Origin of the sequence: Paenibacillus sp. 2KB_22 (assembly GCF_052115745.1) — a bacterium.
Lineage (GTDB): Bacteria > Bacillota > Bacilli > Paenibacillales > Paenibacillaceae > Paenibacillus.
Map to the genome: position 1 here is coordinate 1 of NZ_JBFRHG010000009.1, position 115,343 is coordinate 115,343.

The following is a 115,343-nucleotide window of genomic DNA, read 5'->3' on the forward strand; positions in this document are numbered from 1 at the left end:
CATGCCGCCAGCGTTCGTCCTGAGCCAGGATCAAACTCTCCAATAAAGTATTGAAAAGAGCGATAAGCTCATTTTGAATCTGACGAGATTAAAAATCTCATTTGTGCTCCAGTCGATTCAAGCCAAGGCTTGTTTCAAACTTTCGCGTTCATTCTGCAAGCAGAATGTTTACTCACTCGTTGTTCAGTTTTCAAAGATCAAACTTATTCCGCTACCGATTGTCGTTCTCTTCAGCAACTCTTATATAATATCATGTCCGAACCAACTTTGCAAGCTCTTTTTTTAAGTTTCTTTCGAAGCTTATTTCATTCGCTTGCCGCACCGTGTAAACTGTGTTTTCTTGGCCGGATTAATAATATATCACGTACAGATATTAATTACAACACTTAATTTAATAAAATTCATTTACTACAAATCAACTACCTTTACTGCGTTGCTCTCATCTATCTCAGTTGTATAGTTTTATAGTCTAAATCCATTCATACAACGTAATACATGTCTAATTGTTTTTAGAACTAATAGGATTAGATATTCTAGAATATATTTTAGCTTCATTAATATGCTCAATTTAGGTTGTCCTTTTATCAAGGTCATGCAAGATTACTCGGAGGCACTGTAAGTTACCACGAGTATAAGTAGAGGTATTATAGAAGATACAAAAAAAAAGTGATGCACGCATATAACTATACGTGAACCACTTTCTTGTGTGTTATTACATTATATATAGAAGGAAACTCTTAATGTTGTGCCTGTGCTGATGCTGAAGGCGTCATCGTCATTTGTCCATTACCAGCTTTTTGCATGCCAACTCGCAGCAACGTAATTCCCCACGTTATAACCGCGATCAACAGAAGATGAATCATGAATCCACCCACAGCTTCCCCACTATAGATCAAACGCATAAATCCCTGTACTCCATTGGAGGCGGGCAGAAAGTTTCCAATATGACGGTAAAATGGCGCCAGCATCTCTGCTGGAATGATATTTCCTGCTGTCATCAACTGGAGTGGAACCATCGCTACATTAAATAGAGGGCCTGCATTGCCAAACAGGGCAAAACTCATCTGTGTAAAACAGATACAAGCCAGACTCACCAGCACATGATACAGATACAACGCGCCGAAGGAGCTCGCCACATCCGTGAACTGAAGAGCCACTGTATCTACAATCAGTGGAATAATCACAGCTATACACAATAACAGCATTTGCCGTCCCCAGAAGATTTCCCACTTGGAATGGGTACGCTTCATGATATTTGACGTAATATTGAACTGAATGTTCATAGTCATCGCAGCAATGTAGGTGATAAAACCCAGAATCATAGGAAGCATCGATGTAGCAAAGTCACTTACACTGTTCGTTTTGTTAATTTCAGCCTTCACAGGCCCTTCATTCATTTTTGCCATCGCTTGTCCAATAGCTGCACTCAGCTCATCGTTGTTAATAGTATCCTGGTTAAGGGTCACTTGAACCTTGGACTCCAAAATCCCTTGACCCATTTGTGCAGTCATTCCAGTCGCCGCGTGTTCCACAATGGATTTGGCTACATCAGCATTTCCCTGATTAATATAGAAGGACAAACTCGCCTCTGTACCGCCTTCAATCTGGTTAGTGAATCCTTCCGGAATAATAATAACCATCGCATAGTTACCCGCATTCATCTGTTTCTCGGCTTCCTGTGAAGAATTCAGCACATTGACATGGAAAGGCGCGAGCGATTCAATCTGGTTCTGCACCTCTGTACCTTGCGTCCCATCTTCGTTCACCAGAGCAACTTGAAGTTGATCTACTCTCTCCGTGGCTTGGTGATAACCCGTCATCCAGATCACAACAAATAACAGTGGAACAATCAATGCAAATACCAACCCTATTTTTGTCTGTGGCACTTTAAGAAAATCTTTAAAGCTTTTCATTCGTTCACGACTCCCATTAGTTAAAATCAAGATAATTGCACTACATATATATGCACATGCATATATTAGATCAAAAAAATTTATTTCATCTTCTCATAGATGCGATTCATCACATTCATGAATGCTTCAAGCTCTTCAGGGGAACATTCGTCGAGCGCCTCTTGCTCTTGCTGTTTTGCCTTTGGTGTCAGAACGTTATTCATTTCCAGTCCTTCCGCCGTCAAACAAAGCAAAACCGCTCTCCGGTCCTGTGGATCTTCTTCTCTCGTCACCAGACCTTTGCGAATCAACTTGTCTATAATTTTCCCCACAGTTGTCTGGTCTCGAACTGTTAATTCAGCCAGTTTCTTCTGTGATATATGGCTTCCAGCCTTGCTCAATTCATTCAGAACTGCAAATTGTTCCGGAGTAATATCCTGTTCACTCAGATTTCTGGTTGTTGTTTTTTTGTATGCCAGATACGTCCGTGACAAAATCAGTCCAAGTGGATTTTCATCCATATTAACAGGCATGCTGATGCTCCTTCCTCCATATAGTAGCACTACCATCTAATTTGCGTAAGCTCTATATTATTACCAAATCTACACTACTGTCAATTTAATTTTTTATATTTCCAAACAAAAAGAGACCCACCCGTTAGTCAGGCAGCTCTCTCCTCTGGCATCATCAAGCCACACTTACTCGGGCTTGCCACTTGAAGTTTCGGTATCGTCCTTCTTCTTCGTACCTTTACTTTTATAAGGTTTCGGTGTACTTTTCGCCCGGTTAGCGGCGGCTTGCCAACGGTTCCAGCCTTTTTTTCCCGTGCCACGGCCGGTGCCGCCTTTTCCTTTTGCTTTACTCATGTTATCACTCCAATAATCCTGTATATGCTTAAAAATGACCGTCCTCGGTAACTTATTATGCAACCCAGCCCATCTAATTCACTTCCAGCATCTCTTATTATACCAAAAATCCACGTCTTTACGTCCATTTCCATAAATCATTGTATTGTTATTCTGTTATGAAAGCGGTATAGTGGACATAATTGAAAGAGGAAGCTGCGTCTTCTTCGGGATTGTTACTGGTAAGCAGGCGATACCCAAACCAAGGCTGTCTATTAAGCCTTAGTTTGGGTTTTTTGTTATTATTATGACCATTGTGGTGAAACACATATATGATCATTCGTCAGATTTTTAACAACAATGTCATCCGGGCTGAGAACCAGGTTGGTCACGAATTTGTTGTCATTGGCAACGGTCTTGGCTTCAAAAAGAAAAACGGGCAGCCTGTGGATGAGGATAAAATCGAAAAAACCTTTGTGCTGAAATCAGATAAAATACCACAAAAGCTCATTGATCTGATCGGGGAAACATCGGTTGAATATTTGAAGTTAGCGGACGAAATTGTGGGCCATGCCAAAAAGGAAATGGGCGATATTTTTAGTGATAATATCTATATATCATTGATCGATCATATTCAGTTTGCCATTACCCGGTACCGTAAATCCGTCGGGCTGAAGAATTCCCTTTTGTGGCAAATCAAGAAATTTTACAAGAAGGAATTTGGGATTGGTATGAACGCTGTCGAGCTGATCCAGGAACAATTCGGCATCCAAATGGATGAACATGAGGCAAGTTTTATTGCCATGCATTTTGTCAACGCCCGACAAGATGCTCAAGGCATGAAACAGACCGTTGAAATTACCGAAGTTATTGATGATATCTTCAACATTGTGACCAACCATTACCACATCGCCCTGGATGAAAATTCATTTAATTATTCCCGGTTTATTACCCATCTGCAATACTTTGTGCAGAGAATGTTGAGTAATGAACAGGAGCAATTTGCTTCAGGAGATAACTTTCTGTATGAGCAGGTGAAAGACAAATATAGCAAGGCTTTTCAGTGCACCCAGTTGATCAATCATTATCTTGAAGACAAGTTTGAAAGTGCCATGTCCATTGATGAAAAGGTGTATTTGACGATCCATATTCAACGTGTCACTTCTCGTAACGAGTTGCTGGGCGCGGAATAAAAAAAGCTTGCAAACGATTACGGCGTCAGATATAGTAGGTCTCACAACTTAACGACAAGGATTGTTACTGCTTAAGCAGGCGATACCTAAATGATTGGCAACAGGTCATCTTTCCGATGACCATAGCCATTCGTTTAGGTATTTTTTTGTTTCCAGGCAATCTTAACAACAAAGGAGAATGAACATGGATCATAAAAAAATGGGAGATGACATCGTTCGTCTCGTCGGCGGAGAAGCCAATATCAATGGTCTTGTCCACTGTGCGACCCGGCTGAGATTCGACCTGAAGGATTCGAAAAAGGCAGAACGTGAAACGCTTGAGAAACATGAAGGCATTATTACCGTTGTCGAAAGCGGCGGCCAGTTCCAGGTTGTCATCGGTAGTAACGTGGCTCATGTATATGCAGAAATTATGAAAAACCGGGATTTCGGGGGAGATTCTTCCTCATCCTCTGAGTCCACAGGAGAAAAAACCTCGGTATTATCCAAAGTTTTTGAAATTATATCCGGAAGTTTCTCGCCGCTAATCCCAGCCATGGCAGGATCAGGTATGTTAAAAGCTTTGCTGACAGTCCTGACCATGCTTGGATGGATGTCTGATACAAGTGACACGTATTTGATTTTATCCGCTGCCGGCAACGCTGTATTTTATTTCTTGCCCATCTTCCTTGGAATCACACTTGGTATGAAACTGAAAGCCAATCCTTATGTAGCCGGGGTAATTGGCGCCGCTCTGATGGAGCCGAACTTTACCGGACTGATGGATAAGGGCTCAGATATATCGTTCCTGGGTATACCGGTTGTCATGATGAATTATTCAGCCAGTGTATTCCCAATCTTCATATCGATCAGTATCTACGCTGTTCTGGATAAGTTACTCAAGAAGATCATTTTGAAAGACCTGCAATTGTTCCTTGTACCAATGATTGCTCTGATGATTATGGTTCCTTTGTCTGCAATGGCCTTCGGACCATTCGGCACCACGGTAGGTGACTGGATCTCCTCCGGCGTAACTTGGCTCATTGGCGTCAGCGGCATTTTGTCAGGCATTGTACTGGGTGGATTCATGACCTTCATGGTTGTCTTTGGACTCCACTGGGGCTTCACTCCAATCACGATACAGAATATCGGGGTTGGCGGCGATCCGATTGAAGCCATGGCTGCTGCAGCTGTATTTGCACAAATCGGTGTAGCCTTCGGTATTTTCCTGAAAGCCAAAAAGAATAAAACCCTGCGAACCCTTGCTGGCTCGACCAGCCTTACCGGTTTACTTGCAGGTGTCACTGAACCAATCGTATACGGGCTGATCCTGCGTTATAAACGTGTGATTCCTATCGTGGTCATTGCAGGTGCAATCGGCGGAGCCATAAATGGTCACTTTGGCGTTAAAATGACTGCTTATGTGTTCCACAATATTTTTGCCATTCCTGTCTACACACCAACGGTTGTCTACGTGATTGCTATTGCCTGCTCCTTTGCGGTAGCAGCGGTATTAACGGTGATGTTTGGTTATGAAAGCAAAACGAAAGACACAGCTTCCGAGAAAAATGAATCTGGTTCCAGCACATCGGCTGAAAGTACGCCGGTAGAGCTTCCTGTCGTACCTGAGACCAAAACAACAGAAATCAAAAAGGAACAAATTCATAGCCCACTTACAGGTAAAGTCGTAGCACTGAGTACCATTAATGACCCAGCCTTTTCGACTGGCGCTATGGGCAAAGGTTTGGCGATTGTCCCTGAGGTTGGTGAAGTTGTCGCTCCGGTAGATGGTGTTGTCACTTCCCTCTTCCCGACTGGACATGCCATTGGATTAACCACCAATGCAGGTACGGAGATTCTGATTCATATTGGCATCAACACAGTAGCGCTGAAAGGAAAATACTTCTCTCCTGTCGTTCAGGAAGGGGATATCGTCAGACAGGGGGATCTGTTGATCCAGTTTGACATCGATAAGATCAAAGAAGCCGGATACGAAACCGTAACCCCTGTCATTGTAACCCTAACGCAGCAAGAAGTGGATGTGTTCGAAACGAATCAAGAGCAGGTAGAGAAAAACGATGTCCTGCTGACTCTCGTTGTCTGACACAACTTATATTATACGAATTCAACTTAGGAGGAACTAACCATGAAACATACTCAACTGAAGCCATTTCCTAAAGATTTCTTCTGGGGAGGTTCAACCTCTGCCTATCAGATTGAGGGAGCCTGGAATGAAGATGGTAAAGGCCCTTCTGTCATTGACATGGGCAATCATGTGGAAGGTGTAACCGACTTCAAGGTAACCAGTGATCACTATCATATGTATAAAGAAGATGTAGCATTGCTGGCTGAAATGGGCTTCAAAGCCTATCGCTTCTCCATCGCATGGACACGCATCTATCCGCAAGGAGCGGGCGAAGTGAATCCAAAGGGGCTCGCCTTTTACGATTCTCTCATTAATGAGTTAATTAAATACGGTATTGAACCCATTGTGACGATGTATCACTTCGATCTTCCTTATGCGCTTGAAGAAAAAGGAGGCTGGTCCAACCGTGCAACAATTGATGCTTTTGAACAATATGCCAAGACCCTCTATGAGAACTACGGAGATCGGGTTAAATATTGGTTGACCATTAACGAACAAAATATGCTGATCCTGCATCCTGGCTCTCTGGGGACACTGGATACAACACTTGTTGATCCGCAAAAGACACTGTATCAGCAAAATCACCACATGCTGGTTGCTCAAGCTAAAGCCATGGTCCTATGTCATGATATGTTGCCTGAAGCCAAGATTGGCCCAGCTCCCAATATCGGTGTAATTTACGCGGCGAGTTCCAAACCAGAAGACACACTCGCGGCTGATAACTATGCTGCCATTCGTAACTGGCTCTATCTCGATATGGCGGTATATGGACGTTATAATCATATTGCCTGGAGTTATCTCGAAGAGAAAGGATATACTCCCATCATTGAAGACGGAGATATGGACATCTTGGCTCAAGGAAACCCTGACTTTATTGCGTTTAACTACTACACTTCCCAAACGGTTGGTGAAAGTCTGAACGATGGTAATGACTTCTCCCATACAGGAGACCAGCACGAAATTGTAGGTGAACCGGGCGCATATAGAGGATCTGTGAATCCCAATCTGCAAAAAACGGAGTTTGGCTGGGAAATTGATCCGGTCGGCTTCCGCTCTACCCTGCGCCAGATCTACTCTCGCTATCATCTGCCATTGATTGTTACGGAAAACGGTCTGGGTGCCTTTGATAAACTGGAGGAAGGCGACGTGGTTAACGATACGTATCGTATTGAATTCTTCAATAAACATATCGAACAGATTCAACTGGCGATTACGGACGGCGTGGATGTATTTGGCTTCTGCCCTTGGTCTGCGATCGATCTGGTCAGCACACATCAAGGGTCGAGCAAACGTTATGGATTCATCTATGTGGATCGTGAGGAATTCGATATCAAGGAATTGAGACGTATCCGCAAACAAAGTTTCCACTGGTATCAAAAACTGATTGAAACGAATGGAGAAATTCGTTAATACCGTAATCCTTTAATATCATAATAAAAAACAGTCGACCACACGTTAGGTGTGATCGACTGTTTTTTGTGTTAATGTACTTCATTTCCAATTATAAAATTACATCTCAGCCTTCGGTTGTTTCACCGTTTTGCCACCTCGGAGTACCCGTAAGGATAACAGGAAACAGATCGCCAGGACGGCAGCTGCTGAAACATAGGGATAGTTAATATTCACATCGAACAGTGCTCCAGCTACGATCGGACCTGCGATATTCCCCAAACTGGTATACGCCGAGTTCAATCCAGCCACAAAGCCCTGCTGTTCTTGTGCAAGTTTGGACATCTGTGTGCTGATTGCCGGACGCAAAATATCCATACCCAGGAACACGATAAACGTTACGACAAGAATGAGCCAATACGTGTGCACGAACAAGGTCAACAATACAAATACGGCTACAAACAACAGACAGACCGAAATGACCATCTTTTCACCAAACCGATTGAGCAACCAACCGATCAGGGATACTTGCACAACCGCACCCGCGATGGAACCAAATGTAATAATGAATGCAATGTCTTTCGTGGTGAAACCAAACTTGTGATCCACAAACAGTGAAAATACGGTCTCATAGTTCGCTAGACCAAATGCCATAACAAACACAATAATCAAGCTAAAGAAGTAGGGTTCACGGTACGAATTCAGTAATTGAGAAATCATACCCGGAGCTTTGACACTCGCCTCGCCAGCCGCAGGTTTACTTTGTTCTCCTGTGCTTCGGGTAGATTCAGGCAAAATAATTAATGTAATGATGGATGCCAGCAAACCGGCAACCCCTGCGGCGTAGAACGGAATTCGAATGCCAAAGTCAGCAATGTATCCACCAATTCCCGGTCCGATGATAAATCCGGTGGTAATGGCTGCATTAATCAAGCCCATACCTTTGCCGCGTTCTTCCTCCGTAGTAATATCCGCAGTGTATGCCATAACTGCCGGGAAGATCATCGCTGCTCCAATCCCACCAAGCATACGGGCTGCGAAGAGCAGCACCGGTGCATTAACCGCACCAAACATAAACTCCGATACGGCAAAGATCAGCATACCGCCAACGATAATTTTTTTACGTCCCCACGTATCCGACCAACGACCCGCAAGCGGGGAGAACAGAAACTGTGTGAAGGAGAATGCCGCGACCAGCAATCCAACTGTGAATCCAGTGATCTGGAGAAGATCCATATATGCAGGCATGATCGGCACAACCAGACCAATACCCGTAAAAACAAGAAAAATATTAAACATTAACAGCAGCAGTGCGCCCCTGTTCCGTGTTAGTAATGCCATGATTCCATCCTCCGTAGTTGTCAAAATGTTGCTTAAGCTTTATCTTTTGCAATACCATGCAAGAATACACTGGCGGCCTGGCGGTATAACGCGAGAGCCTGATCAGGCTCCATGCCCCGTGACATCTGGCTTAGACCAATAATGGTACTTTCCAAGATCAGTGCGAGATGATCTACATTGTCTGCTTTGAACTCACCGCTCTCAATCCCTTGTTCTATCATTTGTTTGTTGAATTGTAGATGCCGCTCAAACATTAAGGAGATCCGCTCCTCAATATCATTTTCTTTCTTCTCCCCAGTGAAGAACTCATCAGCCGCCTTCGTCAAAGGGTGATTCATATCATCCAGTACCAATTGCTCCGCCAAGCCGTAAATCTTCTCCGTAGAGGTGCGATAGAGATGTTCTTTGGCCGCCCAGCTCGCTTCCCACTCCCGGTCCCACTCATCGATTAGATAAAGGAACAGACCTTCCTTACTTTTAAAATGGTAATATATATTGCCTTTGCTGCTGCCCGTCGCAGCTACAATATCCTCAATCGACGTTGCTTTATAGCCTTTTTGTACAAAAAGGGCTTTGGAAGCATCCGCAAGTTTCTTCTTGGTCTGCTCGGTTTGAAGTTGCTTTTTATTCATATTCATTCCATTTCACTCCGTTCCATGCATACTGAACATTCGTTCTGTATTTTAACAGATGCATTGAATATAAGCAATCTAAAAAGGAGAGTGGCACATCCGCCAACTCTCCTTTGATGAGTTATTTTATGTTATTTTCTTACCTTTACCATGCAATATTTTCAATTGACCATTCTCAGACGCAACCTGATAGGTGACCTTATACTTCGTCGTTACATATTCGCCATCTCTGCGTTCATCGGCTGTAATCACTGCAGTCACTTCCATTCCGTCATTGCCCTTGTCTATAGAAGAGACCTCTCCAATCGTCACATAACTGGTATTGAGGTAACCCTCACGAAACTTGGCATAACTTGTGCCGCTCTGCCATTCACTTCCGAGCAACGCATAAGCTGTAACATAGTCACTTAGATTCAGACTGTTGTAAAACTCGGTCACCAGCCCTTCTGCTTCCGCAGAAGCAGAGGTCGATTCCGATCTATTCCCCCCCGCCGTCTGAACCGCCGTTGTGCTGGATGGCTTCTTGGACCAGGCTTGCACCTGCTTCAGCACGCTGGTGATAGGGATACTGAATCCGATCCCGCCCTCCTGTTCCACAACGGCTGAGTTAATACCAAGCACTTCGCCCGTCTCTGCGTTGATTAAAGGTCCACCACTGTTGCCATGGGTAATCGGCGCCGAGATCTGATATAGATTGCTGTAAATGTAAGGCGCAATTTCGAAGCTGCGTCCAACACCGCTGATAATGCCTGTAGTTACCGTGTTCTCTAATCCCAGCGGGCTTCCCAGAGCTAGGATTTCATCTCCGGTCTCGGCTTTAGATTTGGCAATAGCCAGAGGTTTCACCTTTTTCAAATCAGGTACTCGAACGACAGCAATATCTGTTACTTCCCCAATACCAATAACCGTCCCCTTATATTCCTCATGGTTCAATGTCCGAATGGTTACTTCCTTCGCTCCCTCTACCACATGCGCATTGGTTACGACATCTCCCAGATCATTGTAGAGAAAGCCAGAGCCCAATCCGCTGCTACTCTCAATTGTAACTACTTTCTTCTGACTTTCTTCAATTATTTGTTTGCGTGTCTTCTTCACGGGTTGCTTGGAAGCTGTCGTGGCTGCCGCGTTTTCCTTCTCCTTCGCGGCAACAACTGCAAGTCTGGGCCCATCCTGCAGCTGATCTGCTGAATGCTCGTGTATCCAGAACACGCCTCCTGCTCCAGCCCCAATGATAATGGCACTGGCTATGATCGTACTCCATGTTCGTTTGGCCATTCCAACCTGTCCTCCTATTCGAGATACCACGTTGCATTCACAACAGAGATTTCCGCTTCCTCGTACACACCATAATAATAGGTTTCAAAGAAACCTTCTTGCCCCACATCCAGCCAGCTTGGATACACATCTGCATAAGTTTGGCCCAGGTATACACCGTCTATATCATAAATATCAATCAAAACTGTGACGGAAGAGATTGGACGAGTTGCGTTATTGATTAATGAACCGCTAATATAGAGATCCCCGTACATATCAAGCGTTGCATCAACATTCACGACACTCACTGCCGCCGTTCGATTCATCAAATCTTCTTCTGCAGCCTGTTGCTCTGCCAGTTGAATGCGATCCGCTTCCGCTTTTTCAAATGCCTTTTTTTCACTGAGCACCCGTTCACGATACGAAGTCAGTTTTTCATTTTCCGGCGCATAGGACAACCCCTGGTCGACCGTTTGTAAAGCAGTTGTGAAATTCTTTTGCTTTACTTGCTGTTCCGCCTCTTTATAACTTATGCTTGCGAGCTTGTCGACAATTTGCTTCTCTACAGTTTCAGCTTCCTTACCTTTCAAGTTTGATACGGTATCCAACTTCTCGGCTAGTGCCTCTATTGTTGTCAAACTGTCGATTTCCTTTTTCACCTTCAATACGGCCAGCGTTACCTTTCTGTTATTTAACACGGCACGCACTTTGGAGAAAACAGGTTCTTCCCGCTCCATCAGTGTTTTCGCTACAGCCTGAATGGTCTTATCTCCTGCTGACAGCTTTCCAGTCTTCAGACTTGTCGATGCCTCATCCAACTGATTCATCAAGTTGAACGCCTTCGCCGTAATTTGCCGATCCTGTATTAGTGCATCATAATTCGGTCGTTTCGTTAGCGCGCTGTCCAGCAGTTGAAGGGCCTCTTTATATTTCCCCTCTAGTGCAGCCTGTTCCGCCTGTTGATGCAGAGAGTTCACCTCCGCATTAATACCCATCTCCTGCTTGTAGTAGAACGTTAGTAAAGCCCCCATCACGGCTGCAAGTAGCAGTGGAATAATCCAACTAAATGCGCGGCCTTGACCGGTGTTGCCCTGTCTAGGTGCAGCCTGTTGCTGCCGGGATAATAATTCGGCTGTTTCCCCTGTTCTTTTATCCAAACCCACGGCTGTTTCCGCCCAGATGTGTTCCTCTGTGGAGCTTGCATCTTTCAGTTTTGTGTTACACTTTCTGCACGTACTATCCCCAGGACTACTTTTGGTCCCACATATGTGACAATACATCCTAATCCCTCCATCAAAAAGAAACGTATGTATACTTACCTTCTAACTTTCTAGTACATGAGCTTATGGCATCTTTCGATACAAAACGTCAACATGAATCGACACTTATCATATAGCAAAAAGGTAAAATACACCATATGTTATCCGGATAAATTCGGTGCGTGTTTCCATAAAGCATAAAGGAGATACCGACACGCGGTATCTCCTCCTGTTCAGCCCTGCTGTCCTGCGCGCACCCGGATGTTGCCCAGTTCGTTGGCATTGATCGCAAATGCATTACCGCCCTGTCCAACCGAAGCTTTGGCTGACTGTCTTGCCTGGAATTTCAAACGGCTTTTGTCCACGTCCACCCGGTTAACCTGTTTTGCTTTCTTTTTACGCGTACTCATCATTCATCCCCCTCCCCACTTCTCTTCTCTGCTGCCAGACTAACGTTTGCGAGAAGAACGGCGACTTTTCTGTTTCATGATCTGCACGTTGACTGCATTACTTGCAAGTACATTCCCTGAGTCGGCATAGCCCTTCGCCGTTTGGTGAATCTGGATTACGATATATTGCTTTTTTCCAACACGATAGCGATAACTTTTCACGTTTGAACGAGTCATGGTCATCTCCCTGTGATCGTTTTTAACAAGCTCGGGTTATCCTATTCATGTCCATGTACATGGGGATGTGTGGATGCATACTCCCGATAATAAATGGATGCTGCAGAAAAGATGCAAAAAACCTTCCTATTATACTAGGAAGGTTCTACTTATTTTCATTTTGTCACGCCGAAGGAAAAGCGCTTAGATCCATATAGGAGACTTCCCACAGATGATCGTCCAGATCCTGAAAACTCCATCCGTACATGAATCCGTGATCCTGCGGTTCGTTGGATGGCTTCGCTCCTGCATCAAGGGCAGCTTGTACAATCGCATCTACCTGCTCACGGCTATCAACAGACAGGGCAACGATGACTTCGGTTGTATCGGCAGCATTGGAGATTTTTTTCGAGATGAAGGATTGGAAACGTTCCTCCACCAGAAGCATGGCGTAAATATTTTCCCCGATGATCATACAAGTAGCAGACTCGTCCGTAAAATTGGCGTCAAACTCAAATCCCACTTTGGTAAAAAATTCAACGGATTTCTTCAAATCTTGAACAGGTAAATTGACAAAAATCTGCTTTGCACGAATAGCCACCATGGATCACCTCGAACTCATAGAATAGATTCCACCTCAAAATAACACCTCGCGAATACGCTGTCAATTGAATATAATGAAGACATTCCAACTTGTGAGGTGACACGGATGTTGGGTGGGCAGAGCCTTGGCATTCAATCTGGTACTTTGATGGAACGTTACAAGCATGAACTTCACCAAGCTGGATTCCATGACATTCAGGCCCGTGAATATAATGCGACTTAGTATTACGCCACACCAGATGATTTGCTGTTTCTACTCACCCATGCACCGATCATTCCCGGTTTTGGAGAAACAGCCTCTGACCTTGAGCGATTCCAGCAGTTTGTGGAAACATATCGATGCGATCAAGGCATTCGCACCAACTCGGCCCGTTTTATGCTAACTGCCCGGAAATAAGCAGAAGTCCAAAAATAAATAATGTCCAGGGCTATCCCGTCACATGAACTGGGGATAGCCCTTTTATACATTTATTTTTGGTTACGGGAAGTTAATTCTTTTGGCGAAAAAATATGGATGGAGTTTTTATTTTTTAGCCACGTATTTCCTTTTACAATGAAGATATAGACAGCGATGGCAAAATAAATCACACCCAAGATCCAGTCTGTTAAGGTTATTAACTGATACTCATGCACGTAGCGGATATACCAGATCCCAATTGGCAAATGTAGAAATATCGCAGTAAACAGACCTGGATTATAGATGGTTTTTGCTTTTACGTTCAAGACAAGTCCATGGAAAACAATCTGGAAAAAGCCCATCAAAACAGGAGCCAGCCCCAGCCACACTACAGATGGGAACACAACAGGGATCAAGTAAAAGAGATAGGCAATAAAGACATTAATTATCATTGCAGACTGTTTATTTAACGGATATCTCTCTGGTGAATCACTTTTAAATAAGACCGTATTAAATACGCCTGGAAAGTAACCCGGCCAACGATACTCTTCAAACTGATGAAGGAGGATCGCTACGAAGCTGAACCATAAAATACTGTTGATCCGCGGAATCGTTTCCCAATCCACTGCAACATAAATACATACAAGAAGTCCAATGACCAATCCTAAGTCCTGCCAATATTTTCTGAGCACATTCATTCCAATCGCCTCAATTCAAGGTTTTTAATGAAAGTATCTGTCAAAGAGCAAGTCTATTTGTTCCTCTATAGGTGCAATCTTCACGGAAGCTCCGGATTCCAGAATCGGGCTCATAAGTGCCGGGAGAAAAAGCGCTCCAAAAATCTGTACCGTCATTGTCATCAGTTTCTCGGGCTGTTGTTCGTCCGTTATTTCTTTTAGAACACTCTTAATCTTCGGAAAACCGAGTAAGTTTAAAAAGGCCCCATATTCATGTTGGGATGCGAAAACAGTCTTACCCATAAGAATAATTCTGGAGAGCAATTCCGGATATTCGAGGATAACGTGCAAATAATCCAGTAAAAATCGCTTTAATCTAACTCGTGCTGGTAATGAATGGTCATCAAGTATACCAAAGGTATGCTCAAAGCTGTTCAATATCAACTTAACAGAATCGTTGATCAAGTTTTCTTTGGAACCAAAATAATAATTAACTAATGCAACATTTGTGCTTGAGGCTTCTGCAATTTTTTTGATCGTTATACCTTCAAAACCTTCTCTCTTGGTTAACTCCAGTGTGGCACGCAAAATCTTCTCTTTGGTTTCCACTTTTTTGTCAGTTTCCATAGCATCCTCCCCGAATCCTTTGTCTGAAATAAACGATAAGCATGTATTTGAACGTCAATTTAAATATTTTTAAATAACAATTTAAACGTCATTTAAAATGTTGTTTAAACTCATTATACCCATTATTTCTCTTATTGCAAGTCTGGTTTTGACGTCAATGGCGGACTAAGCGCAGAGGTATTACTGGACAACAAAAAAACTCATACCCTGATTCTGTGTGAATAATAGTTGCTACACTACCATTCACACAAGGAGAATCAGTCCATGAGTTAATCACATCTCAGTATAATGAATTCTTCAACCCGCTTTTAAATAACTGTAAACTGTTGGTTTACTGTTCCTTCAATTTAAGCTTCTCCAAGAACGGCTTCAAACGATCCACCACATAATGGCTGCCGCCGCGGCCGTTAACTTCCTCGATCACCGCTGCCACCAGAAAAGATGGTGATTCAGTATCAAAGGTGACGAAGAAGCCATTCTCCAGCCCTTGCTGACCCTTCTTCGCTTTCAGTTCTGCCGTGCCGGTCTTACCTGCAAGACTGCCAGCAACAGAGCTCAATGTGTGTGCCGTACCGCCTTGGCGAGATACGACTTCTCTCAAAGCGTCTTTGACCGAATTTGCCACATCCGGTGTAATGATCACCTCGGGGTCAGATGTTTCTTTGCCAACAATCAGAACAGGCTTCACCAGCTTTCCTTCATTCACAAACGGCGTAAAGGCAGCAGCGAGATGAATTGGCGACATTAACATTTCACCCTGTCCATAGGATGTGTCAGCCAGCAACACCTCGGAGGAAAGATCTTTGTGAGACTCATTCGCATATTGACTTGGCTTCAGGTACAGTTCATCCAACCCGAAATTGTCATCAAACCCGAACTTTTGAATCCCGTCGATGAACTTTGCACTGCCCATCTCGGTTGCTTCCATGGCAAAATAAATATTATCGGAATACACCAGAGCATCGACCATATTGACAGGGCTCAGGCTTTTCACCCTTTTGACGTAATATCCGCCCCAACTGTCATCCTTACGCCACTGCAAACCGGAAATCTCATGAGTTTTGTCTGCTGTCGTTACCTTCTCCATTAGGCCTGCCGCCGCAGTTATCGCTTTGAAGGTTGATCCTGGTGCATATCGTGTAGTAACTCTATTGATAAAAGGAAGCTTCTCATTCGCCGAGTAAGCATCCCACTCTGCCTGTGTAAGTCCTGTAACCATCTTGTTCGGGTTATAGGAAGGTGCGCTCACCAACGCCAGCAAGTTGCCGTCCGTCGGATTCATTAGAACCATCGCACCGGCGTCTCCACCACTGGACAATGTCTGATACAATTTCTTCTGTTGTTTGGAGCTAATCGTCAGTTGAACATTCTGTCCATCTACAGCATCCTTACGAATAAGCTCAGAACGGGAGTTGCCGGATTCATCCGTAATTTCAATCAAACCACCACGTTCACCACGCAGCTGTTTCTCCATGGACTGCTCCAAACCCGCTTTGCCAATCCAATCCTCTGCGCGATAATAGCCTTCTGTATCCTTATCCAGATCTTCTTTGGTGGCTTTGCGCACGTAACCAATCAGGTGCGCAGCCGCCTCACCGAGTGGATAATAACGGATTTCCTTGCTCTGCATCGTAACCCCGCTTAACGATTCTGGCACGTCAAATTCCTCTGTTGAACCAATCGGGACAAAGTACTCCGGCTTCACCCATGTCTGTGCAAGCGCCTTGTGAATGGCATCTTCCGAAACCTGATAATGACTTGCGATTCGGGTAATCATCTGGTCCGGGTTATCACCAAGTTTCTCAGGTACAATGCCCCATTCGTTCATCGTGCCCTTGGTAGCCAGTGGCAAGCCATCACGATCCACAATGTCTCCACGATCCGGGAACAGTGTCCTCACGCGCACCTTACTGCCCTTAACCATGTCATTCAGGATCAGCGATGGCTGCCAGTTAATTTGCCAGTTTTTGCCCCCATCCTCAAGCTCCTGCCGGACCAGTTTCAATGTATGCGTCTCACTGACTTCTCCCAAAAAAGTTGTCAGTTGCAGGTTGTAATCCACCTCATACGTATCCGGGTTTGGTTTCTCTACATCGGTCTTACTGCCATCGGAAGCCGTTTCGGCAACATCCACAGGCTTAATCTCCGCCTTGACGGTGGATACTTCCATGCCCGAATAGATTGCATTGTATTTTTCAACAAATTGTTCCTTGTTCATGCCGGACTCTTGCAACGAAGCAGACGTCATCAAGGTATATAGCTGGTCAAACTCTTTTTTTTGCAGATGCTCTATGTACTGATTCACGGTAGTCTGGGGCTTGGCTTCTGCTTCTTTGTTATTCTGCATGTATAGATACATTCCGATTCCACCTGCAAACAAGATGGGCAGCAGTCCGTACATTAATTTACGTTTAGATTTCATGGTTACATCACCTCTAATATACACTATAGATTTCCAGCGCCATTTAAACAATGAAACAAATCTGACGAATTTATCATTAAAAATAGCCGAAAGCTCACATAATATGTTTAAATAAGGATAGTGAGATTACATACTAAAGCTTTTTTGCTATGCAAAAGGCTGAAAAGGAGCCCGATGATGGAAATCAGCTATTTTTTACTCCCCAAAGCCGAAGTGGCCTATATCAAGTCTACCGCTTCCATGAAAGATGCTATTGAACAATTGGAATCGCACCACTACACCGCCATTCCCGTGATTGACCAGGATGGAAAATATGTTGCTACCCTGTCCGAAGGCGATTTGTTATGGAAAATGCGAAATACACCCGGATTGACTTTTGATACGATGGATCAGGTTCAAGTCCATGAGATTAACAATCGGGTATATAATGAATGTGTATTCATTGAGGCTGAAATGGAGGATATGCTGACACTTGCAGCAGACCAAAATTTTGTGCCTGTGGTGGATGTCGATCGTGTCTTCCTCGGTATTATCCGTCGCAAGGATATTATTGAATACTATACGCGTAACATTTCGGATTAGATGAAGTCGAACATTCCGTAATAATCGAAAGGGTACTCCGTGGTCAGGTTGGGCCAAAGGGAGTACCCTTCTCTTTTGCATGGCATGATCGGAATCACGCTACGTACGCTTGGCACGCTCTTTCTTATAATAACTCAACACGTCCTTCGGGCTGCCCTGGAATGCACGCTCTTTGCCGAACTCATACGCCTGGTGCAAATACGAATATGCCTCGTCATGCTGTTCAAGTCTCATGCAGATCATGCCGAGATCGATCAATGGACTCGTATTGTTATCCGTACTCCGCGTATGTAACGATATCTCAGCCCACGGCTTCGCCAGTTCATATTGGTTCAGATCCATATGTGCATTCGCGTGGCAGGACGCGATCCAGCTTGCAATTTCCCATTCCATCTTTGGCTCCGGCAACATGCCCCATGCCTGATCATAATAGATGAGGGCTTGTTCATGCTGCTGCGTCTCATCCAGTACATTACCGGCTTCTACGGTCTCAATAAGTTGTCGCTCCAGTTCGGAATATTCCGGTGTTAGCTCTTTCACTGCACCGTCTCCTCCTCCAGGACGAAATACCACTCCAGAAAAGCATTGAAATCAGCCCACTGCGGTTTGCTCTCGCCATTGAGAAACCGTTCGATGGATTCGCCCAGTTCCACCAGCACCACTTCTCCCGTCCGGCGGTTGTAGAAAAATCCACCTTCACCTTCAAAACTGTCCATTGGAATATACGCCTCGGGAAGTCCCAGTGTAAGCTGTGCTACATTCATGTCTTCCATATATACGGTGTTCTCCATAAACCAGCAGATCTGATACAACTCCTGATGCCTGCTGTAAAAAGTCGGTCCATCCTCTGCATGTAAATAAAATTGTGCAAAATCCGACTGAAGATCAATTTCAAGCTTCCGTAATGCTTCTTCGTAGGCTGCTGGAACATCTTCATGCCACCAACCTTGCTCTTGGCAATGATCAATCACTTTATTGGATAACATCGTAGACCTCCTGATATAATTTTTCTCATACAGATTTTACGGGTATCCATATTTGGGGAGGTGTGCCGTGACCTTTGTACACTTCAAGTTCCGGAATACCTGCATGCTTATATGTAGTGGAAGGAAACCACTCTGTCATAATATAATGCCACAATCGTTGTATCGCCTCGGGCTCTAATTCATCGGCCTCAAATACAACCCAATGGGACGCGGGGAGTTCGATAGACACCAAACCTTCAGGCACTTCACCCGAGTGAGAGGTAGCAATCCAGTACTCCATTTGATTGTCCTGCAGCTCCCTCTGATCTACACAGATACCCACCAGACCGGGAATAGCTCCGTTATTGAACCCGTTTAAACGTTCCTCAATTCCGTCTGCCAATGCATCCTGCCACATCTTGGGGATTTCTCTTAAATTCTCACCATCCACACAAGAAAATGTTCGTTTGATTCCTACAAAGGTAAGAGACTGGTGTTCGATCACTTTTTCAATCACATTCATTCGACGGACTCCTCTCTGAGAGCGATATGGGGCACGGTTCTCCATGACCCATTCATGAAAATATTGGTGGGCGCTGCTGGCATCCGGAGCCGTAAAAAGATACGTTCCCTCCACCTCTCGGCGACTCAACCTGGAATCTGCAAGATCCCGATCCTCTTCTTCATTCAAAACAATTCGATACGTCCCATCTTTCTCTCGAAAGGCAAGGGCGTGTACATTCGTATGTTGTTTATAATAGCCTAATTGCAAAATGGTTGGTTGCTCTTCTGCCATTTCGCCTGTGAAAGCCGGATTGGGGAACTCCTCATCGAAACTGGCTTCATCTGGTGCAATACCTTTATAGAAGCCGTTAACTACATCGCCTAGCAGATTCACAATCTGATGTGCGTAGACATATGGAAACTGTTTAATCTCATACACATCACGATCCAACTGATGCCATTGCAGATACTCCATGATTTTGGAATAGGTAAAGCTAACTGCACTGGAAATTTCTCGATCCAAAGGCTGATTGGCAGTAAGACGAGTCAGTTCCATAATACTGTTCACGTATTGCCAGAATAGTTCCTGATCGAAACGTGCCTCCTCATGCAGCATATACAAAAAGGTGTTCTCTTCTGCACCTGCATTTCGCATCAGAATCTGAAGTGCTTGTTCCATATATGATATATACCTCCGATATGTCCTACAGTTACTGTATCAAAAGAGTAGGTAGATTGGAAATAGTGCCAGTACTCCTATTCACACGAAACATATCGAATTCACGCTCATCCTTCACTTCCTTATTCTGATGCAACTTTCTTCTTACTCGTTCGTCTAACTACTGACCAACAACGAAGGAGATGACTATGCGAATATCTTGCAGCCCCGGTTTTCCTGGAAGCATGATCGGATCAATTGATCTTCAGCCATCAAAGTATTACAGCGCACCTTCCATGAACAGTAAGATCACTGATCATGTTGACCCCGAACTCATTACCATTCCCTATGTGGAAGATCCGAATTTCGGATCACACTTTGACGCCATGAAGGTCATGAACGGAACTTATAGAGATGAAATGCATGTGAGCTACGATGTGGAGTTTACGATTGATGTAGATAAAAAAGGCTATATTACGCAATTTGAACATACGTTCCAGCTGGAACGTTATCTGGATCTAGTTCGCACACATTCCTATAAAGTAATCAAGACAAACTGGCGTGGACAAACATTTCATGTGATGACATACAGTTACCTGGAGGAAGTCATTCATCCGAAGAATGTTCTTTTTAAATGTAACAATGCCCAAGATGTCTTCATCGTGGCTGAACTCATACCTCATCGTGTTGGTGGCATTGTGGTACAGCCCAATAATCTTTATCTTCATTTCCGTGCATTAATCTCGGCACGAGATGATCTGTACCCATTAGATTATATGTGTGAGCCTGATTTCGACCTGAGTCTCGACTAACCAAGTAGATACATATGTAGAAAGAGCATAAGCTGTCCCGAATCAGCCGGGTAGCCTGTGCTCTTTTTTCACAAATGAACCACCAATTTCACTCCTATAAATCCCCTCATTCATACGCTCGGCACTATGCTCCCCATGCCTGTCTCTAAGCAAAATCAGCTGTAATGTCGATGAATATACCATAATGCTGTTCATGCATATGTTCTTCATACGTTCAGAATTGAGAGGGGTTGGAAACATGGTTTATCCGAAACATAAAATGCATTCGCTGTTCGCTCTACCCTTGGCAGGCCTGCTGTTTCTATTATGGGGTGCTCAAGCGGCACATGCGGAACAGGTAGACAGTTTGTTGCCTGAGCGAAGTCAGCAGGAGATTGTTCAGAAGTGGAATCAGTGGATGAATGACAATGATACATCTCCCCTGTATACAGAGACACCTTCGACAAGTGCTCCCTACTCTGCTGGTGTGGTAAGTGATGCCTATCTGGATCAGGGTCTGAACGCAGCCAACTTTTATCGTTTTATTGCGGGGCTGCAGGGAGATCTTGTCCTTGATCCTACCTTGAATCGTCAAGCCCAGCATGGGGCTGTTGTGGTCTCCACAGGTGGATACCTGTCCCATTATCCAGAACAGCCAGGAGATATGCCAAAGGATTTCTTTGACACAGGTTCAAAGTCTGCTAGCAGCTCCAATCTTTACGTTACCAGCAGTGCCAAGAATAACGTCCTGACAAAAAGCATTCAGGCCTACATGAATGATTCGGATGCCTCCAATATTGATCGACTGGGTCACCGGCGCTGGATTTTGAGCCCACAACTGCAACGGATCGGATTTGGACTTGCCACTCGTAGTGAAGCAGGCAAGACATATGATCAGTACTATAGTGCCATGCAGGTATTTGATAAAAGCAGAACTGGGGGAACTTCGTTCAATTACAGTCTGTTCCCGAATCAAGGCGCTTTTCCAATCGAAGCCTTTGGCAGTACACAGGCCTGGTCTGTTCAACTGAATACAGATGTATTCGCGAAGCCATCACTGTCTGAGGTACAGGTCGAGATGACTCGAACTTCCGATCAACGTACATGGACCTTTAATGCCAAGAACCAGAACACTGGCTTTCCAACCGGTTATTACAACGTGGATCCTGCGGATAAACAATGGTTTAATCAGGCCTATTTCAATGTAGAGACAGGTGGATATGGATATGGTTACGCCATCATCTTCCGTCCCGACGATGTGCAATTGTTGAAGAACGGCGATACGTTCAACATTCGAATTACCGGTCTTCAAAAGAAAAACGGTACAGCAGCGGAGATCTCATACGCCACACGTTTCTTCCATGTGAACGGTGCACAAGATGCAACTCTTGCCCGTATAACGCCAAGTCAACAGAATCTGAACGTTCGAACGGGAGAACAGATTGATCTGCCTTCGATCACTGCCGTGAATGATAACGGAACATCCTATGTTCCACTGTCTAACGTCTCCTTCACCACGACGTCAGATCGCATCGCCATCAAGGATGGAAAAATCCTTGGACTTCAGACTGGTAAAGCCGAAATTCGGATTCGTTTTGAAGGGAAAGAAGTGGTTGTCTCTGTTACGGTAACGGGAATCCCCCAATTAAGTGATATCCGCACACATTGGGCAAAGGATGCCATTCAATGGGCCATTCAACAGGAGATGGTCAGTGGATACGAGGATGGCACGTTCAAACCCAATAATCAGGTGAGTGAAGCCGAATTCCTCTCCATGTTGTTCAAGCTGTATGCGAATTCCCATGTCATTCAGAGCATCGATGCTGCGGAGGGACAAGCTGTCAAAGGAAACATCTGGAGTGATCGTTATTATACCTATGCTACCGCGTTGAATCTGAATCTGGATGCCAGCAAACAGAACCCGAAGCTGCGCAATCATGCCTTGAACCGAACAGAGGTAGCCGTAATCGTGGCGGGGCTTGGCGGTAAAAATTATACCCAGGATGAAGATGCCATCCGGTATCTGCTGAACATGGGATACTCTTCAGGCAAAACTGCAGCTACGGTGCAAGGTTATGCGGGACAAGAATCCTTGACCCGGGCAGAGGCCGTTGTTTTCCTCCAGAACCTGAAGGAAAAAGGCTTCGAACTATGGAGCAGACCGAAGAATGCCACTGAAGCTACCGAGAATGAAAAGAACGGCGGGCTACCGGATCAGACCATGAAAGCAGTATACTCTGCTGATCACACGCTGGTCCTTCAAGGCACGTTCCCGGCGTATGCCAACCAGACGATGCCGATCAAAATCCATGGTCCTTCGCCTGCTGTAGAGCACATTCAAACGCAGCAGGTTATAACAGATGCCTATGGCAATTTCAAATTAACGGTAAGTAACCTCGATGCGAAGGAACTTAACCTCTATGTGGACGTACGCGAAGATTATTCCTACTGGATCAGTGTAGAGGCGGGGCGAACTGCGATAAGTGATTATACCGAGTAACATGTAAAAACCAGCTGGGAATTCAACATTGAATTCCCAGCTGGTTTGTTTTTTCTCGAAACATATTATTTCTGGTGTGAACATGACATATTTTTATTGAATTGGAGAAGCGTTGGTCTGCACTAGAAATTATATTGGATGACCGAATTTTGCTGCCTTTTCTGTCATTATCCTCTCTAACCTCGCTCTTAGTCCGCTCATCCATTCCGGCTCATGTGACCACTGCTCTGCAACAGATCGAAGCATACGCACATAGCCGTACAAGTTGGCAAAACGGCGACAAGCCGGGAACATGCTCTCCAGATCATAACGTTCTCCCGCCTTGGACCAGTAACCGCTCAGGAACAATTGTTTCTTCTGATCATATTGCTCAGGCTCGATTTCCTCACGCAGACTATCCAGACTCTGCTCCACATCCATCGCGTACCAATGATACATCGAGTCATCAAAATCAATGGCATAACAAGACTGGTTACCTTCGTCATAGAAGACATTGTCCAGTTCAAAATCGTAGTGGATGAGTCCGAAATTATGCTTGTTCATCGGCCAATTCACAAAATACCTTCGGAGAAACTCCACCTCGTTAAGAGCAGCCGTCTCGGCAGGAAAATCCTTCAGAACCTCCTGCATCCAATTCAATACATCCGTATATGTCCAGCGCCGCTTCTCCTCCTGCTCAGGCTTGAATATACACGATAACTGATGCAGTTCACCCAATGCCTGACCATAGCTGTAGAGGATAGAGTCATTCAGTTGAATGCTCCCTAACTGCGATCCGGGTACTCGCTTGAATACGGAAGCGTAGTATGTTCCCCATGGCGTGTGTGCCTTTACGAGTTCTGTACCTGAATGGGAAGGTACCACCTCCATGGCTCCATAATGATTCGTTCGAAGATAACGGAGGAACTCCAGTTCAGCGCTAAGGTTAACTTGATTTTTTTCCTCTACCGGGGCAAACCGAAGCAATCGAACCTCCCCCTGATCTCTAAACGGATACACGGCATTGGAGGAGATGCGATAATACTGAAACATGTCCAGCGATTCGGGATCATAACTCCAATTCTTCATAATCATCTCAGCAAGGTCGTTATTTTGAAATAAATGTTTTAATGTTAACATGGGCATTTCTCCTTTTTGATCATTTCATGTTGAATGTTTACAACCATCGAATCCCTATTTTTGCGCGCAAAAAGCCGCAGGCTATGCCTGCGGCTTTTAAAAATTCCGAGTGTATGAGAAATTTGCACAAGCAAATAAACCTCGCATACGCCAGAAAAATTGAGCAGTTATATCCCTATATGTCGGCAGAATTCAGATCGGACTGGGAAACTAAAAGTGTTCCACACTTCGTCTGTTGGTCTGCCGGAATTATTCAGTTCATTCTTACCTTATTTGTAGTGATCGAACATACCATCTTAGACCGTCGTTTCATGACGCTCACTCCCTTCAAAAAACAGCTGTTTCCATAATAACCCATAGACCAAATGTAAGCAATTACAAAATGACGATAATTCCATCATCTTTTACTGGACAACCATCACTCGTTCCACCGTCTCGGTGTTGTCCTTATACCACACCATAACGATGTTTTCTTTTTGAAGATCAGACACTTGAATGGACGAATTCGCACTTGGGCTGGAATTGCCCGAGCGCGCCATACCAACGCCTTCCGTAATAGTAACATCATCACTTATATTCAATTTCATCTCCATTCCGGTATCCTTCCATTCCATGCTTGGAGATGAGGTGTCCTGCATTTCAAGTAACGCCAGCGTAACTGTGTTTCCATTCACGGAGATGACTCTACCCGTAATGTCGGCATTCATCGTCCCCTGCGTCATGTCGGGACTGCCTGTTCGATCATTCATGCCCGGGGTGCCCCTTCCACCTATCGATGTTCCTCCGTTCATGCCCAGACCGCCACCATTTGGCATGCCAAACCCGTTCATACCTTGCACAGAACCGGTGTTGGTAATATTCTGGGCGGTTATAACATCGCAAGCCGTCAGCATAATCAAGCATCCTAGCAACAGGAATAGCGTAACCGATGTGAAATATTTATTTTTTCGCATTTGATCACCTTTTTCTCAGGGAATATTGCTCCAAGGTACCTTTACGCTGGAATATGAAGTCATACGTGTCTTTGAACCCCATATAGGACAGCACGACCAACAGCGGATATACAGGGTAGATGTATCTGGACTTAATCTCCCACAGAATATAAAAACCGATGAATCCGAGAATGACCAGGATCAATGAAACTTCATCATACCGTTTACGACGAATTCCACCGACCAACCGGATGAGGATAAAACAGTACATCAGGAAATTCATCACATATACGATCCAGAGTAACCCCGTCCGATAAGCCGAGTCCCCCTGCATCAGTTCTATTATTGCATTGGTATAACTATAGGACCCTGCGATTCCGCCTCCCCTTCCTCTTCCAGTACCCATGGAACTTTCATTGCCGATTCCGTATCGATCCATCTGGTACGTTCCTTCGGTCCAGGTCCATATGATCTTTTTGTAATACATCTGCACTAAGTCACTTACACTTGCTTCGGACAGCTTGCTGCCAATCTCTTGTTTGAACAATGCTGCGCTCTCGGCCTTATTGTAGTTGGCTTGCCTCTGATAGATCTGATAACTCTCCATATTGTCCCAGAAACCAAAGCGCTCCAGATTAATCCCCATATTCAGCCACATATAGACTGGCGCGGCATTCTCTCCAACAGGTTCGCTCACAGTACCGGAAGATTGAAGAACCGCATTCTGAGTCCAGGTTGGTACATTAAACAACATAGCCAGCACACCGATGGAAATGACAACTTTCTTCACTCCGATGCTCCGCATATTCAGCAGGATATATATGATAGCAGCGATTAGCACGATAACGCCGATGCTTCGAAAGTAATTGCCCATCGCGAGAAAAATGGCGGCAAGGATGATTGTTTTCCAAGACTTTTCACGTACAAAACGAATAATAAAGTATAAACACGATGTCAGAAATGCTGTGGCAATCACATCGTTATAGATCAGATTGTTCAGGAACAAGGACGGCAGGTACGTCGCTGCAAAGATCAACACACCGTAATCACGTTCCGTGGATCTGTCATTCACTTGTTTATAAATAAGATAAATCATTAAAGTCGTTAATGTTGAAAACAAAATATTAAATAGTTTGATGACCAGGTAGTTATCCGGAAACAGATACAGCAACGTCTTAAGGTACAATACGATCGAGTAGTTGAACGGGAACATGTGCAGATAACCGCCCGTTTCAAACGAAGAGTAGTCTTGGTTATACAGCATGTTCATGGCCAGTGAAAGAACGGTCTGCGAATCATCCGTAGGCACTCTCGGAAATACGAAAATGATGATGATCTGAATTGCCAGAGAACATAACAGCACAATCGGAATAACAACCTTCGGGCTGTATTTGTTCAGTTTCAGACACAGCGCATATAACCCGACACCTGAACCAAGAAGTAAAAGAATGACCGGGAGAAAAACACTCCACTGCTGCATGCCCAAAATGGGATTGTCCCCATACAAGGCGTAGTTATACTGCGCCCGAACCACCAAGGACGAAGCAATAAACACCGCAACAAACACAAGCAAAATAAGATAAAACGACTTATGCAGCACCTTAGCCATGTGAAAACTCCTTTTCCATTACAGGATTCCGAGAGTATTATAATCGCTCTGGCTGAAAAATCGCTGAATGGGAGTATCATTTGCAATCGGTACAGATCGGCATGTGTATACAGACAGAAAAAGACCGCCCCTTCGATAAGGTAACGGTCTATATGTCCATTCTTTTAGAAGTATATGGCCTTAAGCTAATTGTTGAAGATCACTTTTCTTCCTTGATAAACTCAATGATATCCTGGATGTCACAATTCAAAGCCTCACATATTCGATTCAGCGTATCAAACTTCACACCATCGGTTTCTTCATTATATAATTTAGCAATCCCATTTCTATGTAATCCGGTTAGTCGGGATAAATCAGCAATATTAATTCTTTTCTCACCCATAATACGAGATAAATGAATCTTGATCATACGAATTCTCCTCCAAACAATACTCAAAAAGAGGTGTACATAGTGAAAGAATCCTTGGAATCTTTAGCAGAACCATTAATCCGAACGCGCTTAGAGTTATTATACAACAATTTGTCTCACACGCAGCCTGATTATACCCAACTATCTAAAGAATCTGATCATTACTTTCAGAATATTCGCCAAGCTTTACCGGAGCAACTGAATCAAACCCTTTTTCTATATGAAGATACTCAACTCTCTATGCAAACACTTCTGGAAAGAGAGATTTATTTACAAGGGTTTCGGGATGCCCTTCAGCTAATGAACGAGTTACATATAAACAGCTTCTAACAACTTGAATGCTTACAAAATATGCTATAATCAACAAAGCAATAGAATAGGCTTAAAAGGGTCGGTCGGCTACCTTGCCACGAAGGGAGGGATGCCTTGTGACAGTATTTGAAGCAATTATGTTGATGCTTACCTTTGGTTTGCTCATCGTTGCTATTCTGTCCAATACACACAAATAGACCGCCCCCCTCGCAAAAGGATGCGGTCTATTTTTGATCATCTTTCTAAGCGGAGCCCACCGCCCTTAAAAGCGGCTATTGCTCGGAGGAGTCGTGTTACCAGCACGGCTCTCTTTGCATTTTACGTCTATTCTGCTCTTATTATACCATACTCAAATCTCCGGCGTCACATGTAAACCACACTAGATACGATAAATTTCTTTATACTCATCCACATATAAAACTTCAATGCAATTGGACCAATTCAGAATCGAACCGACAAAATCCTGAATGTCCAGCCCCGGCATCTCATACGTCTCCGCTGTGTTCACCGAACCTGTTGCGTCAGGTTTTTATCCATCATTTCCTACTTCTTTTGTTTCTTCTCCAGCGCAATTTCCACATTTTCTTTCACCCGAAACTCCACAATTCGGCGGATCAGATCCTCCGGCAATGGCTGATCCAGCGGAAACTGGACAGATCCCTTGGCCCCTTTATACTTGGAGAGTTCCTCCTTGAAAGCCAGAATTCCACTGGGAGCAGGATAAAACCCGATATGATGCTGGTATGCAGCAAAATGAACCAGATTCCCATGTTGTGCATACGTGGGCATCTTGTAGCTGATCTTCTCTTCGGCGTTCGGAGCCGACTCGCGAATAATCTGTCTTAACGCCTGTAATCTCACCTGTACGTCTGGTGCAAACTCCGAGATATATTCATCTACCAGCACCGAATAATGGTTACTCTCAGCCATTTTGGACTCCTTTCACCACGGATACAGCAATGGTCTCGTGGTACGGGCATATTTGCTTATATTGTACTTCAAATGGACGAGCGGGACAGCTATTTTCATGCAATTTGAACTGTAGAATTAAGCCTGAACTTACAATGTCATGTCCCGTCCATTTCGCATCAGGTAATCTTCTTTTGTTTTGTAATCCGGCATGATACTGCCAATACGCCGCCAGAAGGAGCGATCATGATTCATGTGGTGAATATGGCAAAGTTCATGAATGATGACATAATCGATCACTTCCAGTGGCGCCATCGCCAGGCGATAATTGAACGTAAGCTTTTTGTCCCAGCTGCAACTGCCCCACTTCGTGGGAGAATCTACGATCTCTATCGACTTCGGCTTCACCTTCAACTCCTGCTGATAACGTCCGATGCGCTCTCCAATCATGCGTTTACACTCGGCAAAATAAAACTTCTTCAGATTCGCTCGCAGCTCTTCTTCTGTAAGTCCCTCTACAGGAATTAATTCATGTAATGCGTGTTCCTTGCCAAAAAGCAAAAACTTCCCTTTGCCCTCGTCTTCGTATTCCTTGGCTTGAGGACCATCAAGCGCCCGCTGCATCAGAGCGGATTTCTTCAAAATTACATCTCCATGCTGCTCCACAAGTTGCCGGATCATGTCTTCACTGATACCATTGGGTGCTTTGATTGTTACCATATAAGGCAAGTCCATCGTGATGGAAACTTTCTTGCGTTTGCCGTATTGGATATGACAGTTAATGCTGTGATTATTTAATTCTATAGTTAACATAACGCGCTCCGCTTCTGAAATTATTCATTCAATCAAATTGTATACCATCTCCGGCTATAATGCATACTGTTCGGCAATATATATGTCGGCATTGTATTTTTATGCATTATTATGTATTGTTATGTATTATAAAACTGGAGGTTAAACATGACTCATACAACGGATACAGAACACAAAACCATTGAAGAACTATCGCTTAACCACTGGCAACCCTTGTCCACCTTGCTGTATGACGGGTGGGTACTCCGTTTTGCCAAAGGATATACCAAACGTGCCAATTCCATTCAACCTATTCACTACTCAACACTGGATGTGCATGAAAAGATTGAGGAATGTGAGCGCATCTATGCTTCCAATCAGTTAAGTACGATTTTCAAAATCACGCCGTTTATTCAGCCGGCTCATCTCGACCAGCTTTTGCAGGACAAAGGGTATACTGTTGTGGATCTGACTCGTATCCAGATTCGGAGCCTAGATGACATCAAAGAGCCTGTTCACCAAGCTGTACAGATTGACGAACAGTTGACCACAGCGTGGCTGGATCACTTTTGCCGACTGAACAAGGTGAATGATCTGCAACGGGAAACGACGAAACTTATGTTGAACAATATCAGGACAAAGGCAGGTTTCATCTCGCTGTTAATTGACGGGCAAGTCGTCGCTTGTGGATTTGGTGTAATCGAACGTGGCTATATTGGATTGTATGACATCATTACAGACGTTAACTTTCGCAATCAGGGACTTGCTGAACAGATGATCCTTCACCTCCTGCATTGGGCAAAAGAGAATGGCGCCACGTCCAGTTATCTGCAAGTTGTTGCGAATAATGCACCTGCGTTAAAGCTCTACGCCAAGCTAGGTTATTTGGAAATATATAGCTATTGGTACAGAGTCAAAGAATGGAACGAGTCCTGATCAAGCTGAAAGCAAAAAACTGCCCTCCTCCTATAAAGGAAAGGCAGTTTTTCACTTGGCTTCGTAATTATTTAAAACTCATCCCACCACACACAGTTACTCCGTACTCTTTTTTCTACAAAGGCAGCTTCACCAGCACTTCATATTTCACGCCAGCTTGGATATTCTTGATGATGTCACCTTCTATACGTTCACCGTCAACGTACACTTCAATCGTCTGGACTGTTGCATCCTTCTTCATGTTCACGTTCAGCTCAGCCCCGCGGAACAACCGCGTGACCGACGCCTCGTTCCAATCGGCAGGAAGTTGCGGACGAACCTGAAGCCCTTGTGCGTGACCTTGCAGGCCAAACAATCCATCGATCAGGCAACGATACACCCAAGGCACTGTGCCGGTGTTGAACAGATGACTGGAGCGCCCGGCTGTACGTGGAAATTGACGATAAGCTCCGCGATAATAATTCGGGATAAATACAGGCAGTTGACCCCGTTGGAGAATATCCTCGGCATTGGGCCCCGGAATCATTTTACGCAGCAAACGATACGCCTTCTCCTTCTCACCCACCAGGTACAACGCATAAATATAGAAAGCTGCCGCGTGGTTGTACACTGCACCATTCTCTGCACTTCCCGGATGTTTCTGCGTGACACGGCCTACATCTTCCCGCATCGCTGTGAAAGACGGCGCGAGCTTCTCGACACCATATGGCGTCTCCAATTGCTCCTCTACCGCGCGGATTAACTTCTCCTGTTTCTCCTGATCGGCAGCACCGCTCATGAGTGCCCAGCTCTGAGGATTGATATAGATGCGTCCTTCCACGTCCTTGCTCACACCGAACACTACATTATCATCCGTAATGCCTCGGGCATACCAGTCCCCATCCCACAGGTACTCGTTCGCTGTCGCATTCGTCTGATTGGCATCCTGACGGAATTCCGCTGCTACCTCGGCATGCCCTGCCTGTTCAGCAATTTCTGCCCAAACATTAAAAGCATATGCCGTCGCAATGGTCAGCCAGCCGGATACGCCCTTGCCTTTGTATCCCACCATGTTCATCGGATCACACCAGTCACCCTGATTGATATAGTTCAACCCACGCGCATCCCGCTCATGGATCAACCAACGCATCGCGAGATTCATATGTTCCAGTACGGAAAGCTTCTGTTCGCTGTCTGTAAAAGCAACCTGTTCCTCCAGAATGCTATAGTCATTTGTTTCATCCAGATAAGTCTTCATACAGACCGGAAGCCAGATACAGTGATCGGTATGAGGAATCTGGTTAATATATTTCAATTCTGCGTCCGGGTGCAAAATAATTCCGTCCGGCATGGCGCCGCTAATATGCTGTTGTGACAATGCAGTCAGGAATGCCGCCCTTGCAACCTGCGGCTGAATGTAACTCATCCCCATATTATCCTGCAGATAATTCCGGGTCTGTGGATCGGTCGACAGACGGTTTGTTTTCCCGTGATAATACATCTGACGAGGCAGCCAGTGATTCACGACATTATCCAGCCAACCATCCGATGTCTGGATCTGAATGTTTCCCTGCCCTTCCGCAATATAATCCGCATACTCCTGCTCGGCAGCCGTAAAACCATCCTGTCCTTCCTCATTCTGCTTCACAAAATAATGCTGACGGATGCCCTCAATCTCGGCCTCATCATGAGCCGGGCCAAAGATAAATCGGTAGGCCTGCTCAGCACCAGCTTCCAGATCTACTCTGTATTGCAATACAGCCACAGGTGTCTCATAGCGCGCATCTCCACCAGCCAGTATCTCCGACTGAAGCGCTGAGGGATTATGAAGTCCGCCTTCGCCTTCAAAGCTCTCTTGATTCACTTCCCACGCGGTCGGTTGGTGATCTGCAAGCAGATAGGTTTTATCGCTGTAGGTTTTGATTTTGCTATAATCCTGATATTTCTGATACGGCGTAACCGCCGAGCAGACAATGCCCTGTAACTCTTCCACATATGAACCGGACTGGTTCATCCATGACATATAGCCGACCGTGAAATACGGGTATATACTCAGCTTGCGTTTTCTCGAAGACAGATTGGTTACCTTCACACGCCACAGTTCCATGACATCTTCCTTAGGCAGACGTAGGGACATCTCAATGCAAATGTCGTCCTGAATCACTTTCCAATGAATATCGTGTTTGCCTACAGCGAACGTATAGCTATCCGCCTGCTTGCGAACCGGTTCATACGGGGCAGAGAAGATTTCGCCACTTACTTCATCTTTAATGTAAATAAACCGTCCCGGATGGTGAGCATAATATGGCTGCTCCGGTTGCATAAACGTCTTCGCTTCCAGGTTGGGAGCGTACGAATATTTGGCAGGTTCGGGCTGCATGAATTGGGCCACAGCGTACCCCCGGCAATTCACATGAATCATCATCCTTTCATTCCAAAGAAATCCGGATGCCTTCGGTAAACTTGTCGGGCTTGTCAGTTCAACATATTGATTATCTTCCGTTGCTTTAATCATCTCTGATCCTCGCTTTCAGATTATGGAGTTAAAAGGGCAGAAAACGTTTTAGATAACTTGTATACAACTTTGTCCATTATAACACGGGAACGCTTACAAAGAATTGAAAACTAAAAAAGTAACACACTCGCAATTTCAATCACGGGGAAGTTGGTTCGGCTGATCCGTACACTTCGCTAACATGAGTACCCGTTGTTTGTCTCCAGCGCACGTAGACTTTATCACCTTGCGTCAGCAAACTCCTGTATTTTAGCCTTAACCCCCAAGCTAGGAAATACAGCTGTTCTATTGTTCTACAGGACTTAAAACCTACCCTACCTCCTTGACAATGAGTCAATATGACCATAAACTAGCAAAGGATGTCAGGAAATTAATAGGAGGTTTATCTGTTAAGAGGTTCCAGTATGGGTTTTAACCATATCTGATAATCTTTCGGTGTGTAGAACGTAGCCATTAGTGCAACTCAGAAAAACAAGAAAGCGGTGTATCATGAAACGTCTATTTTTCATTATGTTTGCGCTCACCCTGTTACTGGCTGGATGCCAGAGCACTGAGCAGGAAAGCAGTCCGTCCGAGAATAATCCTACAGAAGTCGTAGAAGGTTCTACCATTTTAAATTTGAAGCAGAAATACGGCTCCGAATCGGAACAAGCGATCATGCCGATGTACAACGTGGCTCAGGATGAAGAATTTACGTTCAAGTTTAAAGCAGATTTACGGAAGAATAACCTGTCAGCTTTTGACATTATAAGTGTACATACCGATATTAAAGCACTCAAAGCAAGCGATGTACGTGCCCTTCGCGATACCAATGGCAACAGCGTTTCCATTAAGCCTCTTGGATGGGGCGTATTAAGTTCAGATTCCATGATGAACAAGGATCAAAGTTCTTGGGGCGGTGCCCCCATTTATTACATTCGTCTGAATTATGATCCGGATGCGGAAAATCTAACACTACTCGATCAGCCTATCATTATTCCGTTTACAGTAAAATCGGAGTTACCCGTACCTAACCTAAGATATGAAATTGACAAAGATAGACGGTTCAAGTTGGTCTGGGACAAGGTAGAAGGTGCCACCGAATATAAAATTTATAAACGTTCTGACCTAACCAACTTTGATACAAATGTACCTCTAACTGGCGCAGAGGACGCTTTCAGTAATAGTCTACCTTTAGATATTGCGGTAACAACAGAGACGTCTTTCAATGATTTTATGAAAGACGGAAAAGGCGGGCTCGGCACTTATAATGAAATGATAACTACCACTCAGAACCATGGTATACGAGGAGAATATTACGTCACTGCAATCGGCGGAGGCAAAGAATCCAATTTTAGCAGAGGTGTCCCTACAGCTCCGCTTGCTTCCCAGTTACCAACAGCTTTGAAAGAACAATTGTATAGGGAGAAATTAAAGAATATAGATGCACTTCCTCAAAAAACGACAGTGGAATACAACGACGGCTCTTTAGCCCGGGAAACCATTGTCTATGATACCAAAAGCGTAGAGATTTCAGAGTTTAATGAAACAAATATTCCTTTTCACATTAAAGGAACAGCTCTGAAAAGTTACGTACGTGTAGAAAATGTGACCCAAGCAGACCTGGACAGACTCACTCAGCAAACCGTAGCCGAGTCCAGCAACGGACTGGTGGAACCGAAGAATGATACACCTTACGTTCCTGCACCTGACGTGCCAACGATCATCAACAATCATGATACACCTGAGTCTGCAACGGAAACAGAAGAAGCACCAGCTTCGGAAACTCCAGCTACAGACTCCACAACCGATAATGAGACTTCAGAGAATGCAACTGATCCGGTATCCACCGAGGCTTCTAATGATACTTCTGAGAGTGCTTCCGAGGAAACTTCTAATGAAGCCCCTGCTCCAGCTCCTGAAGCTGAAGAAGACAATCTGGTAGATGAGCAAAAGTCCAATACACAGCAAAATGTAGAACAAGGTGATCAGGAAACCGTGCCTCAGCCTGCTACAGGCGATGCAATGATCAATGCAGATTCCGCATTGGAAGAAGTTTTAGCCAAAAACATGATTGCGGCGCAAGATAAAATTTCGTTGAAGGCTTTCCCCGAAGCTCAGAATTTCACGACACTCTCGGACGTTGTCCTGAAAGTGATGTACCAGAATCCATTGATTCTTGGTGTGGAAGGTTTTGAATACAACTATGGTACGCTTACCCTTTCGATTCATTACAATGAATCTGCAAGTGGTATTCAGAAGAAGCAAAATGAGATTATTGCCAAAGCAAACGAAGTTGTGGCTTCCATCATCAAGGATGGCATGAACGAAGACGAGAAACGAAAAGCCATCTACGATTATCTGAACGATAACGCAAAGTATGATGATGCAGCGCTGGAGAATGCGGAGCAGAACAACTTTAAAAATGTCGATCCGCAATTCAATGACTCGTTTACCACTTACGGTATTCTGGTCAAAGGTGTCGGGGTATGTGCCAGCTATGCTTCCGTTTACAAATTGCTCTCCGATCTCTCGGGACTGGAAAGCATCGTTGTAACGGGCGCTTCCAGCGGAGTTCCACATGCATGGAACAAGGTCAAAATCGGGAACGAATGGTTACATGTCGATGCCACCAACAACCTGACGAACTCCGGTATCCCCTACTTCCTGTACAATGCCAACGATGAGACTGCTGCCAGCCAGAAAACGATAGCTGATAAGGATTATTGGCTTGATTCCGAGCTCGCAATGTTCGATGGCGAGAGCGATGCCAATGATTATTATGTGCAGAATGATCTTGAAGTCGCGTCTATTAATGAGTACAAAACCAAGGCTGAGAGTGAACTCAAAAAAGGAGAGAACCGGGTCATTCTCCGTTTTGCCTCACCTGTTGATTCTGATGAGCTCATGACAGCTGCCGGTGAAGCCCTTGCTGCTGTGGATGAAGCCCTACTAAATACGGCGCAACTGGCCACGCTTGGTAGTTATGCCATTCTGGACCCGAAACCAGAACAGAAATAATTTTATAATTATAAAAAATAACAATAAAGAACTCCATTCACCTTCATCGGGAATGGAGTTCTTTGTTTCACTGGCCTATGATTCAAAAGCTTTTATATCCAACGTTTACGGACTAACCGTACCGCCATTCGCATTCAGTGTTTCGCCGCTCACATAGCTGGATTCCTGGCTTGCCAGAAACACAAATGCCGGAGCCATCTCGGCAGGCTGTCCTGCACGACCAAGCGGTGTGTTGGAACCAAACTCGGCCAGCTTCTCGACTGGTTGTCCACCCACAACCTGGAGCGGTGTCCATACCGGGCCTGGTGCTACAACGTTGACACGAATTCCTTTGCTACCCACCTGTTGGGCAAGCGCTTTGCTGAACGTGTTAATCGATGCCTTCGTTGTCGCATAATCCAGCAGAATTGGCGAAGGTTTGTACGCCTGAATCGATGATGTATTGATAATGGAGCTGCCTGGCTTCATGTGTTTCACAGCTGCCTTGCAGAGCCAGAACATAGAATAGACATTTGTTTTGAACGTTGCATCGAATTGCTCGGTAGTCAGATCCGCAATCTGCTCTACAAACTGCTGTTTACCTGCCACGTTAGCAAGGATATCAATCCCGCCCAGCTCTTTGACCGCAGATTCAATGAGTTCTTCACAGTACTTCTCATCCTTCAGGTCACCTGGCATCGTGATGGCTTTCCGCCCAGCTTCCTCAATCAACTTCACAACTTCTTGTGCATCTGCTTCCTCTTCCGGCAAATAAGCCAGAACGACATCTGCACCTTCACGGGCAAACGCAATCGCAGCCGCCCGTCCAATTCCGCTATCAGCTCCGGTCACAACTGCTTTGCGTCCTGTTAAACGTCCGCTACCTTTATAACTTTTTTCACCCGCATCAGGAACAGGAGTCATCTCACGCTGGAGTCCCGGCTCATCCTGTTGCTGTTTCCACTCCGGTGTAGCTTTCGGATATTGTGTCGTTGGATCTTGCATGGTGTGCTGGTCTTGATTAGCCATGTTCAATTCCTCCTCGGTTATTTACAGTGATTACTGCAATCACAAAAGTTGTTTTCATAAAAGTTTCACTCTTTTCTTTGTAACCGAGATTAGCAAAATTTAAACTGGACCTGCCCCATTTTCGTTGGCAACTGTCTGGCATTGAATCTCCGGAGATTTGAGAGTTTATAATCAAGCATGGATTTTCAGATAAAAAAATGCACTCCCTGAAGGACGCTGAATCACCCGCAGGTTCTCCAATCATTTCAAGGAATGCACGTATGATATTACGATATAAGTTGATTACTGATTATTAGACTAGCGATCTTCGCCGCCATCTATCCGTTGTCTTTTTCCGATGCCAAATGCGAAATATCCAGCCACCACGATGGCCATGAACGTAGCTCCAACTATCAGAGGCAAGCGCGTATCCGGGTTAAACGCCATACCGATAATGACGAGGATCAGATACACAATAATAATGTAATTGCTGATGGGGAACCATTTGGACTTGAAGTTATGATCCGCCATCTCGTTGCCCCAACGCTTTCTGAATCTGAACTGACTGAACGCCAGCGCGAACCATGGAACCATGCCCGGAAGCACACTTGCACTGTAGATGTACAGGAATAGCTTGGAGTCTGGCATCAGGTAGTTCAGTACAACTCCGATTAACAACAAGGAGATCGTAATGACGATACTGTTGCGGGGAACCCCACCTTTGGATAGCTTTTTGAAAAAGGCAGGTGCCTGCCCATTCTCAGCCAGCGTGTATAACATCCGTCCTGCACTGTAGATCCCACTGTTACATCCCGACATGGCCGCCGTGAGCACCACAAAGTTGATAATTCCCGCTGCAGCAACAATGCCGACCTTGGCAAAGGTGAGCACAAACGGACTTCCTGTCTCGCCCACTTCATTCCAAGGGTACAATGTCACGATGACGAATATGGCACCTACGTAGAAAATAAGAATACGCCACACGATATTTTTGATCGCTTTACGCAAGGTGTGTTTCGGATTCTCCGCTTCGCCTGCTGTAATACCGACCATCTCCACTCCCTGATACGCAGCCGTGACGATACACAGCGCGAAGAGGAAACCTTTGATGCCTCCAGGGAAGAAGCCACCATGACTGAACAGATTCGACAGACCAATGGCCTGCCCCCCATTCCCCCAGCCGAAGAAGATGAGCCCCGTACCGATCACGATCATGGCCACAATAGCCGTTACTTTGATCATCGCAAACCAGAATTCAAATTCCCCATAGAACTTCACAGCCGCCAGATTTGCCGCCGCAATGATGAGCACCCCGGCAAGTGCCGGCAGCCACTGCGGAATATCCGGGAACCAGTACCCGACATAGATGCCAATTGCCGTAACTTCCGCCATTCCAACCGTAACCCACAGGAACCAATAACTCCAGGCGGTCAGGAATCCGGCAAGCGGACTAATATATTTGTGGGCAAATGTAGCAAACGAACCCGTGACCGGCTCCTGAATCAACATTTCCCCCATAATGCGCATGACAAAAAAGATAATGATACCGGCCAGTAAATAAGCCAGCAGCACAGATGGACCTGCCCATTTGATCGTACTCGCCGATCCCATGAACAAACCAACGCCAATTGTACCTCCGAGTGCAATCAGCTCTACATGGCGGGGCTTTAGCCCTCTAGATAGTTGCTTCGATTCCAAACGATTCTCCCCTTTTCTGGTGTACAGCTTCCTGATGTAATTTTAAATTTTATACTCACATTAACGCAATGCAGAATTGCTTCACCAAATTGTACGAGATGTGCCGCAGAAAAACAACAAGGAATGTGAGGAAACGGATTCACAACACATATAGGTATAGGATAACCGCTTAATGAATATGGCAGACAACTGATTCAACAATTCATCGCAGCGTTGTGTAATCATAGCGACAGACTTCCTTTTTCCCTGACTCTACAGGGAGATTGCTGGAACCCCTATGGACAGCTCACGTATTGTATATTTGGGTCTTATGCGACTTGTTGCTATTGACCTGCTTGTATAAAATTAAAAATAGGAGGCTTTACATGCCTGATTTCTTACTGGTCTTATTTTTGTTTAACCTTTCTCTATTCCTGCTTCATGAAATGGATGCGATCAGGCGGTCCGAGTGGAAATTGTTTATTGTATTAAAAGATATGAAAGATGATAAAGCCTACAGGTATTTCACCTGGATTCACTTGCCAATGTACACCATTATCCTCTCTCTGCTCTTTAGTTCGTATCAAACGATTACATTTTGGGTGCTGGATATCTTTTTCATCATACATACCGTATTGCACTTCTTTTTCGAGAAGCACCCTCACAATGAATTTAAAAATGGATTCTCCAGATCATTCATATATCCTATGGGAATAATTGCTTTAATTCATTTGATATTCCTAATCATCTAATCTCTTAACAACGGCGGGATGAAAGACTGACAATGATATTTTCTTAAAATGGAGGTAAGCCCTATGCAACAACCGCATGCAGAACGAGTTGAATTATTCGTTTCCAACACGCAGATCATCAAGAAGTCGTTCAAATGGCAACATGGAATGATTCACCGTCTGGCCGCCTTGCTCTATGCAGCGGAGAATAAAGTTGCTGATGCAGAAGCTATTCGCCAAAGCCAAGAGTTGATTAAACAAAACACAAAACTTTTCTCTGCATTCAGAGGTAATTCTGCCGTTAGCGTTGCTACTATGCTCTCCCTTACAACGGATGAGAACACAAAGCTGGCAGATACCCTGCATGTCTATGATCTGATGAAAGAGATCAAATTCCGCACCTCAGATTATCTCGTTATTGCCGCCTATCAGATCGCAACTCAGGTATCACCCGATCAGTTTCAACCTACGGTGGAGCGAGCCAAATCATTTTATGACGGTATGAAAGCAGAGCATCGCTTCCTTACTGGGCAGGATGACTACATTTTCGCTGCCATGTTAGCCCTTTCCGATCTCGACGTGCATACTGGTGTGGCACGAATGGAACAACTCTACGGGGAATTAAAACCAGAGTTCTCTTCCAGAAACAGTGTGCAGGCGTTAACACAGGTACTGGTTCTTGGAGAGGATACCCCGGATGCAGGGACTCGTGTGATTGCCTTAAATGAAGCTTTTCGTCAAAGGGATCTCCGAATGGATAAAACGTATACATTACCTTCTCTCGGGTTACTTTCTCTACTGCCTTCGGACAGAGACACATTAGTGGATGAAGTCGCGGAAACAAATGATTGGTTACGGACTCAAAAAGGCTTCGGTGCTTGGTCGATCGATAAACAGGAGTTGCTCCTGTTCTCATCCGCGTTGATAGCCATTCAATATGTGGAGAATCTGCGAAACGGTATGCTAACGACAGCAATCTCAACCAGCATCACGAATATTATCATTGCTCAACAAGCAGCGATGACCGCAGCTGCCGCAGCATCGGCTGCCGCCGCTTCTTCATCATCTTCCAACTAACATGGACCAGGTTGCCTTGAATATGAGTTAAAAAAGACCCTCCCGAGTTCAAGTTCACTCGGAAGGGTCTTAAAGCATTCAAGCCTACACCTAAAATATTGTTCATCATTCGCTATGATACAATCCCCATATCTCGGAACTCTTGCAAAAAGTCATTCAGCCAATCCTCGCCATAATCCAGCGCACCCATATCACTCTCGATAAAAGCAACATCCAGACCCATCACCCAGAATCGGCGAGCGATAATAAAGAGATCAACCGCGTGTTCATCTTCGGCAGAGAAACTTCTGACTGAACGATATCCTGCCATTAGCGCATCCCATAGTCTTTGTTTCTGCCCTGAATCACCCGACTGCCGTTTCCGAATTTTCAATTGAGCCAGATCGTAAGCACGCCAGCTTCTGGCAGCCCACTCGAAATCGTAATGAATAAACGAATGCTCTTGTTGAAACGCATTGTTGTTCCCATGCATATCGCCATGACACAGTCCAAAATCCAGGTCTTGTCTGGAAGCGGCAGCGATGCGTTCTTTTAATGCTGTTGCAAACGTATGGAGAAATGCTGCTGCTTCATGGTTCTCACCGATATAGTGGATGATTCTTTCTAAGGGTTCGTCGATGAGAAATTTCAAATCAAGCTCATATCGTGGCAACTCCACGTCCACCTGATCCATAGCCTTATGCAATTCAGCGGCAGATTGACCAAAGACGTAACAAGACTCCTCATCCTCCAGGTTGTTCTCCGTACCCTCAATATACCGAAACATCACAGCAACCCGCTTGCCTTCTGCCGCCTCCAGCACCGTATATCCAGTGTCATCTTTCTTCTGAATATATTCTCCAATGTCGGTGTGTTCCGCAGAAGTTAGAACGTTCTTCAGTTGAGCTAATAACGATAGCTCATACTGAACATCTGCCTCCGAAATTTCAGTGCGGTAGATACGAAGAATATACATCCCACTGGACGTGCTAACTCGGTAGGTATCATTCAATCCTCTAAGCCAAAACAAACATTCTTCCCATGTTCCAATGTCATACTGATTGCTCAATGCAGACTCCAGATACCTGGGGTTAAGCACTGAACGTAAAGCAGTCGGTTGAATGGACATATGTATACTCCTTCAGTTTATATGATTATTTCTCATCTGATGAACGATGTAACCGTATTCACCTATCAACTTATAACATAGTCTATTTTCCGTTAATTTTCCAGAATATATATTTCAAACTGGTTGGTGCATCAACGTTGGAATTCCAAAGTTTCCTCTCTCTTGAGTGGATTATACAGAACTGCTTGCATTGACCCTCTTCCCAGATTTCAGCAGGCTATTAAGCTCTGGATCGGTTCCAGCGCTCGACAATACAGCACATTCACGAAAGGCAAAATGTTTGCACCCCTTACACTTCTCCTCGTTCAAATGATGTAACGCATAATTAATGGCTTCCCCAGTATGTTCAAACCGATGTGCAGGATTTAAACGCTCTAACAGTCCCGTTCGTTTCAACATCTCAAGTGGCTGCTCTTGTATGCCCGATAACAATACAATCCCGCCCGACCGTTCAAAATGCTTGATTAAACTCGCCAGGTTAGCTTCACCTGTTGTATCCATAAAAGGTACCTTACCCATGCGCAACAGCAAAATGCCCGGTCGACGATGAATCGAATCCATGACCGACTTTTCGAACATATCTGCCGCACCAAAAAATAAAGGTCCTTCAATCGTATATAAGCTGATCTGCGGACAGTCATGTCCTTCCCGAACCATGTGGGCCATGACTTTCTCATGTTTATGCTCGGGATCGGGCAGTACTTTGGCAACCTTCAACATCTCACTCATCCGCTTAACAAATAAAAGGACAGCCAGAATCAACCCAACCTCTACAGCCGTCGTTAAACTTGTAAATACAGTAAGCAAAAAGGTAATGAGCAGAACGAGTGAATCGCTCGTTTTGGTTTTCATGACATGCATGAAGGATCTCCGTTCACTCATGTTCCAAGCCACCAGCATCAGAACGGGAGCCATACTGGCAAGAGGAATGTGGGATGCATATGGCGCAAAGAGAACAAGTACCAGCAGTACCACTACACCGTGAATCACGCCAGACCATGGCGATACTGCGCCGGATTTGATATTTGTCGCCGTACGTGCAATCGCCCCTGTTGCAGGAATCCCTCCGAATAGCGGCGTCACCATATTAGCAATCCCCTGCCCAATCAACTCCCGATTGCTGTTATGTCGGCTTCCGGTCATGCCATCGGCAACCACAGCTGACAGCAACGATTCAATACCACCCAGCATGGCAATGACAAAAGCGGGTTGCAGCAAGTTCACGATACGCTCCCAAGTGATCTCCGGCACATGAAACTGAGGCAAGGAGTTAGGTATGGCGCCAAAAGACGAACCGATCGTAGCCACCTGCCCTTCAAAAAAGAACGCTGCGACTACCGTCGAAAGAATCAGCCCCACTAGTGATGCAGGTACCTTTGGTGCAAACTTGGGCAAAAGCAGAAGAACAGCCAGACAGACTCCAGCTGTAAGCACACTGTATATATTAATTGTCGAGATATGCATCCCGATTTCTTTCATGTTGGACCAGAAATCCTCGTGCTTCTCTATACCTCGAAGTCCCAGGAAATTCGTAATCTGTCCGCTAAAAATAATGACGGCGATCCCTGCCGTGAAACCGATCGTCACCGGCCTAGGAATAAACTTGATTAATGCCCCAAGCTTGAATACGCCCATAAGTACAAGCATCAAACCGGCCATCATTCCGGCGATCAGCAGATTCTCATATCCATACTGCATCACTATGGCGAAGAGGATCGGAATGAATGCCCCCGTAGGCCCGCCAATCTGGAACTTGGATCCACCCAGCAAGGAAATGAGAATCCCTGCGATTACTGTGGTATATAATCCATACTCCGGTTTGACCCCTGAAGCGATGGCAAAGGCCATACCGAGTGGAATCGCAATAATACCTACAATCAGTCCCGATAACAGATCCTTGCGAAAAGCAGCAGCATTGTAACCTGCATATCTCCCCATCCATCTCATGTACAAAAACCTTCTTTTCTTCATATATTTGAATATTTGAATATAAATAAAACACTACTCTCCTGCACACCTCCTGTCAATCGGATTGCGCACAAATAATCGTAGGAAACCAAACCAAAAAAACAAGAACCTACGGTCATTACACACCGTTGCTCTTGTTTCTTGTGTCAGGACTCTTTACGAATATCTTCCAGCATGGAAATGGCATCAACCAGATGATTGTCAAAAATCTGTTTGGTCACTGCCAGCAGATCCTTAATCAGCGGATCACGCAACGAATAGGTGACAGTTGTCCCTTCTTTGATTCCCTGAACAACGTTTTTGCTGCGCAGTACAGCCAGTTGCTGTGAAACGGCAGAGCCTTCCGATCCCAGAATGCTTTGCAGTTCATTCACGTTCTTGGCTCCTTCACTCAGCAGCTCCAGAATCTGAATCCGCATCGGATGCGCCAACGCTTTGAAAAAATCCGCTTTAAACTGTTGTATGCTCTGATTCATACGCTATGCCCCTTCAATCGAACTCATCAACATGCTCATATCATACCATAGAACGAGGTTCAGACTTCAATTCACATGATATGATTAAGATGAAAAAGCAAGTACATAATACTGTGCAAGGGAGCTGTAAGCATGTCCAAATCATCCGAATATTCACCCTCCGGCGCTCCTATCCTTCGTCATAAGGATAGGAATCGTGAGTGGCAGTCTACTTCTTATGCAAAAGACGAGTGGCTGGAGCAAATCGAGAAACATGCTGACCAATATCTCGGTGAAGCCGAGTCTGTATTCCATGAGTTGCTATCGGACAAGGTTCATATCGATGTTCATGTGATTCGTCCAACACCAGAACGAAATTATTACACATTGTACACCACAGGCATGAGCGCCTTGCCTATGAACACGCCTGAAGATGCACAGGACTATGAATACGCAGAGCTGATGATTTGTTTGCCGCCGGATTGGCCTCTATTAGAGGAGCAACTGAAGCAGTTGGACAACTACTGGCCAATACGCTGGTTAAAAACGATGGCTCGCTTGCCGCATGACTACGATACCTGGCTAAGTTGGGGGCATACGGTGCCGAATGGTGATCCGGCAATGCCATTTTCCAATAACACAGACATGTGTGCCTTTATCGTGCTGCCTCCGCTTGAGGCCGATGAGGATTTCCTAACGCTCGACATGGAAGATGGACAGACTGTGCACTTCTACGCAATCCTCCCCATTTACCTGGAGGAGCTTGAGCACAAGTTAGAATATGGTTTGGACGCTCTTCTAGACCGATTCGAAGATTATCATGTGAACGAAATTTTGGATGTAAACCGGGTCAATTCCTGCGGGGATGCTTCATAATAAGATAAACGGACTAGAAAAAAGCTCAACCCTTAGCATCTGCTGCTGGATTGAGCTTCCCTTTTTATTTACGTTAGTACGAACCATATTCAAACCAGTCAAAGTCAGCTGCTTGGTCGGACAATTTACCATTACTGCTGCTGAACATGCCAATACAGCACCCAACAAAACCGCCAGCCACTTCCGTGCTCAAGCTGGTCGTATCCACTCGGTCTGCAACTAGATGATACTCACTTCCATCTGTGCTGTAATAGAAGCTGAGCTGCTGTCCAAGTGCAGCCATCTTCATGGATACCCGTGGAACATCCCCTTCCAACACAACTTGAGCAACCTGTGATTCCTCTCCGCCAAACCATGTCATGACACGCAGCACCTGCTGCTCTCCTTCAAGTGCACGTTCAATCCGCACATGATACTGGTCATTCTGAATAACGACCAGACCCGCCGTCTCATGCTCTTGCTGCGGCACAAATTCCATCGCTGTGGCTGCCACGTAATCCATATGTCTCTGACGCACACAGACAAAGCTGGAGTTCTCGAGTTCCTTCAATGTTTGTGGTTTCAGCTTCAATCGCAGATAACCTTTGCGTTCAGTCAAGGAATACAGGTCTTCCAGAGGATTGCGCAGAAACATCCATTGCAAGCCCAGATGATCGGTATCAAAGTTTTCACAGCGCAAATCCGGTGCCACTGGTGCTGCTGGCAGATCCAGCATACCCTGATCCTCCAGTATACCTCGCCCCTGATTCACCACAGGCCATCCATCCTCCCAAACGACAGAAGCAAGGAACGTCTCCCGCCCGAGATTGCTGAAGCTCCCACCATATGGACGCGAAGCAAGCATAACCATGAACCATTGACCGTTCGCAGCCTGCACCAAGTCGGCATGTCCTACATTAACAATAGGGTAGCGCTTGCCCAAATGGCGATGCGTGATGATCGGATTATTCGGATTCCCGACGTACCCTTCGGTTAAGCTTTGGCTTCGCGCAATGGTCACGGCATGGTTGGGTCCTGTGCCGCCCTCTGCAATCAATAAATAATAATATTCATCGATCTTATACAGATGCGGTCCTTCAGGCCAGATAACATCAACCATGGCCCCACGCCAGAGCACGTGACTGTCTCCTACCAGTTTCATGGTGGTCAGATCAAGCTCCCTCAGCCAAACTTCCCAGTTTCCATTATAACGAACTCCCTCAGAGCAAGGACGTGTACCCAGGTAATATGCTTTGCCGTCATCGAAGAAAATCGTCGGATCAATGCCTTCTGCGCCTTCGATAAAATAAGGATCAGACCATGGCCCAGCCGGGTCGGTAGCGGTTACAACAAAATTACCGCCATGCGATACGTTGGTTGTAATCATATAGAAGGTACCTTCATGATACCGAAGCGTTGGAGCGAATATTCCCTGTGAATGCCCTGCTCCCTGAAGATTTAATTGTGAAGGGCGATCCAGTACATTGCCAATCTGTTTCCAATGTGCAAGATCACGGCTCTGAAAGATCGGAACCCCAGGATAATAGGCAAATGTCGATGTCACCAAATAAAAATCTTCACCCACACGACAGACGGACGGATCTGGATAAAACCCGGGCATGATCGGATTGTTAAACGTGCATTGTTCGCTTTGATTTGCATTTTTCATTCTTTTACCCCTCCAATGGTGAGTCCAGTGACAAAGTATTTTTGCAAGAACGGATACAGTAAAACGATCGGCATGGCCGTCACAACCGTGATCGCTGCCCGAATGGAGACAGGAGTTACCATGTTGGTTACATTTTTGTATGAATCCACGTTAACAGTGCCACCCTGTGAGGTCGCAGAGGATAACAATTTCATAAGCTCATACTGCAAGGTGGTCAAATTCCGATTACCCGCCGTGTACAATATGGAGTCAAACCAGGAGTTCCATTGACCTACAGCAATAAACAGAGCGACTGTAGCCAGCACTGGCTTGGACAGCGGAAGCACGATGCGCATGAAAATCCGAAAATCTCCGGCTCCATCCATCTTCGCGGATTCAATCAATCCCTCCGACAGTCCCTGAATGTAGGTACGAATGACGATCATGTTGAACACCCCGATCAATCCGGGAATAATGTATACCCAGAAGCTGTTCAGCAGCCCCACTTGTTTGATGAGCATGTATCCCGGAATTAAGCCGCCGCTGAAATACATCGTCATGACGAACAGCGTCGTGACCAATTTGTTAAACATATATTCCTTGCGGCTCAGCACATAGGCCAGCATGGCTGTACAGAACAGCTGTACAACCGTTCCAATCACAGTTCGGGCAACCGATATAAATGCAGCTTGTGTCAGATTCGGATTCTGGAATACGGAGACGTAATTTTGCAGCGTCCACTCTCTCGGCCAGAGATAGATTCCCCCGCGGATCGTATCCAGCCCGTTATTGAAAGATACGGCAATGGTGTTTAAAAAAGGATATAACGTAACAACCATGACAAGCAACATAAATATGCCATTGGTGATTGAAAAAATAGAGTCTCCCAAGTTTCGTTTTCTACTAAATCGCTTCACAGCTATGCCCCCTTATCATATCAATCGCTCTTCACCAAGAGACTTGGCAATCCCGTTGGCGATGAATATGAGCACCAGACTGACCACACTTTTGAAAATGCCTGCTGCGGTGGCAAGTGAATAGTTACCAAGATTAATCCCGTATTTTAGAACAAAAATGTCGATTGTCTCGGATACATCCTGTACCAGTCCGTTCCCTAGCAAGTATTGAATCTCAAAACCTGCGTTAAGTACGTTACCCACGTTGATGATAAGTAGGATAATGATCGTTGGTTTGATGCTTGGAAGTGTGACATTGAACATTTTGCGAAAGCGGCCGGCTCCGTCAATGGAAGCTGCTTCGTATAAGCTCGGATTAATCGACGCCATGGCCGCCAGATATATAATCGTGCCCCAGCCAATTTCCTTCCACATGCTGGACAGACCTACAATCCCCCAGAAGTATTTGGGTTCGGCAAAAAAGTTGATTGGTGCCTCAATCAGACCCAATTTTGTCAGCAGCACATTCACAATACCTGTTTCCGTTGACAATACATTTGCAACGATCCCTGTTACGATGATCCACGACAGGAAATGTGGAAGATAGGAAACCGTCTGTACCACGCGTTTGAACAATATCATCCGCAATTCATTCAATAAGAGCGCCAGACCAATTGAACCGACAAATCCCAGAAACAGACTGATCAGGCTCATCGCCAGCGTATTGCGAATGACACGTAAAAATGTAGGGTCCGTGAATAACGTTCGAAAATGATCCACCCCCACCCAATCCTGCTCCATAAAACCAATGCCAGGTCTATAATTCTGAAACGCCATCAACCAGCCCCATAATGGTCCATACGCAAAAATAGCGATAAACGCAATAAACGGAAATGACATCCACATTAATTGTCGCTGACTTTTCATTCTGGACAGGTTGTACCCGATCCAGCTTGTTCCCGCTGGGATGTGGCTGGTTTTTAACGAAGGCTGCAGCTCCTTTTTGGCCATGTTTTTTCTCTCCTTGCTTACGAGTTTATCTATATCACCCAGTCTGGATGAATCGATTCCTTTCCTATCCAATCTCCCAATCTAGCGTGTAAGAAAGGCTACGGGATTCCCCATAGCCTTTCGGTGTGACAGGCCTTTATCCCCACAATTCCATGCGTCTGCGGACTTCTTCCGTCAACGCATCTTCATACGCTTTAATATCTGCACTTTCCTTAAGTGTGGCTTGATATTCTTCCCAAGCCTTATCAAATTCGGCTGGTGAAGTCATAATTACTTTTGGCAGCCATTTGCGTTTCACATCGTCCATCTTCTGTCTGGCAATCGTTTCTGGCTTATTCGGTTCGAAATTATAGGTGTAGATCGGGAACCACGGTTCATTTTCCTCCGCAGGCTCCAGGAAATCAGTAAATTTCGTATATCCGTACGCCTTCAGCACTTTTTTGTCGATGTCATTCAATGTGGCAAGGTACTCCTCCGGCTGCTCCTTAGGGTCAAGAGCATTCTTCCCGTCAGCGGTCATGCCTTCATGATGCGGGAAGTAGACCAATGGGCTTCCCGTATTCGCCAGCACCCAGTCCGGATCTTTGGAATTCGCACGTTGCTCTTCATTCCGGGAGAACACGCCTTTGTCATCCACTTGGTAATCCACGCCTTCCTGTCCCCAGGTTCTCAATACCTCCATCTCAGGGTCCAGCAAATCATTAATATATTGAAGCGCTCCCTCGATATCCTCGCAGCTCTTTGTAATAGCCAAGCCGCCATTCACGTTAAGAATCGGATTGTTCTGATAACGTCCTTTAACATCCTCGGAGAGTGTAATAGACAACGGTACATAGGTCTTGTCATACAATTTTTGCTTCACGAGTGATGCCTCGGCGTCAAGGAACTGCCATCCTTGATCCACCATACCCAGCACACGTCCGGTTGAAATTTTGGATATATATTGATCATAGTTTGCTGTAAAGGTTTCGTTATCGACCAGGCCTTGATGATATACCTCATTGATCTTCTTGAAATAGGCCTTCGCTTCCGGAATAGTATTATAGTTTTTGGCCGTCAGCGTTTCTTTATCAACGATGGCTGCGCCTTCGTTAGGATAACCAGCCATGAAGAGCGGAGGGTTCTCCAGTGCGAAATAACGCCAGTCATAAGAGATAATTTCGAATCCAATCGTTGGCTGACCATCAACGGTCGGGTGAGCTGCTTTATACCGTTCAATTAAGTCAAAGTATTGGTCAAGTGTTTTGATTGTCGGATAGTTATCCCACTCCAGTACGGCCTTCTGAATCCAGAACGCTTCTCCATCATGGGATACTTTCATCGATTTTTCTTGTATATTGCCGAATTGAGGAATGAAGTAGATATGACCATCCGTCGTATTTTTCATTTTCTTCCAGTCTTCGCCCAGGTAATTTTTAATGTTCGGATATTTATCGATGTAATCCTCAAGTGGTACTAACGCCCCTGCTGCTACCAGTTGCTGAGTACCATCACTCCCATCGATAAAATCGGGATATTCGCCGCCTGCAATGAGCACACCAATTCGCTCTTTGGCTGTTTGGCCCGTGAGCCAGTCCATCGTAACTCTAACGCCTGTTTTCTCCTCAATAGCTTTTAGCACCCGATTATCGTCAGGCGCAATTTTTCCCGGTACGGCAAAAAATGCTGAAAATTGTTTCAATTCCCTTCCATCTGCTGTCGTTTCCCCTTTCGAGGACGACCCCGGTGTACATCCAGTGAGTGCAACGACCAGTATTAAAGCGAGCAGAGCACAATACCTGATTCTTTTTCTAACATCCTTTTTCATCATGACCCCTCCATCGATTATATTGACAGAAGCTTTTTAGAAAGCGCTTTCCAAAGGCTGACTTAAAATTATCATGCTTCCATGCCCCTCTCAACGGGATAAACTATAGATGGAATCCCACTAATTCCAGCATCTGCGAAAAAAAATATCCCGCCGCTCCATCAAGGAGTGCAGGATGTTGAATCAAGAGAGTACGCAGTATGGGCACTTTTACGATATTGTGCAGGAGTCTCCCCCATGAGTTTCTCGAACCGGCTAATAAAGTAATCGGAATCCCGATATCCCACCATTGTTGCAATCTCGTATACTCTTTGATCTGTTCTGCGCAACAGCCGAGCGGCTTCCTCAATTCGCAATTGATTCAAATAATCACTGAAGCTGATCGAGTAATGCTTTTTGAAAATCTGTCCCAGGTATGCGCTGTTCATGTAGAACTGCTCTCCTAGCAATTTCAGGCTGATATTCTCTTTGTAATGCTCGTGAATGAAGGCCTCAATTTTGGCTAATATGCCCATCGCCTTCGACTTTTGCTGCTCCTTCAGCTTCTCTGCGCACATGAGCGAGAACTCGTATAAGTGTTCAATGTTTTCCTCCATCGATAACATCGCGTAGTTCACCTTCAGAAAAGTCGATTCCATCAGCCCGGAATCTGGAGTGACCGTATCGTTATTCACGAGATCCAGCAAATTGTATGCCAAATAGTGCAGGTGGATTCGGACAATACCAGGCTCGATTCGCTCATCCAGAAAAAATTGAAATATTGCCTTTGCATGGCTGTAAAGCTCATACGTCTGCTGTTCCTCAATGGACTTGATCAACCCATCGAACAATTGTTTTTCGAACTGTCCCGGACGATTACTAAATAGGGTCGTATCCATAAGCTCGAAGTAATAAATAGGCCCGCATGTGGTGAAGAAACGTAAGCTTTTCATTATGCCGCAGGATTGATAAGACTCATTCAGCGCCTCAAACCCATGTACTTCCTTCCCGACATAACAAGTAACCGCCGCCCCGTGACCGTGGCTCAGATCGGCATGTAATCGGTTCAAATATTGCTCCAAAGCCACTGCCTTACGTTTCACCATCATATCTGTAACCATGAGCAGAACCGCATTTTTATCACCTGTGAATGGCTTCAAAATTTGCCCCGGCAAAGGCTCGCCCAGCCATGCCTCAACCCGATCGCACCAATCCGTTCCGTGTGTTGCACCGCCTTCCGCCTCAATCAGGATGCAACGCAGTGTGATGGCCTCTTGATAGTGGGGCTGCAGACTCGTAACCGCCTCCTCCTCGGCCACCCCAAGCAAGATCGACTGCATATGCTGGCCCATAATAATTCGATCCTTTTTTTGCTGAGATCGCTTCTCTTCTGTCCGCGCATGAAATGCGTCCCTGAACTCCTCAAGCACCTGTACCAGCTCTGTCTTCACGATAGGCTTGAGAATGTAGTCATTCACCTGATATTTAATTGCCTGCTTGGCATATCCGAACTCATAGAATCCACTAAGAAGAATTAGCTTGATATCACCGTTATATTGCTCATATAAGGTTTGGGCAAGCTGCATGCCGTCCATTTCCGGCATCTTGATGTCGGAAATGACCAGATCGGGCTGCACAGCGCGTATGCACTCCAAGGCTTGCATGCCATTGGAAGCCTGACCGCAAATCTGGAAACCGTAAGACTCCCAATCAATTAACAATAGAAGTCCTTGGCGAATAAATGGTTCATCGTCCACAATCAGCACGTTGATCATATCCTCGCTCCTTATTCTTGAGATGCCTTCATAAGAGGAATTTGAATGCCAATCGTTGTCCCCTCCCCCTTTTCACTGAATATGTGCACCTGAACAAAATCATCAAAATACATCCGCAGCCGAATATATGCATTCATCATACCAATGCTGCTAAGCTCGCTCATCCGATCCATACTCGGATCTTGCATCATTTTGCGGAGCGAGGCCAGCTTGTCCTGATCCATACCGACTCCAGTGTCTCGAATGGAAATGTACAGTTCATTACTTCGAATTTCGAATAATACCTCCACGACCCCGTCATTCGACGTCCCTTCAATCCCATGGATACAAGCATTCTCCACAAAGGTGAGAACGGTTAGCTTGGGTATCATCATCGCAGCAATGGATTCGTCTGTGATCCTGATTGCGAATTGCAGCTTTTCACCAAAGCGATACTGCTGGATGCTCAGATAACTCTCCACGAAATTGATTTCCTCCGCAATTGTAATCAGATCGTCGCCCCAATTGATCGTCTGACGCAGCAGCAGTGCCAGTTTATGAATGACATCGGAGGTTTCAAGTTCGTCCTTGATCAAACTCCTCATACGGATCGTTTCAAGCGTGTTGAACATGAAATGGGGATTCACCTGACTCTGAAGGGCTTTCAGCTCCGCCTGCTTCTTGGAGAGCTCAAGGGCTTGCCGCTCCACCTGACTCTTAAACACAATCTCAATCAGATTCTTGATCTTGATGACCATCATGTTATAACTATGGGTCAGACTGCCGATCTCGTCCTTGCCCACAGGTCCCGATATCACCTCAAATTTCTCATGTTTCACTTGATCCAAGTGCTTCGCTATTCGATCAACTCTGATGACCAGCGATCTGGATATCAACCAGATCAGCAGTGTGGGCACCAACAGATTAAGAATGATCAGCAACGTCAAATTAAGCTTGGAATTAATAATCTCCGACAGAACGTCCAATTTCTCCGTGCTGACGACAATCTGCCAATCCTCGGATACGACGGGAATCGATTGCATGGATTGAACAGGGTCAATTGAACTGTTCGCAATCAGATTAAATGGCTTGCGAGTCTGATTCATCTTTGAATCGTTCGAGAAAATGACCCTACCATCCGACACGACATACACCTTCCCGTTCGCTCCCTCATTTTTAAGCGATTTGTTGATGAAAGCGTAGTCCAGATCAACCTTTAACACCTTTTCAACCTGCTGCTCCCCAAAGTAATCCAGCTTACGAATAATGCTGACTTTGCGTCCTCCCTGACTTTGCGACATCTCTGCCTGCTGCTTGTCAAAATACGAATAGATCATGATATGCTCGCTCGTGTTCATCAGCGCTTGATACCAATCACTTTTCTTCACCTCATCATCCAGCTTAATGAAGTTTCCTCCATTGACGAAAGTGTCATTGCCAACATAAAACGTAATTTGGTTCACCTGCTGGTAGCTGTAGTAGTACCTGACCAGATTGTTGTTGCTAAGCATATCATAGTAAGCAGAGTAATAGTCTTCCTGATCGCGATACTTGGACTCCATGAACCGGTTCAGCGTTCCATCGGTATAGAGAAAATTGGAGACATACAAGCTATTGTCTATACTGTTTCGCAGGTTGAACTTGATCCTTTGCTGCATTTCATTGAATCGGCTATGCTCCTTCTCCTCAATGTTACCTTTGATGCTTAGGTAAAACACGGTGTTTGTGACCAGGACCGGGACCAGCACACAAAAAATGAACAATATGTACAACTTGGTTTTGAGACTCCAATCATCCAGAAACTGAATACGCTTACAGTATGTCTTTCGGCTCATGTTATGTCTTTGTCTCCTCTAACCATGTCATATATCAACATTATTATAACGAGTACAGGATGGGTTGGATACTGCAATCCAGGATTTCCGGGAAGCCTTTAATCAACCTCCCGTTCAACTGGCCCAACAAGACAGACACTAACACCCCACATATTTTCGTATGAACCCGATCTGATCTTAAGTCGAAACGACGATCACGTTATAATTTCAAGAGCATTTCGTACTGGCCCACATGATATGCAAAACCTGATTTGACCACGAGGAAATCTTGCATCGGTTTCAGATGAGACTCCACATTGAGGACACTGATTATTGGCGATTCTGTGCGCTTGACCATCTCTGTCAGGATGCTGCTTGCAATACCTTTGCCCCGATAATTTTGGTTCACTGAAAGCTGTGGAATATCACCTGTTTTTTGATCTATAATGCCATAGCCAACAATTTTGTGATCCTGACGTGCAACGACATAGATAAAAGCCTCCGGTACAACGTAGATGGAATCCATTGAATTTTGCCAGGAGGGCTCCACATCCCAAAATTCCTTGAACTGCTCCAAATCGATTCTCTCCACACATTCCACCGTGCAGGTCGTTTGCGGTATGAATTGATCTTTTTCCAGCTGGAAACATGAAAATTCCCTTTGAATTTTGAAGTTTTGTTTACTGTACAGCTGAACTGCAGATTCGTTGGATTGGATGACCTCCAGCAAATATTGCTCTACATTTTTTTCTTTTAACAGCTTTTGAATATTCAAGAGCAGATTGCTTGTAATGCCCTGCCGTCTGCAATCTTGTACTACGCCTGTCCCAAGGTCATATGCAGTTGCCTTTCCATTCCAGCTTCGAAGTCCATTGATAACAAATCCGACCATTCTCTCATCTTTAAAGGCTCCCATAGAGATTTCCGGGTGATACCCCCTTCGTTCGAGCATCTGTTGAAACTTCCAAAAAGGCAAATCCATTTTAACCTGATAGTCGGAGAACGCATCCACAAACGCTTGGTGAAGTGTCTCCATCCTTATTTTGTCCAACATTTTATAACTGTACATTAGGGCATTCTCTCCTTTCAAAAGATGAAAACAATAATATATTAAGGCTCATGATCCCTATCCTTATTTAAATATTCTACTAAATAGTGTTAACACTATACATTGACACTCCCACCCCTAAAGGGGCAAGATCACTAAAGTGATTGGGATTCTTAGCTAAGCTTAACGTCCTCATTTCATTTCTGCTTTGGACAGATGCTAAGATTAGGGTATGCCATTACCCCTCCTAAGACAGTGCATATAGCATCTTAGGCTGATTGACTGTTACCGCCAATCACAGTTGCGTAGCGAATATTCATCGCCCCAACGATATCACGATGTCTCTTGAATCCACATGGGCACGTATATCTTCTATCTTGCGCCTTGTTCTTTTTTGAACATTCTGGACAGGTTTGACTTGAATATGCAGGGTTCACATATTCCACTTTGATCCCTGCCATGTTTGCTTTGTATTCAATGAATTGTGCCAAACGGTAGAATGACCATGTGTGTAGATTCTTTTCGTTTTTACGACTTGTTCTTGTCGTCTGCCTAATATTCGTTAGTTGCTCTAAGCGAATGACAGAAGTCTTATTTTCGACTGCGAAATTAACGATTTCACGACTGACTTTGTGGTCTTTGTCTTTCATCCATCGTTGTTCTTTATCATCTAACTTGCGAATAGCGTTCACTTTCTTTTGTTTTCCTAGTTTTTGACGAACACTACGAAACTTCCGTTTCTTGTATTTGTTTTCTCGCCCATTCCCAAAGAATCGAGCGTGATCATTATCTGTGATGGCTACGGCAGGGACTTTCAACCCTAAATCAACGCCCAAAATCCGCATACCCGTTTTTTCAGTTATTGGCATGGTGACAGCAATTTGGGCTATCCACTTACCTGAGCTTTTCGTGACACGGAGCGTACCAAGTTTATGCTTCAAAAGGTCAACGTTTCGATGGTCCTTGTCGATGAACAATGCACGAATTTTTAAACGCTTAGATTTTCCCTCTACCATGAATGGAATGGAAATGTGCGTGAAGTCAAGAGAATAGTTTTGGTTATTCCATACGCAAATCGGTTTCTTTAGGGTCGGTATGATTGCGTATTTACTTTTCTTAACTTTGGTAGAGAAGACACTATTCGCATCTTTAATCGCTTGATTTTTTACTGCACTTGGTAGATTAGCAGGAATGTCTTTTGTTGTCTTCTTCAACCTTTTCTTTTCTTCTACCATCTCGGCCACGAGTGTATTAACAACTCGGATATATTCATGACTACTTTGTTGCAATAGTTGGATCTGCTCTTTAGTCGGCAGCAGCTTTACCTTAACTGTTAGGGTCTGAGACAGTTACTTCACCCCCTTGTCTTTTGTTGTTCAACATAACGCTTGATGGTCTCACTTGATACATTTCCAGCGGTAGAAACAAAATAGGAACGTGTCCACAAACTGGGCAAATGCAGAAGGTGTGGAAACTCTTCTCGTAGTTTTTTTGATGTGACTCCTTTTATTTTTGCCATGATATCAGCAGGGCTTAATGTTGGAAGTGCATTGAGAAACATATGTGTATGGTCTTTGTCGCACTCCATGGCAACAATCACAATTTTAAGCTCTGCACATACCTCATGCACCAGTTCCTTGAAGCGCTGTTCTACCTCTAATTTGAGAAATATCTTTCTTCTGTATCGTGGGCAGAACACAAAATGATAGTTCAACAAAGATACGGTTGTGTTTGTTCTTCTATATTCATTCATATCTATATTGTATCAGTTTAATAGATGAATTGAAACAAACTAAAAAAATTAAGAAGGCAGACATTTCGGATACTTGAAGCATCACAATAGTGATACTCCGTATCCGACCTCACTTTCATCCCACATCTAAAGAATTTGGCTTTCTCGTTCGGGGATTCTGTAAGATCCGCAATATATACGTTAATGAAATTGATTCAACTCATAAATAAAATAGACCGCTCCCTGGTTAAGGAATACGGTCTATCGAGTCATCATTCTATGGGGATACCGATTTTGTTAAACCAATTTTGGTGATCACCGTATCATACGGCTCCAATTCCACGGTCTGTTTTCCATGCTCTGTATGGATCGTCGTGGACTGAACCTGATCGCTATTATTGATCACAACCAATATGTTGCTCTCAGGGTAGTAGGCGCACTCGGTGTACAAGTTATCCGTGATGTACTTTGTTTCATGGAATTCATTGCCCGCAAATCGAATCAAATTCAGAAGTAGTCTTGTATTTGCCCAGCTGAATTCGAAGGAAGGCAGGTAGATCCCTTTTCCTTTTCCAAAAGCATGTGTGGACAGTGTGATCTGACCATCCGTTTCACTCACTACAGCTGCTGATCCATCAGTAAGATAAATGTTATTTTTCGGAAGTATGCTAGCCCCCTCAGGCACCAAACCATACTCATCACTAACCTCATACGACCATTTTCCATGGACAACTCTGGCGCCTGTATCCTCATCCACCCCAAGCACGTGGGCCATTCTAAAATAGCTGTCGTACCCATCCATTGCCGAAGGCTGGTTAATGCCAATAAAGGTACCACCCTCATACACCCATTGGGTCAATAAGTCCACAGACTTGTGGTCACTCCAATGCGCTCCACCGCTCCATGCTGAACCTGCAGAGCCGGCATTGATGACGACATCTACATCCTTCAACGCGCCCTGACAAATATCATCAAAATCAATAAACTGCACGTCAACAGGCAACCCGGCTAAGGCCTCATTCACATGAATCAGATCATGCATATGTGTTTCATGAAAATGACCGGACAAGGTCCACGATCTTAACTTGCCCCAGCTATGCAGCACGGCTACCTTTGTCTTGATCTGATAAGGCTTTCCAGCCTGATGCAGCTCTTTCATTTCCCTGAATTCATGGGCAATCTTCTCGATATAATCCACAAAGTCCGGGTAAGGCTCAACCAGATGCAAATATCCACCCAATCCAATCCGGTCAATCGACTCACGCAGCAGCGCACGCCGGATATTAATCCAGTATTTCTTCGCATCCAGGGTAGGGTCTCCTCCCTCCTTAAAGGTAGGAAGCCCGCCTAAGCCAACCGGGAACAAGTAGGGATGCAATCGAATCTCATGGGTATCAGCCTTAACGCCTGAGCACATTCTAGCCTCATAACCGGAGAACACACATTTGATCATGCCGTCGAATCCAAACTCCTGAAAACGATCATTGTACGGCTCCATGCCCACCCAGCTGTCATCATAGAAGACATACGCCAGCTTGTTATGTTTGTGCACCATATCAATTAATTTCTTACCGAATTCAATGACAAAATCATTGATAAAGGCCATCCAGTCCAGTTTTCGCTGATCTGCAGGCATATGAGTGACCTGATATTTACCGCCATTCACAAAGTCCTCGGCTGAGAGTGAGTACCCATGTTTCTGAGCAAACAGATCCAGCGCTCTCGAACTTACCGTGAAATCATATGAACCCCAATCCGAGAACAGATGGCGATTCCGCTCATCACTGCCCCAGATCCAGGCGAAATTATAAAATAGCGATGTAAAACGTACAACCGTTGTTTCCGGATGGTTTTGGCACCAATTTTCCATCCAATCCAGCAGATAGGTTTGCGTTTCCGTATAGATTGGGTCAATCTGCATCAGATGCTCTTTGTCCCAGTTATTGGTCGTATGATTATACATGGAGATCTCTTCCCAGATCCGGTAGACCATGAAACTCACCGTGTATTTATGCCAGGGAGCAACGCCAGTAATCACTACATTGCCAGATTCCCTCTCATAATTCCACTGTCCTCTAGGAACTTCTTCTCCCGTCGTTCGATCATATACCTGCCAATACTTAAACGCTTCTTTGGAATCATTCACTCTGAATTGCTCAGCGAAGAAGTCCTCCATCAGATAGATGGATACATAATCTTGTACAGCGACCTTCGGATTCGTAATGAGAAAACATTGCTGCAGCTTATCCAGATTACGGGATGCCCACTCATTATGATCCCGAATAATGCAAATGGTTGAATAGATGCCATATCCGGCATTAATAATCTCATCAGACAATTTCGTACCGTCACTGTCACGGATCACATCGGCACCCCAGCGATCAGCAAGTTCCAGCGTCAGTGCCTCATAACCGGATTCTCCCGGCAATGTAAAAGAGCCTTTGGTTGGTTTGGACAATTGGGTTCCCTCCCTATCTCAACATATCGGACAGAAAAGCGAGTGCCAGGCCCTGACCCCAGCCCTGAATCCAGTCTTTAGGAATATTGCGATAGCCATCCCGATCCTTCATCACCGCCGTACCGCCAGATACACCAAGCACGCGTCCATCTTCGCTAATGTTGTTCAGGATGCCCTCCAGTGCGTTTTGCACGTATTTCGTATGCAGTGGATTGCCGTTATTGATCATGGCTGCTGCAATACCCGCGGAAGCCGATACCTCTTCATACGAATCTTCGTCATCCAAAACCGTACGCCACAAGCCATTCTCGGTCTGCACCAGCTTGAGAGCGGCCAATTGATCGCGAAGAGCACATTCTACATCCATGCACTGCGGATACAGATACCAGTCTTTCAGTTGCGGTTTCACCTGAGACATCGTATAGGCGCCCCAAGCGTTCGCTCTCCCCCAGTAAAATCCGGACATATGATCCTTGTTGATATTGTTATAGCCGTGATACCACAGACTGCTGCTCGGATCTTGAAGGTATTTGATATGCCAGTAATACTGATTCAGCGCATCCTGAATCATGGCTTCATCCTTTAATTTGCTACCTACGCGGAGCAGGAAAAATGCTGCCATAAACAAGGTGTCCGCCCAAGCCTGTTCCGGAAAATCATTGGAAACGGATACTGTATGCTGAAGCACACGGTCTCCAAAGCGAAGCGCATGGTTCTGGAGATAATCGACTTTGCTGAGGACAATATCCCAATATTTCTGATCCCCAGTTTCTTCATATAAAGTGATGAGCACATGACCCATGGCACATGTATTTACCGTCCAACTTGGCAGACCCAGCTCGATATATTCGTCTGCCCATTTCACCAGCCTGTCCAGTATTTCTTGGTTGCCTGTCGTTTGATAGGCTCTGGATACACCGTAATACGCCACACCGCCGGGCCAATCCCATGTCAGATCCATATCCAGTGTTTTCTTGGTAACGCTGTCGATTACGTGCAAAATCTGTTCTCGGTCATATTTCACTTGAAGCATTGTTATTCCCCTCTCCCTGCGCACACGCCCCCAAGTGCGTCCTGAGAGGTGTCCGTCCATTTTTGTAAACGCTTTACTTATTCCATTGTACGCAGTAAAATAGTCTCAATCTAAGCATATTCACAACAAAACTACGCAATTTCAATCATTTATACATAGGAGCCCTCGACAATGCCCAAACCGAAGAAACCTGTCATTGAATATCGTCATTACAGCCTGCCCATTGATTTCCCTGTTCTGTTACTCAGTGGAGACCGCTGGAGAATATCCGATATCAAGAGTGAGCATCTTCATTTCCATAACCACATGGAGATTGGCATCTGTTATTCAGATGAGGGGATCATGGAGATTAAGGGGGAATCTGTGCATTTTCGGGCAGGCGACGTCACGTTCATTCCCCGCTACCTTCCACATACCACATACAGTTCACCGAATAAAGCCAGCCTGTGGGCTTATATCTTTTTTTCACCGGAAGAACTCTTCCGCCATTCGCTCAAAACAGCCCAAAGTCACATTGAACCGAATTTATGGGCTATTCAGGGGAGCAATTGCATTCTGAATAAGGAACAACATCCCAAAATTCACACACTCGCAACATCAGTCGTAGAAGAGATTAAGCAGCAGTCCCCCTATTATCGGGAGAGCGCGTACGGCTTGTTGATGTCTCTATATATTGAACTGCTTCGACTTCATGCAAGCAACGAGAGCTGGTCAGCGCAGAATCAGGAACGGGAACGTGACCTCCAAGGTGACTTGGTCATCTCACCCGTGCTGGAGTTTATCACCAAAAATTACATGATGCCCGTGACCATCGATTACCTCGCTGATCTATGTCATCTGAGTACAACGCATTTTCGCCGCAAGTTCCATGAAATTATGGGAACCACACCGCTTGATTTTCTGAACAGTACCCGAATTGAAGAGGCATGCAAGCGATTGAAAAGCACAGAGGCCTCCATTCTGTCCATCTCCGAGCAAGTCGGCTTCCGATCCATCTCCAGCTTTAACCGCTGCTTCGCCAAACTGATGGGAGAATCACCCAAAGCCTGGCGCAAAGCGGCTCATACGGAAGCACAGTCTGCAAAAGCGTCGATACTGGAATATACGGGATGGGTATAAATTCACGCTTAACATTTTGAAATAACCTTCCTCATAAAAAAGGTACAAAAAAGCCCGAAAGTCGTGATGACTTTTGGGCTTTTTCCATCACAATAAACAAACAATAAACAGAAAAAATTGTCGAAATATGATTGCACCCCCCAGAGATATTCGCTACAATGCCGATAGAATACAAGAGATTTGGTCCGCATCTACCAAAGGATCGAACAACCTCTAAAGGAGCAGTATTTCGTGTTATTAAAAATTTCAGGCGTTGTCCTGACGATTGTAGTCGCTGTTACCGTACTGCTCCTGTCAACAATCAGAGAACCCCAATCTGCGGCTCTTCATGCCCGTCAAGGTGTTATGGACCTATCGGACTGGAACCCGGAACAAGACGAGCGGATCAAGCTGGACGGTGAGTGGGAATTTTACTGGAACAAGCTGCTTCCTGTTGAATCTGTAACTCCGAATCAGGTTGGTCCAACAAAAGCACCCGATGCATATGCAAAGGTTCCCGGTTCATGGAATCGAATTATAATGGACGGCGAACGACTGCCAACCCACGGCTTCGCCACGTATCGACTGGTGCTCCGAAATGTACCTTTTGAGGGAACGCTGGCTATCAAAAAAATGAACATTCGTTTTTCCAGCGAAATCTATATCAATGGCAACAAGCTACTGGAAGACGGGCATGCCGTGGAGAAATCAGCCGGATATCGACCAGGAAACTCCCCCCAGATCGGCTTTTTCCCTTATCATGGCGGTGACATTGAGATTCTGATCCGGGTGGCTAATTACGATTACACGGACGCTGGCATTCCGGGGCCACTCTTTTTCGGCGAACAAGCAGCCATGCTGAAAAAACATCAAATCAGCACAGCCGTTGAATTCGGCACGCTTGCTGTACTGGCGACCATTTCAATCATATTCCTCATCAGTTACCTGGGGTCTGCGCTCTACCGAAACAGAGACGATTCCCTGTTGCTGCTCGGTCTAATCTGTCTGCTGTATGCGCTCTATAACGGCATGATCAGCGAACGTGTGTTATCCATGGTGAACACGGAAATTTCCTTTAGCACGCTCTATAAATTAAAAGATTTCTGCTCCGTTGCATGTCTGGGTCTGCTGACCGTTTACTTCTACCGATTCAAAACAGGCATCCTGTCCGGTCTGCTTACAACAGTAATCCTGATCATCTTCGGAGCTTACTTATGCATGGTCGCGCTCCTACCTATTTCCATCTATGGGCTGGCTGCACCTTACGTTGTCGTTATGTACACGGTGATGCTGCTCTGGTTGTTATATCAATGCGCATCACAGTTTCTGACGAGTGAGAAGGGTGATCGGCTGTCTACTTTTCTGTGGTACGCGGCTCTCTTAAGCATCACACTGTACTGTCTGGACATTAACCTCTTCTCCATCTCACTTAAGGAAAATATGAACATCGGGCAGGTCTCCATTGTCCTGTTCAGCATCCTGATGCTGTTTCTCGCGGTACTTCGGTTCTTCGAAGCTTATCGTACAGTCCGTGCGCTCAAAGATCAGCTGCTCTTGCTGGATAAGGTTAAAGATGACTTCCTGTCGAACACCTCGCATGAGCTCAAAACACCGCTGAATGCCATTGTGAACATCAGTGAGAGCCTGCTCAAAGGTGCCGAAGGTCCACTTACCGACGAACAGGCGCATAACCTGGCGATCGTGACGGGAAGCGGCAGACGATTAACCTACCTGGTCGATGAATTACTGGATTATTCGAAAATGAAACATGGCGACATCCCGCTCCACCGGTCTTCAACCGATCTGTACTCGTTTGTCGAATCGGTCATGCGTATGCACTCCTTCCTGCTTGGCGCGAAAAAGGTGGAACTCATGAACCACATCCCGGCGCATTTCCCGCCGATCTATGCCGACGGCAACCGATTGATTCAGATTTTGCATAATCTGATCGGTAATGCCGTCAAGTTCACGGAACATGGTACGGTTAGCATCCGTGCTGCGGTTGTTCAAGGCAAAGCGGAAATTCGCATTATGGATACCGGTCGTGGCATCGGCAAGGACAAGCTGGAGCATATCTTCCTGCCGTTCGAACAGGAAGCAGATACGGGGCCAGTCGTTGCTGGAGGCACCGGTCTTGGACTAAGCATTACACGCAAGCTGGTAGAGCTGCATGGAGGAACCATTCATGCGGAATCGGTACCTGGCATGGGGGCCACGTTCATCCTGACTTTTCCACTGGCAGATGGCAGAGGTGAGAAACGATCCAACGTCAAGCCACTTACCATAGCTCCTACAAGTCATGGTAATCAGCTACTTAGGTTCGAAGAACCAACGATTGTGGAAGGGCATCTCAACGAATGGATCATCGTTGTGGACGACGACTCGGCTAATTTACAGACCATAGTGAATCTCTTGAAGTTGGAAGGCTACAGTTATGCGGTAACCTCACGTTCCCCTTCTGTACTGGAACTGCTCGACCAGCTTCCTGCCGTGCATCTGGTCATTGCCGACATTATGATGCCGGACATGTCGGGTTACGAATTGCTGGAACGGATCAGGGAACGCTACTCTCCTTCCGAGCTTCCTGTGCTCATGCTGACGGCGAGTAATAAAGCCAATCAGTTGAAGCTGGCCTTGGAGAAAGGTGCCAATGATTTCGTATCAAAACCATTCGAATCAGAGGAATTGCTGGCACGGATCGGCGGTTTGACCCGGATGAAAACGTCTGTTCAAGCCGCGCGAGATGCAGAGATCTCCTTTTTGCGGTCACAGATGAACCCGCACTTTCTGTATAACGCTCTGAATGCCATTGCCGAATTGTGTGTGGATGCGCCGAATCGGGCAGAACAATTGATTTTGCAATTATCGAGTTACTTAAGGCGCAGTGTGCACTTCAAACATCTGGACTCCAAAACCAGCCTGATGAACGAACTGGAGATGATCGAAGCATACGTTGCCATTGAGCAGGCACGCTTTGGCTCACGGCTGGAGGTTATTATCGATGTGGATGCGGACGTGAACCGAAATATGGACATTCCGCCCCTCACGTTGCAACCCCTGATTGAAAACGCGATTCGCCACGGGCTGATGTCCAGCATTCGCGGTGGTCGCGTCATGTTGTCCATTCGTAATCTGAATGATACGGAAACACGTTTCTCTATCGAGGACAACGGAATTGGCATAACCAAGCAAAGAATGGAGGAAATTCGGCAATCCACGGACGGCAGTAATGGCGTGGGAATATGGAATATCTCCAGCCGGTTGAACCTGCTGTATGGCAGACACCTTCAGATGGAAAGTCTGGACGGCGAGGGAACGCGCATTACATTTGATCTTCCTAATCAACGTATAAGCACAGATGGGAACGGGGGTTATGAAACATGATAAAAGTCATCATCGTGGATGATGAGGATCTGTCGCTCAAGCGACTGAATCGTATTTTGACAGAAAGCGGAGAAGTTGAAGTATGTCGTGCGTTTCACGACCCGGAGGAAGCCTGTGAATACGCGGCAGAGAATAGCTTCGATGCAGCATTTCTGGACATAACGATGCCTCGTATCTCGGGTATGCACCTCATTGGTGAATTGCGTAAACATCACCCTTCGCTTCCCATCGTGCTGGTGACCGGATATGAGGAATATGCGGTGCAGGCCTTCGACAAAGAGGTGATCGATTACGTTATCAAGCCGGTCACGGCAGAGCGACTGAACCGCAGCATTCAGCGGTTGCAGGAAAAGCTTCACAAGTCCGTGACAACGCCCGAGCCAGCAGTGCCTGAACCGAAACTGAACGTTCGTCTGTTTGGTGAATTCACCGTGTTCGGTGGAGCCGGAGCAGACAGCCCCATCAAGCTTAGAACGCCCAAAACGGAAGAGTTACTCGCCTTCTTGCTGTATACCAAATCGACCACCCGCGATGCGCTGGCCGATACGTTGTGGAAGGACCTCAGTCCGCAGAAGGCCTGGACGAATATCAATTCCACACTGTACTACGTACGACGTGCTATCGGGGATAACAGTGACGTGCCGATCATTCTTAAGGACCGGAATGGTATCCGTATCGACCGGGAAGCGATCAACTGTGATCTGTACGAGTTCGAGGTTTTGTTCCGGCAGATACGGCAGGCCTCAGCACATCGCCCCGAGCTCTTCGAGCGGATGGACACGTTGTATACGGGTGAACTCCTGAAAGGAAGGCACTATGAGTGGGCTTTCGCTTGGTCCAGACAGCTGGAACTGGATTTCATTATGACGATGGAAACTGCTGCCCACTATCACGTGAAGGAAGGCGAGCCGCTACGGGCGCTGTATTATTTTGAACGTATCCTCCAGATTGATTCGATTCGGGAAGATATTCATCGTGAGATCATCCTGTTGTATCTCTCGCTTGGACGAAGAACCGAAGCGCAGCGACAGTATCTTGTTCTGGAGGAATTGCTCAAAGAGGAGCTTGGCTCCAGTCCGGCAGCGGATATCAAACAACTACTACGGCAGTCATGAAACAGCAAAAAAGCCCATCCCTTGGCGATCATGCCTTAGGATTGGGCTTTTTGCAATAGATGGACGTTTATCCGTCCTTGTCCGATGATTCTACATCATCATGGTCTAAAATCAATCACTCATTTACAAGTTTTTCTGTATTTAGGGTAAACCCTTCAATCACGACATCTTCGTCCACTTCAATCATGATGCAACGTCTGCCTTGATAGTTCACCTGCTTCACATATCTCAGGTCTTGCGGGCTAACCGAAATCGTAGCAACCTTGGTTTCAATCTTGATGGATTTGGACGTAAACTTCGGCATAACACTGGTCGCCTTCATCTCATAATTCTTGTTGTCCACGATCGTTTCGAAGGCACGTTCCACTTTCTCCGTCGTCAGATCTTCCACACCACTTGCGGTCAGTACACGTTCCAGATCTTTATAATCCAGCTTCGGAGGTTCTTCCTCATGGGACTCTTCATTTATTTCGATAACGCGGTTGATCTCCTCATATACCTGTGCAATGGTGGCTGAATCGAGCTGTTCACCGGCCACTTCCTTGACGATATCTTCGAAGATCGCCCGTTCTTCCAATGCGGTTACGGATCTCTCGCCATTCAATACATTTTCAACAAAATGTGGGTCCGGGAAATTGGATTTCCCTGTGCAATATAGAACACGATTCACATCGGAGTAGTTGTCTGTCACGCTCGGGTACAGGAATCCTTGCTCTGGCGTGCTTAATTTGATAATCGGATCGACAATAATGTTGTATTTGAATTCTCTCTCCACGTAATCAAACAAGAGCGTTTTCCGCTGCTTCTCCGTGGAGTTCACGCTACACAGAATGAACGGATGGGCGAACACCTCATTCTTCTCGCTCTCTTCCGTGGCTTCGTTTCTAGCTTTGGTCGGCAGATAATACTGTCCACGCACAAACGTAGCTACCATGTCTCGCTCATACTTGGCATCCACCAGCATTCGATCCACGAGCAACAGCATAAGATCCTGCCATTCGTCCGGATCACCTGTTACCAGAGCCTGGTGAAGCAGTACCTGAGCCGGGTCCTCCGCCGCTTCCTGGAACTTCAACTCAAACAGCTTCTGATCCAGATCACCTGTGAGCAACTTTTTGAAATTGCCCATGTACAGCTCTTGTTTCTCTCTATCCACCAGTTCGAACGGGTGACGCTCCCAGTGATAGACCTCGTTGGTTTCCTTCGTAATATAGACGTTGAGAATATCGTAAATATTCAATAAATCGTGATCGAGTTTAAATTGCTTGCGTATATGCGCGACTTCTTTTTTATTCATATTGGATTCGGCAACTCCTTAGATATGTTTCTGGCTTTATTAGTATAAAGGATCGACAGAGAATTTGTTGACTAACTTGTTGCTTGACGGTTACTAGATTTCAGTTACACACGCACGTGATATTCACAACAACACAAAAAGGGAGACACTCTTTACAAGCATGCGAGCACCTCCTGTATGTGTTACATCCCTGATGTTCTAGTCTATCACATTACAGCGATTGCGATTAACATCTTACATATTTACGCTTGAACCCCGTCCGCCCTTTTTCCACTGCCTTTTGGATATTCTCAGAGGCATTCAACAGCTTGCTCTTTGGCATGTCCTTATTCACTTCGACAGGTCCCACGGCCTTGGCCGTCTCTACCGCCTGATCGTGCAACGGTTGATAGGATGTTGCAACGGTATACAGGAAGTTGTTCATCGAATATTTCGTTCGTTCCGGAGATTCATGAATCGTCTTTTTCACCTGTTCCAGCATCTCCGTTAGTTTACTCTCAGAAAACTCAGCATCCTTTCGACTGCCGAGCAACCAACAGTAACAGCTCCATCCTGCTGACATTTTCAGCTCGTCTCCGCTCGCGATCCACTTATCCGAAACTTCTTGAGCAATATCCGTCTCTGCCAATGTGACGGCAACGATGAAGTCAGAGATCATGTAAAAATAAGCAGCATCGATCCAACGGTCAAAATCAGCTTCCGTCATCGCTTGAGGATCAGCAATCACGCCAGCAAAGTACATCGCATCATAATTCCCCGTGGCGTATAGTTGCTCTGCCAAAGGTTGATCCTTTTTGATCCGCTTCGCCATTGGTTTCATCGCCCCGGTTGCCACGCCAAATAGCGGTTCATGCGCACCGTTGGAGATGTAGATTTTTTTCGTTCGTTCTTTACCCAGTGCTTCCAGCTCTTGCATCACTTCATCTAGATTCATTTCGTGACACTCCCCATCCTATAAATTATATATGTGATCTTCCTGTAAGAACCGAATCGTATTCAGATTTCCCTGTTAGATTCCCTGTTGCTCTGACATTCTTTTCGAGTATTATCACTGATCATATCATTCATACCATGGTTTCGCACAGATCCCTGAAAAGTTAAATATAACTTCTTCACAGACAGACATTTTCTCTTTCTTGGGCATCTAGCGGCTACTTCTGATTACCCCTGCCAAATTTTGATTGGAAAGCGATAATTCCTCCATCACAGCAGAGCAACATATGTCCATGTTCAAGCAACGTTAAGCTATGGTAGGAAACGTCGCTCATCGTTTATGTTCAGTTTAGTATTGTTAACGAAACTGAGAAGAGGAAGGATGCGAGATCATGAGCAACAATCAAGTGTTAGGCTTTGCCCCTGCTCTGGGCTGGAATTCGTGGAATACCTTTACGTGGGATATTAACGAACAATTAATTCGGGATGTCGCTGATGTATTCGTATCGGAAGGTTATCTGGCCGCTGGCTATGAGTATATCGTAATCGATGATTGCTGGAGCCTGAAGGAACGGGATGCGAGCGGCAATCTGGTGGCTGACCCGGAGAAATTCCCCAGTGGAATGAAAGCGCTCTCTGACTATATCCATAGTAAAGGACTAAAGTTCGGCATGTATTCATGCGTGGGTACGCATACTTGTGCCGGGTATCCAGGCAGCTTTGAGCATGAATTCCAGGATGCAGCCCTTTTTGCCGAATGGGGCGTTGATTATTTGAAGTATGATTACTGCTTCAAGCCGCGACATATCTCAGGCGAGCTGCTGTACAAACGGATGAGCCTGGCGCTGAAAAACTGCGGACGCGATATCCTGTTCTCCGCTTGTAACTGGGGAGCCGACGACGTATACGACTGGATTCGGGAATCGGGTGCCCACATGTACCGCTCCACTGGCGATATCCGCGACAACTGGGACTCAGTGAAGGAACTTGCCCTGTCTCAATTGGGGAAACAAAGCTACACCGGCTCCTTCTGCCATAATGACATGGATATGCTAATCGTTGGGATGTACGGTGGAAGCAACAATGATTATATTGGCAGCATCGGCGGATGCAATGACATCGAATATAAAACCCACTTCTCCCTCTGGTCCATGATGGGTTCCCCATTAATGATCGGATGCGACGTGCGCAAGGCTAACCAGATCACCAAAGATATTCTCCTGAATCCTGACCTGCTTGCCATCAACCAGGATGTAGAAGCTCGCGGAGCTTACCGTATTAAACCAGAGCCGCAATGGTTTCATACAGACGATGTATTTATGCTGGTGAAGGTACTCACAGATGGTGATCTGGCTATTGGCTTCTTCAACCTCAGCGACAGCCAGCGGGAATTGTCTTTGCAATTTTGGGATATGGGTCTGCCTTACGCTGCCGGTTATGCTCTGTCACTGTACGACTGCTGGGAACATAAAGAGATTGGCGTGTTCCGTGAACGCTTCGCTCCCGTTGTCGCAGCACATGATTGCCTCATCGTCCGGGCCAAACTGGTGAAATAAATGACTCAGCATCGACTGTGCACCTCCTGTCAGGTTCCGCTCTCTTCAGACGATGTGGGCATCTACCTCAAATTGATCTCGCGCTCCGCCCAGCAATTTCTGTGCATCGATTGCATAGGAGTGAAGCTGAACTGTGGACGCGAGCCCATTGAGAAGCTGATACGTTATTTTCGAGAGTCTGGGAACTGTGCCTTGTTCCGTTAACGTTATGCCTTGGTTTGGTGGAGCATCATGTACGCAGTTGGCGTATGTGAAGTTGCTTTCTTGAATACTTTGGAAAAATATAACGGGTCATTGTAGCCAACAGAATAGGCTACCGATTGAATTGGCAGACCCGATGTCTTCAGCAATTCACAGGCGCGCCCAATTCGGCAGGATGTAATATACTCCAAAACAGAGTTGCCAGTTGCTCCTTTAAACAGACGAAACAAGTAGCTGCGCTCCAGATTGACAGCCTTTACAATCTCGGTGACGGTCAATGTCGGCTTCCAGTAGTTCTGCTCGATGTACTTTCTCGCCAGCCAAACATAATCCTTGGTGTCCACCTGCGGCTCCTTCGGATAATGCTCCATATAGTAGGAGAGCAACAGACGCAAACGCGCATCAGCCCGCAGCAATTCATAGGATGATGCACCTGCGTTCCAGGCAAGGTGAAAAAAAGGCTCCAGTGTCTCCGGTGAGATCGTCACCACAGGTTGTGCCTCTGAAAGCTGCGTCAGCCCAAGCAACCGCCCGGCATCCTCACCGCTAAACTCCACCCAGACGTACTCCCATGGATCTTGCGGGTCTGGATAATAATAAATCTCCTTTTGCGGAAATATGATAAAGCTTTCCCCCGTAACTAACCGAAAATCGCGGCCCCCCGTCTCCAGCGTCCCTTGACCGCGGATAATATAGTGCAGCGCATAAACGTCACGCACGCCTGGCCCCCATTGATGAGAATTAGCTGGCTTGTGACCACCGCTGATAAAGTACAAATTACTGGCTCTATTGCTCTCATGCCAAATCGGATTCAACCCTGATTCCCCCTTTCTATAGCCGCCTTGTTCTGGCGTTCGGTTTATCTTATATATCGTTGATCAGATGGTCAGGTATCGTTATGCATGCTTAATCCAGAGAGGAGAATGTTGTGATGCTTAGAATGGTTACGGTAGAACATGGACAAGTGCAAGGACTGCCCGCGGCGGACCCCCGAATTACCAGCTTCAAAGGAATTCCTTTTGCCGCACCTCCTGTAGGTGAGAACCGCTGGCGTGCTCCGCAGCCGCAGTCGAACTGGGAAGGTATACTGCAAGCTTTTGATTTTGCCCCCATCTCCATGCAAGCCCCAACAGTCATTGATGATAACAATATCTATACTCGCGAATGGGCCGTTGACCCCGATCTGCCCATGGACGAGGATTGTCTGTATCTAAATATCTGGACACCCGCCAAGCGCACGGACGAGAAGTTACCTGTCTTTGTCTGGTACTTTGGCGGGGGCCTACAAGTCGGCCATACGGCCGAAATGGAATTTGACGGCGAGCGAATCGCTCGTAGAGGTATTGTCGTCGTGACGATTAATTATCGGTTGAATGCCTTCGGCTTCCTGTGCCATCCCGAGATTAGTGCCGAATCCCCCCATGCACCCGCCAACTTCGGTCATCTCGATCAGCAAGCGGGCACGCAGTGGGTCAAACGCAACATTGCCGCCTTTGGCGGTAATCCAGACCAGATCACAATCGGTGGACAGTCGGCAGGCGGAGGAAGTGTACTCAGCCAGATGACCTCTCCGCAAAATAAAGGTTTGTTCCAGCGAGCCGTTATCATGAGCGGTATGGCTACAGAGTTGTACCCGAAAGTCCGTGTGCCTTCTGTCCGTTCCACACTGCGGGATGCAGAGCAAGCCGGGGTTGCATTTTTCGACTTCCTGGGCGTATCCTCCCTGGCTGAGGCGAGACAACTGGATGCTGAATTTCTCCGTGACAAAGCACTCGAATATAAAAGCTTCTGGGGAACCGTCATCGACGAACAATTCTGCGCAGGCGATTCGTTTACTCGTTTTGTTCAGCAGGAGCGCGAGGCGATCCCCGTCATGCTGGGGCATACGTCTTCCGAATTCTGGACCCGTCCCGCCGCAGCCAATCTGGAAGAACTGAAACAGATGGCTGTGGAGCTGTTCGACGAGGATGCTCCTGCCTTTTTGCAGCTATGTGAGGCTAATACCGGCCAATTCGAGCATGCCTTGCAACAGGCATCGGTCCGCATGATCCAACATGCCATTCTGCTCGCCATTCGCGCGAACAGCAGTCATGCGTCTGAAACGCCTCTATACTATTATAACTTCGACGCCGAGATTCCGGGGTGGGACCAGCCGGGAACCTTTCACTCCGTCGATCTGTGGTTTTTCTTCGAAACACTCGCCAAATGCTGGCGACCTTTCACGGGCAAACATTATGATCTGGCCCGCCAGATGTGCAATTATTTGTCCAATTTTATTGCTACAGGTGACCCGAACGGTTCAGATTCCACCGGAAAACGGATGCCTCATTGGATTCCTTGTACTACGGAACAGCCGTATCTCATGGAATTTGGCGATCAGTCTCAATTACAACAGATTAACCCTGGACCTGTGCTCGGATTTGTAATTGAGCAGTATTTCAAAAAGCAGCATGAACCCTCTGTATAAAATATACCGAATTACTTGTCCAGACACACAGGTTACAAGAAAGAACCCTGCACATCTACAACCTGCAGGGCTCTTTCTTGTATAAATTCATCAGCTTCCATATAGCAAATCGGCTGTACGGAAGCAGATCGCAATAGATAAGCAGGAATATAAGTAATAACTAAGTCGTCATAGCAAGACGTGTTATATCATATACACCTGTCTTGCCAATACGTCTGATTGGTTCTGCATTAAAGCCAGTCGGTAACTGTTCGCCAACAATAGGCAACATTTCAAGACTTAGACCCGTTGTGTCCAGGAGATAGACTTGTTTAGCGATGCGTAGCAGTTCATCCAGCAGGACGATTAGCAGGGTCAGCGGAATAACTTTCCAGACATCCGTAATCAAAGCCATGTGATAGTAATCATCCTCACAAAAATTGACAAAACCTGCTTTGTAGTCGGTGTGAACAGCAGGTCGCTCCGTGCGAATGAGTTCAGCATTCTGCTGATTACATGCAAATACATCCGTAATGCTCAACCTGTCGATGAACGGAGAGGACATGTATCCTACTGCTAATCGTCTACCTTCTTGGTTAGAATCAATGTCGCTTGGTTCAATGTAATCATAATCTTGGGGAAGATATTGATCAGCCACATTAAACTGCGCAAGCAACATTTCATAATTTAAAGTCTCGTTTACATAAGACAGCTCAACAGGAAGTTCCTGATGCAGCCTGACAAAATGCAAATGATTCTTCCGGCTCGTCATCTGCACAGGATTGAATTGTTCATGAGGCAAATGGAGGGCTCGGAGCGAAGGGTCTGCACGGAAATGCACGCCTGCTTTCCACAACCGGTAACCCAATTCCAGATCTTCGTGCCCCCAACCTTGAAAAGATTCATCAAATCCACCAACGTCTCTCAATATACGGGTCTCCACTGAAACCATACTTGTCCAAAAAAACGACCACGGAGCAGAACTTCGATCCAGGTCATTTTCGTAAAAGTCGAACCGCATTTGTCTGGAATCCGGATAGGTCTTCAGCATTGGATTACGCAGGCAAGCCTCCGGATGTTCCGACAAAGCAATCGATTGCAGATATCTAGCGATTGGATGTTGATCATCCTTTTGATTCATGCCATGAACCGTACCTAAGCCTACAGTGCCTTTATACCGACTATGAAAATCAATGATATTGCGAATGAGATCGGCACCGATCAACACCCCAGTATCCAGATATACACATATCTCATGCTTGGCAAGGTGCAGTCCCATATTACGCGCAGTTCCTGCCCGAAATCCCAGATCTGTTTGATAGCAATATCTCAAATCCAGATACGATTCAAAAGAACAGGCAACCTTTTGCGTATCATCACTTGAGCCATCATCACAGACAATCACTTCAAATAAGGACTTATCAGCCTCTTGATGCCGCAAACATAACAAGGTCCGCTCCAGCAAATCTGATCGATTATATGTAGGAATTATGACCGTAACTCCCATTCCCAGTCCCATGCCCCACACCTCCTCTCACTGTTGAGTGAAAAGTTTCAAGAACACAGGACACCAAATGATCCACTGCGGTTCCATCGTATGCATAGGTTTGAAGCTGGTCCTGACCACTCAGAATTTGATCGACATAAGAAGCAATTAAGTCGGTGTCCATATCGGCTTCCTGAAGCCACCGGATGTAACCTCTCTCCCCCATTTGTTTGGCGTACACGATATTGCTCGGGTTTACTTCCTCTCTCCGAGGAATCGCAATGGCCGGAACACCTAATGAGGCGAGCTCCCATAATGTCGTATGCCCGCCCCGGCACACAACAAGCGAGCTGCTTTTCACTTCGTCTATAAAGGAGCCCGGGTCTGCTATAAAATGTGTTGACTCATCGCCCAGCCGTTGCAGTGATCTCGTTAGAGTTCCGCTGTACACAAGCTTGGTATAAGCTTGTTCATCCTTTAATGCCGCTATAACTTTTGTAAAAAAAGGAACATCCACAATGGTCGCCGAGCCTGACGTAATGACAATCTTCTTCTCCCTGGTACGGGTCGCTGCCGGAACTTCGACCACAGGGCCGATAAAACGGATTTTGTCCCGAATGGAGACTGGTATCGGGAACATCCAGTGCTCCTGTATATCGACAATAGCAATTCGATCAGCCATCTGTAGAAAATCTAGCGTTTCCTGTTCATCTTCAAGCCAATTCGTAATGAAACAGGTTGGAATTCCCAGACTTCTTCCCATTGGAAGTACAAGCAGCTCTTCATCTACAACAATGCCGTCCGGTTGTGTGCGACGTATCAAGTCCAGCAGTTTAAACATTCGCTCGGCACTGCTACCGGCTGACGGCAGCTCCAAATCAATCAGATCACCCGAATATACCAATCGTAAATATTGGAATCCGGAGGAATAGGATGCGATAATCACCTCGTGATTTAACTGCATAAGTCGCTTGGCGACAAGCAAATCCCGCTTCGCATGCCCGAACCCGTTCCCCCGCGATATGATTAATATTTTCATAGGTACTTCCCCTTTCCGGGCTTCACCCGACGGATGCTACACTCCCCTGCTTGCGTAACAAAGCAACCTGCGCTCCGTACATTTCACGAAATACGCCATCCTCCTCCAGTAATTGCAAGGGGGCTCCTTCCTGGACAATCTGTCCGTTAGCCATGACATAGACCTTGTCACAGTGCATGACTGTGCTGACCCGGTGTGCAATCAGCAGAGTCGCTTTTCCCTGAGCCACAAATTGTTTAATGCTTCTGACGACACTTTCCTCCATCATCGGGTCCATTGCAGCCGTAGGTTCATCCAGTACCAGCATGGTTCTTGTATTCGCCATCGCCCGGGCAACCGCCACACGCTGCCACTGCCCTCCTGAAAGTTCGGTTCCGTCTGAATATCCCGCACCCAACCGTTTATCTCCACTTTGCTCGATGATGTCTTGTACAAGCAGCTGTGCAGTATCGCTCCAATCACGATGCAGCCCGATGTTCTGCTGAGCAGTCAACGGAAATCTGGCGAAATCGGCATAAGCAACAGCGACCGATTGCAACCTGCTAGTACTCAAGCTCGGCTCCCCGTCTACCCACACTTCGCCTTCCTCTGGCTCAAGCAGGCCGCATATAATATTACACAGCGTTGTTTTCCCTGCTCCGTTCTCACCCACCAACCCGACAAGTTCACCTGTTCGGAAATGCATGCTCACATCAGTAAGCACAGGTCTGTCGCTATTCGGATAGGTGAAGCTGACTCCCGATAATATAATTTCCCTGTTCGCTTCCTGTGATGAAGCTTCAGCATTGTCTGGAACATCGGTTGACAGAAACCGGGTGAGGTTGGATGCAACGAGCAGTTCACTGGTAAACAATCGAAGCTCAAGTACAAAAGCATTGGCCTTGCCAAGCAATTCATCGATGAGTTGAAAAGCAATAATCAAACCGCCGATGGAGGAACTAGCTGTCAGAATCGATACCATGTAAGCAACAGAGATGAGAAGAAGCTGACCGATCTGCATCAGTCCAGTTGTTTTTTGGGATGTCAGAAGAAAGGATTGGTTGGTCTTGCTAATTTCAGTAAATGTATTCCTCCAGAGGTTCACGATGTAAGGCGAATATCCAAACAACTTGCGTTCTTTACCCAGTTGAACATCCATGATTGTACTTCGGTAATAATTTTCACGGATACGCTGACCCGATAGCTGATTCTCGACGTTAAACATCTGCCGGCCGAGTTTGTATTGTTTGAACACCACAAAGGCAAACGTCACAATCATCACCACACATCCGATCTTTGTGACAAACCATAAAGCTGTCCCCAAACTGATCAGCATGACTCCTGCACTGAGTACATCCAGGCCTAACGTAAGGATTCGGTGCCCCCGGTCCAAACCGTTCGCAGCCTTCTCAGCCGATTCGGAGAACGATGGATTCAAAAGCTTTTGATATGGCACTTCGTTATATCGATCAACATATAAATCTTTCGCGGACCGCCCTATATGAATACGCAGCCCCTCCAACGCTACCCCATACAACGAGTCCATGACCTTTTCTCCAATAGTTGCAGCAGCGAACCAGGCCATCAGCATGATCATCTGCTCAACATTAACACCGGAAATAACCTGCTGGACTGCATATCCGAACAGGAATATCCGCAGTGCAGGCAATATACCAGTCAAGAACGTCACGGACAAAGCGAACAAAAACCATGGAATGATCTTTCGTTTGTTTTTGACTCGAATCAACCACATTAGGCAACGCCCCCTTCTCCCTCTTCCTTCGGCGCTTCCATAAAAGAGGAAGAAGCTTTCCACATCGCTTGATAAGGCTCACAGGTCTCCAATAATTGCTCATGGGTTCCGTAATCCCTAATCTCGCCCTGATCCAGCATGAGAACCGTATCGGCAAAAACGCAGCCCACCAGACGGTGAACGACAAATAACACCGTATAGCCCTGTAGTCTGTTAGTAATGGACTCCAGAATGCTTAATTCATTGGAAGGGTCCAATTTCGACGTTGGTTCATCCATAATAACGACAGATCCAACACGGTAGATCGCTCTGAACATGCTTCTTGCTAATGCCAACCTCTGCCACTGCCCCTCCGACAGATCCGATCCACCGACTTCTGGCCATAGCTCTGTTTGCTTTCCTTGAGGTAACTTATCTACAAAATGGGCATTGGTCAGTTGTAGCGCTTCGGTAATGCCTTCCGTGTGATCCTTGCGGGTAATATCGCCCAGATAGACATTCTCTGCAACGGATAATTTATAACGTCCATAATCTTGCAGGCAATAACCCCCTACAGCCTCCGACTCTACTGAACCATGGTCCGGCTTCAAGAGCCCCGCAAGCATAAGCATCAGCGTGCTCTTGCCGGAACCGTTAGCACCCACGATGGCAACCTTGGCCCCGCGGGGAATATCAAACGTAATGTTATTTAATACATTGCGATTCCCGTCATAGCTGAACATTAACTGGCGAACAGATAACGCATGGGAAGATATCGCAAGCTCTTCATTATGGATGGACATATCTGCTTCTGTCTTGGCCTGTTGATCTTGTGGCTGCTCCATTAGTTCGGCCAAAAACATCTTTCGACCAAGCCAGTGCTTACCCTGAGTTAGGACCATGCTGAGCAGTTGTTCAAGATGCAGACCGCCAATGAGTAACGCCGCAACTTCTCCGGGATTCAGGGTACCTCGCCATAGTTTCCATAATCCCACGAGCAATACAACGGATGTGACTACACCGCTGCCAAGTTGACCCATCAGCCTGTAACAACCTGCCCGAATTGTTTGCTTCATCGATAATCGTGCAATCCGGTTTTCCTCTGTCCGCCACTTTCCCTTTATCCAGCCTGCTATTCCATAAACACGCATTTCTTTGGCGGATTTGAACGTCGTTAGCATATCCAGAAACGTACCTTCAAGCCTTGATATTTCCGAGATATCCTGAAGAAAGGTCGACTCCGATACGGCAGCTTTTTTCATCAAAAACACATTTAGTGCTGTTCCACCCAGGATCAGAATGGGCGCCCACCAGGCAACCTCCAACAAAATCCAGGTCAAGGAAAATCCCGTCACGATGACCTGAAGCAATGCCGATAAACCATCCAATCCTCCATGATAGATGGAACTGACCGATTCCGATGTGCTCGAAATCCGATTTCGAGTTGCTGCAAGCAGCATGTCATTTTCTGTTCTGCGATTCACGTTATCAAACAAACGAGTAGACAAATTATGATAGACATGATCTTTCACTCTTCTCAAAAAATAGGGCTGTACAACGTTCAGCAGAATCGCAACCGTGCCTGCCCCTGCAATAATTCCTATGTAAGCTAATGAAGCGTTGCGGTCACCATTAGCCAATTGGTTAACTGAATGCTTGATCGCCCATATCATAAAACCAGGCCATACCCCGAGAGCTAGAATAAGGGATAGTAAAATCCAGATGGCCCGATCCCCAGCCCGGATAATCATCCATATTTGGACAAATCCGGCGTGTATACGGCTCATAATATTCTCCTTCCCGAGGCAGAATCTACGAAAGCGATCGGTGTATGAATCTGTGATAAATCAGATGTCTCTATGAAATAGCCCGTATCAGAGCGGGCAGAGGGACATAACATGACAAATCTCCATGATTCGCCGGGCTCCAGATCGATGAGCAGACATAGCGTCTTCGTGATATCGAATTGTTCCAGACCTGTCATATGCTCATAGTCCAAAACAGCACCATCGTGACTTTTCCGCATACGGTGCCGGGAACAGATTTCTTCGGCTTTGACGGAATTCCACGGTAAAACCAGAAATGGCGTCACTTCGCTTCGCCCGTTCTCCATATCTGAATCGACGATATCATAATAGTCTCCAATCCACCGGGTACTCGCCAGAAGAGCGAACGGGTCCTGAATGGAGACTCTGGACTTCATTTGGATGGTATGCACGACCGTTGAAGGTATTTCTTGCTTGGTCTCTTCCAGATTTGGTGGTGGCCAGTTGGTATTGAGATGATCTATATATTGAATCAGGTGGTCGCCAAAACCGACTTTACCGGAATATTGCGAAAGTGCCCAGCGATAGATCAATCGATCTTCTTCATGAAACACAAAATCCAAATTGGTACTGAAAAAATGATCAACTTCAGTAAGAATGACTACGGATACCAAGTTGATCAGGTGTGGCTTCAATCCTTCCTTTATTTCACCGTATTCACCAGCATGTGCATCCAGCCACTCTTTGACGAGATAATGAATGCCACCTCTGGCGAAAAAGGACTCGGTCAAATTAAACTGATTCCATAGATGAAGCGGCGGTGCACCAAAAGCCAAATGTACAGATGTAGACATCGCTTTGCTAAGGCTGGCCCCGAATCGTCCAATCTGCGGAGGAGGCATAGTTGATAGAGGGTAAAGCTTCAGCTCTACGACCTCGGCAATGTTGTAATTTTGGATTAGAGGAGCGATATATTCCTTAATGGCTTCGCATTGGGTAGCCAAATGATTTTCATATTCAGCTACAACACCAGAATCCCTACTTTCGACAGATGCACTTAATATTCGCTTCAACAATTTCACTTCCGGCCCATTCTCTACAGCCAGCATATCTCTCAGGAACAAACTGCCCCAGTGTCGATAAACGTTCGAACGGAGTCCCCGATTACGAATTAGATTTAAAAGCGCTGGCGGATAATTTCGTTCCTCTGGAACAATCCATAATCGATCTTGCCTTAACTCGTTAATCGCTCTGCAAAGTTCTGATAACAGTGGATATCTCCCAACCCGTACATGAAGTGTCGGCATCACATTCCGACTTCCCTTCCAGTCTGATACTACATGTCAACGCAAGTATCATCCCGCTTGCGCTGACACATGCAAGTTATGACTAAGTGAGAAAAAACAAACGGTTCTCCTCGATACTGTGTTTCCACTGCTTTGGCACTGCACTCTCAGGGAAAATTGCTGCCACAGGGCAGGCCAGATCGCAGAGTCCACAATCGGTACAGATGGATGGATTAATATAATATTGTTTGGCATCCGGAGAGGTCTGGATCGCTTCCTCGGGACAAGCCACAAGACATTTAGCCAGACGCTCATCTGCGCATGTGGCGGTGATTACCCATGACATAATGTTGTCCTCCTCATATGAAAACCTATAATCGCCGCTACACTTACTTCTGCATTCAAGTCATCCCAATACCTGACTGCCGTTCTTGCCACGAAACTTGCATCACTCAAACCAATGATGCCATTAGGTGCATCCGCTTCTCTGCCGACATCGTAGCCAACAAAAACGACCAACTTGTCTGCAGTATGCGGCAGATCAGACAGATGCTCTCTCGCACCGGCATGAATAGCAATAGATGTCCATCCCTTCTCCCGCAAGCTCATCAGGAGATTGACCGGATTTTCTTCGATGACAATATCCACAGCAAAAGCATGAGATAGAACTTCTCTGGTTGTTATATCAAGTGCATTAGGATGTACCACCACTTTTAATTGAGAGGATGGCAAGCGTGAATTCAGCGGATTTTGGTATGGTTGCTGATCTTCCGGGATATCCAGCTTACCCAACACATCACATCGGTGTAAGGGAGTATCCGATATGTGATTGCGGTCACCTGCAGTAATCACATAATCATGCTCCAGGCTAAGGATGCGATGAGCCAAAATTCGGTTCACCGGATCACGAACCAACACCACGTCACCTTCGTTTAATTCGCCCGGGGGATAGACAGAGATGCGCTGTCCGTGAACAAGCAAGGGATGCATACAGTTACCTTCGATCAATATGGAGATCGGCTTCCCGTGCTGCAATGCACGGATCAGGAAATCCTGTCTGCGGGTACCATGCATTCTTTCAGAACTCCTATTTTGGATAATGCCGTTACGAAATCCCGGATATCGTCTTCGACATGGTCATCATCACCGATATTGAATTTTTGCTTGGTATGCTGGCACATCTCTTCAAGGGATTGTGGTGAATCCGCAAGCATGTTCCAAACGGCTTTACTAACATCATCCTCCAGGACGTATACTTCTCCGGAATCTGAAAGAATGAACACCCCTTCAATATTTTCATCGAAAAACACATCATCGGCTATTTGAAACCACGGGTTCATTCGTTTTACCTCCTGTCAGTTTGAAATAAGCGACCATTTTTCTGCGGATTCCGCGCCGGATGCCTGAGCAATCTTGTGAGAAGGTTCCATCCGCATCGCCTGTTGCTCCCCAATGGAAAGCACGACAGCCGCCACCACAAGATTCACGGAATGTGCACTTCATGCACTCTGGCAACGTGTGAACCGTTCGGTTACGCGAACGTTCGAACACCTCGGAAGTCTCCCATATTTCCCTGAGCGATTTCTCTCGAATTGATCCGGCGTGAAACATCGGGGAGTGCATCAATTTGCAAGGGAACACATTGCCCTTGGCATCAATAGAAAACTCACTCGTACCATGGCCACAATGTCTTCTACGTTCATATTGCTTCACATTTAAGGCATGGCAATCTTCATGGGCATCATCCATTTCAATATCCAGCATACGGTCGGATATGCGGCGGCGTTCAGCAAAACTGAGCCCTTGCATACGTTCGTCCCCGCGACCCAAAGTCGCAAGAGGTACAATATTCAAGCGAATGGACCGTTCGGTGGCGAACTCCAGTAAAGGATCAATGGAGTCCCGATTGTGCTTAGTCACCGTTTGATTGATTTTCAGTTTGACTCCAGCTTCAAGGAGAAGGTCGATGGCCTTACGCGCCCGATCCCAGGTATTTTTACCTCGGTTCGCTTCATGCTCCTCTTTGTCCAAAGAATCAAAACTGATCGTGAACAAATCAATCACCTTGGCAATTTCATTAACTTTTTCACGGCTGTTAATCAATGTTCCGTTACTGATGACGTTCACACGAAGTCCAACTTCCTTGCTATAAGTCATGAGCTCCATAATATCCTTGCGGATAAAAGCCTCCCCGCCTGTAAACACGATCGTACTGGTTCCCAGATCTTTGATCTGTCTGATCATATCCTTGGCTTCTTCGGTGTTCATATCTCCATTCATCGAACGCTCCGGGCTGCTATCCGCATAACAATAAATGCAACTCAGATTACATTTGTATGTCGTTACAAAATAGATGGCGGTAGGTGCAACTTTGCCCATTCCCTGCTTCTGCAACGTATCCAGAACGTTGTATTCTTCAGGTTTCTCCCCTTGATAAGCCACACGATACATCAGCATCTTTCGTGCGATCCGCTTCACATCTTGAGCGTCCACACCCGAATCCATTAATTCAGAAACGGTCTTGCCACCATATATCAATTCGGATGCAATCTCATATTCGCTTGGTGAATACACAACCCAACAGTTGAGTTGAACGTTATGTACGACATAGTTTCCGTCTTCGTAATACACCGCGACGTATGGAATATGCAATCGTTCGTCTATTTGCATGAACAAGCCTCCAGTGATTAAGATAAGAGGCCGGTAAACAGGCCTCTTCTTGCGTCCATGAAGAATAAATGATTAGCAGGATGATCCATAGCCGCCGCCAACTGAAAATGCACAGCCACAGCCGCAGCTTGCTGCTTGAGCAATAGCCGCGGATTCCAATTTACGAAATGTCGGTTTTTTATAATTTTTCATACTCTCACCTCCTCTCATAAAACTTACTGTAAGCGCTTGCAATCAGAGAACAAAAAAAGGTTTATAGAGGAAGTAGCAAGAGAAAATCTAGGTAGAAGAATATACTGAATGGAGACTTGTCCTGCACATTGCTTGTAATTTCAAGTCTAGTTGAGAAAAAAGGAGGCGCGTAGGAGGTAGTTCTAGGGAGTGTAATTCAAGGCGTTTCATATAGTGTATTTAATTACATAAAATTGAATTTTTTTCTAGAATACTGCCATTCACTTCTTAAGTCAACTGTTTTTTTGAATACTTTGTGAACAATTCATTCGTGCTGTATTGCCCTTTTCATTGCGATATCCAATAACGCTTGTTCAAACTGCTCTGCTATGCTCTGGACGGCATATTTTCTCACTGATTCTCGGCATGCTTCCGGGGACGGAGATGGTTGTCCACTGTCCATAATCCTGCCCAAAATAGACGTCAGTTGCTCCAAATCATTCGGTTCATAGAGCCAACCATTGCTGGAGTTCACGATCTCTCTCGGACCATATTTGCAATTACTGGAAACAACAGGAATGCCTCTGGAGAGTGCTTCAATCAGGACCAACCCAAACGGTTCTGTATCCGATGTCAGGAGTAAAGATGTCACGCAGGGCACTGTATCCCAGGGCTTTTGCTGCCATCCATGCCATATGATGCGCTCCTGTATTCCCAATTGATGAGACAATTCTAGTAACGGTTCGTATTCTTTCCCGTCTCCAATGATATGCAGCTCGAAATGATTCTTTTGCAGGGGGGATAACGCCTTTATGATGTGGTCCACATTCTTCACCTCGGCCAGTCTTCCAACATACAAGAATACAGGGTGAGATGGTCTCGTCACATACGTTACGTTATCGAATTTCACAGGATTATAGACCAACTTGTTTTGTTTTTCGGGAAAAACACATTGCAGATCCTTCAGATTTCCTTCACTGATCGCCAGATGCCCATCAGCAGCCCGTAAATCTTCGAAGAATCTATAATAAAAATCCAGATTGAAGTGCAACCAGCTTACTACGGGTACTTGCACATTTAACCGTTCAACCGCCATTGAAGCGGCTTTCACCCCAGTGGGTCCTGTGGATACGATAATATCCATTGGTAACAGATCTTTCATGACATTGGCCAAGGCAGCCGAGTAGATATTTAACAGAACATTCCGCGGGATAGAATCACTCATTTTTTGAGACAAAACTCTGGTATTGATGCCCTCTTCCCAAGTGCTATCTTCCGATTTACCCTTTAAGATCACGATGACATTATGCCTTTGTTTGAGCTCATGATAGATTAACGAAAGAGCTGTTTCCATTCCACCTCGACCACTGAGCAAAATATCCACTACAAATATGATGTTCAATACCGGATGCCCCCTTGAGTTTTCAACGTTGTGACAAGGATGATCAGTCCCATTTACTAACAATTTCCACCATATCCTAGCACTTCTCCGCTTTAAAGTAAATAATTTCCTTTAAGCCTTGCAATCTCATCCTAAATGCTGTCTCAAACGCTCTTACTCTTATTCTCCGAACCAATGCAAAGACGGCACAGAGTAGATTCTGTACCGTCTTTGTTGTCTCATTATGCTATTCAAGAGTTGTCCATATATCCAAAGCCATCAGACGGACAGCTCCCTGCTCATGGGTTCGATATACTCTTAAACGATCCGTACAGTCCTCATTCCATAATAATGCCTCACCGGCGATCTGTAACAGGCTTAGCCCTATACCAAAAGCGGCCATCTGAGTCCGAGTATTCAACTGATCCACCATCTGAAGGAGGTCTTCCGGCTTCCAGTACCCTTTGCTTGCATTCAAGACACGACTGACCTTCCGTTTCACAAAATCCAATACATACGGCTGTCTGTTCACTATGCCAATGACAGGGTCCAAGCCGCCTATGGCCAGGTCCGTCTTGCTCCAGTCTGTCATAGCCAGATGCAACCGGATTACCGCCAGCTTCATGGTTTCATCAGAGCTGAGACATGTAATGATGCCCGCATACAAAGGAACAAGCAGTCTCCTTTCCGGCAGAGACAACAAGGTTAACTTGTCGATCAGTGCGAGCAAACGCTGCCGCTCTGGCAGATCTCTCTCATTCCCCGCATTCCATTCATCTATCGTTTCTGTGGCAACCAGTTGTCTGCACACCTCGATCACTTGTTCGTTTGTTTTGCCTTCCGAGCAAGCTGCAATAAGGGTATCCAGCGCTGCCTTCCATCGGGTACTATCCTGAAAATCAAGCAGTGTGCTACTGGCACACGTCGCGATAACTTCTTCATTCCCGTTCAACCACGGGATCATAGAGCGAAAAGCCTCTCTGGCTACAATCGGATCAGCATGGCCTGCGATCCCTGTAATCCATCTCAAATACCGTGGACGCGATTCCAGTGGAAGTTCACTGGGCTGCTGGTTCAACAGGCTTCGGGCAATATCCCGCTCCGAAGATGAAGCCATTGTGCTCATCATCGTCCAGCTTCGCTCATCATCCAGACATTGCCTTGCCGCATGTCCAATGGCGATAATGACGTCTTTATGAATATTAGGCTTCTCGTATTCCCGAACGAGGAGAGTCATGCTGTCATTGCTTTTATAAGCACCAAGCAGCCGGATTGCCTCTTTTCTGACCGTAATCTTCAGTTTCTCCCGATCTAGCAACTCCGAAAGCATTGACGTTAACAAGACCGGACTCACTCTGCCCGCGCATCTAGGAATTGAATACATGGCAACACGAGCGCGGTCTCCATCCAGATTGTCCAGTAGAACAGGAAGTGCCTTCTCCGGTTCTTCACCTAACGAATAGGCATACAGTGCCGCCTCCACGACGTGCACTTCCGAATCCTGCAACAGCACCTCCAGTTGTTCGGACCAGTGGTCGGGCATGCTCGCTAGCCTTCGTATTACTGCTGCACGCTCATAGGAAGTTCGTTTGATGTCAAGTGCGATATGTTCCAGCAGGGAGGCCAGTGCTTTCTGTTGACGTGGCAGCCACCTATAAAATCCGTCACTCGCAGGCACAACATAAATGGTTTTTCCCGACAAATGCTTGCCCTTAATGACTCTTCCCGCGATGAACGGATCCAGCCACTCCTGTCGCTTCAGGTGCAAATGACGAAACACCTCATGGAACGAGATGAAGGACGGATCTCTGTCCAACAACTCTCTGACTCTCTCATCCCGCGTTTCGTAAGGAGCCAGCCAATATCGGATTGCCTGAGCAGGAGCCTTCTTTGTCTTCACCAGTTCCTCCAGCAAACGTTGAAGCTTAGGCAAACGATCTATCGCCTTACCAAATGATTCGGCCATACGCAAGACCACAACATCGTTCTCTCGTTTGTTCGCTTCCATACCCAATGCATACAACTCATCGAACAAAACCTCAAGCGCATGATCCGGTATGCCGTTCCAATCTCTCTCATACAACACGAACTGCCCATCCCGCACGACCATTCTCTTCAGCGTTCTCAAACCAAACCTGAAAAGCTTGCTATCTGGCGCTTGCGCATGCTCTCGCAGTATGGAGAAAGCAAGTCTCTCTGTCGCATTCTTCGTCCCATATGAGGTATCTCTGGCTTCGACCACGCTGTCTGCCAGCACAGTTAGATCGTCCACATGCTGCTCGGTGAACATGGGAACAGGACAGTTCGACAGTTCGGACATCACCGCCCAACGTACCGGGTCCTGATCGTTCTTGACCCGTGTCAGGAAACGCAATGTCTCATCCATCCCCCGGCGGGATATCGCCGTGCTTCGAATAAGCCGACCATACGCCACAGCACGTTCATCCGCACTTGATACCTGAACAGCTTGCTCCAGCTTTTCCCTCGCATGAATGATCAGACGGCGGGCTGTAATCTCAAGCGTCTGTTCCCGATCATCCCGGATGTCGCGCAATTCGAGCATGCGCGTTGCTTCCTTATCACGCAGTTGGTGGGGTAGAACATCCAATAACGGCGTAGGAAAAATACGTGTCCTCCGCTCATTTTCCTTATATGCCTTATCAAATATCGCTTCACGACTTGACGGTGCAAGTGTATCCAATACTTTGGCAAGGTGCATGGACTCGTCAATGAGTAGGGTAACCAGCGTGGTCCACTGGGCTGTAGTGAACCATTTTCTTTTTTTCAGAACACCAGCTGGTACCCCCTGCTCCAAGAGATAACCTCGTGTTGCCTCCCGTGTCAGCAGTTCAAATACACTTTCAGGGCTCGTCTGGATCAGCACACCCAATTGCTGCTTGATCACAGGATGTATCGATTCGAATGGTCCATATTTGAGCGCAAGTTCCAGCACGATCGCTGGTCTGGATTCACTCAGCTTCTCCACCGCCGAAGAAAGTGTCCACCATACGCTATTTCTTCCGCGATGTGTTGTATTTTGCAGTTCATGCTCCAGATATGCTGCGACCAGATCAGGAAAACGCTTCGTAATTACCCGCCAATTACGGAGCGCATAGCCGAGTTCCGGAAGTCTTCCTCGAACCGTCTCTTCACCGCACACGGACAGTAACAAAGCCGCTTCCTGTGCACCCCAGCGAACCAGCACAAATGGTAACAGACGCTCCGCCCAATCCTGTCTGCGATAGTTCACAATGCTTCGCAGTAATTGACGGCGGCAATGATAGGACATAGAGATGATTTCGGTTTCAATTGAATACTCTGGATCTGTCACCACTGTGGGCAATAGTCCGGCTGCCCGACCTCTGACCCCTGCCTTGGGATGCTTCAAAGCAAGCAATACGACATTTACATCATTAGTTACACTTGCACCAGTCAATGCCAGATGTGCTTCATAGGCAGTACCGCTATCGAGTAAAGTTATAAGTAACGCAGAGTAACCTGCCTGATCCGAATGCTGGAGACCCAGTTGAGCTATTTGCTTCATCCGGTCTGAGTATCCCAGCGTATCCAGTTTTTTTAAAACCCTGTCTTTTTCTAACGGTGTTTGATTCATTGTTATCTGTCTCCTCTCCCTTTCATTCTATATAACCGCTCAATGCATCCATGCCATCGTCTATCATCGCAGGCGCTTGAAAGTATATAACTTCTGCGTAAGCAAGAGCTTTTCCTTTTGGATAGATGCTTCCGGTGGGTATAGTCCGTGGGATCGATTTTCATCTATGCTGTAAAAGCCAACCGTGTCTTCGACTCTATCCAAAAAAAGGATGACTCGCAGGCCCATTCACGGCCCTACGAGTCATCCCTTTCAATTCAAATGGTATGATTACAATTTAGTTGTTCCAGTATTGCTTGGCAATCTTCTGCCCCTGATCGATCTTCGCCCATTGCTGCGCTTCGCTTAATTCGTTACCTCCATCGCAGGATGCAAAACCGCATTGATGAGACAACAGCAGTCGATCCTTATCGATGATTTTGGATGCTTCGTCCAGCAAACGGACAACACGCGCTTCATCATCGAGTGTACTCGTTTTGGATGAAAGCAATCCTAATACAATCTCCGTTTCCGGTCTATCCTTGAACACTTCCAGAGCTTCGATCGAACCTGCACGATCATCATCCCACTCCAGGAAGAAACGATCATATTTCAATTGCTTCAGGAACAGATTAGCGATTTTCACATACGATCCACCGCCCATGTTGCGGGAATCATAATTACCGCGGCAATTATGTGTCCACATTTTCAAGCCAAGGCTATGACCGAAGTCAATCACGGTATTGTTAATATCAATGAATTCAGAAGCGAGACCCTGTACTTCATCTTGATTAATATGCTCCCCTGTAAATGGAGAGTTCGGATTGTCGTCTGCAAACAGTTCCCACAAGCAATCATCAAATTGCAGAATTTTGCCGCCTATTGCAGCGAATTCCTCCACGAATTCCTTATACGCGATCACTAGGCCCTCTTTGAGCTCCTGTTTGTTCTGATAAACGGAATCTGTACCGCCAATGTTATCCGACCAGGAAAGCTCACCGAAAATATGGGAAGGCGATGGTACGCAAAGTTTCGTTTGCTGCTCACCAGCCGTGTCTTGCAGTTGTTTGAACAATTGAATGAAATGATGATTTTTTCCGCTTAATTTGTCAGTGATGCGCAGTCCAATATCTTTGCGTGTTTCATATTTGGAAGTTCCGTCCACATCTCTGAAGAAATAGCCGTGATCCGCGATGTAACGCTTCACGCCGCCAAATCCCCATACAAAGTCCAGATGCCACATCGATTTGGAAAATTCGCCATCGGTAACAACGGACAAGTTATGTTCGATTTCCTTAGCTACAACTTGTTTGATAGCCTCCGTCTCACACTTCTCATATCCTTCGTAGTTTTCATAGAACGGATATTGGATATCATCATTATGTTCAATTTGCGTTTTATATTTCAGCAGCTCATCCGGCCGCAATAAACTTCCTACGATCTGGAACTTATCAGTCATGTAAAAACCCCCTCGTTGTATACGATTATCATATCACGCCGAGAGCAGTTAGAAGGGATACTTAAAAACCATAACTGGTTATAGTTAAAAGCTATATCCACTTGTTAAGCAGATTTCGGTGAAACTGTCACCGATACAGTGTACCTCTATCCGTAATGTTATTAAATTTCACACCGTACGACGACGCAGTTCATAGAAATATTGCACCGCTGGATGCTTTAATTTGACCTGCTCAGACATGTTTAGAATTCGCTTTTTGCCTACTCGTCTGTCCATTAAAGCCAGAATATTATACAAAATATCATTGCTCTCCAGATTATCTTCTATAGAAGTCGATAAATATGTGGTAGCTGCAACGGTAAAATTTGATTTACTGAGTGCAGCCTGTGCCGCCAAAAGCGCTTTGGCATGTACGGAGATTTTTCTGCTCCTTGCCATGATTTGCAATCGATCCTCGGGAATATTGCCTTTGGACTCTTGCCGGATAGTTTCAATCTCGTCATCGCTTACAGGAATGAGGATGTTAGGGTCGTTCTTAATCTCCTGTTCCGTCTGATACCACCGGATCGGCGTTGCAGTATCACTCATATTCAGGATGTTCTTTTGATCTACGGTAATGTAACAATTGCCTGATTTATCAGGGGCATAGCGATAGCTGGTTGCACGGTACCCCACTTTTCCAACTAACGCGGGACTAAGAAAACTCTCTAATTGTTGCTTCAGTTTACTCCAGGACATAGATCCTCCTATTATCAAAAGCCTACCGCACGAATTGCGGCGATCATTTTATATACTTTTCAATCCATCAACCCTATGGAAACTCATCTAAAATTATAACATAGCCAAACAAAGCAAGGTCCCCTATTCGATTTGAAAACAGGTTCAATTCCTCTGTTTGTCGTATCCGCTAATTAAATCCAGTAATTGGTCTTATATTCTCCCATATGATAAACTTGCAGAAATTATCTACTTTCTATCCATCTATCATTGCCTATCATTAAGAAAATACGATGTCATTCACAAGGAGAGGTTTTTTTTAATGACTAAGAAGAAAACAACATTACCTGCTCATATGGAAAAACTCGTTAAAGATAATGATATCGCTACCGTAAAAGAGGTTTTCGAACAATGCGAATGGGATGCCCGTGGGGGCTATAGCAAAGGTACGGCTCTCAGCTTTCGGCATATTTCGGATGAATTGGTTCGCTGGCTGGTAGAGCAAGGGGCAGATATTAATGCACGTGACAAATATCAACGCACGCCTCTACATGCCCATGCCTCACACTGGTCTGGAAATGTACCCCTGTTCCTTGAATTAGGTGCGGATCTGGATGCTGTGGACTACCAAAATGAAACACCGTTACATGCAGCGGTCAGTGGTTATAGAACCAAAGTAGTTCAAGAGTTGGTAAACCAAGGCGCTACGATTAACGTAGAAAATAAACAGGGAAATACGCCATTAGCCAAGGGCTTAGTCAATTGCCAGAATAGCGATATAGTTAATCTGGCAGAGATTGCCGCAATTCTGCTGGATGCCGGAGCATCGCTCACCCCGGATATGAAAGAATCGGTGAAACGGATCGGTAAGGATTTTGAATTCGTCCGTGAAAAGTTCAATAAGGACAAGGTGGATGAAGTCTCAAGCGCGCTGATTAAACTGTACCAGTTATTTGATGTTGAGCCGATAGCGAATCGGATCATGCACGATGGAACTGGACCCATTCAGGTAAAGGCAGCCACCTGGCCCAAGCAGCACCAAGAGCTCTGGGAATATCTCATTCCGGCCCGTGGACATGCGCAAACGGTGCAGGGAGAGGTTATTCGCATCACAGGGCGCGTGTCTCATGAAGTATTGGATAATGGCGGAGGAAACTGGGATGCGGAGTATCGCAAGATGCTGGATGCACTGATTCGTCACTTGGGCACAGGTGAGCCACTCGCCCCGGCACTTCTCCAAGAGGCAGCAGACTTGGTCAGCAGACTTCGCAATGGATACGATTTTGATGCGCCCGCGAGATTATCCGAGTTGGCGGTATTATGGGTATTAGCGAATCCTCAGCCGATCGCCATGGCCCAACCGGAGTACACGCGTTAATGTTCCAAGGATAGACGACTTAAAGTTTCAAATCCCGTTGGTTCACCAGATTGTAAATGAAGTTTTTACGACTAAAGTGTTACAACACAAATTGAATACAAGAACAGCTAAAAAAGAAGCGGAGTTGTTCCCGCTTCTTTTTTAGCTGTTCTTTTCTTATAATCGTCATTACATCATAACTACTAATCTTTCCTGACTATGTGCGAGTAATACTCGGCATGACTTGAGAGCCTACCGCGGATGAAGTTGCTAATATATCGGGATACCCTCATTATTTTCAACTTCGGAAGCACTTCTACATAACGTAACTCTTCAATCTCTGTTAGTTTGTTTACCAGAGTATAACGCTTGCCCACACCAAAACTAACTTTACGCATCGTCCGTTCTTTCTCCGAACTCGGAAACTTAAATCCCACGTTCCTCCGCCTCATCTTGATCCTTATTTCCAAATTCATGAAGCAACGTACGAACTTCACTTGTCGACTTGGCGTTCATTAAGCTATTTCTGAGCTCACTTGCTCCTCGAAATCCTCGGACATAGACTTTAAAGAAACGGGCAAGCGCGCTGAACGAACGTTGCACCTGTCCTGAATATTGATCATGAAGATCCAAATGCAGCCGCAACAGATCAAGCAATTCCTCACTGCTGTGTTCCTTCGGCTCCTTCTCAAACGCAAACGGATTTTGGAAAATACCGCGTCCAATCATAATGCCGTCCACACCATATTGCTCCACAAGTTTGAGGCCTGTCTCACGGTCCGGGATATCCCCGTTAATGGTCAGCAGTGTATTCGGCGCGATCTCATCCCGCAGTTTTTTGATCTCCGGAATCAGTTCCCAGTGAGCGTCTACCTTGCTCATTTCTTCTCTCGTCCGCAGGTGAATCGACAGATTCACGATGTCTTGCTGCAAAATATGAGTTAACCAGTCGCGCCATTCGTCGACTTCCGTAAATCCGAGACGCGTTTTTACACTGACCGGCAGGCCCCCGGCTTTCGCTGCCTGAATAATCTCCGCCGCAAGGGCTGGCCGGCAGATCAAGCCGCTTCCTTTTCCATTCTCCGCAACATTCGCTACAGGGCATCCCATATTAATATCGATACCTTTAAAGCCTTCCTTCGCCATACCGATACTCATCTCACGAAAGAATTCCGGTTTATCTCCCCAGATATGAGCCACAATCGGCTGTTCATCTGCTGTAAATGTCAAACGCCCACGCACACTCTTGTGCCCCTCCGGGTGACAATAACTCTCCGTGTTCGCAAATTCCGTAAAAAATACATCTGGTCGCCCTGCTTCACTCACAACATGACGAAACACAACATCCGTCACATCCTCCATTGGTGCCAGTATAAAAAATGGTCGTGGTAACTCACGCCAAAAATTGTCTTTCGTCATCTCTAAAACTCCTCTATACATTCCAGGACAGTCTTAATCCTCATTAATAGTAAAACCCGTTACTCATGAATCTGCTTGCCTATCAACTATATTAGCATTAACAGTTTTGCAATTCACATTATTGTGTCCTTGCTTCTTCACTTATACCATGCAAATGTAACTTTGTTCAAACATCAGTATCTGTTATTGCTTCCATTAGATCTTCAGATTATTGAAAGTTCGATGATTTCCGAATAACTCTTTCCCGATTTTATCACGTCTATATTTAATTTTCAGCATGCTTACGCTTGCCGAACTGGAAAAGCTCCTCTAAAATGAAGCTCGGCAGGCATTTTAACCTGCAGATCGACATTCGGAGGAGGCATAACTTAAATATGGAAATTTCACTGGATATAATGAAAGATAAAGTCGAATGCTTGCAAGCTTATGACTTTCATGAACTGGCGAGAGCGATTGAAGAACGAATAGAAATCAATAAGGCATTAATGCTACGTGTGAAGCAAGTCCAACATCAAGTAACGTTTGATCCTATTCGCACAAAAATGTTATATAGTGCAGTCGTGCATTTTGCCGTAGATTGATGGACCAAGACTTTGAATACATGTACACCAGATTCCTGACTTAATTGCAGTTACGCCTGGTCATTTTAAGTAGTCACTATGGAGCATTAAGGGGGAATAGCATGCAAGATTTAATATTTATGAGGAATTACAAAACGAATGAAACACTTCGCAAGAGTTTTTTTGAGCTTGCTGCCAACACGTTTGAAATCAATTTTGAAAATTGGTATCAACAAGGGTACTGGGGCGAGGGTTACATCCCTTATTCATATGTCGATGGGGACCAGGTGATTGCCAACGTTTCCGTTAACATCCTTGAACTCATTATTCACGGAGAGAAGAAAAAGGCGATTCAAATCGGCACGGTGATGACCCATCCTGATTATCAGGGGAAAGGACTCTCTACACGTTTAATGAATATAGTCTTAGAGGAATACGAGAACAAATACGATTGCATGTACCTTTTTGCCAATGAATCGGTGCTTGATTTTTACCCTAAGTTTGGGTTTAAGCCGGTGGAAGAACATCTTTTTTCAATGAATTATACGGCAAAAGAATCACCGGAGCCTGCGAACATTCAGAAACTCGATGTTACTAGCTCGGAAGATTTACGTCTTATTCAAAAATTTGCATCGGAAAGATTGCCTGTTTCTCGGCATTTCGCTACCCATCATGCTCATGGAATACTCATGTTTTATTGCCTGAATGTTTTTAGTAATGATATTTATTACTTGGAAAACGAAAACGTCATTGTTATTTATCAGAAGGAAGACAATCATATTGATCTCTTTGACGTTATTAGCTTAAACGAAACGAATATGAAAGATATCTTGGATAAGATTGCAGATCAAGATACAGAGAGAGTAACATTCCACTTCACGCCAGATGCAGCAGATCATATTGTTCTCAAAAGTACAATCACCAATGAAGGCTTATTTGTAAGAATCCCTGGTGATCATCTCTACCCTGTGCATGTTAAACATCCGATTACTTCGATCGCTTAATGATTTATTTAATCATGCCTCGATTGGTTCGGGAGTTCCAGATGAACTCGGATTAACGCGCGGTCGTCAATCTCGGATTCGGGCATCAGTTTCAGTACAGTTTACGAGGTCGTCCCCCGGCCGCAACACGACTTCCTGTTTTGTTCACCAAGTAACATAATGTGAAAACCTCCGAGGTACTGCACAAGCGGAATGGAGCCTTCTGTAGGCTCCAATTGATTGACGGTTTCCTGCTAATGTTTTGCGATACGTGCCAGTGTACTCTGCATTCGACCATTCGTTTAAGACTTTAGCAGATAATTCGTCGATTCGATCTCGAATTATGGATACTGGCACAGTACGACCTGCTCTTAAAAAGTAAACGATTGTTTATCCATCCTGATCTGACTGATCTATCTATACACTACACCTTAGGCTTCAAATGTTTAATTACAGATACGCTCAAAATGGTCATCCCTACACCAAAGCCTGATATGGATAATGGACCAAGTAGAAATCGCATAACTTCGCTCTGTATTACAAAGCTTGCAAGCATAACAACCATACAGATCACCGTAAAAATTCCCACAGTTAACGTGCCTATAACATCATTCAATGAATGATTTTGCTCACGAGCAATCGTAATTTTATTTTCCTTCAGAATAGGTAGCTCCAATAATCTAGGAATGTAGTCCGTAATCTGGTCCTTGACCTTGTTTATGCGCTCCTTAACCATCTGCCCTTTATCCATATGGCTGGCGTAGGACTGACTTGCTGCAGATAAAGAGTAGGTATCATCTACAGATGACAACGTACCATCCAGCGTAATGATAGCTCTAAACGCACCAGCAATGGTCGGTTTTAAGGACATCCCCATATCCGTGATCAGGGTCATCATACGTTTCATCATGACACTTGTCGGATCTGGTGAGAAAGATGCTTCTGCTAACAAACGGTTAAGGCGTTGTTCAATCAGCTTTTGATCCAGTAAATCTCCTTCCTCACAGACTCGCGTTAAGCCATGCGCCATCTCTTTCGTATCTTTAGTGCTGTAACCCATCAGGAAGCTTAACATGCCGCCTCGCTCCTCATCCGTTAGATACCCCACTGAACCAAAGTCGATCAAAGCAACTTCTCCATCAGCAGTCAACATGAGGTTGCCAGGATGGGGGTCCGCATGAAAGATACCAATCATCAGAATTTGATCCAAAAATGCGTGCATCACCCTCACCGACACGTCGTTTGTCACCGCTTTTGTGAAGCTGGTTCCTTCGATATATTCCATGGTGAGCACCTGTTTCGTCGAGAACTCGGCGTAGATTTTAGGAACACGGATCTGAATATCATGTTCCTCGAAGGCTTTTCGCAACAGATTCGTATTTAAGGCCTCGATATCAAAATCGGTTTCTTCAAGCAAATTCTGTTTGAATCCTTCGGCCAACTGGATTAACCCAAGTCTCTTGATTTTGATAGAGCGTTCGGACAACCATGTGACAAACTGGATCAAAATATCCAAATCCACTGTCATCTTCTGCTTCACGTCAGGTCTTAGAATTTTAACAACAACCTTCTCGCCCGTTAACTTTAGCTTTGCCAGATGAACCTGTCCGATCGATGCCGCAGCAATGGGCTCCATCCCAAAGGATTCATAGGTTTCATCCATATTTCCGATTCTAGTGTTAATGATTGTTTTCAGCTCATCTTGGCTCAGCGGTTTAACCTGATCATGCAGACTGGAGAACGCTTGAATATAGTTGGCAGGCAGCATGTCCTTTTTAGTCGATAACACTTGAGCAAACTTAACAAACACGCCGCCCATGTTATCCAGAACCTCAGCAATCGCAAAGGGTAACTTGGCATGATCCTGCTGAATCAAATGAGCCAAACCTTTACGTGAAATAATCCAGAACAAACGCATCATCCGTCTGAAAGTACGAACCTTATTCCAGATATAGAGGAATGGATTGGCGGCTTGCAGCATTTTAAAATTGAACAGGCTAAGGAGCATGTAGATATAACACGCAATAAACACAACTAATAACGGATAGTACATAAACATAACTCTAAGAATCTCGGCATCCGGTGGAGCTGTGGTTTGATTGAAGTATGTAAACGAGAGCACCAGTGTTACTATGGACGTACTGAATAATATCGCCAAGATTAGCCTAAGCTGATTGCTTTTTAAAGTGCTGATATTTCCGATTATAAAATAAACCAAAAACGACGCCACTAAAATACCGCTTAGGTAAAATTGCTCCAGAGCCTGAAGCAGCGTACTCACTACCAGCGAACTGACTAAAGAGATTAGAACTTTATGTTTTCTGTTGAAGAACGAAGTCAGCAACATGAATACAGCGAAGCACACGAGCAATGTAATAAAAAAGAACATCTTACATCCCACCTGTTATGTAATGGTATCGTTTGATTTTCCTCTCCTCAATATAACATACTCAACCTCGCGTTCAATAAACATAAATAAACCGTCCCGGTAAAGGCTGCGGCTCGCTTGATGATGTCTAATGCCTCCCCCCAGCCATACTTACAAAAGAGCAAAAAGGAGCAGGATTTCCTTGCCCCTCCGCTATGTGAAACTTCTTTCTCTCATCAAACGTAAATTCACAAGGTATAATGAAGTCAGATCACCGTTCAGCATGATCTTATGAACATCATAATGAAATGAAGGAGAGGACATTCGTGGCGTTTATCCCGTTAAACTGTCCCAATTGCAATGGAAGAATTGAATACAAAGAGGGTGAGATTTTAAAGTGTCCTTATTGTGAAACAGAGCTTTTATTGAAGCAAAATAATGTCTATTACGTAGACCAGACCATTAATCATTACCACGGGACAGTTCCTGAGGCCACGCCGAAGCCGTCCGTCTCCATCCCCCTAAGGCTGTTATTGGTCCTGCTGCTTGTCATATCAGGCGCCATCGGTACATATTTTTATTATAGCAACAGCTCCACTTATTCAAAAACAGAAGCCAATCTGCCTGTGCGAAAGATGCCTGAAAGCGAGGTTCTGCTCTCCTTTTTGCGGGATATTTTCGATAAAGGGACTGCCCTTCCGACTGAGGAGGAACTGGCTCGTATTCGTTATTTAACTGTAGATTATTCGGATAATGACCAGTGGGAGTTTACATACAGCTTCTCCGACCCCTTCAGCGATGAAAAGGCCGAGAAAATCACTTATGTGACTCAGGACAAGAAACTGAATACCCAGGAGATCGATCAGCGGGATTTTGAAGCCTTTACGGGACTGACGGCATTGGACCTGACGAATACCTATGAAATCTCCCAGACGGATCAAACCACTTTGGCCCATATGTCCGGATTAAAAAGTTATGGAGGCGCTTTTAACGAATCCTTCAGCAAATTTTCGGGCTACTTTGGCGACAAGACTAAGATTACGGAGCTTTCCACTCAGCTTCGCAGCAATCAGGAATTGGCCATGCTGCTGGAGTTTCCTAATCTGAGCTCGTTATCCATTACCTATGTGGATGAATCCGTAACGGATTTCTTTCTGTTGAACAAGCTACCGCTTAAGTCCCTGTCGCTCACCTTTGTCGATGAACTGGGATGGTTGTCCTCCATGACCGGGCTGTCATCCTTATCCATACAGTACAGTGAAACCACAGACCTGCAGCCGCTGTACGCCTTAACCCAGCTTCAGGAGCTTCAGCTATCCTTTTTAACGAATGTAAAGTCCATCGACTTTGTACAAAATATGCCTGCTCTACAAACGCTTGATCTCGAAAACGTAAACTTCTCAAGCCTGGAGCCCTTGACCGGCAAAAACTCCATTACTACACTACGTCTGGCTTCTCTAAGTCAGCTTAGTTCGGTAAAGGCCATAAACAGTCTGCCCTCTCTGCGGGAATTAACGTTGTCCGGTTACTACGAGAAAGCAGAAGCGCTATCTTTACCTAAGGCAACGCGAGTAGAAATTCCAAGCGCTTTTCTCACTGGGCTAAAGGCCCCGGTTGCAACCAGTCTGACGCTCCGTGGCGGAAGCGGTGAATTGAACTTGGCTGCGCTGGGGAAATTCCCGAAACTGGAGCAACTCTCCCTCTGGGAGATCGATGAAATAACCCGTCTTGGCGCCGTGGACGGTTTGCCCAGCCTAGAGACCCTAAACATTTACGACTCGTCACTATATAAGGAGAGCGATGCTTTATTTCGTTTGAAGCAGATCAAATCTCTGATGTGCTCCGAGTGTAGGCTGAATTTCGAGCAAAAATCGGCCGCAGAGAACGGCGTGCTTGAACATTTGACCTTAGAGCAGCCATATTTCAGCATAAATAACAACTCTGTCAATGAAGTTGACCAAATGATGCCTTACTTTGCCAACATATCCGCTCTACGTTCCTTCACACTGCAAGACAGCAATTTGTCTTCTCTCGAATTTATGAGCAACTGGCAAGCCATAGAAGAGCTTCATCTCGAGAACAATGCCATTTCCAATATCGAGACCCTAAGCCAGCTGCCCGATCTACAAAAGGTATATCTATCCGGTAATTCCGTACAAAACAAGTCCGTTCTTGGTACGGATGTGCATGTCTATTAATTACCGCCTGGGATGTTGGCGAGTTTTAGACTAACATGGATGGTATTAAAACAAAGACAAAAAGGGGTTCCCCTTATGCAGTTCTTCCTGCATGGGGGAACCCTTTCGGTGTTTTAAGTCAAGTCAGAAGCCTTCAATATTCTTTGGACGATAGCTGCAACCTCAGCACGGGTGATGTTGGCATCCAGAGATCAGTCTCCCCATATAAAGGGATCTTGACGAAACAAACAAGCGGCTGCCTAATCGGCAACCGCTTTATCGGACATGCTTATTAAATGTCGTAGTTATTCGAAGGACTGTGATCGATAACGGATTGCACGACTCGTTTAACCGCGGATTTCGCGGCATCCTGGATGGACATTCCGCCGCTCTCGTCCGCGTTAACTTCGATAAACCCTTTGCCCCCGATGATCTCTCGAGCTGTCTCAAGTTCGCCCGCACTGATAGAATCATGGGATACCAGTGAGATCAGGCCGGCGTCGTTCAACACCTTTGCCATCTCCGCCGTTCCGCGGAGCGTTTCTCCACTGACGCTCTCAAGCAGCATCGTATGGTAACCGGATGACATTAGTCGCTTCTCCACTTCCTTGGCGAGAGCTACCGTATCCGAGCCAGCAAACCATACCGTGAGCGGAGATTGTCCTTTCTGCTGGGCGCGAACATCTCTCGTGATCCCCGTATCCAGCGTGGCAAATCGGCTTTCTCCCTTCAGAGCTTGATCGATGACTCCGCAAGCAGACGTCATGTTGGTGACACGATCAATGAGGATAAAACCTCCGATGCTCTTATTGTGTTCAAAGGAATCGAAGACGATCTGATCCGACAGCGTGAATTCACACTTGGCCAATTCGTTCTTAACAATTTGATCGGCCGGAACGGTATGGCCCGTGTTAATGTCAATTTTATGGGTAATCGCCGTTACAGTGCCTGGAAGAGTCTTCGTTCCGACCTTTACCCAATAATGCTTGCCCGGAGTCAGGACGGAATCGTCCATCCATAGGATTGTAGAAGCGAAGCTGTCAGCTTCTTGGACTTGATTGTCCATCGTGAGCACGCAACCCCGCGAGACATCAACTTCGCGGTCCAGTTGTATCGTAACTGGTTGGCCAGCATAAGCCGAATCCTGAGCTTGGTCCGTCACCAAAATCCGCTTAACCTTGGCTTTCTCCCGACTTGGCAGAGTCATGAGTTCGTCTCCGACCGAAATCTTTCCAGCCTCGATCTGGCCCTGGAACCCACGGAACGTATGGTCCGGTCTGCTTACACGCTGAACTGGCATCATGAAAGGCTTCGTATCATCGGTAGTATGAACATCTATACTTTCCAAATACGGCAATAATGCTACCCCCTCGTACCAGGGTGCATTCGGCGACTGGGTTGTAATGTTGTCCCCTTCCGTAGCGGACACGGGAATGACCTGAATGCTCTTGATTTGGAATTCGGCCGTCGTTTGGATGAACTCTTGCTTGATTGCCTCGAACGTCCTCTGATCGAAGCCGACCAGATCCATCTTGTTCACAGCCAATACGAGATGCTTGATCCCCATCAGGGCGCAGATCCGGGCATGGCGTTTGGTCTGGGTAATGATGCCTTTGGTAGCGTCCACCAGAATGATGGCTAGATCGGCAAAGGAAGCGCCTACAGCCATGTTGCGCGTATACTCTTCGTGTCCCGGTGTGTCCGCCACGATGAAGGAACGATGAGACGTCGTAAAATAACGATATGCCACATCAATGGTAATCCCCTGTTCGCGTTCGGCCAGCAAACCATCCAGGAGCAGCGAGTAGTCGATTTTGCCGCCTCGGCTTCCCAATCGACTATCGAGCTCAAGCGCGCGTTCTTGATCGGCAAACAGCAGCTTGGCCTCATAGAGCATATGTCCGATCAGCGTGGACTTGCCATCATCCACACTTCCACAGGTAATGAATTTAAGTAGACTCTTCATGTTAGAAATAGCCCTCCCGTTTGCGTCGTTCCATGCTTCCCGCCGCTTCTTGATCAATAACCCGACTGGTCCGTTCGGAAGATAACGCACCCAATGTCTCCTCAATGATCTCATCCAGCGTAACAGCATCGGACTCGACTCCGCCCGTGAGCGGGTAACAACCCAACGTGCGGAAGCGAATCTTCTTCATCTCTACCTTCTCGCCAGGCTCAAGCTTTATCCGCTCGTCATCCACCATGATGATATGCCCGTCACGATTAACGATCGGTCTTACGTCGGCGGAGTAAAGCGGAACGATATCGATGTTCTCCCGACGAATGTATTGCCAGATATCCTTCTCAGTCCAGTTGGACAGCGGAAAGACTCGAATGCTCTCTCCCTTGTTGATTCGCGTGTTGAACAGCTTCCACATCTCCGGACGTTGGTTCTTAGGGTCCCACGAGTGATTCTTGTTCCGGAACGAGAAAATCCGCTCCTTCGCACGCGACTTCTCCTCATCACGTCTTCCGCCACCGAACGCAACCGTGAATCCGTATTTGTCCAATCCCTGCTTCAGGGCTGTGGTTTTCATAATGTCGGTATATGCGGAACCATGGTCGAAGGGGTTAATTCCTTGTTGAATAGCCTCTTCATTTGAGTGCACGATCATCTCGATACCAAATTCCTTCGCCTTTCGGTCGCGGAACTCAATCATTTCCTTGAATTTCCAGGTTGTATCGATATGCATGAATGGGAACGGCGGCTTCTCGGGATAGAAAGCCTTTAGGGCCAAGTGCAACATGACCGAGCTGTCCTTGCCGACGGAATACAACATGACCGGTTTCTCGCACTCCGCTGCTACTTCTCTGATAATGTATATCGCTTCAGCCTCAAGTTGATCCAGATGTGTTAATTCTTGCATGGCAAGGCGGCCTCCTTTTTAATCCTCACTAAAACCATCGTATTTATAAACTTATCCTATCAGATTCCATCTTTATTGCAAAGTGGAAAAAAGTAAAATTTATGATGTCTATGATTGAATCGACAATATTCAGCATTGAGTAGCGGTTCCTCCTATAATAAAATCGCCTGAACGAATGATTTGTGCTGAGCTGCAAATGGAATCGGAGGGACATGGAACTTGAGCTTCATCTCGAGAACAATGCCATTTCCAATATCGAAACCCTAAGCCAGCTGCCTGATTTGCAAAAGGTATATCTATCCGGTAATTCTGTACAAAACAAATCCGTGGTTGGTGCGGGTGTGCACGTATATTAATTACCGCCTGGGATGATGGGGATTTTTAGACTACCATGGATGGTATTAAAACAAAGACAAAAAAGGGGTTCGAGAATATATAAATTCTCGAGCCCCTTATGTTTATGTTTCGCTTTCTAACCATCATCGCTACACTCCAGAGCGTTGCGGATTGACCGTGCCAAAGATATGATACGGTGTTATCCCCTTTGAGAATAGACTATCGATCAGCTTGATTAATTCCTCCGACGATAGATCTTTGTCTCTGTGTATCCAAAGACGAAACATAGATATTAATGTTGATATGTAAAACTCAATGATGTATGGTGCCAAGACATCATCTGTTGAAAAATCCATAATCAATCGCTCAAAGGGAATTTCTCTTTTCAAGCGTTCCACAAAATGAACAGAACCATAGTCGCCCAATACAGCTTTAAGAACTGAAATTTCCTCTGCATTTTCCAAGCATTGAAGTGCATCTTGGATAGTATGTGTAGAAAACTCTCTTCCTGCCATTTCCTCCTTGATCGATTTCAACATACGCTCTTCAACGCAGTCCAACAACTCATAGATATCTGTAAAGTATTGATAAAATGTACTCCGGTTATATCCTGATTGGTTAGCAATCTCTTGAATGGATATCTTTTCGATTGGTTTTCGGCAATATAAATCACAGAATACATTTATAAATGTCTGCCTTGTTTTTTCCGTAATTTCAGGTTGCTTTTTCATTGTTAACCTCCATTTTCTGTTGAATTGATTATACGACAGATATTAAAAATCTGATGGTTGATGACCAAATAGTGAATCTATACAATAACATTATACAACACGTTGTTGGATCATCAACAAAGAGGAATATGGATATTAGGAGGCTAAGATGAGAATTTTATTTTTCGGTAGAGGTGTAATATCGACCCAATACGCTTGGGCTTTAGAGAAGGCAGGGCATACCGTTGAGTTTTACGTTAGAAAAGGGAGGAAAGAAACGTTCGGCAGTCATATAGCGCTTGAAATGTGGGACGCACGAAGAGGAAAACAGTTCATCCAAGAAAGCTGGAAAATCAAGCTGCATGAGGAGATAAGCCCAAATTATGATCTCATTATTGCGAGTGTCAACACGGAGCAACTTCCCGAAGCAGCAAGAATACTTTCGACTACTGCTGGTAACACCCCGATCCTAATATTCAATAATATTTGGCAGGATTTAAAATCATCAATCTTGCCCCTGTCTATGAACAATGTTGTCTTTGGGTTCCCAGGAGCAGGAGGCGGCATTGAGGACAATAAGCTTAAGGGCGGCTTTTTAAAAACGATATTTCTGGAAAAACCACGGGTAGGCACGGAACAGATAAACAACAAGGTCAAAGAACTATTTGAAAGCGCCAATTTTAAAATCAATTGGATCAAGGATATGCAAAGCTGGCTATGGAATCATTTTGCCATGAATGCGGCGATGGAGACCGAGGTGTTAAAACGGGGAAGTTTCCCAGCAGTCTTGAATTATAGTGACTCATTCGCAAATGTCGGTAAGAGTATGCGGGAAATGACCCCTGTACTTAAAGCAAGAGGCGCAAAGATGGACGCGATTACTCTATTGTTGACTAAGATTCCACCAGCACTTCTCGGCACGCTGTTTAACAAAGTTATTTTTGCAAAGGGCAGCTTACCACGACTTTTCATTGAATACAACAATAGTAAAGCGGGTTTTGCGGTACTTGAAGTTGTGAGAGAAGCCCAAAAGTTAGGTATACCTTTGCCACGTCTTACCTCGGCATTAGAAAACACTGAACAACACCAAGCTATTGAAAACGGATAAACTGGAAAACTGGATATTGTTCAGACCAAGATCAACTCTACTAATGATTTATATAAACCATCATCCGACGAACGGAAGACTCATTGTACCAAGTGTGGCACAGCCGCCTTTATCAAAGCTTTCACTGAGCCAAAGCGTTTTCCTGTAAAGGGACATACGGAAAGGTTTACCTGTATGTGCGCTATGTCTCCGCCCTTCGGGTACAACACACGTAAGAACGACTCACCATTGAGGGGCTGTATAAGGACTGATAGAAGCAGAGCCACCCATGAAGGGCGGCTCTTTTATTATAACTTACAGGGCTTGTAAGGGTTTTAGTCTTTCCTGACCAGCCTGTTGATGCGGCTCATTTCTAGCAATATTAGATGTGATTTTACCTGAAAGCCTTTAACATTAAAAATAATTGATTATTAAAATGTACTTCATTCGTATATATTTTTGTAAATAAACCAATGCACTTGTCTATGATTTCCCCAGTGAACTTTTGGGACATGATGGCTTTATTCGAATAGATCCTTACTGTCTTCCAGTCATGAATAATTTGGTCCAATAACGGGTCAAGCGTATGTTTTGCATGGATATGATCAATGTTGTACTTATAGAGAGTATTTAACCTATATTTCTCAGAACATTTTCTATAAATAGTACTGCTCAGTGTTTCTATAATCGTTTCATTTTTTATAATGAGCTCGTAATTTTCTGCGAGCAACAGTATATTATTCAAACTTTCCGTTATTTCATTTTGATACCTGCACATATTTTCTACGAATGTATTGATGGTTGTGTGTGCCGAATTCTTATTGTTCAAGATCTCATGATTACCGGGGGGCACTAGCGCATATTCCCAAAAGTAGTCTGGCATCTTTACGTGTTCCGAAGTCATGCATGACCATTTAAATTCTGAAAATGGCAGAGAATATTGTCTGTATTCTGTAATATCATCAACCGTATATATTTCCTCGTTCGTAAGATTGAAGCCATAGACAAAAACAGGGTGCAGTCCATGTTTTTGGTTATAGTAAAAGTCTCTCCCGCGTTGATAAAATAAATCAATAAATATGGAAATCGGATGACCACTAGAAATAGAGTTTTTGATCTCATCTTGTAACGTATCTAGTGTAGGGGATTTTTTACGAATAGAAATCCCCATATCCTCAAGGATCTGATCCCCCTCCTCAAGATCCAACACCTCTAACTTGAAATATCCTCTTGTTTGTATTTTTTGTTTATCAAATCTATAAATAGTAATGACATTATTCAAAATCGGCAACTCATCTTTTTTAAAATATCTGGCAAGCGTTAACAACAAATTGTAGTCGCAATTAAAATAAGGAAAATTATGATGAGGAAACATTTTTGTCATGCCGTCGAAGGGCTGAAAGGTGTCCAGGGAAATAATTTCTTCCATAAAATATTTCTCCTATACTAGGACGTGTCTCGAAACCTACTGAAGTGCATCTTTTACCGCCTTTTCGCCCCCTGCTACGTCAATTTCCCTTGACGTGCCCCGGCACGCCTGCGGAAAACTTCCTGGCTTGGAACGAAAATTCAGCAAAATCTGCCGCCTTCAGAGTTTTCAGACACGCCCAAAAATTATTGTTGATATTACGGCTATATTACCTCTTAACAAGGTTCATCATACGGTATTGCCGCGTTCCAGCCTTCATCTCTTCATATTTCTTCGAGCCGGGCAATGCGATGAATTCATTGATATCTCCAATATTCGTGCTCGCTTTGGCGTTGCTCGCAATCCCTTGTATGCCAGTACGCTGCTTCGCACTCTCATCACATGATAGAAGAACATTCGAAGTCACATCCTGATTGCGGATTACAGACAGGCCTGCTTCCTCTAACAGCCTGACGTTATGCGCTACCTGATCTCCCAGCATCAGCTCCGTATACAGAAATACCCCGCCAACTCTCAGTATCCGGTACACCTCTTCATAGAATCGTGATCGGTTCGGATAGGCATGTGCGGATTCTATATTTAACACCACATCGAAGCTCTCGTCTGCAAACGGTATATACTCCGCATCGCCGACGAGATACAAAGATTCACCCCCTCGGGATTTGGCATTGCAATAGGCAATATTCGCCGGGCAGATGTCGAGACCGACAATAGACAGCGGCTTGAAATATTTAGACAGAGCTGCTATGTTCCCTCCCCTGCCGCATCCGATGTCGATCACCTGTCGCTCCCGAATCGCCGTCTTGCCCACTGTCTCAAGCAACAGCTTGACTGAGTTTCTATTCCATGCATCGCCCGGTTCAATCACCGCATGTTGCTCATTCCCGTGCGGGACGTAACCATAATTTAAGAAGGTGGCGAATCGGCCTATACCGGTCAGCGCAAGGGAGTCCGAAATCTCGCTATAATCCCGAATTTCAGACTCTTTCCGGTTCCATTCAAAAGGGTGGACAAACTGCTCACGCCGGTCGAGCATCGATACATAATGATTGTCAATCGTATATACCGCATCGCAGCTGCAGCATTGCAGCACTGCCTCCGACTGCTCCAGCTCGCCCTTGCAGCTGGAGCATACCAACCTTGCATGCAGATGCTGTAACATGACTATCGCCCAGCCGACGCATGCATTTGATTCAACGCGTACACATTATAGTAATTTGGGATATTCAAATCTTCGTAATAATCGATCACGGCATAGAAGCCGTTGGTTTGGAAGATGTTCTCGAGCCTGCTGATCTGCTCTCCGTCCAGTCCGTGTACCTCCATTACAATTTGCCTGATTTTGCCCCAATCTTCCGGCTCTATGCCATCCAGCACCTCGAACTCACTTTTTTCCACATCGATTTTGAGCAGATCAATTTGGTTCAGACCGTAAAAGCGGATCATTTCAGAGATCGTAGTTAGCTGGCAACGATAGATTTGTTCATTCAGAAGCTTCGGCGACATAAGATGATCGACAAAGCGGTTTAGCATTCGCGGGTCAGCGAAATTATCTTCGTAATGGTTGATTAACCCGTATCGGAGATCTTGATCGTGGTTCTCCCTGTATTTGATCTGGACAGAGTCCGTGGACATCGTAGGAAAATAGGCAAACTCCGCTTCCTTGATCTCATTGGAAAGCCCGACATTAACCGTCGTTACGCGAGGCAGCGAACTCGTATTCATCTTCAAGAGATTAAAAGTCGGCGGCAGTGGCTCAAAAGCATATACCCTGCAGTCGCTCTTGCTGCTGACATATAGGCTGAACATGCCGATATTAGCCCCAACGTCCATGACCGTGCCATGATCCGGGAGTGTAATACCGTGCTTGAAATACATCTCCTTGTGGAAAATCTCGTTGTAGAGGAACTCGGTCTCGCCTTCGTTGTTTTGATAGATTTCGATCCCGTTGTACAGCCGTTTCTTTTCGATAGCCTTTGTCTGCAACGGATGGCTCTCATTCTCCGTCCTGCTCATTCGATTCACCTTCTCAACAATTTGTTTTTTGGGCATTTCTCTAACTGCTGGCGCTTTCATAGCGTTTGACGGCCAGCTTCCAGAACAGCCTGACCACTATAAGCGATATAACGGGAGCTACAAAAATCCATATCCCAAGGAACAAGTCCAATCGATCAATCAAATAAACCGACGGCATGTTGGTGATGAACAAGATCGGCACAACATACAGCCCTATTCTCCGCAGCCATTTGGGGTATATGTACATCGGCATATTGTTTAAATCCCAACATTTGTCGAGTATTTCGAAGATCGAACCGGACTTCACCGTCCAGAAGGCAAGAATTTGCGGAAGTAGAAGCACCGAATAGGTCACGATCGTGCTACTCAAGATCACGCCGATATATCCGGCCACGTTGATCAAGCTTGGCTCGATGTCAAGACGCCGCCAAGCCAGTACGATCATCGTGATCCCGGCGATTAGGTTCGGGATCGGAAACGCGAAGTTAACGTGCCGGAATGAGATCATGAACTGCAGCGAAAGCGGCTTCGTCATATACAAGTCCAGTGTCCCGTTGCGGATATGGCCGGCGAATCTATAAAAGTTATCCATAAACAGTCCTGTATAGATCGCGATCATAATCGTATAGGTCCCGGTGAAGATCATCATCTGGTCAGGAGAAATGCCATTGATTTCAATCCCAAGCTGGAAAACGAACAAGATATAGATCAGCTTGGAAAACAGAAATACAGTCTCCATGATCAAACCGGAGTAGAAATTCGCTTTGTATTCCATGTAACCGACCAAGCTGTTCTTTGCGAAAATAAAGAACATACGTACATGCTTCCGAAACTCCGTCAAGCTGATACTCACAGATCTAACCTCCAACGGCTACATATTTCCTCATCCCGGAATCCCACGACAACTTCGAAATTATCATAAGCGCAATTACCCAGACCACCTGTAAGAGAAGCCCGCGCACGATTTCATGAATCGCCATGCTCCCATTGATGATGTTAACCGGGAAGAATACGACATATTGAAACGGTAAGTAGCTGGAGATTCTGGCAAACGTATCTCCGAAAATATTAAGTGGAAAGATGGCACCACTGAGCAGATAGACGCCTTGGTTGAACGCGATATAAACGCCCCAAACCTCGGTAATGATGAACGCGAGAGCACTAATCGAATAAAAAAGCAGGAAGTTGATGAGCAGTCCGAACAGAATGCTGACCAGGAACATAACGATCTGCACCCCTCTAAGCTGAAACCCCCAAATCTGAGTAAAAACGATCATCAGTATGACGAATAAGACAAGGACGACCCCGATCTGAACCGTTTTCCCACCGAAAAAATTGCATATCCGATAGCTGAAATAATGAATGGGCTGAGCGATAAATTTGCTCAGTCCACCCGTCTTGATATCATTCGCGATTTCCCCTTCGAAGCCAGCAGAAACCAGCTTGGAGACAACGCCAGACAACACGGAATAAATGATGATCTGTGAATACGTATAGCCGTTAATAATCTCTTGCGGCGAACTGCGAAACACGGCCGTCCAGAGGAAGCATTGGACGAGAATGATGAAGCCGCCGCTGATAATACTCATAAAGAAATCGGTCCGATACTCCATCGCATTCTGAAGCGCAAGAATGTACGTCCTTTTATACTTCTGCAAGGCTTTCATGTTTGACCCCATCTTTCTGATACAAGCTTTCGATGCCTCGCTCGACAGGTATATCTTCCACTGTGAAATCGAGGATCGGGAACCGGTCCAGCATCATCTTGGAAAGCCGCTGAAGGTCATGCTTATCGATCTCCATGACGGCATTCATGCCGTCATGTTCCATAATAGCGCCATAGTCGCTTAGCGCTTGCCTCGGCACTTCGTCCGTAAATTGTAGCTTGATGATCTTTTTTGCATGAAACAGTTCGTTCACACGCCGAAGATCGCCATCGTATACGATCTTCCCTTGATTGATGATGATCGTTCGTTTGCATAAATCCTCAATATCCGCCATGTAGTGGCTTGTCAGAATGACCGTTGCTTTCGTCTGCTGGTTATAATACTTCAGGAACTCCCGAATGCGCTTCTGCGAAATCAGATCGAGTCCGATTGTAGGCTCATCCAGGAAAATCACCTTAGGCCGGTGGATGAGCGACGCAATTAGCTCCATCTTCATCCGTTCCCCCAGCGAAAGCCTGCGCACCTGAATATTGAGCAGATCTTTAACGCCAAGCATCTCCGTAAGCTCATCCAGGACAAGGTTGTAGGGCTTATCCTCGACCTCATAAATGCATTTGTTCAGGTACAACGATTCGTTCGCCGGTAAATCCCACCACAACTGCGATTTCTGCCCCATCACGATCGAGAACTGCATCTTGAATTCTTTTTTTCGCTCCCAAGGGACATAGCCTAATACCGTCGCTTGCCCGCTTGTCGGATACAAGATGCCGGATAGCATCTTAAGCGTAGTCGTTTTGCCGGAACCGTTCGGGCCTAAGAACCCGACCATCTCGCCTTGCTCAATTACAAGTGATATTTCGCTAACCGCTTCTTTGATCAGTGATTTTCGCTTCACTAAATTTTTCAGCGATTTTTTGAACCCCAATTCTTTTTCGTAGTAATTGAAGCTTTTGGATAAGCGTTCCACTTGGATAATGCTCACTGGTTCACCTCATTTATGCTCATGTAGAATAGTTAAACACCGTGCAAATGCAAGACACTGCACTTGGAACATGCCGGTGTCAGTCGTTCATCCATCATTTCCCTTATCCTTCTGTAGGTCATGCCGTGCCATAATTCCTGTACGGACGCTTCATTTAAATTGCCGATCTCGAACTCCTTGAAAAATTTGCACGCAACAATCGTTCCATCGGGCGTAATGTCCATCCGGTTCGAGAGAGCCAGGCACTTCTTGTTCATCGTGCCTTTACTCTTCACCTCGTTGCCGAGCACGAAATCTTCGATCTGGTCATAATCCAGATTCGGCTGGTAGCGTAAACGCATTTTCCAGACCCGATTATTCACCCGGTCCAACTCGCTCATCAAAGCAGGGATACGCTCCGGATTGAGCTTGTAGTTAAAGGCGTGCCAGCTTCGTTCGCCCTTGTGCTCGCTCGCCGGAAGGAAGTCGAACTTCTGGTCAAAGTAATCGTCCATTCCCTGCGTGCATTCGTCCGAGATGTACCACGGGAAGCAAACCATGACCATATCTACACCGACGCCCTCCAGAAAGTCCAGCAGATCGTAAAGCTTGTCGGTCATAGCATCGTTAACGACGGTATGGATCGTAATTTTGCCCCTGAATCGGTTTTCCTTGCGCAGCTCGACTAGCATCCGAATAGCATCTATCGCCTTGTTGAATACCCCTTTGCCGCGAAGCGCATCATTCTCTTCTTCGAATCCATCAAGTGCAATGAGCAGCTCCAGGTTGTCGGAGATTCTCAGCAAGGCGTCCAGCTTTCGCTCGATCAACATCGCATTCGTGCAGATCGTCGTCTCGCGAGGATGGGCTTTAAGCAAATCGGCCAAACGGTCGAAATGGCTATATACGAGCGGCTCGCCGCCCCAGATATAGAGTCTCGACTTGGCTGGTTCCGTCTCGAGGATCAGCTTCTCCAGCAGCCCGTAGTCGAGCTGTTCCCGCTGCTGCTCCGGTGTCATAAAGTGATGATAGCCGGTGTCGTTCCATTGATAGCAATGCTTGCAGCGCAAGTTGCATTGGTTCGTCAGTTTAATCCCGACCGACTCTGGCAACGGTGTCGCGTAACCCGCGATTTTCTCCATGTTCCGCTTGGTTTCCACCGTATTCTTGATAGTACGTTTCAATATTTGCAAATCCTTTGGGGAACGTTTAATCTCTGATTTCGGATTCATATCAACACCACCCTTCTTAAACCTATTAGGTCATTCACATGAATCAATAGATATAATACCTTGAACAAGCTGTACAAATCGGAAGCATATTTTTTTTCATATACGCGCGATAATCTTTGTACTTGTCACTACTCCAGATATCCAGCAAACTCTCTTCGTTCACGTTGCCAAAGGTCAGATCATAGAAGGCATGGCAGGGCGAAACGTCGCCCCTTGCCGTAATCTCCGCATAAACCCACGGAAGGGAGCAGCGATTTCGTTTATCAGCCATCTGATGGAATTGCCCCGAGAAATAGTTGCTCAAATTTTGTTCATCTATCGTCTTCGGATAGGTGATCACATCGATGCGGTTTTTCAAGCAATACGCTTTAACATTATTGAGCTGTCTCGTCAATTCCGGAATATCGATCTGGCTGAACGAACTGGTGTCACGCCACACCATCCCCTTGGCATAAGGAGCTTCATGCACGTCGAATTTGTCACTAAGAACCTCCACATATTGGGCATACTGCTCATCCGTTGCATAGAGCTGCACTTCCATGCTGATATGGTCCAACATTGACAAGTCGATATGCTTAAAGAAAAATTCCTCAACGTACATATAGTTCAAGGGCGTAATAATAAAGGATACACCCATTTTCGGAAATTGCTTGCCCTTGCTTTCCCGAAGCTCATAAAGCTTCTCGATCCCCTTGATTACTTTCTTGAATACGCCTTTGCCTCTCTGCTTATCGTTGATTTCCTCAGGGCCGTCGAGTGACATCCAGATCTTATTTGGAGCAGTCTCGACAAGCATCTCGGCATGCTGCTCAAGCAATGTGCCGTTCGTGGGGAAGTCCGCTTTACTTCCATAGTGATTGATCATGGCGAGAATGTCGCTCAGCCAAGGGTACATCAGCGGCTCGCCGCCGAAGAAATCGTAATACGGCTTGCCCGGGCTGCACTCGACGATGATCTTTTTAATGAGATCCGGATCCAGATGCGCTAACGTTTTTTTGCTTTTGTAAGGCCCTTCGAGTCCCCACTCATAGCACATCTTGCAGCGTAAATTACACTCCTCCAACAGCTGCATGACGATCCATCTCGGATAGCTTGTCTTTGTCTTATCTTGGACGACACTCAATTTGTTTACGCTCATTGCATAACCCCCTCTGCCATTGAAATCTTACCCCTTCGTTAACGCGACTCTCGCACAATAATGATCCACATAATTCGTCCGTTCTCCGGGTCTGTTCATGATCGCTTGATGCATCTCCTTAAGGACCTCTACGGAAAAATCCATCTCCCGCCACTTCTCGTAGCGTATTCCAAACCCCAATGACTCCCACAATTCCAAATTGCTAAGCTCGTGACTTCCGAACGGCTCCAGCAAAATAAGAGGGGTACCGGATGCAAGCGAGTCGATTAATGTGCCCGCTCCCGGCTTGGCCACGATAGCCATCGCCTCCGAAGCGATATCGAATAACCAATGATGATCAACCTCAGCGGCGTATGACTTCGTGTCTTCTCCCGTTATTTCGATGTATGGCGGAAACTCGTGCAGGCCGTTCGCACTCTTCACCCATGCACACCATTCCGGATCATTCATCCAATATCGGTGATCGGGATCGGGCTTCGCTTCCTTCCAATCGTAAGCTACGATATCAAGCCCATAGTTATGGCCGGCAAGCTCTGGAATTGTACTTTGATAAGTGCCCATCCCCCAGCCCCCGCCATGAACAACAAGCCGTCGCTTCCTTGAGTCGAAGGGCATTGGCGTACGATGAAGAACCGGGATTTCGCATCGAATCTCCATCTTGTCGGTGTCATAGAGACAAGCATTGTAATAATACTCGTCATAGTGAGGATGAAACTTCTTCAAGCTCTTCCAGGACGGGGCCAGATCTGAATCGACGTAGAGCAGGTCTACATGAATTTGATTCGGCAGCATCTTCTCCCTATACAAATCCAGAATATAGATCCAGTGTCCGGATAACGATATGAATTCGTACCGGTCTTCCGCTTTCCACGCCTCCAGCAATAGCTCGACCTGGGCATAATCAATGCTGCCCCGGATATCCATCGGCATTCGGGCCGATAAATTGGCAAGTGCGAAATTATTGTGGTAAGCCTTTCTGCTGTCTACAATATGATCCATCTTGTCTTGCTCCAAATAGCTTTCGAACACGAGCACTTCCGTCGCGATATCCCTTTTCTCGAAATCACTTGCAGCTAACAGGCCGGGAATATAGAAACCCAGACCGAAACCCGAGCATAGAATCGTCACTTTCCGCTCACCCATAAAATTTCTTCCTCCATTCATGGCTTCAAGCGCTTCGGACTGCATCAGCGGGCGATCTTGAAGGATAACGACGACAGCACCTCCTTAACCTTAGCGGTCAATCGTTCGTTACCCCATTCCCCCTGGATCAACGAATAATATAATCTGCCCTTCACCTGCTTATTCCGGATCCCCTTGCACTCGCTGACGACTTTGTTAATAAGGAGCGTATTCGCGCTTAACGGTAAAATACCGAATCCTCGATCAGGCTTATATAGAACACCCTCGCGGTCCAGCGATTCTAGCAATTGATCGAATGATACATCGCTTGCAAACTGTAAAGTCGCATGCGTCATGCTCCCGGCCGTGTCGTGCTTCTTCAGGTAGCGGTCAACGTAATGCTTGATCAGACTCATCGATCTTCTTGCATTCACCTCAACAATCGGAACGATGCGGCCGTCTGTCAACAGCATAGAATCGACGCATACGTCGCCGTGATAACCCGACCGGTAAAGCTCGTGAGCCGCCCGTTTCATTACATCAAAATACTTCGCTTCCTGCAGCATATGAAGCAACCTATCGTCTGCTGTATAGGAGCCTTGGTAAGCGAAATTGTGATTGACCAACTGCTGCACTGAGATATGTCGGTAAGTACCGTCCGGATCGATGTGGAATTGGCAAGAAAAATCCAATTCCTTGCGGAGGAACGGCTCAATAATAAACCGAACCGTTTTTCCCTTGCTACACTGATCGGCGACATAGGATGTGACTCGCTGCAAAATCGCTTCCGACTCGATCAGCAAATTGCCTTTCCCGGATACCCCAAACTCATCTTTGATCAGGAAGGGTCCCTGATTCAGCAAAGTCAACCCGCTTGCCAGCAGCTCTTCGGGAGAATAGACCGTCTGGCTGTCACACTGAAGATCAAGACGACGGTTCAATTCGGTTGAATACAGCTTCGAATTGACAGTCTGAACCGTTTCGATAGCTGGAAAATCCTGTTCCAGCCCGTAACGCGCTGCAGTACGATCCGCCCCCGGAATGACGGCAAAGGGCGACAACCGGGCGCCATCCAGCAAATGATCCATGTCAGCCATTCGATCGACTGATGTGAGCAGGTCGAATATATTGGCGGTTCTGCCTACGCTTCCTACATCAGGACTCTCGAGATCGGTTGAATTGGAAAGAAATTCAAATCCGATCTCATGCAAATACTCTTTATGACAATCGTTCATTCGATAGCGAGTAATGAGCCTATCCTGCGCCTCGCAAAATGGGAAGAGCAGCTCATCCATGGCCATCACGATATTCTCCATTTCAGGATCATGAAACGAGGGCAGTTTGGCTAGATTAGGGTCGCGCCAGAAGCGTTCCGCGTCAAATGTCCCGATAATGAGCTCGAACTTTCGTCTATCGTTCATACAGGCGCTGTTTTCTGCAGCTCCGAGATATAATTGCAGAAGGTCGTTACCGACTCCATAAGATTGAAGTCGAATTGTTCAAAATCGATTTCAATACCGAAACGCTCTTCCACATTTAATACAAAAGTAATTAGCTGTAAAGAGTCCAATCCCCCGTCTTCCATGATGTTGGAATGCTCGTTCAAACTGCTTGCCAGTTGGGCGTCTTCCTTGATTTCGCTTATCATCTCTATGATTTGTTCTTGCATAAGTACCTCCCGTTTAATGGATATATTGACCCTGGTAATAATGGATCGTTCTAGCGAGTGCATCATGCAAACTGATCGCCGGTTCCCAGTCCATAATCGTCCTTGAAATGGTAATATCCGGCTTCCTTCTCCTTGGATCATCTTCCGGCAGCGGGAGAAACTCTAACTGCGCGTTGGACATCATTAGCTCCTTCAATATTTGGGCGACTTCAAGTATGGTGACTTCCTCCGGATTCCCCAAATTGACTGGCTGCTCATACGTGGTGCTCATCAGTCTCACAATCCCTTCCAGCAAATCGTCGATATACTGAAAGCTTCTCGTCTGTCTGCCGTCGCCATAAATCGTAAGGTTTTGCTTGGACATGATTTCATTAATGAAATTGGTAATGACGCGTCCGTCATGTAAATCCATCTTCGGGCCGAATGTATTGAAGATCCGAATGACCCTTACCGGTATACCGTATTTCCTGTTCATCCAGTAGGTGATCGCCTCTGCATACCGCTTCCCTTCGTTGTAGCAGCTTCTTGCTCCAACCGAATTCACGTTGCCATAGTAGCTCTCCGGCTGAGGGTGAACAGTTGGGTTACCGTAGATCTCGCTTGTTGAAGCCAAGAAGAAAGCAGCCTGCTTTTCTTTGGCCAGATACAGCAGATGCATCGTCCCTTCGCTGTTGACCCTCATCGTTTCGATCGGATAGGACAAATATTTGGGCGGACTGGCAGGACTTGCAAAATGCATCACCCAATCGACAGGGCCTTCAATTGCGAGCGGATAAATGACGTTATGCTCGATAAACTTGAAATTTGGCGACCGTAAGAGATTGTCTATGTTGGCAGTAGACCCGGTCAGAAAATTATCGACGCCGATAACGGTATGGCCTTCCCGCAGCAGCCTCTCGGCAAGGTTGGAACCGATGAAGCCTGCGACTCCTGTTAATACAATGAATATTATGATCCCCACCCTTGCTTAAGGTTTGTGAAACCACTATTAATTCAATCGAACAGGTATAATTCTATGCATGAATCACAAGATGTCGGGTCAAATAAAAGGAGAGATTCTTGAGGTGAGCTGATTCGCTGTGGTTGTGCCGGAAAAAAGCGCTCGAAGCAGTGCGGATCGTTGAAA

General features: G+C 45.7%; 96 protein-coding genes and 1 pseudogene. 24 read left to right on the forward strand and 73 right to left on the reverse strand.

Annotated elements, in window-relative coordinates:
* Positions 1-737: 737 nt before the first annotated feature.
* The 3 genes from AB4111_RS28300 to AB4111_RS28310 all read right to left on the reverse strand — a co-directional run bounded on the left by AB4111_RS28300 (position 738) and on the right by AB4111_RS28310 (position 2,758).
* Entirely contained in the window at positions 738-1,913 is a 1,176-nt protein-coding gene (locus AB4111_RS28300) for a YhgE/Pip domain-containing protein (protein WP_442034471.1), read from the reverse strand.
* A gap of 80 nt (positions 1,914-1,993) precedes the next feature.
* Complete coding sequence (locus tag AB4111_RS28305; protein WP_442034473.1) at positions 1,994-2,425, reverse strand: MarR family winged helix-turn-helix transcriptional regulator; 432 nt, start codon at positions 2,423-2,425, stop codon at positions 1,994-1,996.
* Between the two features lie 165 nt (positions 2,426-2,590).
* Positions 2,591-2,758, reverse strand: a complete 168-nt coding sequence (locus tag AB4111_RS28310; RefSeq protein WP_076333364.1) for a DUF3934 family protein — start codon at positions 2,756-2,758, stop codon at positions 2,591-2,593.
* 311 nt (positions 2,759-3,069) lie between these two features.
* On the opposite strand from AB4111_RS28310, the gene licT reads away from it, so the two are divergent.
* The 3 genes from licT (at position 3,070) to AB4111_RS28325 (ending at position 7,465) form a co-directional block, all read left to right on the forward strand.
* The gene (gene licT, locus AB4111_RS28315; RefSeq protein WP_442034475.1) at positions 3,070-3,930 is read left to right on the forward strand and encodes a BglG family transcription antiterminator LicT; all 861 of its coding nucleotides are present in this window, start codon (positions 3,070-3,072) and stop codon (positions 3,928-3,930) included.
* Positions 3,931-4,114: 184 nt separating this feature from the next.
* The gene (locus AB4111_RS28320) at positions 4,115-6,013 is read left to right on the forward strand and encodes a beta-glucoside-specific PTS transporter subunit IIABC (RefSeq protein ID WP_442034477.1); all 1,899 of its coding nucleotides are present in this window, start codon (positions 4,115-4,117) and stop codon (positions 6,011-6,013) included.
* Positions 6,014-6,055: 42 nt separating this feature from the next.
* Positions 6,056-7,465 carry a glycoside hydrolase family 1 protein gene (locus tag AB4111_RS28325; RefSeq protein ID WP_442034479.1) on the forward strand — a complete coding sequence of 470 codons (1,410 nt, stop codon included), beginning with the start codon at positions 6,056-6,058 and terminating at the stop codon, positions 7,463-7,465.
* 99 nt (positions 7,466-7,564) lie between these two features.
* Here the strand turns inward: AB4111_RS28325 and AB4111_RS28330 are convergent, their stop codons facing one another.
* From AB4111_RS28330 to pbp4, 10 genes are all read right to left on the reverse strand, one after another.
* A complete protein-coding gene (locus tag AB4111_RS28330; RefSeq protein ID WP_442034481.1) occupies positions 7,565-8,785 on the reverse strand; it encodes an MFS transporter in 1,221 nt (406 codons plus the stop codon).
* 32 nt (positions 8,786-8,817) lie between these two features.
* On the reverse strand, positions 8,818-9,417 hold the full coding sequence (locus AB4111_RS28335) for a TetR/AcrR family transcriptional regulator (RefSeq protein ID WP_442034711.1): 600 nt from the start codon (positions 9,415-9,417) through the stop codon (positions 8,818-8,820).
* Positions 9,418-9,543: 126 nt separating this feature from the next.
* Positions 9,544-10,692 (reverse strand): S1C family serine protease, encoded by a 1,149-nt coding sequence (locus AB4111_RS28340; protein WP_442034483.1) that lies wholly within the window; start codon positions 10,690-10,692, stop codon positions 9,544-9,546.
* A gap of 14 nt (positions 10,693-10,706) precedes the next feature.
* Positions 10,707-11,834 carry an FxLYD domain-containing protein gene (locus tag AB4111_RS28345; RefSeq protein ID WP_442034485.1) on the reverse strand — a complete coding sequence of 376 codons (1,128 nt, stop codon included), beginning with the start codon at positions 11,832-11,834 and terminating at the stop codon, positions 10,707-10,709.
* 329 nt (positions 11,835-12,163) lie between these two features.
* On the reverse strand, positions 12,164-12,343 hold the full coding sequence (locus AB4111_RS28350) for a hypothetical protein (protein ID WP_310342688.1): 180 nt from the start codon (positions 12,341-12,343) through the stop codon (positions 12,164-12,166).
* A 36-nt stretch (positions 12,344-12,379) separates the two neighbouring features.
* The gene (locus AB4111_RS28355) at positions 12,380-12,556 is read right to left on the reverse strand and encodes a hypothetical protein (RefSeq protein ID WP_442034488.1); all 177 of its coding nucleotides are present in this window, start codon (positions 12,554-12,556) and stop codon (positions 12,380-12,382) included.
* 163 nt (positions 12,557-12,719) lie between these two features.
* Complete coding sequence (locus tag AB4111_RS28360; protein WP_442034713.1) at positions 12,720-13,136, reverse strand: VOC family protein; 417 nt, start codon at positions 13,134-13,136, stop codon at positions 12,720-12,722.
* A gap of 470 nt (positions 13,137-13,606) precedes the next feature.
* The gene (locus AB4111_RS28365; RefSeq protein WP_442034490.1) at positions 13,607-14,233 is read right to left on the reverse strand and encodes an HXXEE domain-containing protein; all 627 of its coding nucleotides are present in this window, start codon (positions 14,231-14,233) and stop codon (positions 13,607-13,609) included.
* A gap of 24 nt (positions 14,234-14,257) precedes the next feature.
* The gene (locus AB4111_RS28370) at positions 14,258-14,839 is read right to left on the reverse strand and encodes a TetR/AcrR family transcriptional regulator (RefSeq protein WP_442034492.1); all 582 of its coding nucleotides are present in this window, start codon (positions 14,837-14,839) and stop codon (positions 14,258-14,260) included.
* 331 nt (positions 14,840-15,170) lie between these two features.
* Positions 15,171-17,261: a penicillin-binding protein PBP4(5) gene (gene pbp4, locus AB4111_RS28375; RefSeq protein ID WP_442034494.1), complete on the reverse strand. Its 2,091-nt coding sequence runs from the start codon at positions 17,259-17,261 to the stop codon at positions 15,171-15,173.
* A 177-nt stretch (positions 17,262-17,438) separates the two neighbouring features.
* Between pbp4 and AB4111_RS28380 the strand changes: the two genes are divergently transcribed.
* Positions 17,439-17,843, forward strand: coding sequence for a CBS domain-containing protein (locus AB4111_RS28380; RefSeq protein WP_074093601.1), 405 nt, complete (start codon positions 17,439-17,441; stop codon positions 17,841-17,843).
* Between the two features lie 99 nt (positions 17,844-17,942).
* Here the strand turns inward: AB4111_RS28380 and AB4111_RS28385 are convergent, their stop codons facing one another.
* Genes AB4111_RS28385 through AB4111_RS28395 form a run of 3 tightly spaced genes read right to left on the reverse strand, consistent with a single transcriptional unit; the run spans position 17,943 to position 19,991 of the window.
* A complete protein-coding gene (locus AB4111_RS28385) occupies positions 17,943-18,383 on the reverse strand; it encodes a hypothetical protein (protein WP_442034496.1) in 441 nt (146 codons plus the stop codon).
* Entirely contained in the window at positions 18,380-18,829 is a 450-nt protein-coding gene (locus AB4111_RS28390) for a hypothetical protein (RefSeq protein WP_150364464.1), read from the reverse strand. Before AB4111_RS28390 ends, AB4111_RS28385 begins: the two co-directional genes overlap by 4 nt.
* A gap of 25 nt (positions 18,830-18,854) precedes the next feature.
* Positions 18,855-19,991, reverse strand: a complete 1,137-nt coding sequence (locus AB4111_RS28395) for an effector binding domain-containing protein (protein WP_442034498.1) — start codon at positions 19,989-19,991, stop codon at positions 18,855-18,857.
* A 188-nt stretch (positions 19,992-20,179) separates the two neighbouring features.
* On the opposite strand from AB4111_RS28395, the gene AB4111_RS28400 reads away from it, so the two are divergent.
* Positions 20,180-20,782, forward strand: coding sequence for a hypothetical protein (locus AB4111_RS28400; protein WP_442034500.1), 603 nt, complete (start codon positions 20,180-20,182; stop codon positions 20,780-20,782).
* A 238-nt stretch (positions 20,783-21,020) separates the two neighbouring features.
* Entirely contained in the window at positions 21,021-23,261 is a 2,241-nt protein-coding gene (locus tag AB4111_RS28405; RefSeq protein WP_442034502.1) for an S-layer homology domain-containing protein, read from the forward strand.
* 129 nt (positions 23,262-23,390) lie between these two features.
* Here AB4111_RS28405 and AB4111_RS28410 read toward each other — a convergent pair whose 3' ends face one another.
* The 4 genes from AB4111_RS28410 to AB4111_RS28425 all read right to left on the reverse strand — a co-directional run bounded on the left by AB4111_RS28410 (position 23,391) and on the right by AB4111_RS28425 (position 27,330).
* Positions 23,391-24,380 (reverse strand): phosphotransferase enzyme family protein, encoded by a 990-nt coding sequence (locus tag AB4111_RS28410; protein ID WP_442034504.1) that lies wholly within the window; start codon positions 24,378-24,380, stop codon positions 23,391-23,393.
* Between the two features lie 404 nt (positions 24,381-24,784).
* Entirely contained in the window at positions 24,785-25,333 is a 549-nt protein-coding gene (locus tag AB4111_RS28415; RefSeq protein ID WP_442034506.1) for a hypothetical protein, read from the reverse strand.
* 4 nt (positions 25,334-25,337) lie between these two features.
* Positions 25,338-26,921, reverse strand: coding sequence for a glycosyltransferase family 39 protein (locus AB4111_RS28420; protein WP_442034508.1), 1,584 nt, complete (start codon positions 26,919-26,921; stop codon positions 25,338-25,340).
* A gap of 199 nt (positions 26,922-27,120) precedes the next feature.
* Positions 27,121-27,330 (reverse strand): helix-turn-helix domain-containing protein, encoded by a 210-nt coding sequence (locus AB4111_RS28425; protein WP_442034510.1) that lies wholly within the window; start codon positions 27,328-27,330, stop codon positions 27,121-27,123.
* Between the two features lie 42 nt (positions 27,331-27,372).
* Here AB4111_RS28425 and AB4111_RS28430 point away from each other — a divergent pair, with 42 nt between their 5' ends.
* Complete coding sequence (locus tag AB4111_RS28430; RefSeq protein WP_442034512.1) at positions 27,373-27,660, forward strand: DUF6809 family protein; 288 nt, start codon at positions 27,373-27,375, stop codon at positions 27,658-27,660.
* A gap of 98 nt (positions 27,661-27,758) precedes the next feature.
* Positions 27,759-27,839 carry a putative holin-like toxin gene (locus tag AB4111_RS28435; RefSeq protein ID WP_367399886.1) on the forward strand — a complete coding sequence of 27 codons (81 nt, stop codon included), beginning with the start codon at positions 27,759-27,761 and terminating at the stop codon, positions 27,837-27,839.
* A gap of 182 nt (positions 27,840-28,021) precedes the next feature.
* On the opposite strand, the pseudogene AB4111_RS28440 reads toward AB4111_RS28435, so the two are convergent.
* The 3 genes and pseudogenes from AB4111_RS28440 to AB4111_RS28450 form a co-directional block, all read right to left on the reverse strand.
* Positions 28,022-28,165: pseudogene (locus AB4111_RS28440) on the reverse strand (cysteine hydrolase); the annotation flags it as partial.
* A gap of 20 nt (positions 28,166-28,185) precedes the next feature.
* Positions 28,186-28,572 carry an iron chaperone gene (locus tag AB4111_RS28445; protein ID WP_442034514.1) on the reverse strand — a complete coding sequence of 129 codons (387 nt, stop codon included), beginning with the start codon at positions 28,570-28,572 and terminating at the stop codon, positions 28,186-28,188.
* A 129-nt stretch (positions 28,573-28,701) separates the two neighbouring features.
* Positions 28,702-29,364, reverse strand: coding sequence for a M48 family metallopeptidase (locus AB4111_RS28450; protein WP_442034516.1), 663 nt, complete (start codon positions 29,362-29,364; stop codon positions 28,702-28,704).
* A gap of 147 nt (positions 29,365-29,511) precedes the next feature.
* Between AB4111_RS28450 and AB4111_RS28455 the strand changes: the two genes are divergently transcribed.
* Positions 29,512-30,279 (forward strand): GNAT family N-acetyltransferase, encoded by a 768-nt coding sequence (locus tag AB4111_RS28455; protein WP_442034518.1) that lies wholly within the window; start codon positions 29,512-29,514, stop codon positions 30,277-30,279.
* A gap of 115 nt (positions 30,280-30,394) precedes the next feature.
* On the opposite strand, the gene AB4111_RS28460 is transcribed toward AB4111_RS28455, so the two are convergent.
* A complete protein-coding gene (locus tag AB4111_RS28460; RefSeq protein ID WP_442034520.1) occupies positions 30,395-32,773 on the reverse strand; it encodes a GH36-type glycosyl hydrolase domain-containing protein in 2,379 nt (792 codons plus the stop codon).
* Between the two features lie 489 nt (positions 32,774-33,262).
* Here AB4111_RS28460 and AB4111_RS28465 point away from each other — a divergent pair, with 489 nt between their 5' ends.
* A complete protein-coding gene (locus AB4111_RS28465; protein WP_442034522.1) occupies positions 33,263-35,773 on the forward strand; it encodes a transglutaminase domain-containing protein in 2,511 nt (836 codons plus the stop codon).
* A 105-nt stretch (positions 35,774-35,878) separates the two neighbouring features.
* Here the strand turns inward: AB4111_RS28465 and AB4111_RS28470 are convergent, their stop codons facing one another.
* Complete coding sequence (locus AB4111_RS28470) at positions 35,879-36,781, reverse strand: SDR family oxidoreductase (protein WP_124118614.1); 903 nt, start codon at positions 36,779-36,781, stop codon at positions 35,879-35,881.
* A gap of 297 nt (positions 36,782-37,078) precedes the next feature.
* Positions 37,079-38,458: an amino acid permease gene (locus AB4111_RS28475; RefSeq protein WP_253430320.1), complete on the reverse strand. Its 1,380-nt coding sequence runs from the start codon at positions 38,456-38,458 to the stop codon at positions 37,079-37,081.
* A gap of 365 nt (positions 38,459-38,823) precedes the next feature.
* Here AB4111_RS28475 and AB4111_RS28480 point away from each other — a divergent pair, with 365 nt between their 5' ends.
* Positions 38,824-39,189, forward strand: a complete 366-nt coding sequence (locus tag AB4111_RS28480) for a DUF6713 family protein (RefSeq protein WP_367399845.1) — start codon at positions 38,824-38,826, stop codon at positions 39,187-39,189.
* 63 nt (positions 39,190-39,252) lie between these two features.
* Positions 39,253-40,245 carry a DUF4003 family protein gene (locus AB4111_RS28485; RefSeq protein WP_442034525.1) on the forward strand — a complete coding sequence of 331 codons (993 nt, stop codon included), beginning with the start codon at positions 39,253-39,255 and terminating at the stop codon, positions 40,243-40,245.
* Positions 40,246-40,357: 112 nt separating this feature from the next.
* Here AB4111_RS28485 and AB4111_RS28490 read toward each other — a convergent pair whose 3' ends face one another.
* The 3 genes from AB4111_RS28490 to AB4111_RS28500 form a co-directional block, all read right to left on the reverse strand.
* Positions 40,358-41,353, reverse strand: coding sequence for a phosphotransferase (locus tag AB4111_RS28490; protein WP_442034527.1), 996 nt, complete (start codon positions 41,351-41,353; stop codon positions 40,358-40,360).
* A 171-nt stretch (positions 41,354-41,524) separates the two neighbouring features.
* Positions 41,525-43,300: a SulP family inorganic anion transporter gene (locus AB4111_RS28495; RefSeq protein WP_442034529.1), complete on the reverse strand. Its 1,776-nt coding sequence runs from the start codon at positions 43,298-43,300 to the stop codon at positions 41,525-41,527.
* A gap of 167 nt (positions 43,301-43,467) precedes the next feature.
* Positions 43,468-43,797, reverse strand: coding sequence for an ArsR/SmtB family transcription factor (locus AB4111_RS28500; RefSeq protein ID WP_091038881.1), 330 nt, complete (start codon positions 43,795-43,797; stop codon positions 43,468-43,470).
* A 132-nt stretch (positions 43,798-43,929) separates the two neighbouring features.
* Here AB4111_RS28500 and AB4111_RS28505 point away from each other — a divergent pair, with 132 nt between their 5' ends.
* The gene (locus tag AB4111_RS28505; protein WP_442034532.1) at positions 43,930-44,652 is read left to right on the forward strand and encodes a suppressor of fused domain protein; all 723 of its coding nucleotides are present in this window, start codon (positions 43,930-43,932) and stop codon (positions 44,650-44,652) included.
* Between the two features lie 73 nt (positions 44,653-44,725).
* Here the strand turns inward: AB4111_RS28505 and AB4111_RS28510 are convergent, their stop codons facing one another.
* The 11 genes from AB4111_RS28510 to AB4111_RS28560 form a co-directional block, all read right to left on the reverse strand.
* Positions 44,726-46,300 carry a glycoside hydrolase family 43 protein gene (locus AB4111_RS28510; protein WP_442034534.1) on the reverse strand — a complete coding sequence of 525 codons (1,575 nt, stop codon included), beginning with the start codon at positions 46,298-46,300 and terminating at the stop codon, positions 44,726-44,728.
* Complete coding sequence (locus AB4111_RS28515) at positions 46,297-47,196, reverse strand: carbohydrate ABC transporter permease (RefSeq protein ID WP_442034536.1); 900 nt, start codon at positions 47,194-47,196, stop codon at positions 46,297-46,299. Before AB4111_RS28515 ends, AB4111_RS28510 begins: the two co-directional genes overlap by 4 nt.
* Before the next feature lie 15 nt (positions 47,197-47,211).
* A complete protein-coding gene (locus tag AB4111_RS28520; RefSeq protein ID WP_442034538.1) occupies positions 47,212-48,186 on the reverse strand; it encodes an ABC transporter permease in 975 nt (324 codons plus the stop codon).
* 136 nt (positions 48,187-48,322) lie between these two features.
* Complete coding sequence (locus tag AB4111_RS28525; RefSeq protein WP_442034540.1) at positions 48,323-49,996, reverse strand: extracellular solute-binding protein; 1,674 nt, start codon at positions 49,994-49,996, stop codon at positions 48,323-48,325.
* A 158-nt stretch (positions 49,997-50,154) separates the two neighbouring features.
* Complete coding sequence (locus AB4111_RS28530; RefSeq protein WP_442034542.1) at positions 50,155-51,747, reverse strand: response regulator transcription factor; 1,593 nt, start codon at positions 51,745-51,747, stop codon at positions 50,155-50,157.
* An 11-nt stretch (positions 51,748-51,758) separates the two neighbouring features.
* Positions 51,759-53,561 (reverse strand): cache domain-containing sensor histidine kinase, encoded by a 1,803-nt coding sequence (locus tag AB4111_RS28535; protein ID WP_442034544.1) that lies wholly within the window; start codon positions 53,559-53,561, stop codon positions 51,759-51,761.
* Between the two features lie 199 nt (positions 53,562-53,760).
* Positions 53,761-54,609 (reverse strand): GNAT family N-acetyltransferase, encoded by an 849-nt coding sequence (locus AB4111_RS28540; protein ID WP_442034546.1) that lies wholly within the window; start codon positions 54,607-54,609, stop codon positions 53,761-53,763.
* Between the two features lie 248 nt (positions 54,610-54,857).
* A complete protein-coding gene (locus AB4111_RS28545; protein ID WP_442034715.1) occupies positions 54,858-55,937 on the reverse strand; it encodes an RNA-guided endonuclease InsQ/TnpB family protein in 1,080 nt (359 codons plus the stop codon).
* A 5-nt stretch (positions 55,938-55,942) separates the two neighbouring features.
* Positions 55,943-56,341: an IS200/IS605 family transposase gene (gene tnpA / locus AB4111_RS28550; protein WP_047840510.1), complete on the reverse strand. Its 399-nt coding sequence runs from the start codon at positions 56,339-56,341 to the stop codon at positions 55,943-55,945.
* Positions 56,342-56,597: 256 nt separating this feature from the next.
* Entirely contained in the window at positions 56,598-58,778 is a 2,181-nt protein-coding gene (gnpA, locus tag AB4111_RS28555) for a 1,3-beta-galactosyl-N-acetylhexosamine phosphorylase (protein ID WP_442034549.1), read from the reverse strand.
* 13 nt (positions 58,779-58,791) lie between these two features.
* Positions 58,792-59,811 (reverse strand): glycoside hydrolase family 88/105 protein, encoded by a 1,020-nt coding sequence (locus AB4111_RS28560; RefSeq protein ID WP_442034551.1) that lies wholly within the window; start codon positions 59,809-59,811, stop codon positions 58,792-58,794.
* A 171-nt stretch (positions 59,812-59,982) separates the two neighbouring features.
* On the opposite strand from AB4111_RS28560, the gene AB4111_RS28565 reads away from it, so the two are divergent.
* The 3 genes from AB4111_RS28565 to AB4111_RS28575 all read left to right on the forward strand — a co-directional run bounded on the left by AB4111_RS28565 (position 59,983) and on the right by AB4111_RS28575 (position 65,408).
* The gene (locus tag AB4111_RS28565) at positions 59,983-60,930 is read left to right on the forward strand and encodes a helix-turn-helix domain-containing protein (protein WP_442034553.1); all 948 of its coding nucleotides are present in this window, start codon (positions 59,983-59,985) and stop codon (positions 60,928-60,930) included.
* A gap of 231 nt (positions 60,931-61,161) precedes the next feature.
* Complete coding sequence (locus AB4111_RS28570; protein ID WP_442034555.1) at positions 61,162-64,293, forward strand: ATP-binding protein; 3,132 nt, start codon at positions 61,162-61,164, stop codon at positions 64,291-64,293.
* Positions 64,290-65,408 carry a response regulator gene (locus tag AB4111_RS28575; protein ID WP_442034557.1) on the forward strand — a complete coding sequence of 373 codons (1,119 nt, stop codon included), beginning with the start codon at positions 64,290-64,292 and terminating at the stop codon, positions 65,406-65,408. Before AB4111_RS28570 ends, AB4111_RS28575 begins: the two co-directional genes overlap by 4 nt.
* Positions 65,409-65,523: 115 nt before the next feature.
* Here AB4111_RS28575 and AB4111_RS28580 read toward each other — a convergent pair whose 3' ends face one another.
* Both AB4111_RS28580 and AB4111_RS28585 read right to left on the reverse strand, forming a co-directional pair.
* Complete coding sequence (locus AB4111_RS28580) at positions 65,524-66,705, reverse strand: DUF4317 domain-containing protein (RefSeq protein WP_442034559.1); 1,182 nt, start codon at positions 66,703-66,705, stop codon at positions 65,524-65,526.
* A 226-nt stretch (positions 66,706-66,931) separates the two neighbouring features.
* Positions 66,932-67,639, reverse strand: coding sequence for a DNA alkylation repair protein (locus tag AB4111_RS28585; protein ID WP_442034561.1), 708 nt, complete (start codon positions 67,637-67,639; stop codon positions 66,932-66,934).
* Between the two features lie 391 nt (positions 67,640-68,030).
* Here AB4111_RS28585 and AB4111_RS28590 point away from each other — a divergent pair, with 391 nt between their 5' ends.
* Positions 68,031-69,194: a glycoside hydrolase family 27 protein gene (locus AB4111_RS28590; protein WP_442034563.1), complete on the forward strand. Its 1,164-nt coding sequence runs from the start codon at positions 68,031-68,033 to the stop codon at positions 69,192-69,194.
* 206 nt (positions 69,195-69,400) lie between these two features.
* Here AB4111_RS28590 and AB4111_RS28595 read toward each other — a convergent pair whose 3' ends face one another.
* Complete coding sequence (locus AB4111_RS28595; RefSeq protein WP_442034565.1) at positions 69,401-70,210, reverse strand: AraC family transcriptional regulator; 810 nt, start codon at positions 70,208-70,210, stop codon at positions 69,401-69,403.
* A 116-nt stretch (positions 70,211-70,326) separates the two neighbouring features.
* On the opposite strand from AB4111_RS28595, the gene AB4111_RS28600 reads away from it, so the two are divergent.
* On the forward strand, positions 70,327-71,862 hold the full coding sequence (locus AB4111_RS28600) for a carboxylesterase/lipase family protein (RefSeq protein WP_442034568.1): 1,536 nt from the start codon (positions 70,327-70,329) through the stop codon (positions 71,860-71,862).
* A 160-nt stretch (positions 71,863-72,022) separates the two neighbouring features.
* On the opposite strand, the gene AB4111_RS28605 is transcribed toward AB4111_RS28600, so the two are convergent.
* The 13 genes from AB4111_RS28605 to AB4111_RS28665 all read right to left on the reverse strand — a co-directional run bounded on the left by AB4111_RS28605 (position 72,023) and on the right by AB4111_RS28665 (position 89,140).
* A complete protein-coding gene (locus AB4111_RS28605) occupies positions 72,023-73,360 on the reverse strand; it encodes a glycosyltransferase (protein WP_442034570.1) in 1,338 nt (445 codons plus the stop codon).
* Positions 73,317-74,366, reverse strand: a complete 1,050-nt coding sequence (locus AB4111_RS28610; protein ID WP_442034572.1) for a glycosyltransferase — start codon at positions 74,364-74,366, stop codon at positions 73,317-73,319. Before AB4111_RS28610 ends, AB4111_RS28605 begins: the two co-directional genes overlap by 44 nt.
* Positions 74,367-74,388: 22 nt before the next feature.
* Positions 74,389-76,098: an ATP-binding cassette domain-containing protein gene (locus tag AB4111_RS28615; protein WP_442034574.1), complete on the reverse strand. Its 1,710-nt coding sequence runs from the start codon at positions 76,096-76,098 to the stop codon at positions 74,389-74,391.
* Complete coding sequence (locus AB4111_RS28620; RefSeq protein ID WP_442034576.1) at positions 76,098-77,864, reverse strand: ATP-binding cassette domain-containing protein; 1,767 nt, start codon at positions 77,862-77,864, stop codon at positions 76,098-76,100. The genes AB4111_RS28615 and AB4111_RS28620 overlap by 1 nt, the downstream gene beginning before the upstream one ends.
* On the reverse strand, positions 77,861-79,150 hold the full coding sequence (locus AB4111_RS28625) for a hypothetical protein (RefSeq protein WP_442034578.1): 1,290 nt from the start codon (positions 79,148-79,150) through the stop codon (positions 77,861-77,863). Before AB4111_RS28625 ends, AB4111_RS28620 begins: the two co-directional genes overlap by 4 nt.
* An 82-nt stretch (positions 79,151-79,232) precedes the next feature.
* Entirely contained in the window at positions 79,233-79,475 is a 243-nt protein-coding gene (locus tag AB4111_RS28630; RefSeq protein ID WP_253430233.1) for a 4Fe-4S binding protein, read from the reverse strand.
* Positions 79,463-80,203 carry a S24/S26 family peptidase gene (locus tag AB4111_RS28635; RefSeq protein ID WP_253430230.1) on the reverse strand — a complete coding sequence of 247 codons (741 nt, stop codon included), beginning with the start codon at positions 80,201-80,203 and terminating at the stop codon, positions 79,463-79,465. The genes AB4111_RS28630 and AB4111_RS28635 overlap by 13 nt, the downstream gene beginning before the upstream one ends.
* Complete coding sequence (locus AB4111_RS28640; RefSeq protein WP_442034581.1) at positions 80,173-80,469, reverse strand: PqqD family protein; 297 nt, start codon at positions 80,467-80,469, stop codon at positions 80,173-80,175. The genes AB4111_RS28635 and AB4111_RS28640 overlap by 31 nt, the downstream gene beginning before the upstream one ends.
* Positions 80,441-81,799, reverse strand: a complete 1,359-nt coding sequence (locus AB4111_RS28645; RefSeq protein ID WP_442034583.1) for a radical SAM protein — start codon at positions 81,797-81,799, stop codon at positions 80,441-80,443. The genes AB4111_RS28640 and AB4111_RS28645 overlap by 29 nt, the downstream gene beginning before the upstream one ends.
* Before the next feature lie 496 nt (positions 81,800-82,295).
* On the reverse strand, positions 82,296-83,372 hold the full coding sequence (locus AB4111_RS28650; RefSeq protein WP_442034585.1) for a glycosyltransferase: 1,077 nt from the start codon (positions 83,370-83,372) through the stop codon (positions 82,296-82,298).
* Between the two features lie 226 nt (positions 83,373-83,598).
* On the reverse strand, positions 83,599-86,964 hold the full coding sequence (locus AB4111_RS28655; protein WP_442034587.1) for a HEAT repeat domain-containing protein: 3,366 nt from the start codon (positions 86,962-86,964) through the stop codon (positions 83,599-83,601).
* 277 nt (positions 86,965-87,241) lie between these two features.
* Entirely contained in the window at positions 87,242-88,402 is a 1,161-nt protein-coding gene (locus tag AB4111_RS28660) for a cobalamin-independent methionine synthase II family protein (protein WP_442034589.1), read from the reverse strand.
* Positions 88,403-88,570: 168 nt separating this feature from the next.
* Positions 88,571-89,140: an SF0329 family protein gene (locus tag AB4111_RS28665; RefSeq protein WP_442034591.1), complete on the reverse strand. Its 570-nt coding sequence runs from the start codon at positions 89,138-89,140 to the stop codon at positions 88,571-88,573.
* 301 nt (positions 89,141-89,441) lie between these two features.
* On the opposite strand from AB4111_RS28665, the gene AB4111_RS28670 reads away from it, so the two are divergent.
* Positions 89,442-90,497 (forward strand): ankyrin repeat domain-containing protein, encoded by a 1,056-nt coding sequence (locus AB4111_RS28670; protein WP_442034593.1) that lies wholly within the window; start codon positions 89,442-89,444, stop codon positions 90,495-90,497.
* Positions 90,498-90,902: 405 nt separating this feature from the next.
* On the opposite strand, the gene AB4111_RS28675 is transcribed toward AB4111_RS28670, so the two are convergent.
* Positions 90,903-91,895, reverse strand: coding sequence for a tRNA dihydrouridine synthase (locus AB4111_RS28675; protein ID WP_442034595.1), 993 nt, complete (start codon positions 91,893-91,895; stop codon positions 90,903-90,905).
* Positions 91,896-92,269: 374 nt separating this feature from the next.
* Between AB4111_RS28675 and AB4111_RS28680 the strand changes: the two genes are divergently transcribed.
* Positions 92,270-92,476 carry a DUF2536 family protein gene (locus tag AB4111_RS28680; RefSeq protein WP_442034597.1) on the forward strand — a complete coding sequence of 69 codons (207 nt, stop codon included), beginning with the start codon at positions 92,270-92,272 and terminating at the stop codon, positions 92,474-92,476.
* Between the two features lie 101 nt (positions 92,477-92,577).
* Positions 92,578-93,459 carry a GNAT family N-acetyltransferase gene (locus AB4111_RS28685; RefSeq protein WP_442034599.1) on the forward strand — a complete coding sequence of 294 codons (882 nt, stop codon included), beginning with the start codon at positions 92,578-92,580 and terminating at the stop codon, positions 93,457-93,459.
* A gap of 403 nt (positions 93,460-93,862) precedes the next feature.
* On the opposite strand, the gene AB4111_RS28690 is transcribed toward AB4111_RS28685, so the two are convergent.
* The gene (locus tag AB4111_RS28690) at positions 93,863-95,827 is read right to left on the reverse strand and encodes an ABC1 kinase family protein (protein WP_442034601.1); all 1,965 of its coding nucleotides are present in this window, start codon (positions 95,825-95,827) and stop codon (positions 93,863-93,865) included.
* Positions 95,828-96,132: 305 nt separating this feature from the next.
* Here AB4111_RS28690 and AB4111_RS28695 point away from each other — a divergent pair, with 305 nt between their 5' ends.
* Positions 96,133-98,004, forward strand: a complete 1,872-nt coding sequence (locus tag AB4111_RS28695; RefSeq protein WP_442034603.1) for a leucine-rich repeat domain-containing protein — start codon at positions 96,133-96,135, stop codon at positions 98,002-98,004.
* A gap of 271 nt (positions 98,005-98,275) precedes the next feature.
* Here the strand turns inward: AB4111_RS28695 and AB4111_RS28700 are convergent, their stop codons facing one another.
* Together AB4111_RS28700 and cysD are read right to left on the reverse strand one after the other, a co-directional pair.
* Entirely contained in the window at positions 98,276-99,949 is a 1,674-nt protein-coding gene (locus AB4111_RS28700) for a GTP-binding protein (RefSeq protein WP_442034605.1), read from the reverse strand.
* 1 nt (position 99,950) lies between these two features.
* Positions 99,951-100,850, reverse strand: a complete 900-nt coding sequence (gene cysD / locus AB4111_RS28705) for a sulfate adenylyltransferase subunit CysD (RefSeq protein WP_253430176.1) — start codon at positions 100,848-100,850, stop codon at positions 99,951-99,953.
* A gap of 212 nt (positions 100,851-101,062) precedes the next feature.
* Here cysD and AB4111_RS28710 point away from each other — a divergent pair, with 212 nt between their 5' ends.
* A complete protein-coding gene (locus AB4111_RS28710) occupies positions 101,063-101,206 on the forward strand; it encodes a leucine-rich repeat domain-containing protein (protein ID WP_442034607.1) in 144 nt (47 codons plus the stop codon).
* 129 nt (positions 101,207-101,335) lie between these two features.
* Here AB4111_RS28710 and AB4111_RS28715 read toward each other — a convergent pair whose 3' ends face one another.
* The gene (locus AB4111_RS28715) at positions 101,336-101,917 is read right to left on the reverse strand and encodes a TetR/AcrR family transcriptional regulator (protein ID WP_289391141.1); all 582 of its coding nucleotides are present in this window, start codon (positions 101,915-101,917) and stop codon (positions 101,336-101,338) included.
* A gap of 148 nt (positions 101,918-102,065) precedes the next feature.
* On the opposite strand from AB4111_RS28715, the gene AB4111_RS28720 reads away from it, so the two are divergent.
* Positions 102,066-103,004 (forward strand): ketopantoate reductase family protein, encoded by a 939-nt coding sequence (locus AB4111_RS28720; protein ID WP_442034610.1) that lies wholly within the window; start codon positions 102,066-102,068, stop codon positions 103,002-103,004.
* 373 nt (positions 103,005-103,377) lie between these two features.
* On the opposite strand, the gene AB4111_RS28725 is transcribed toward AB4111_RS28720, so the two are convergent.
* From AB4111_RS28725 to AB4111_RS28780, 12 genes are all read right to left on the reverse strand, one after another.
* Positions 103,378-104,412, reverse strand: a complete 1,035-nt coding sequence (locus AB4111_RS28725) for a hypothetical protein (RefSeq protein ID WP_442034612.1) — start codon at positions 104,410-104,412, stop codon at positions 103,378-103,380.
* Between the two features lie 208 nt (positions 104,413-104,620).
* Positions 104,621-105,574: a methyltransferase domain-containing protein gene (locus AB4111_RS28730; protein WP_442034614.1), complete on the reverse strand. Its 954-nt coding sequence runs from the start codon at positions 105,572-105,574 to the stop codon at positions 104,621-104,623.
* A gap of 2 nt (positions 105,575-105,576) precedes the next feature.
* The gene (locus tag AB4111_RS28735; RefSeq protein ID WP_442034616.1) at positions 105,577-106,428 is read right to left on the reverse strand and encodes an FkbM family methyltransferase; all 852 of its coding nucleotides are present in this window, start codon (positions 106,426-106,428) and stop codon (positions 105,577-105,579) included.
* 40 nt (positions 106,429-106,468) lie between these two features.
* On the reverse strand, positions 106,469-107,281 hold the full coding sequence (locus AB4111_RS28740; RefSeq protein WP_442034618.1) for an ABC transporter permease: 813 nt from the start codon (positions 107,279-107,281) through the stop codon (positions 106,469-106,471).
* Between the two features lie 4 nt (positions 107,282-107,285).
* Entirely contained in the window at positions 107,286-108,095 is an 810-nt protein-coding gene (locus tag AB4111_RS28745) for an ABC transporter permease (RefSeq protein ID WP_339258826.1), read from the reverse strand.
* Positions 108,073-109,077, reverse strand: coding sequence for an ABC transporter ATP-binding protein (locus tag AB4111_RS28750; RefSeq protein WP_442034620.1), 1,005 nt, complete (start codon positions 109,075-109,077; stop codon positions 108,073-108,075). The genes AB4111_RS28745 and AB4111_RS28750 overlap by 23 nt, the downstream gene beginning before the upstream one ends.
* A 32-nt stretch (positions 109,078-109,109) precedes the next feature.
* Positions 109,110-110,288, reverse strand: a complete 1,179-nt coding sequence (locus tag AB4111_RS28755) for a radical SAM protein (protein WP_442034622.1) — start codon at positions 110,286-110,288, stop codon at positions 109,110-109,112.
* 43 nt (positions 110,289-110,331) lie between these two features.
* Positions 110,332-111,426 (reverse strand): SPASM domain-containing protein, encoded by a 1,095-nt coding sequence (locus tag AB4111_RS28760; protein ID WP_442034624.1) that lies wholly within the window; start codon positions 111,424-111,426, stop codon positions 110,332-110,334.
* 27 nt (positions 111,427-111,453) lie between these two features.
* Positions 111,454-112,569 (reverse strand): UDP-glucuronosyltransferase, encoded by a 1,116-nt coding sequence (locus tag AB4111_RS28765; protein ID WP_442034626.1) that lies wholly within the window; start codon positions 112,567-112,569, stop codon positions 111,454-111,456.
* Between the two features lie 44 nt (positions 112,570-112,613).
* Complete coding sequence (locus tag AB4111_RS28770; protein ID WP_442034628.1) at positions 112,614-113,969, reverse strand: hypothetical protein; 1,356 nt, start codon at positions 113,967-113,969, stop codon at positions 112,614-112,616.
* Entirely contained in the window at positions 113,966-114,217 is a 252-nt protein-coding gene (locus AB4111_RS28775; protein ID WP_442034630.1) for an acyl carrier protein, read from the reverse strand. Before AB4111_RS28775 ends, AB4111_RS28770 begins: the two co-directional genes overlap by 4 nt.
* 13 nt (positions 114,218-114,230) lie before the next feature.
* Positions 114,231-115,178: an NAD-dependent epimerase/dehydratase family protein gene (locus AB4111_RS28780; protein ID WP_442034632.1), complete on the reverse strand. Its 948-nt coding sequence runs from the start codon at positions 115,176-115,178 to the stop codon at positions 114,231-114,233.
* Between the last annotated feature and the right edge of the window lie 165 nt (positions 115,179-115,343).

Coding starts and splice junctions, on each gene's coding strand:
- AB4111_RS28590 (WP_442034563.1), top strand. CDS start 68,031: ATGAGCAACAATCAAGTGTTAGGCTTTGCCCCTGCTCTGGGCTGGAAT.
- AB4111_RS28520 (WP_442034538.1), bottom strand. CDS start 48,186: ATGGCCAAAAAGGAGCTGCAGCCTTCGTTAAAAACCAGCCACATCCCA.
- AB4111_RS28370 (WP_442034492.1), bottom strand. CDS start 14,839: ATGGAAACTGACAAAAAAGTGGAAACCAAAGAGAAGATTTTGCGTGCC.
- AB4111_RS28615 (WP_442034574.1), bottom strand. CDS start 76,098: ATGTGGTTGATTCGAGTCAAAAACAAACGAAAGATCATTCCATGGTTT.
- AB4111_RS28605 (WP_442034570.1), bottom strand. CDS start 73,360: ATGGGACTGGGAATGGGAGTTACGGTCATAATTCCTACATATAATCGA.
- AB4111_RS28425 (WP_442034510.1), bottom strand. CDS start 27,330: ATGATCAAGATTCATTTATCTCGTATTATGGGTGAGAAAAGAATTAAT.
- AB4111_RS28770 (WP_442034628.1), bottom strand. CDS start 113,969: ATGAACGATAGACGAAAGTTCGAGCTCATTATCGGGACATTTGACGCG.
- AB4111_RS28720 (WP_442034610.1), top strand. CDS start 102,066: ATGAGAATTTTATTTTTCGGTAGAGGTGTAATATCGACCCAATACGCT.
- AB4111_RS28630 (WP_253430233.1), bottom strand. CDS start 79,475: ATGTCATGGGTAATCACCGCCACATGCGCAGATGAGCGTCTGGCTAAA.
- AB4111_RS28325 (WP_442034479.1), top strand. CDS start 6,056: ATGAAACATACTCAACTGAAGCCATTTCCTAAAGATTTCTTCTGGGGA.
- AB4111_RS28620 (WP_442034576.1), bottom strand. CDS start 77,864: ATGAGCCGTATACACGCCGGATTTGTCCAAATATGGATGATTATCCGG.
- AB4111_RS28330 (WP_442034481.1), bottom strand. CDS start 8,785: ATGGCATTACTAACACGGAACAGGGGCGCACTGCTGCTGTTAATGTTT.
- AB4111_RS28310 (WP_076333364.1), bottom strand. CDS start 2,758: ATGAGTAAAGCAAAAGGAAAAGGCGGCACCGGCCGTGGCACGGGAAAA.
- AB4111_RS28305 (WP_442034473.1), bottom strand. CDS start 2,425: ATGCCTGTTAATATGGATGAAAATCCACTTGGACTGATTTTGTCACGG.
- AB4111_RS28690 (WP_442034601.1), bottom strand. CDS start 95,827: ATGTTCTTTTTTATTACATTGCTCGTGTGCTTCGCTGTATTCATGTTG.
- AB4111_RS28640 (WP_442034581.1), bottom strand. CDS start 80,469: ATGAACCCGTGGTTTCAAATAGCCGATGATGTGTTTTTCGATGAAAAT.
- AB4111_RS28410 (WP_442034504.1), bottom strand. CDS start 24,380: ATGTTAACATTAAAACATTTATTTCAAAATAACGACCTTGCTGAGATG.
- AB4111_RS28455 (WP_442034518.1), top strand. CDS start 29,512: ATGACTCATACAACGGATACAGAACACAAAACCATTGAAGAACTATCG.
- AB4111_RS28350 (WP_310342688.1), bottom strand. CDS start 12,343: ATGATGAGTACGCGTAAAAAGAAAGCAAAACAGGTTAACCGGGTGGAC.
- AB4111_RS28390 (WP_150364464.1), bottom strand. CDS start 18,829: ATGTTATCCAATAAAGTGATTGATCATTGCCAAGAGCAAGGTTGGTGG.
- AB4111_RS28715 (WP_289391141.1), bottom strand. CDS start 101,917: ATGAAAAAGCAACCTGAAATTACGGAAAAAACAAGGCAGACATTTATA.
- AB4111_RS28400 (WP_442034500.1), top strand. CDS start 20,180: ATGCGAATATCTTGCAGCCCCGGTTTTCCTGGAAGCATGATCGGATCA.
- AB4111_RS28680 (WP_442034597.1), top strand. CDS start 92,270: ATGGAAATTTCACTGGATATAATGAAAGATAAAGTCGAATGCTTGCAA.
- AB4111_RS28635 (WP_253430230.1), bottom strand. CDS start 80,203: ATGCATGGTACCCGCAGACAGGATTTCCTGATCCGTGCATTGCAGCAC.
- AB4111_RS28445 (WP_442034514.1), bottom strand. CDS start 28,572: ATGGCTGAGAGTAACCATTATTCGGTGCTGGTAGATGAATATATCTCG.
- AB4111_RS28670 (WP_442034593.1), top strand. CDS start 89,442: ATGACTAAGAAGAAAACAACATTACCTGCTCATATGGAAAAACTCGTT.
- AB4111_RS28415 (WP_442034506.1), bottom strand. CDS start 25,333: ATGCGAAAAAATAAATATTTCACATCGGTTACGCTATTCCTGTTGCTA.
- AB4111_RS28660 (WP_442034589.1), bottom strand. CDS start 88,402: ATGACTGATAAGTTCCAGATCGTAGGAAGTTTATTGCGGCCGGATGAG.
- AB4111_RS28575 (WP_442034557.1), top strand. CDS start 64,290: ATGATAAAAGTCATCATCGTGGATGATGAGGATCTGTCGCTCAAGCGA.
- AB4111_RS28760 (WP_442034624.1), bottom strand. CDS start 111,426: ATGAGCGTAAACAAATTGAGTGTCGTCCAAGATAAGACAAAGACAAGC.
- AB4111_RS28565 (WP_442034553.1), top strand. CDS start 59,983: ATGCCCAAACCGAAGAAACCTGTCATTGAATATCGTCATTACAGCCTG.
- pbp4 (WP_442034494.1), bottom strand. CDS start 17,261: ATGAAATCTAAACGTAAATTAATGTACGGACTGCTGCCCATCTTGTTT.
- AB4111_RS28420 (WP_442034508.1), bottom strand. CDS start 26,921: ATGGCTAAGGTGCTGCATAAGTCGTTTTATCTTATTTTGCTTGTGTTT.
- AB4111_RS28470 (WP_124118614.1), bottom strand. CDS start 36,781: ATGGCTAATCAAGACCAGCACACCATGCAAGATCCAACGACACAATAT.
- AB4111_RS28735 (WP_442034616.1), bottom strand. CDS start 106,428: ATGAGCAGGACGGAGAATGAGAGCCATCCGTTGCAGACAAAGGCTATC.
- AB4111_RS28380 (WP_074093601.1), top strand. CDS start 17,439: ATGGAAATCAGCTATTTTTTACTCCCCAAAGCCGAAGTGGCCTATATC.
- AB4111_RS28755 (WP_442034622.1), bottom strand. CDS start 110,288: ATGAATCCGAAATCAGAGATTAAACGTTCCCCAAAGGATTTGCAAATA.
- AB4111_RS28525 (WP_442034540.1), bottom strand. CDS start 49,996: ATGATGAAAAAGGATGTTAGAAAAAGAATCAGGTATTGTGCTCTGCTC.
- AB4111_RS28530 (WP_442034542.1), bottom strand. CDS start 51,747: ATGATCAACGTGCTGATTGTGGACGATGAACCATTTATTCGCCAAGGA.
- AB4111_RS28665 (WP_442034591.1), bottom strand. CDS start 89,140: ATGTCCTGGAGTAAACTGAAGCAACAATTAGAGAGTTTTCTTAGTCCC.
- AB4111_RS28585 (WP_442034561.1), bottom strand. CDS start 67,639: ATGAATCTAGATGAAGTGATGCAAGAGCTGGAAGCACTGGGTAAAGAA.
- AB4111_RS28765 (WP_442034626.1), bottom strand. CDS start 112,569: ATGGGTGAGCGGAAAGTGACGATTCTATGCTCGGGTTTCGGTCTGGGT.
- AB4111_RS28580 (WP_442034559.1), bottom strand. CDS start 66,705: ATGAATAAAAAAGAAGTCGCGCATATACGCAAGCAATTTAAACTCGAT.
- AB4111_RS28655 (WP_442034587.1), bottom strand. CDS start 86,964: ATGAATCAAACACCGTTAGAAAAAGACAGGGTTTTAAAAAAACTGGAT.
- AB4111_RS28460 (WP_442034520.1), bottom strand. CDS start 32,773: ATGATTAAAGCAACGGAAGATAATCAATATGTTGAACTGACAAGCCCG.
- AB4111_RS28490 (WP_442034527.1), bottom strand. CDS start 41,353: ATGTCCATTCAACCGACTGCTTTACGTTCAGTGCTTAACCCCAGGTAT.
- AB4111_RS28395 (WP_442034498.1), bottom strand. CDS start 19,991: ATGGAACAAGCACTTCAGATTCTGATGCGAAATGCAGGTGCAGAAGAG.
- AB4111_RS28495 (WP_442034529.1), bottom strand. CDS start 43,300: ATGAGATGGATGGGGAGATATGCAGGTTACAATGCTGCTGCTTTTCGC.
- AB4111_RS28725 (WP_442034612.1), bottom strand. CDS start 104,412: ATGGAAGAAATTATTTCCCTGGACACCTTTCAGCCCTTCGACGGCATG.
- AB4111_RS28510 (WP_442034534.1), bottom strand. CDS start 46,300: ATGAAAAATGCAAATCAAAGCGAACAATGCACGTTTAACAATCCGATC.
- AB4111_RS28775 (WP_442034630.1), bottom strand. CDS start 114,217: ATGCAAGAACAAATCATAGAGATGATAAGCGAAATCAAGGAAGACGCC.
- AB4111_RS28335 (WP_442034711.1), bottom strand. CDS start 9,417: ATGAATAAAAAGCAACTTCAAACCGAGCAGACCAAGAAGAAACTTGCG.
- AB4111_RS28465 (WP_442034522.1), top strand. CDS start 33,263: ATGAAACGTCTATTTTTCATTATGTTTGCGCTCACCCTGTTACTGGCT.
- AB4111_RS28710 (WP_442034607.1), top strand. CDS start 101,063: ATGGAACTTGAGCTTCATCTCGAGAACAATGCCATTTCCAATATCGAA.
- tnpA (WP_047840510.1), bottom strand. CDS start 56,341: ATGAATGAATATAGAAGAACAAACACAACCGTATCTTTGTTGAACTAT.
- AB4111_RS28645 (WP_442034583.1), bottom strand. CDS start 81,799: ATGCAAATAGACGAACGATTGCATATTCCATACGTCGCGGTGTATTAC.
- AB4111_RS28610 (WP_442034572.1), bottom strand. CDS start 74,366: ATGAAAATATTAATCATATCGCGGGGGAACGGGTTCGGGCATGCGAAG.
- AB4111_RS28365 (WP_442034490.1), bottom strand. CDS start 14,233: ATGAATGTGCTCAGAAAATATTGGCAGGACTTAGGATTGGTCATTGGA.
- AB4111_RS28480 (WP_367399845.1), top strand. CDS start 38,824: ATGCCTGATTTCTTACTGGTCTTATTTTTGTTTAACCTTTCTCTATTC.
- AB4111_RS28625 (WP_442034578.1), bottom strand. CDS start 79,150: ATGCCGACACTTCATGTACGGGTTGGGAGATATCCACTGTTATCAGAA.
- AB4111_RS28600 (WP_442034568.1), top strand. CDS start 70,327: ATGCTTAGAATGGTTACGGTAGAACATGGACAAGTGCAAGGACTGCCC.
- AB4111_RS28675 (WP_442034595.1), bottom strand. CDS start 91,895: ATGACGAAAGACAATTTTTGGCGTGAGTTACCACGACCATTTTTTATA.
- cysD (WP_253430176.1), bottom strand. CDS start 100,850: ATGCAAGAATTAACACATCTGGATCAACTTGAGGCTGAAGCGATATAC.
- AB4111_RS28405 (WP_442034502.1), top strand. CDS start 21,021: ATGGTTTATCCGAAACATAAAATGCATTCGCTGTTCGCTCTACCCTTG.
- AB4111_RS28540 (WP_442034546.1), bottom strand. CDS start 54,609: ATGTACAGTTATAAAATGTTGGACAAAATAAGGATGGAGACACTTCAC.
- AB4111_RS28560 (WP_442034551.1), bottom strand. CDS start 59,811: ATGCTTCAAGTGAAATATGACCGAGAACAGATTTTGCACGTAATCGAC.
- AB4111_RS28685 (WP_442034599.1), top strand. CDS start 92,578: ATGCAAGATTTAATATTTATGAGGAATTACAAAACGAATGAAACACTT.
- AB4111_RS28535 (WP_442034544.1), bottom strand. CDS start 53,561: ATGAGCCGAAAGACATACTGTAAGCGTATTCAGTTTCTGGATGATTGG.
- AB4111_RS28450 (WP_442034516.1), bottom strand. CDS start 29,364: ATGTTAACTATAGAATTAAATAATCACAGCATTAACTGTCATATCCAA.
- AB4111_RS28745 (WP_339258826.1), bottom strand. CDS start 108,095: ATGAAAGCCTTGCAGAAGTATAAAAGGACGTACATTCTTGCGCTTCAG.
- AB4111_RS28730 (WP_442034614.1), bottom strand. CDS start 105,574: ATGTTACAGCATCTGCATGCAAGGTTGGTATGCTCCAGCTGCAAGGGC.
- AB4111_RS28320 (WP_442034477.1), top strand. CDS start 4,115: ATGGATCATAAAAAAATGGGAGATGACATCGTTCGTCTCGTCGGCGGA.
- AB4111_RS28700 (WP_442034605.1), bottom strand. CDS start 99,949: ATGAAGAGTCTACTTAAATTCATTACCTGTGGAAGTGTGGATGATGGC.
- AB4111_RS28355 (WP_442034488.1), bottom strand. CDS start 12,556: ATGACTCGTTCAAACGTGAAAAGTTATCGCTATCGTGTTGGAAAAAAG.
- AB4111_RS28505 (WP_442034532.1), top strand. CDS start 43,930: ATGTCCAAATCATCCGAATATTCACCCTCCGGCGCTCCTATCCTTCGT.
- AB4111_RS28340 (WP_442034483.1), bottom strand. CDS start 10,692: ATGGCCAAACGAACATGGAGTACGATCATAGCCAGTGCCATTATCATT.
- licT (WP_442034475.1), top strand. CDS start 3,070: ATGATCATTCGTCAGATTTTTAACAACAATGTCATCCGGGCTGAGAAC.
- AB4111_RS28300 (WP_442034471.1), bottom strand. CDS start 1,913: ATGAAAAGCTTTAAAGATTTTCTTAAAGTGCCACAGACAAAAATAGGG.
- AB4111_RS28500 (WP_091038881.1), bottom strand. CDS start 43,797: ATGAATCAGAGCATACAACAGTTTAAAGCGGATTTTTTCAAAGCGTTG.
- AB4111_RS28485 (WP_442034525.1), top strand. CDS start 39,253: ATGCAACAACCGCATGCAGAACGAGTTGAATTATTCGTTTCCAACACG.